This window comes from Nonomuraea sp. NPDC048881 (genome assembly GCF_040649795.1).
Classification (GTDB): domain Bacteria; phylum Actinomycetota; class Actinomycetes; order Streptosporangiales; family Streptosporangiaceae; genus Nonomuraea.
Genome location: NZ_JBEZGC010000008.1, coordinates 281,487 through 393,212, shown reverse-complemented (window position 1 = coordinate 393,212; position 111,726 = coordinate 281,487). Strand labels below are relative to the sequence as shown.

Annotated in this window: 109 protein-coding genes and 1 pseudogene (1 of these 110 cut by a window edge); 57 read left to right on the top strand and 53 right to left on the bottom strand. The window is 73.0% G+C overall.

Features of this window, described 5'->3' with window-relative positions; all coding sequences use genetic code 11:
* The 6 genes in view from AB0C33_RS29040 to AB0C33_RS29015 are tightly spaced (at most 44 nt apart) and all read left to right on the top strand, a layout consistent with a single transcriptional unit that may run on beyond the window.
* Positions 1–957, top strand: the 3' end of a protein-coding gene (locus tag AB0C33_RS29040; protein ID WP_358293493.1) for an ABC transporter ATP-binding protein. Its footprint begins 1,104 nt before the window's first position; only the last 957 of its 2,061 coding nucleotides appear in the window; its start codon lies beyond the left edge, outside the window; the stop codon is at positions 955–957.
* The gene (locus AB0C33_RS29035) at positions 954–1,904 is read left to right on the top strand and encodes an ABC transporter permease (protein WP_358293491.1); all 951 of its coding nucleotides are present in this window, start codon (positions 954–956) and stop codon (positions 1,902–1,904) included. Before AB0C33_RS29040 ends, AB0C33_RS29035 begins: the two co-directional genes overlap by 4 nt.
* Positions 1,901–2,788, top strand: a complete 888-nt coding sequence (locus AB0C33_RS29030; RefSeq protein WP_358293489.1) for an ABC transporter permease — start codon at positions 1,901–1,903, stop codon at positions 2,786–2,788. Before AB0C33_RS29035 ends, AB0C33_RS29030 begins: the two co-directional genes overlap by 4 nt.
* Before the next feature lie 44 nt (positions 2,789–2,832).
* The gene (locus AB0C33_RS29025) at positions 2,833–4,695 is read left to right on the top strand and encodes an ABC transporter substrate-binding protein (protein WP_358293488.1); all 1,863 of its coding nucleotides are present in this window, start codon (positions 2,833–2,835) and stop codon (positions 4,693–4,695) included.
* Positions 4,692–5,915, top strand: coding sequence for an erythromycin esterase family protein (locus AB0C33_RS29020; protein WP_358293487.1), 1,224 nt, complete (start codon positions 4,692–4,694; stop codon positions 5,913–5,915). Before AB0C33_RS29025 ends, AB0C33_RS29020 begins: the two co-directional genes overlap by 4 nt.
* Positions 5,912–7,999, top strand: a complete 2,088-nt coding sequence (locus tag AB0C33_RS29015) for a prolyl oligopeptidase family serine peptidase (RefSeq protein WP_358293486.1) — start codon at positions 5,912–5,914, stop codon at positions 7,997–7,999. The genes AB0C33_RS29020 and AB0C33_RS29015 overlap by 4 nt, the downstream gene beginning before the upstream one ends.
* On the opposite strand, the gene AB0C33_RS29010 is transcribed toward AB0C33_RS29015, so the two are convergent.
* The 6 genes from AB0C33_RS29010 to AB0C33_RS28985 form a co-directional block, all read right to left on the bottom strand.
* A complete protein-coding gene (locus AB0C33_RS29010) occupies positions 7,977–9,638 on the bottom strand; it encodes a helix-turn-helix domain-containing protein (protein WP_358293485.1) in 1,662 nt (553 codons plus the stop codon). The genes AB0C33_RS29015 and AB0C33_RS29010 overlap by 23 nt on opposite strands.
* 89 nt (positions 9,639–9,727) lie before the next feature.
* The gene (menC, locus tag AB0C33_RS29005) at positions 9,728–10,837 is read right to left on the bottom strand and encodes an o-succinylbenzoate synthase (RefSeq protein ID WP_358293483.1); all 1,110 of its coding nucleotides are present in this window, start codon (positions 10,835–10,837) and stop codon (positions 9,728–9,730) included.
* The gene (locus tag AB0C33_RS29000; protein WP_358293482.1) at positions 10,834–11,721 is read right to left on the bottom strand and encodes a GNAT family N-acetyltransferase; all 888 of its coding nucleotides are present in this window, start codon (positions 11,719–11,721) and stop codon (positions 10,834–10,836) included. The genes menC and AB0C33_RS29000 overlap by 4 nt, the downstream gene beginning before the upstream one ends.
* Positions 11,722–11,834: 113 nt before the next feature.
* The gene (locus AB0C33_RS28995; protein ID WP_358293481.1) at positions 11,835–12,962 is read right to left on the bottom strand and encodes a M20 family metallopeptidase; all 1,128 of its coding nucleotides are present in this window, start codon (positions 12,960–12,962) and stop codon (positions 11,835–11,837) included.
* A 114-nt stretch (positions 12,963–13,076) separates the two neighbouring features.
* Entirely contained in the window at positions 13,077–13,739 is a 663-nt protein-coding gene (locus tag AB0C33_RS28990; RefSeq protein ID WP_352326306.1) for a TrkA family potassium uptake protein, read from the bottom strand.
* Positions 13,732–15,090: a potassium transporter TrkG gene (locus AB0C33_RS28985; protein WP_358293479.1), complete on the bottom strand. Its 1,359-nt coding sequence runs from the start codon at positions 15,088–15,090 to the stop codon at positions 13,732–13,734. Before AB0C33_RS28985 ends, AB0C33_RS28990 begins: the two co-directional genes overlap by 8 nt.
* A 237-nt stretch (positions 15,091–15,327) precedes the next feature.
* Between AB0C33_RS28985 and AB0C33_RS28980 the strand changes: the two genes are divergently transcribed.
* Positions 15,328–16,923, top strand: a complete 1,596-nt coding sequence (locus tag AB0C33_RS28980; protein WP_358293477.1) for a PP2C family protein-serine/threonine phosphatase — start codon at positions 15,328–15,330, stop codon at positions 16,921–16,923.
* Complete coding sequence (locus AB0C33_RS28975) at positions 16,920–17,981, top strand: cobalamin-dependent protein (protein ID WP_358293475.1); 1,062 nt, start codon at positions 16,920–16,922, stop codon at positions 17,979–17,981. The genes AB0C33_RS28980 and AB0C33_RS28975 overlap by 4 nt, the downstream gene beginning before the upstream one ends.
* Before the next feature lie 46 nt (positions 17,982–18,027).
* Here AB0C33_RS28975 and AB0C33_RS28970 read toward each other — a convergent pair whose 3' ends face one another.
* Positions 18,028–18,669, bottom strand: a complete 642-nt coding sequence (locus AB0C33_RS28970) for a 4a-hydroxytetrahydrobiopterin dehydratase (protein ID WP_358293473.1) — start codon at positions 18,667–18,669, stop codon at positions 18,028–18,030.
* Positions 18,670–18,783: 114 nt separating this feature from the next.
* On the opposite strand from AB0C33_RS28970, the gene AB0C33_RS28965 reads away from it, so the two are divergent.
* A complete protein-coding gene (locus AB0C33_RS28965) occupies positions 18,784–18,930 on the top strand; it encodes a hypothetical protein (RefSeq protein ID WP_358293471.1) in 147 nt (48 codons plus the stop codon).
* On the top strand, positions 18,927–19,097 hold the full coding sequence (locus AB0C33_RS28960; RefSeq protein WP_358293470.1) for a hypothetical protein: 171 nt from the start codon (positions 18,927–18,929) through the stop codon (positions 19,095–19,097). Before AB0C33_RS28965 ends, AB0C33_RS28960 begins: the two co-directional genes overlap by 4 nt.
* 25 nt (positions 19,098–19,122) lie before the next feature.
* Here AB0C33_RS28960 and AB0C33_RS28955 read toward each other — a convergent pair whose 3' ends face one another.
* Both AB0C33_RS28955 and AB0C33_RS28950 read right to left on the bottom strand, forming a co-directional pair.
* Positions 19,123–19,584 carry a VOC family protein gene (locus AB0C33_RS28955; RefSeq protein WP_358293468.1) on the bottom strand — a complete coding sequence of 154 codons (462 nt, stop codon included), beginning with the start codon at positions 19,582–19,584 and terminating at the stop codon, positions 19,123–19,125.
* A gap of 50 nt (positions 19,585–19,634) precedes the next feature.
* A complete protein-coding gene (locus AB0C33_RS28950; protein ID WP_358293467.1) occupies positions 19,635–20,564 on the bottom strand; it encodes a LysR family transcriptional regulator in 930 nt (309 codons plus the stop codon).
* A 72-nt stretch (positions 20,565–20,636) separates the two neighbouring features.
* Between AB0C33_RS28950 and AB0C33_RS28945 the strand changes: the two genes are divergently transcribed.
* The 4 genes from AB0C33_RS28945 (at position 20,637) to AB0C33_RS28930 (ending at position 24,389) form a co-directional block, all read left to right on the top strand.
* Positions 20,637–21,584, top strand: a complete 948-nt coding sequence (locus tag AB0C33_RS28945) for an NAD-dependent epimerase/dehydratase family protein (protein ID WP_358293465.1) — start codon at positions 20,637–20,639, stop codon at positions 21,582–21,584.
* A 6-nt stretch (positions 21,585–21,590) separates the two neighbouring features.
* Positions 21,591–22,463, top strand: a complete 873-nt coding sequence (locus tag AB0C33_RS28940) for an aldo/keto reductase (RefSeq protein ID WP_358293463.1) — start codon at positions 21,591–21,593, stop codon at positions 22,461–22,463.
* Positions 22,464–22,523: 60 nt separating this feature from the next.
* Positions 22,524–23,567 (top strand): helix-turn-helix transcriptional regulator, encoded by a 1,044-nt coding sequence (locus tag AB0C33_RS28935; protein ID WP_358293462.1) that lies wholly within the window; start codon positions 22,524–22,526, stop codon positions 23,565–23,567.
* A gap of 87 nt (positions 23,568–23,654) precedes the next feature.
* On the top strand, positions 23,655–24,389 hold the full coding sequence (locus tag AB0C33_RS28930; protein WP_358293460.1) for a hypothetical protein: 735 nt from the start codon (positions 23,655–23,657) through the stop codon (positions 24,387–24,389).
* Between the two features lie 71 nt (positions 24,390–24,460).
* Here AB0C33_RS28930 and AB0C33_RS28925 read toward each other — a convergent pair whose 3' ends face one another.
* On the bottom strand, positions 24,461–25,810 hold the full coding sequence (locus AB0C33_RS28925; RefSeq protein WP_358293459.1) for a S8 family serine peptidase: 1,350 nt from the start codon (positions 25,808–25,810) through the stop codon (positions 24,461–24,463).
* 91 nt (positions 25,811–25,901) lie between these two features.
* The gene (locus AB0C33_RS28920) at positions 25,902–26,870 is read right to left on the bottom strand and encodes an EamA family transporter (protein WP_358293457.1); all 969 of its coding nucleotides are present in this window, start codon (positions 26,868–26,870) and stop codon (positions 25,902–25,904) included.
* 213 nt (positions 26,871–27,083) lie between these two features.
* On the opposite strand from AB0C33_RS28920, the gene AB0C33_RS28915 reads away from it, so the two are divergent.
* Together AB0C33_RS28915 and lexA are read left to right on the top strand one after the other, a co-directional pair.
* Complete coding sequence (locus AB0C33_RS28915; protein ID WP_358293455.1) at positions 27,084–27,905, top strand: CPBP family intramembrane glutamic endopeptidase; 822 nt, start codon at positions 27,084–27,086, stop codon at positions 27,903–27,905.
* Positions 27,902–28,561, top strand: coding sequence for a transcriptional repressor LexA (gene lexA, locus AB0C33_RS28910; RefSeq protein WP_358293454.1), 660 nt, complete (start codon positions 27,902–27,904; stop codon positions 28,559–28,561). The genes AB0C33_RS28915 and lexA overlap by 4 nt, the downstream gene beginning before the upstream one ends.
* Positions 28,562–28,599: 38 nt before the next feature.
* Here the strand turns inward: lexA and AB0C33_RS28905 are convergent, their stop codons facing one another.
* A complete protein-coding gene (locus tag AB0C33_RS28905; RefSeq protein WP_358293453.1) occupies positions 28,600–29,214 on the bottom strand; it encodes a peptide deformylase in 615 nt (204 codons plus the stop codon).
* A 164-nt stretch (positions 29,215–29,378) separates the two neighbouring features.
* Between AB0C33_RS28905 and AB0C33_RS28900 the strand changes: the two genes are divergently transcribed.
* The 4 genes from AB0C33_RS28900 to AB0C33_RS28885 all read left to right on the top strand — a co-directional run bounded on the left by AB0C33_RS28900 (position 29,379) and on the right by AB0C33_RS28885 (position 33,079).
* Positions 29,379–30,308 carry a hypothetical protein gene (locus AB0C33_RS28900; RefSeq protein WP_358293451.1) on the top strand — a complete coding sequence of 310 codons (930 nt, stop codon included), beginning with the start codon at positions 29,379–29,381 and terminating at the stop codon, positions 30,306–30,308.
* A gap of 180 nt (positions 30,309–30,488) precedes the next feature.
* On the top strand, positions 30,489–31,535 hold the full coding sequence (locus tag AB0C33_RS28895) for a methyltransferase (RefSeq protein ID WP_358293449.1): 1,047 nt from the start codon (positions 30,489–30,491) through the stop codon (positions 31,533–31,535).
* Between the two features lie 68 nt (positions 31,536–31,603).
* The gene (locus AB0C33_RS28890; protein WP_358293447.1) at positions 31,604–32,443 is read left to right on the top strand and encodes a GNAT family N-acetyltransferase; all 840 of its coding nucleotides are present in this window, start codon (positions 31,604–31,606) and stop codon (positions 32,441–32,443) included.
* A 129-nt stretch (positions 32,444–32,572) separates the two neighbouring features.
* Entirely contained in the window at positions 32,573–33,079 is a 507-nt protein-coding gene (locus tag AB0C33_RS28885) for a PepSY domain-containing protein (RefSeq protein ID WP_358293446.1), read from the top strand.
* 161 nt (positions 33,080–33,240) lie between these two features.
* Here the strand turns inward: AB0C33_RS28885 and AB0C33_RS28880 are convergent, their stop codons facing one another.
* The 3 genes from AB0C33_RS28880 to AB0C33_RS28870 are packed head-to-tail and all read right to left on the bottom strand — an operon-like array spanning position 33,241 to position 35,863.
* Positions 33,241–33,852, bottom strand: a complete 612-nt coding sequence (locus tag AB0C33_RS28880; protein ID WP_358293444.1) for a methyltransferase domain-containing protein — start codon at positions 33,850–33,852, stop codon at positions 33,241–33,243.
* Entirely contained in the window at positions 33,849–34,463 is a 615-nt protein-coding gene (locus AB0C33_RS28875; protein ID WP_358293443.1) for a TIGR04282 family arsenosugar biosynthesis glycosyltransferase, read from the bottom strand. Before AB0C33_RS28875 ends, AB0C33_RS28880 begins: the two co-directional genes overlap by 4 nt.
* 41 nt (positions 34,464–34,504) lie before the next feature.
* Positions 34,505–35,863: a glycosyltransferase 87 family protein gene (locus AB0C33_RS28870; RefSeq protein ID WP_358293441.1), complete on the bottom strand. Its 1,359-nt coding sequence runs from the start codon at positions 35,861–35,863 to the stop codon at positions 34,505–34,507.
* Positions 35,864–35,991: 128 nt separating this feature from the next.
* Between AB0C33_RS28870 and AB0C33_RS28865 the strand changes: the two genes are divergently transcribed.
* On the top strand, positions 35,992–36,972 hold the full coding sequence (locus tag AB0C33_RS28865) for an NAD-dependent epimerase/dehydratase family protein (protein WP_358293440.1): 981 nt from the start codon (positions 35,992–35,994) through the stop codon (positions 36,970–36,972).
* Entirely contained in the window at positions 36,969–37,658 is a 690-nt protein-coding gene (locus tag AB0C33_RS28860; RefSeq protein ID WP_358293438.1) for a glycosyltransferase family 2 protein, read from the top strand. Before AB0C33_RS28865 ends, AB0C33_RS28860 begins: the two co-directional genes overlap by 4 nt.
* On the opposite strand, the gene AB0C33_RS28855 is transcribed toward AB0C33_RS28860, so the two are convergent.
* The 3 genes from AB0C33_RS28855 to AB0C33_RS28845 are packed head-to-tail and all read right to left on the bottom strand — an operon-like array spanning position 37,636 to position 38,761.
* Positions 37,636–37,968, bottom strand: coding sequence for a YnfA family protein (locus AB0C33_RS28855; protein ID WP_358293436.1), 333 nt, complete (start codon positions 37,966–37,968; stop codon positions 37,636–37,638). The genes AB0C33_RS28860 and AB0C33_RS28855 overlap by 23 nt on opposite strands.
* Positions 37,969–37,973: 5 nt before the next feature.
* Positions 37,974–38,402 (bottom strand): MerR family transcriptional regulator, encoded by a 429-nt coding sequence (locus AB0C33_RS28850; protein ID WP_358293434.1) that lies wholly within the window; start codon positions 38,400–38,402, stop codon positions 37,974–37,976.
* Positions 38,399–38,761, bottom strand: a complete 363-nt coding sequence (locus AB0C33_RS28845) for a hypothetical protein (RefSeq protein WP_358293432.1) — start codon at positions 38,759–38,761, stop codon at positions 38,399–38,401. Before AB0C33_RS28845 ends, AB0C33_RS28850 begins: the two co-directional genes overlap by 4 nt.
* A gap of 96 nt (positions 38,762–38,857) precedes the next feature.
* Between AB0C33_RS28845 and AB0C33_RS28840 the strand changes: the two genes are divergently transcribed.
* Positions 38,858–39,022, top strand: coding sequence for a hypothetical protein (locus tag AB0C33_RS28840; protein ID WP_358293430.1), 165 nt, complete (start codon positions 38,858–38,860; stop codon positions 39,020–39,022).
* 103 nt (positions 39,023–39,125) lie between these two features.
* Positions 39,126–40,343, top strand: coding sequence for a Na+/H+ antiporter NhaA (nhaA, locus tag AB0C33_RS28835; RefSeq protein WP_358293428.1), 1,218 nt, complete (start codon positions 39,126–39,128; stop codon positions 40,341–40,343).
* On the opposite strand, the gene AB0C33_RS28830 is transcribed toward nhaA, so the two are convergent.
* Positions 40,340–41,296, bottom strand: a complete 957-nt coding sequence (locus AB0C33_RS28830; RefSeq protein WP_358293426.1) for a WYL domain-containing protein — start codon at positions 41,294–41,296, stop codon at positions 40,340–40,342. The genes nhaA and AB0C33_RS28830 overlap by 4 nt on opposite strands.
* Before the next feature lie 72 nt (positions 41,297–41,368).
* Between AB0C33_RS28830 and AB0C33_RS28825 the strand changes: the two genes are divergently transcribed.
* The 4 genes from AB0C33_RS28825 (at position 41,369) to ppk2 (ending at position 44,924) form a co-directional block, all read left to right on the top strand.
* Positions 41,369–42,007, top strand: a complete 639-nt coding sequence (locus tag AB0C33_RS28825; RefSeq protein WP_358293425.1) for a DinB family protein — start codon at positions 41,369–41,371, stop codon at positions 42,005–42,007.
* Between the two features lies 1 nt (position 42,008).
* Positions 42,009–42,716 (top strand): alpha/beta hydrolase, encoded by a 708-nt coding sequence (locus AB0C33_RS28820; RefSeq protein WP_358293423.1) that lies wholly within the window; start codon positions 42,009–42,011, stop codon positions 42,714–42,716.
* A gap of 68 nt (positions 42,717–42,784) precedes the next feature.
* Entirely contained in the window at positions 42,785–43,861 is a 1,077-nt protein-coding gene (gene pstS / locus AB0C33_RS28815) for a phosphate ABC transporter substrate-binding protein PstS (RefSeq protein ID WP_358293421.1), read from the top strand.
* Positions 43,862–43,964: 103 nt separating this feature from the next.
* Positions 43,965–44,924: a polyphosphate kinase 2 gene (ppk2, locus tag AB0C33_RS28810; RefSeq protein WP_358293419.1), complete on the top strand. Its 960-nt coding sequence runs from the start codon at positions 43,965–43,967 to the stop codon at positions 44,922–44,924.
* A 94-nt stretch (positions 44,925–45,018) separates the two neighbouring features.
* On the opposite strand, the gene AB0C33_RS28805 is transcribed toward ppk2, so the two are convergent.
* The gene (locus AB0C33_RS28805; RefSeq protein ID WP_358293417.1) at positions 45,019–45,516 is read right to left on the bottom strand and encodes a CAP family protein; all 498 of its coding nucleotides are present in this window, start codon (positions 45,514–45,516) and stop codon (positions 45,019–45,021) included.
* Positions 45,517–45,763: 247 nt separating this feature from the next.
* Between AB0C33_RS28805 and AB0C33_RS28800 the strand changes: the two genes are divergently transcribed.
* The 3 genes from AB0C33_RS28800 (at position 45,764) to AB0C33_RS28790 (ending at position 47,724) form a co-directional block, all read left to right on the top strand.
* The gene (locus AB0C33_RS28800; RefSeq protein ID WP_358293415.1) at positions 45,764–46,870 is read left to right on the top strand and encodes a dipeptide epimerase; all 1,107 of its coding nucleotides are present in this window, start codon (positions 45,764–45,766) and stop codon (positions 46,868–46,870) included.
* Between the two features lie 218 nt (positions 46,871–47,088).
* Positions 47,089–47,415, top strand: a complete 327-nt coding sequence (locus tag AB0C33_RS28795) for a hypothetical protein (RefSeq protein WP_358293414.1) — start codon at positions 47,089–47,091, stop codon at positions 47,413–47,415.
* A gap of 78 nt (positions 47,416–47,493) precedes the next feature.
* Positions 47,494–47,724, top strand: coding sequence for a hypothetical protein (locus AB0C33_RS28790; RefSeq protein WP_358293412.1), 231 nt, complete (start codon positions 47,494–47,496; stop codon positions 47,722–47,724).
* 260 nt (positions 47,725–47,984) lie between these two features.
* On the opposite strand, the gene AB0C33_RS28785 is transcribed toward AB0C33_RS28790, so the two are convergent.
* Entirely contained in the window at positions 47,985–48,737 is a 753-nt protein-coding gene (locus tag AB0C33_RS28785) for a TetR/AcrR family transcriptional regulator (protein WP_358293410.1), read from the bottom strand.
* Positions 48,738–48,806: 69 nt separating this feature from the next.
* Here AB0C33_RS28785 and AB0C33_RS28780 point away from each other — a divergent pair, with 69 nt between their 5' ends.
* The 4 genes from AB0C33_RS28780 (at position 48,807) to AB0C33_RS28765 (ending at position 56,230) form a co-directional block, all read left to right on the top strand.
* Positions 48,807–49,664, top strand: coding sequence for an NAD(P)H-binding protein (locus tag AB0C33_RS28780; RefSeq protein ID WP_358293408.1), 858 nt, complete (start codon positions 48,807–48,809; stop codon positions 49,662–49,664).
* 210 nt (positions 49,665–49,874) lie between these two features.
* Positions 49,875–50,681 carry a sulfite exporter TauE/SafE family protein gene (locus AB0C33_RS28775; RefSeq protein ID WP_358293407.1) on the top strand — a complete coding sequence of 269 codons (807 nt, stop codon included), beginning with the start codon at positions 49,875–49,877 and terminating at the stop codon, positions 50,679–50,681.
* A gap of 365 nt (positions 50,682–51,046) precedes the next feature.
* Positions 51,047–52,708 carry a hypothetical protein gene (locus tag AB0C33_RS28770; RefSeq protein ID WP_358293406.1) on the top strand — a complete coding sequence of 554 codons (1,662 nt, stop codon included), beginning with the start codon at positions 51,047–51,049 and terminating at the stop codon, positions 52,706–52,708.
* Between the two features lie 27 nt (positions 52,709–52,735).
* Entirely contained in the window at positions 52,736–56,230 is a 3,495-nt protein-coding gene (locus tag AB0C33_RS28765; RefSeq protein ID WP_358293405.1) for a hypothetical protein, read from the top strand.
* Between the two features lie 161 nt (positions 56,231–56,391).
* On the opposite strand, the gene AB0C33_RS28760 is transcribed toward AB0C33_RS28765, so the two are convergent.
* The 3 genes from AB0C33_RS28760 to AB0C33_RS28750 all read right to left on the bottom strand — a co-directional run bounded on the left by AB0C33_RS28760 (position 56,392) and on the right by AB0C33_RS28750 (position 58,826).
* Entirely contained in the window at positions 56,392–56,922 is a 531-nt protein-coding gene (locus tag AB0C33_RS28760) for a hypothetical protein (protein ID WP_358293404.1), read from the bottom strand.
* 621 nt (positions 56,923–57,543) lie between these two features.
* Positions 57,544–58,464, bottom strand: a complete 921-nt coding sequence (locus AB0C33_RS28755) for an anti-sigma factor RsbA family regulatory protein (protein ID WP_358293403.1) — start codon at positions 58,462–58,464, stop codon at positions 57,544–57,546.
* Positions 58,465–58,472: 8 nt separating this feature from the next.
* Positions 58,473–58,826, bottom strand: coding sequence for an STAS domain-containing protein (locus tag AB0C33_RS28750; RefSeq protein ID WP_358293401.1), 354 nt, complete (start codon positions 58,824–58,826; stop codon positions 58,473–58,475).
* Between the two features lie 350 nt (positions 58,827–59,176).
* Here AB0C33_RS28750 and AB0C33_RS28745 point away from each other — a divergent pair, with 350 nt between their 5' ends.
* Complete coding sequence (locus AB0C33_RS28745; RefSeq protein ID WP_358293399.1) at positions 59,177–60,004, top strand: alpha/beta hydrolase; 828 nt, start codon at positions 59,177–59,179, stop codon at positions 60,002–60,004.
* Between the two features lie 18 nt (positions 60,005–60,022).
* On the opposite strand, the pseudogene AB0C33_RS28740 reads toward AB0C33_RS28745, so the two are convergent.
* A pseudogene (locus AB0C33_RS28740) lies at positions 60,023–60,283 on the bottom strand (MFS transporter); the annotation flags it as partial.
* Positions 60,284–60,629: 346 nt separating this feature from the next.
* Here AB0C33_RS28740 and AB0C33_RS28735 point away from each other — a divergent pair.
* Complete coding sequence (locus tag AB0C33_RS28735; protein ID WP_358293398.1) at positions 60,630–60,788, top strand: hypothetical protein; 159 nt, start codon at positions 60,630–60,632, stop codon at positions 60,786–60,788.
* 153 nt (positions 60,789–60,941) lie between these two features.
* A complete protein-coding gene (locus AB0C33_RS28730; RefSeq protein ID WP_358293396.1) occupies positions 60,942–61,430 on the top strand; it encodes a hypothetical protein in 489 nt (162 codons plus the stop codon).
* A gap of 115 nt (positions 61,431–61,545) precedes the next feature.
* Here the strand turns inward: AB0C33_RS28730 and AB0C33_RS28725 are convergent, their stop codons facing one another.
* The 10 genes from AB0C33_RS28725 to AB0C33_RS28680 form a co-directional block, all read right to left on the bottom strand.
* Positions 61,546–62,553, bottom strand: coding sequence for a dihydrodipicolinate synthase family protein (locus AB0C33_RS28725; RefSeq protein ID WP_358293395.1), 1,008 nt, complete (start codon positions 62,551–62,553; stop codon positions 61,546–61,548).
* A gap of 1 nt (position 62,554) precedes the next feature.
* Positions 62,555–63,580: an NAD-dependent epimerase/dehydratase family protein gene (locus AB0C33_RS28720; protein WP_358293393.1), complete on the bottom strand. Its 1,026-nt coding sequence runs from the start codon at positions 63,578–63,580 to the stop codon at positions 62,555–62,557.
* Entirely contained in the window at positions 63,567–65,006 is a 1,440-nt protein-coding gene (locus AB0C33_RS28715; protein ID WP_358293391.1) for a beta-N-acetylhexosaminidase, read from the bottom strand. The genes AB0C33_RS28720 and AB0C33_RS28715 overlap by 14 nt, the downstream gene beginning before the upstream one ends.
* Positions 65,007–65,061: 55 nt before the next feature.
* On the bottom strand, positions 65,062–65,832 hold the full coding sequence (locus tag AB0C33_RS28710; protein ID WP_358293389.1) for a sugar phosphate isomerase/epimerase family protein: 771 nt from the start codon (positions 65,830–65,832) through the stop codon (positions 65,062–65,064).
* Positions 65,829–66,836 carry a Gfo/Idh/MocA family oxidoreductase gene (locus AB0C33_RS28705; RefSeq protein ID WP_358293387.1) on the bottom strand — a complete coding sequence of 336 codons (1,008 nt, stop codon included), beginning with the start codon at positions 66,834–66,836 and terminating at the stop codon, positions 65,829–65,831. Before AB0C33_RS28705 ends, AB0C33_RS28710 begins: the two co-directional genes overlap by 4 nt.
* A 32-nt stretch (positions 66,837–66,868) precedes the next feature.
* Complete coding sequence (locus AB0C33_RS28700; RefSeq protein ID WP_352328343.1) at positions 66,869–67,681, bottom strand: carbohydrate ABC transporter permease; 813 nt, start codon at positions 67,679–67,681, stop codon at positions 66,869–66,871.
* Positions 67,674–68,606 carry a sugar ABC transporter permease gene (locus tag AB0C33_RS28695; protein ID WP_358293385.1) on the bottom strand — a complete coding sequence of 311 codons (933 nt, stop codon included), beginning with the start codon at positions 68,604–68,606 and terminating at the stop codon, positions 67,674–67,676. Before AB0C33_RS28695 ends, AB0C33_RS28700 begins: the two co-directional genes overlap by 8 nt.
* Positions 68,603–69,895, bottom strand: coding sequence for an extracellular solute-binding protein (locus tag AB0C33_RS28690; protein ID WP_358293384.1), 1,293 nt, complete (start codon positions 69,893–69,895; stop codon positions 68,603–68,605). The genes AB0C33_RS28695 and AB0C33_RS28690 overlap by 4 nt, the downstream gene beginning before the upstream one ends.
* Positions 69,896–69,949: 54 nt before the next feature.
* Positions 69,950–71,065 carry a GntR family transcriptional regulator gene (locus tag AB0C33_RS28685; RefSeq protein WP_358293382.1) on the bottom strand — a complete coding sequence of 372 codons (1,116 nt, stop codon included), beginning with the start codon at positions 71,063–71,065 and terminating at the stop codon, positions 69,950–69,952.
* Positions 71,066–71,176: 111 nt separating this feature from the next.
* On the bottom strand, positions 71,177–73,384 hold the full coding sequence (locus tag AB0C33_RS28680; protein ID WP_358293381.1) for a hypothetical protein: 2,208 nt from the start codon (positions 73,382–73,384) through the stop codon (positions 71,177–71,179).
* Between the two features lie 234 nt (positions 73,385–73,618).
* On the opposite strand from AB0C33_RS28680, the gene AB0C33_RS28675 reads away from it, so the two are divergent.
* The gene (locus tag AB0C33_RS28675) at positions 73,619–74,098 is read left to right on the top strand and encodes a hypothetical protein (protein WP_358293379.1); all 480 of its coding nucleotides are present in this window, start codon (positions 73,619–73,621) and stop codon (positions 74,096–74,098) included.
* Here AB0C33_RS28675 and AB0C33_RS28670 read toward each other — a convergent pair.
* From AB0C33_RS28670 to AB0C33_RS28655, 4 genes are all read right to left on the bottom strand, one after another.
* Positions 74,087–74,710, bottom strand: a complete 624-nt coding sequence (locus AB0C33_RS28670; RefSeq protein ID WP_358293378.1) for a cysteine hydrolase — start codon at positions 74,708–74,710, stop codon at positions 74,087–74,089. The genes AB0C33_RS28675 and AB0C33_RS28670 overlap by 12 nt on opposite strands.
* 11 nt (positions 74,711–74,721) lie before the next feature.
* Entirely contained in the window at positions 74,722–75,750 is a 1,029-nt protein-coding gene (locus AB0C33_RS28665; RefSeq protein ID WP_358293377.1) for an alcohol dehydrogenase catalytic domain-containing protein, read from the bottom strand.
* A gap of 147 nt (positions 75,751–75,897) precedes the next feature.
* Positions 75,898–77,574 (bottom strand): RICIN domain-containing protein, encoded by a 1,677-nt coding sequence (locus AB0C33_RS28660; RefSeq protein WP_358293375.1) that lies wholly within the window; start codon positions 77,572–77,574, stop codon positions 75,898–75,900.
* 210 nt (positions 77,575–77,784) lie between these two features.
* Positions 77,785–78,939: an ROK family protein gene (locus AB0C33_RS28655; RefSeq protein ID WP_358293373.1), complete on the bottom strand. Its 1,155-nt coding sequence runs from the start codon at positions 78,937–78,939 to the stop codon at positions 77,785–77,787.
* A gap of 161 nt (positions 78,940–79,100) precedes the next feature.
* Between AB0C33_RS28655 and AB0C33_RS28650 the strand changes: the two genes are divergently transcribed.
* From AB0C33_RS28650 to AB0C33_RS28615, 8 genes are read left to right on the top strand one after another with little or no spacing between them, the layout of a single operon-like run.
* Positions 79,101–80,402, top strand: coding sequence for a glycoside hydrolase family 36 protein (locus tag AB0C33_RS28650; protein WP_358293372.1), 1,302 nt, complete (start codon positions 79,101–79,103; stop codon positions 80,400–80,402).
* Positions 80,399–81,328 (top strand): sugar ABC transporter permease, encoded by a 930-nt coding sequence (locus AB0C33_RS28645; RefSeq protein ID WP_358293371.1) that lies wholly within the window; start codon positions 80,399–80,401, stop codon positions 81,326–81,328. The genes AB0C33_RS28650 and AB0C33_RS28645 overlap by 4 nt, the downstream gene beginning before the upstream one ends.
* A 7-nt stretch (positions 81,329–81,335) precedes the next feature.
* Entirely contained in the window at positions 81,336–82,145 is an 810-nt protein-coding gene (locus AB0C33_RS28640; RefSeq protein ID WP_358293369.1) for a carbohydrate ABC transporter permease, read from the top strand.
* A 22-nt stretch (positions 82,146–82,167) separates the two neighbouring features.
* Entirely contained in the window at positions 82,168–83,469 is a 1,302-nt protein-coding gene (locus tag AB0C33_RS28635) for a sugar ABC transporter substrate-binding protein (RefSeq protein WP_358293367.1), read from the top strand.
* Positions 83,470–83,477: 8 nt separating this feature from the next.
* Positions 83,478–85,022, top strand: coding sequence for an alkaline phosphatase D family protein (locus AB0C33_RS28630; RefSeq protein WP_358293365.1), 1,545 nt, complete (start codon positions 83,478–83,480; stop codon positions 85,020–85,022).
* Between the two features lie 10 nt (positions 85,023–85,032).
* Positions 85,033–86,982, top strand: coding sequence for an NPCBM/NEW2 domain-containing protein (locus AB0C33_RS28625; protein WP_358293364.1), 1,950 nt, complete (start codon positions 85,033–85,035; stop codon positions 86,980–86,982).
* A 16-nt stretch (positions 86,983–86,998) separates the two neighbouring features.
* Complete coding sequence (locus AB0C33_RS28620) at positions 86,999–88,609, top strand: beta-N-acetylhexosaminidase (RefSeq protein ID WP_358293663.1); 1,611 nt, start codon at positions 86,999–87,001, stop codon at positions 88,607–88,609.
* Complete coding sequence (locus tag AB0C33_RS28615; protein ID WP_358293362.1) at positions 88,606–89,328, top strand: tyrosine-protein phosphatase; 723 nt, start codon at positions 88,606–88,608, stop codon at positions 89,326–89,328. Before AB0C33_RS28620 ends, AB0C33_RS28615 begins: the two co-directional genes overlap by 4 nt.
* Positions 89,329–89,347: 19 nt before the next feature.
* Here AB0C33_RS28615 and AB0C33_RS28610 read toward each other — a convergent pair whose 3' ends face one another.
* On the bottom strand, positions 89,348–90,190 hold the full coding sequence (locus AB0C33_RS28610; RefSeq protein ID WP_358293361.1) for a PHP domain-containing protein: 843 nt from the start codon (positions 90,188–90,190) through the stop codon (positions 89,348–89,350).
* 121 nt (positions 90,191–90,311) lie between these two features.
* Between AB0C33_RS28610 and AB0C33_RS28605 the strand changes: the two genes are divergently transcribed.
* Entirely contained in the window at positions 90,312–90,956 is a 645-nt protein-coding gene (locus AB0C33_RS28605; RefSeq protein ID WP_358293360.1) for a TetR/AcrR family transcriptional regulator, read from the top strand.
* Here AB0C33_RS28605 and AB0C33_RS28600 read toward each other — a convergent pair.
* From AB0C33_RS28600 to paaA, 7 genes are read right to left on the bottom strand one after another with little or no spacing between them, the layout of a single operon-like run.
* Positions 90,944–91,798, bottom strand: coding sequence for a 3-hydroxyacyl-CoA dehydrogenase family protein (locus AB0C33_RS28600; protein ID WP_358293358.1), 855 nt, complete (start codon positions 91,796–91,798; stop codon positions 90,944–90,946). The two genes, AB0C33_RS28605 and AB0C33_RS28600, sit on opposite strands and share 13 nt — an antisense overlap.
* A complete protein-coding gene (locus AB0C33_RS28595) occupies positions 91,795–92,535 on the bottom strand; it encodes an enoyl-CoA hydratase/isomerase family protein (RefSeq protein ID WP_358293356.1) in 741 nt (246 codons plus the stop codon). Before AB0C33_RS28595 ends, AB0C33_RS28600 begins: the two co-directional genes overlap by 4 nt.
* Positions 92,536–92,592: 57 nt before the next feature.
* The gene (gene paaE, locus AB0C33_RS28590; RefSeq protein ID WP_358293355.1) at positions 92,593–93,678 is read right to left on the bottom strand and encodes a 1,2-phenylacetyl-CoA epoxidase subunit PaaE; all 1,086 of its coding nucleotides are present in this window, start codon (positions 93,676–93,678) and stop codon (positions 92,593–92,595) included.
* A gap of 1 nt (position 93,679) precedes the next feature.
* The gene (paaD, locus tag AB0C33_RS28585) at positions 93,680–94,222 is read right to left on the bottom strand and encodes a 1,2-phenylacetyl-CoA epoxidase subunit PaaD (RefSeq protein WP_358293353.1); all 543 of its coding nucleotides are present in this window, start codon (positions 94,220–94,222) and stop codon (positions 93,680–93,682) included.
* Positions 94,219–95,139 (bottom strand): 1,2-phenylacetyl-CoA epoxidase subunit PaaC, encoded by a 921-nt coding sequence (gene paaC / locus AB0C33_RS28580; protein ID WP_358293351.1) that lies wholly within the window; start codon positions 95,137–95,139, stop codon positions 94,219–94,221. Before paaC ends, paaD begins: the two co-directional genes overlap by 4 nt.
* Positions 95,140–95,152: 13 nt before the next feature.
* Positions 95,153–95,446, bottom strand: a complete 294-nt coding sequence (paaB, locus tag AB0C33_RS28575; RefSeq protein ID WP_352324188.1) for a 1,2-phenylacetyl-CoA epoxidase subunit PaaB — start codon at positions 95,444–95,446, stop codon at positions 95,153–95,155.
* Positions 95,443–96,408, bottom strand: coding sequence for a 1,2-phenylacetyl-CoA epoxidase subunit PaaA (paaA, locus tag AB0C33_RS28570; protein WP_352324189.1), 966 nt, complete (start codon positions 96,406–96,408; stop codon positions 95,443–95,445). Before paaA ends, paaB begins: the two co-directional genes overlap by 4 nt.
* A 91-nt stretch (positions 96,409–96,499) precedes the next feature.
* Here paaA and paaZ point away from each other — a divergent pair, with 91 nt between their 5' ends.
* Positions 96,500–98,539, top strand: coding sequence for a phenylacetic acid degradation bifunctional protein PaaZ (gene paaZ, locus AB0C33_RS28565; protein WP_358293349.1), 2,040 nt, complete (start codon positions 96,500–96,502; stop codon positions 98,537–98,539).
* Between the two features lies 1 nt (position 98,540).
* Complete coding sequence (locus AB0C33_RS28560; RefSeq protein WP_358293348.1) at positions 98,541–99,332, top strand: enoyl-CoA hydratase-related protein; 792 nt, start codon at positions 98,541–98,543, stop codon at positions 99,330–99,332.
* Positions 99,333–99,388: 56 nt separating this feature from the next.
* Here the strand turns inward: AB0C33_RS28560 and AB0C33_RS28555 are convergent, their stop codons facing one another.
* Positions 99,389–99,844, bottom strand: a complete 456-nt coding sequence (locus AB0C33_RS28555; protein ID WP_358293661.1) for an Lrp/AsnC family transcriptional regulator — start codon at positions 99,842–99,844, stop codon at positions 99,389–99,391.
* Between the two features lie 180 nt (positions 99,845–100,024).
* On the opposite strand from AB0C33_RS28555, the gene pdhA reads away from it, so the two are divergent.
* From pdhA to AB0C33_RS28535, 4 genes are all read left to right on the top strand, one after another.
* Positions 100,025–101,125: a pyruvate dehydrogenase (acetyl-transferring) E1 component subunit alpha gene (gene pdhA / locus AB0C33_RS28550; protein WP_358293346.1), complete on the top strand. Its 1,101-nt coding sequence runs from the start codon at positions 100,025–100,027 to the stop codon at positions 101,123–101,125.
* A 1-nt stretch (position 101,126) separates the two neighbouring features.
* Positions 101,127–102,146, top strand: coding sequence for an alpha-ketoacid dehydrogenase subunit beta (locus AB0C33_RS28545; protein WP_358293345.1), 1,020 nt, complete (start codon positions 101,127–101,129; stop codon positions 102,144–102,146).
* Positions 102,143–103,585, top strand: coding sequence for a dihydrolipoamide acetyltransferase family protein (locus AB0C33_RS28540; protein WP_358293343.1), 1,443 nt, complete (start codon positions 102,143–102,145; stop codon positions 103,583–103,585). Before AB0C33_RS28545 ends, AB0C33_RS28540 begins: the two co-directional genes overlap by 4 nt.
* A gap of 231 nt (positions 103,586–103,816) precedes the next feature.
* Positions 103,817–104,158, top strand: a complete 342-nt coding sequence (locus AB0C33_RS28535; RefSeq protein ID WP_358293342.1) for a MazG-like family protein — start codon at positions 103,817–103,819, stop codon at positions 104,156–104,158.
* A 164-nt stretch (positions 104,159–104,322) separates the two neighbouring features.
* Here AB0C33_RS28535 and AB0C33_RS28530 read toward each other — a convergent pair whose 3' ends face one another.
* The 3 genes from AB0C33_RS28530 to AB0C33_RS28520 all read right to left on the bottom strand — a co-directional run bounded on the left by AB0C33_RS28530 (position 104,323) and on the right by AB0C33_RS28520 (position 106,095).
* On the bottom strand, positions 104,323–104,643 hold the full coding sequence (locus tag AB0C33_RS28530; protein WP_358293340.1) for a GYD domain-containing protein: 321 nt from the start codon (positions 104,641–104,643) through the stop codon (positions 104,323–104,325).
* Positions 104,644–104,790: 147 nt separating this feature from the next.
* On the bottom strand, positions 104,791–105,396 hold the full coding sequence (locus tag AB0C33_RS28525) for a hypothetical protein (RefSeq protein ID WP_358293338.1): 606 nt from the start codon (positions 105,394–105,396) through the stop codon (positions 104,791–104,793).
* Between the two features lie 171 nt (positions 105,397–105,567).
* Complete coding sequence (locus tag AB0C33_RS28520) at positions 105,568–106,095, bottom strand: hypothetical protein (protein WP_358293337.1); 528 nt, start codon at positions 106,093–106,095, stop codon at positions 105,568–105,570.
* Between the two features lie 439 nt (positions 106,096–106,534).
* On the opposite strand from AB0C33_RS28520, the gene AB0C33_RS28515 reads away from it, so the two are divergent.
* The gene (locus AB0C33_RS28515; RefSeq protein ID WP_358293336.1) at positions 106,535–108,004 is read left to right on the top strand and encodes an alpha/beta fold hydrolase; all 1,470 of its coding nucleotides are present in this window, start codon (positions 106,535–106,537) and stop codon (positions 108,002–108,004) included.
* 159 nt (positions 108,005–108,163) lie between these two features.
* On the opposite strand, the gene AB0C33_RS28510 is transcribed toward AB0C33_RS28515, so the two are convergent.
* A complete protein-coding gene (locus AB0C33_RS28510; RefSeq protein ID WP_358293335.1) occupies positions 108,164–108,730 on the bottom strand; it encodes a histidine phosphatase family protein in 567 nt (188 codons plus the stop codon).
* A 379-nt stretch (positions 108,731–109,109) separates the two neighbouring features.
* On the opposite strand from AB0C33_RS28510, the gene AB0C33_RS28505 reads away from it, so the two are divergent.
* Together AB0C33_RS28505 and AB0C33_RS28500 are read left to right on the top strand one after the other, a co-directional pair.
* A complete protein-coding gene (locus tag AB0C33_RS28505; RefSeq protein ID WP_358293333.1) occupies positions 109,110–109,862 on the top strand; it encodes a peptidylprolyl isomerase in 753 nt (250 codons plus the stop codon).
* 147 nt (positions 109,863–110,009) lie between these two features.
* Positions 110,010–110,765: a PASTA domain-containing protein gene (locus AB0C33_RS28500; protein WP_358293331.1), complete on the top strand. Its 756-nt coding sequence runs from the start codon at positions 110,010–110,012 to the stop codon at positions 110,763–110,765.
* A gap of 184 nt (positions 110,766–110,949) precedes the next feature.
* Here the strand turns inward: AB0C33_RS28500 and AB0C33_RS28495 are convergent, their stop codons facing one another.
* Positions 110,950–111,312 carry a DUF1622 domain-containing protein gene (locus tag AB0C33_RS28495; protein ID WP_358293330.1) on the bottom strand — a complete coding sequence of 121 codons (363 nt, stop codon included), beginning with the start codon at positions 111,310–111,312 and terminating at the stop codon, positions 110,950–110,952.
* Positions 111,313–111,726: the final 414 nt, after the last annotated feature.

Sequence of the window (111,726 nt, the reverse complement as noted above, 5' to 3'; positions counted from 1 at the left end):
CTGTTCGGCGCGCGCCGCACCCTCAAGGCGGTCTCCGGCGTGAGCTTCGAGGTCGCGGCGGGGGAGACGTTCGGGCTGGTCGGCGAGTCGGGGTGCGGGAAGTCCACCCTGGGCAGGATGCTCGTCGCCCTCGACCGGCCCACCTCCGGCGAGGTGATCTTCGACGGCGAGCCGGTCAGCCGGATGGGCGCGCGGGCGCTCGGCCCGCGCCGGAGCCGGCTGCAGATGATGTTCCAGGACTCCGGCGCCGCCCTCGACCCGCGCATGCGCATCGGCACGATCCTGCGCGAGCCGCTGGCGATCCAGGGCGCGGGCGACCGCGCCCACCGCACGGCCCGCGCCCGCGAGCTGCTGCGGGACGTCGGCCTTCCCGCGGGCGTCATGGAGCGCTACCCCCACGAGCTGTCCGGCGGGCAGCGGCAGCGGGTGAACCTGGCCCGCGCTCTGGCCCTGGACCCGGCGGTGCTGGTCGCCGACGAGCCGGTCAGCGCCCTGGACGTGTCCATCCGCTCCCAGGTGCTCAACCTCATGCGCGCCGTCCAGCTCGAACGCGGCCTCAGCAGCGTGGTGATCTCGCACGACCTCGCCGTCGTGCGGTACCTGGCCGACCGGGTCGGCGTCATGTACCTGGGCAAGCTGGTCGAGACCGGCACCACCGAAGAGGTGTACGGCGCCCCCGCCCACCCCTACACCGCCGGTCTGCTGGCCGCCGTCCCCGACGCGGACCCGCAGGCCCGGCAGCCGCGCGGCGAACGCGTACGCGGCGAGCTGCCGAGCCCGATCGACCCGCCCAGCGGCTGCCGCTTCCGCACCCGCTGCGCCCTGGCCGACGACCTGTGCGCCCAGGCCGAGCCCCTTCCGCGGCCGGTCACCGGCAGCCACCAGGTCGCCTGCCACCACCCGCTCCAGCCGCTCGAACCCGCGGCCACCCCGCTGAAGGGAGCCTCCCGGTCATGACCTGGTACGTCGTCCGGCGCCTGGCGATCTCGGTCGTCGTCCTGCTCGGCATCTCCGCGGTGGTGTTCCTGCTGCTGCACCTCGTCTCGGACAGCCCCGGGCGGGTGGTCCTGGGGCAGCGCGCCTCGCCCGAGGCGGTCGCCGACTTCAACCGGCAGCACGGGTACGACCGCCCGGTCCTCGCCCAGTACGTCGGCTACCTGGGCCAGCTCGCCCGGGGAGACCTGGGCAGGTCGTACAAGCTGAACGAGAACGTGGCCACCCTGCTCGGGCAGAACGCCGGCCGCAGCGCGATGCTCTCGGCGGCCGGCCTGGCGGTGGCGCTGGTGATCGCCGTGCCGCTCGGCGTGCTGCAGGCGGTCCGGCGCAACAGCGTCGCCGACCGGCTGCTCACGGCGGTCTCGTACGTGCTCTACGCGACGCCGTCGTTCCTGCTCGGGCTGATCCTCATCGCCGTCTTCAGCCAGGCGCTGCCGATCTTCCCGGCGGAGGCGTCCCAGTCGCACTCGCCCTGGGTCGTCCTCACCGATCCGCGGGCGATGGCGCTGCCGGTCATCACGCTGGCCGCGGCGAGCGTCGCGGTCTTCGCGCAGTACCAGCGCTCCTCGGCCCTGGACCAGCTCGGCCAGGACTACATCCGGGTGGCGCGGGCCAAGGGGCTGCCCGAGCGGCTGATCCTGCTGCGCCACCTGCTGCGCAACGCCTGCCTGCCGCTGGTCACCCTGGTCGGCACGCTCATCCCCACCCTCCTGGCGGGCAACCTGATCGTCGAGTCGCTGTTCAACTATCCCGGCCTCGGCCTGCTGTTCCTCAACAGCCTGCAACGCGAGGACTATCCGGTGCTGCTCGCCTACACCCTCGTCGGGGGCGTCCTGACCGTGGCCGGCAACTTCGTCGCCGACCTCGTGGTCGCCGCCGCCGACCGCCGAATCGAGCTGACGAAATGACCACACAGAACGTGGAGGCCCGGCCCGAGGCCGAGGCCGTCCCGGCGCGGAGCCGGCGCTCGGTGCTGCGCGGGCTGCGGCGCAGCCCGCTCGGCCTGACCGGCGGCCTGCTCCTGCTGCTGATCGCCGGGTTCTGCTTCCTCGGGCCGCTGCTCCACCCCACCAACCAGATCGACGTGGACCTGGTCAACGCGGCCCTGCCGCCCGGCCCCGGCCATCCGCTCGGCACGGACGCCAACGGCTTCGACGTGCTCGGCCGGCTGATGGCCGGCGGCCGCCTGTCGCTGCAGATCGGCCTGCTCGCCGCCCTGTTCGCCACCGCGATCGGCACCCTGTACGGCGCGGTCGCCGGCCTGGCCGGCGGCGTCGTGGACGGCTTCCTCATGCGCCTGGTCGACGTCATGCTCTCGGTGCCGTTCCTGTTCTTCGTCCTGATCCTGTCGGCCCGCTTCCACGCCGACGCGCTGTCGCTGAGCCTGGTCATCGGCGGGTTCTCCTGGCTGGTCTCCGCCCGGTTGGTCCGCGGCGAGGTGCTGACGCTGCGGGTGCGGGAGTTCGTGCTGGCCGCGCGGGTGATGGGCGCCTCCCGCCGGCGGCTCATCCTCACCCACCTGATCCCGAACGCGCTCGGCGTGATCATCGTCAACATCACCTTCCAGGTCGCCGACGCGATCCTGGTCGTGGCGGCGCTGGGCTTCCTCGGGTTCGGGCTGACGTACCCGACCGAGGACTGGGGCAGCCAGCTCGCCGGCGGCGTCGCCTACATCTCGGCCGACTACTGGTGGCTGATCTACCCGGTCGGGGGCTGCATCGTCCTGACGGTGCTGGCGCTCAACCTGCTCGCCGACGCCCTGCGCGACGCCGTCGGGCGGCAGGCCGACTGATGGAACCGTCGCGCATCTTCACCCCCACATGTAGGGAGCCTGCAATGACGCACGTGTCCGGACAGCGGCGAGCACGCCTGGCGGTGGCGCTCGCCGCCGCGGTGGCGGTGCTCGCCACAGCGTGCACCGGCGGCGGGGGCGCCGCGAAGGACCCCGCCGCGGGGTACGCCAGCCAGCCGGCGCAGTCGGGCAAGCCCAAGGACGGCGGCACGGTCACCGTCGCGCTGACCCCCGGCCTCAGCCCGAACTACATCTACCCCTACCCGCCGGCCGCCGCCAACGGGACCGTCATCGCCCGCGGCCTGATGTGGCGCTCCCTCTACCGGCCCAGCGGCGAGGGCGACCAGGTGGCCGACGCCGAGCTGAGCCTGGCCGAGCCGCCCGCCTACAGCACCGACCGCAAGACCGTGACCATCAAGATGAAGGACTACAAGTGGTCCGACGGCAACCCGGTCACCGCCGGTGACGTCGTCTTCTCCCTGACGCTGCTCAAGGCGGCGCTCGCGGAGAGCCCGGCCAACTGGAGCTTCTACACCCCGGGCCAGTTCCCCGACGGGGTCACCGCCAAGGCCGCCGCGCCCGACACGCTGACCCTCGAACTGGAGACGGCGTACAACCCGTCGTACCTGATGTCGATGCTGACGCTGCTGTACGTGATGCCGTCCAAGGCGTGGGACATCGACCGCGCGGGCGGCCCGCACCTCGACTACACCAAGCCGAAGAACGCCACGGCGATCTACAAGTACCTCACCAAGGAGTCGGAGTCGCAGTCCACGTTCGCCACGAACCCGCTGTGGCAGGTGGTGAACGGCCCGTTCCGGCTCAAGAGCTTCGACCCGACGACCGGCTCGTTCTCGCTGGCGCCCAACGAGTCCTACAGCGGGCCCGGCGACTCGCGGCTCGACCAGGTCGACTTCAAGGCGTTCACCTCGGCCGCCGCGGTGCTCAACCAGTTCAAGGCGGGGAACCTGACCGTCGGCACGCTCGACTCCAGCTTCATCACGCAGATCGGCGCGCTGAAGGCCAAGGGGTTCAACGTCTACGGCGCGCCCGCGCCCGCCCGCTTCGACGCGCTGACCATCAACTTCGGCAACACCGTGAACGGCTTCGACAAGATCATCGCCCAGCCGTACGTCCGGCAGGCCCTCCAGCGCCTGATCGACCAGCCGGGGTACATCGCCGGCCGGGGCATCTACAACGGCGCCGGCTCGCCCAACTACAGCACCGCGGGCAGCGGCTCGCCGTACCCGCCGGCGTTCGGCGACGCGCCGCCGTACCCGCACGACCCGGCGGCGGCGGCCAAGCTGCTCACCGACAACGGCTGGCAGGTGGTCCCGAACGGCTCCACCACCTGCGTGCGGCCCGGCACCGGTCAGGGCGAGTGCGGCGCCGGCATCCCGCGCGGCCAGGAGATCAGCTTCACCCTGGCCTCCGCGAACACCCCCGCCTACGTCGGCGCCCGGGACGTCGCCTTCGCCTCGGCGGCCAAGAAGCTCGGCGTCGAGGTCAAGATCGTCACCAAGTCCCTCACCTACATGTACGCCAACTACGGCAACACCTTCGCGCCCGCGAACAAGAACGAGTGGGCGATGCAGGACTACGGGCCGCTCTACCTGGCGGCCGGTTACCCCAGCAGCAACACGGTGTTCAACGCCAAGGGCAGCTTCAACCTGGGCGGCTACCGCGACGACGAGGTGGACCGGCTCATCGACGCCTCGACCTTCGGCGCCGACGCCGGGGCCCTGTCGGCCGAGGTGACCAGGATCGCCCAGGAGCTGCCCGTGCTGTTCTTCCCGACCCCGCACACCCTGGTCGTGTGGAAGGACACGCTGTCCGGCCCGCAGTCGTCGTTCCGGGCCCTGCTCAGCTACCTGTACACGCCCGAGCTCTGGTACTTCCACGCATGACGCCCGACGCCTTCGCCCGGCCGCTGCGCCACCTCGACCCGGCCGCCGCCGCCGACGCGGACGCCCGTACGCTGCGCGAGCTGGTCGGCGACGCCCGCGTGGTGGCCGTCGGCGAGGGGGCGCACAACGTCACCGAGTTCTACCGGCTCAAGGACCGGCTGTTCCGCATCCTCGTCCGCGAGCTGGGGTTCTCGGCGTTCGTGATGGAGTCCGGCTTCGCCGAGGGGCTGGCCGTGGACGCCTGGGTCCACGGCGGGCCCGGCGCGGCCGCGACGGTCGCCCGCGACGGCATCACCTACCGGTTCGGCGAGTGCGAGCCGATGCGGCGGCAGCTGCGCTGGATGCGCCGCCGCAACTCGGCGGGCCCGGCGCGGGTCTCCTTCTACGGCATGGACCTGCCCGGCTCGTCCACCTCGCCCGGCCCGGCGGTGCGCGCGTGCCTGGACCGCATGCCGGCCGGGCCGGGCGACGAGGAGCTGCTGATCCTGAGCGACCTCGGCGGCCGCACCGAGGCGGCGGTCCGGTACGCGGCCATGCCCGCGGCCGGCCGGGCCCGCCTGCTCGCGGGGCTGCGCGAGCTGGCCGGGCGCGCGCTCGGGTCGGCGGACCCGGTGCTGCGCCGGTGCGCGGCCTCCCTCCGGGCGTTCGCCGACGAGGCCGAGGCGGGGGAGGCCGGGCCGGCGGGCGCGCCCTATCCCCGGGACCGGTTCATGGCCGAGACCGTGGAATGGGTGCTCGAACGGGAGCAGCGGATCGTCGTCAGCGCCCACAACTCGCACGTCCGGCGCTCGCCCTTCCACGGCCGGCCGACGCTGGGCGGCCTGCTCGCCGGGTCCCTGGGAGACGGCCTGGTCGTCGTCGGCACGACCTACGGCTCCGGCCCGGAGGTGCGCTTCACGCAGCGCTCCCCGCGCCCGTTCGACTGCGACGTCTCGCTGGAGGCGCGCACCCTGCCCCCGAACTGCGTCGAGGCGCCGCTGGACCGCCTCGGCCCGCCCGTGACCGTCGTCGACCTGCGCCGCGCGCCGGGCGAGCTGTTCGACGGGATCGACGGCACGCTCGCCGGCGGCGGCCTCGACCCGGTGGACGACTTCCCGGCCGCCTACGACGCCCTGATCCACGTCCGCCGGGTCGGCCGGGTCCCCGGCGCGTTCGAACGGCTCCAGGCCGAGTTCGCCGCCGCCCGTCCTGCCCGTCCTGAATCGCCGGAGTTGTCGTGACCCTCTCCTATCCGCTCGCCTATCCGCCCGCGCGCACCGTCGAGGTCGTCGAGGACGTCGCGGGCGTCCGCGTGCCCGATCCGTACCGGTGGCTGGAGGAGGAGACGCCCGAGGTGCGGCGGTGGCAGCGGCGGCAGGCCGAGCTGGCCGCCGCCGTCGCCTACGACGGGCAGGACCCGGCGGCCGTCCGGGACCTGATCCTGGCCTTCGACGCCGGATCCCGCCCGGCCCTGCCCAGGCACGCGGCCGGCCGCTGGTTCCGCCCGGTCACCCCGCCCGGCGGGACGGCGTCCACCGTGGTCGTCGCCGACGAGCCCTACGGCCCCGGCAGGACGGTGGCCGACCTGGCGCGGTTCGGCGGCGCGCAGGACGCGGTGCTGTCCTGGCTGGCGCCCTCCCCGGACGGCCGCGTCCTGGCCCTCGGCGTGTGCACCGACGGCAGCGAGCACAACACCATCCGGCTCGTCGAGGTGGACACCGGCCGCACGCTCGACGCGCCCGGCCAGGTCCTGCACAGCGCGTGGGCCGGCGGCGTCTCCTGGACGCCCGACAGCGGCGGCTTCTCCTTCCTCGCGCTCACCGGCCCGCCGGAGGAGTTCCGGCAGGCCGTGTTCAGCCACCGCCTCGGGACGCCGGGGGAGACCGTCGTGGAGCCGATCCCGGTCCCGGCGGGCTCGCGGGAGTACACGCTCGTCCAGTTCTCCCCGGACGGCCGCTGGGCCGTGGCCGCGCACCGGGTGGGCAGCCCGATCCCGTGCGCCGTCCGCGACCTGTCCGTGCCCGGGGCCGCGTGGCGGCCCTTCGTCACCCGCTGCGCCGGCACGGTCGCCGGTCACGTCGTCGGCGACCGCTACGTGGCGGTGACCGACGTCGGCGCGCCGCGCGGCCGGGTGGTCGCCATCCCGCTCGACGCCGCCGACCCGGACGACCCGTCGGGATGGACGGAGCTGGTCCCCGAGGGCGAGACCGTGCTGCGCTCGCTCACGCCCGTCGGCGAGCACCTGTACCTCAGCGAGTTCGACCGGACGTTCGCCCGGGTGCGGATCCTCGACCGCGCGGGCGCCGTCGCCGGCGAGGTGCCGCTGCCCGGCCGGGGCGCGCTCGCCGCCCCCTTCTTCGCCCTGACCGCCCTGGCCACCGGCGTGCCCGCGGCCGACTTCGTCTTCGCCTTCTCCACGCTGACCAGCTCCTGGGGCGTCTACCGGCACCGGCCCGGCCAGGGCGCGCCGCACACCCTGTCGGCCCCGGCGGTCACGCTCGACGCCGAGGTGGAAGAGGGGCAGGCGGTGGCGGCCGACGGGGTCGCGGTGCCGTACCACGTGGTGCGCCCGGCCGGTCTCGGCCCGGACCGGCCGGCGCCGGTGCTCGTCTCGGCGTACGGGGCGGCCAACGTGCCCCTGCTTCCCCAGTACCAGCCGGACCTGGCCGCCTTCGTCGCCGCCGGGGGCGTGCTGGTGCAGGCGTACCTGCGCGGGGGCGGCGAGTTCGGCGGGGACTGGTACCGGGCCGCGCACCGGGAGCGGCGGCACGTCCGCGACTCCGACCTGGTGGCCGTCGCCGAGCACCTGATCGCCGAGGGCGTGACGGCCGCCGACCGGCTGGCGCTGACCGGCGGCTCCGACGGCGGGCTCATGTGCGGGATCGCCGTCACCAGCCGGCCCGAGCTGTGGCGGGCCGTCCTGCCGCGGGCGCCGCTGCTGGACCTGATCGGCGGCACCCGCGACCCGTACCTCGACTTCGTCATCCGCAAGGCGTGGGCGGACCCGGACGACCCCAAGGAGGTCCGGCGGCTGCTGCGGATGTCGCCGTACGAGCGGGTGCGCCCCGGGGTCTTCCCCGCGGTCTACCTCCAGGCCGGGGCGACGGACCCGCGCTGCCGTCCCTGGCACGCGCGCAAGTTCGCCGCCCGCCTCCAGGCGGCCCAGCAGGGGGACCAGCCCGTCCTGCTGCACGTCTTCGACGACGCCGGGCACGGCGCGGCCACCCCCCACGACGTGGCGGTCGCCCAGGACGCCGAATGGCTGGCCTTCCTCATCGGCACGCTCGGCCTGCGCGGCCCGGTCAGTCGTCCGGCGCGGACCTGATCGACATCAGGCGCAGCTGCAGCATGGCCGACAGGCGCGCGTCGGGGGAGCCGAGGTCGATCCGGCCCACCTCGGCCGCGCGCCGCAGCCGGTAGCGGAACGTGTTGGGATGCACGAACATCGCCGCGGCGGCCACCGAGACGTCGCCGAAGGCGTCGAGCCAGGCGTCCAGCGTCTCGACCAGGCTCGTCTGGTGCTCCTTGTCGTAGGCGACGACCCGGGCGATCGGCCCGCTGGGGACGTCGCCGCGCGGCACGAGGTCGGCCAGCTCCAGCAGCAGCGCGTCCACGTGCACGTCGTCCAGGCGGGCCACCTGCCGTCCGGCGCCGCCCGAGCGCAGCACGCGCAGCGCCCGGTCGGCGCCCGAACGCGAGCGGGCCAGGGCCGAGTTGTCCCCGGCCGGCCGGCCCACCCCGACCAGCGGGCGCAGACGGGAGCCGACCCGGGCCAGGAACTCGGTGGCCACCAGGACCGCGCGCTCGTCGGCGTCCTGCCGGTTCTGCGGCAGCGGCAGGATGCCGTAGGCGACGTCGCCGACCAGCGCGGCGGCGGCCCGCGGGTGCACGGCCGACAGGTGCATGGCGAAGGCGTCGGCGAGCCGCTTGCGCTCGGCGGCGAGCTGGGCGGGCAGCGGGCTCTCGCCCGCCGGGCCGACGACGGTGAGCGCCAGGACGACCGCGGGCTCGTCCTTCAGCCCCAGGCGGCGGGCGGCCTCCAGGGAGCCGGGCCCGCTCTCCAGCGCGGTGCCCAGCAGCTCGGCCCGCAGCCGCCGTTCCATGTCGGCGTCGGCGCGCTGCCACACCATGTGCATCGCGACCAGCTTGGACGCCTCGTAGAGCGCCTGGCTGCGCTCCTCGCCCAGCGGCTCGGGGACGACGACCCAGATCGTGCCGAGGATCTCGTCGCCGGCGCGCACGGCGATCGCCACCCGGGGCAGCGCGGGCGGCTGCCGGCCCTCGGGGTCGGGCAGGGGCGCCACGAAGACGGGCCGGTCGCTGCGGTAGATCGCCTGGAAGACGCCGCGTTCCTCCAGGATGCGGGTGTACTGCTCGGGGACCTGGCGGCCCAGGATCGTCCGCACGCGGGAGGTGTCGGTGTCCTCCTGGCGGCTGGAGAAGGCCAGCAGCCGCGAGTGGCGGTCCTCGATGGTGACGGGCGCGTCGAGCAGCGCGGCGATGGCGTTGGCCACGGCGAACAGGTCGCCGGACCCGATCCGGCCCGAGGCGTGGGCGTCGGGGCCGAGCCGGCCGCCGTCGGAGATCAGCTCGCGCAGCATGCCGGCCAGGTGCGTCCAGGACGCGCCGCGGGCGAAGGCCAGCACCGCCACGCCCGCCCGGCCCGCCGCCGCGACCAGCCGTTCGTCGGCGACGACGGGCGCGCGGACGACCAGCGCGGCGGCGCCGTGCCGCCCAAGCCGGGTCACGACCTGCGCGATCTCGGCCGGGTCGTGCAGGCCGACGCCGAGGACGAGCGCGTCGGCGGGCAGCTCGGGCTCGTCGAGCGGGTCGTGGATGACGACGCCGCCGATGTCGCGGGCGAGCCCGGCGTCGCCGCAGACGACCTGGAGCAGGGTGGTACCGAGTTCCTCCAGGACGCGGCCCAGGCTGGCACGCGGGAGGCCGGTCACGGGGACAAGCACGCTCCCGACGCTAGCGCCGCCCCGGTGGCACATCGTTCGTCCGGGACGACGAAATGCCACCGGCAGACCTGTCGGAACCGACCAACAGATCAGGACGGCATCGGCACCCACGTCGTCGCGACGGTGACCTCCTCCAGCACCTCCGGGATCGGGGCGACGCCGATCCCCGGGCCGGTCGGCACGGCGAGGTGGCCGTCCTCCAGGCGGAACGGCGGCGTCAGGTCGGTCCGGTAGTAGCGGTCGGAGGCCGAGGTGTCGCCGGGCAGCAGGAACCCGGGCAGCGCGGCGAGCGCCACGTTCGCGGCCCGGCCCACGCCGGTCTCCAGCATGCCGCCGCACCACACCGGGACGTCGTGCGCGGCGCACACGTCGTGGATGCGCCGGGCCTCCAGATGGCCGCCGACCCGGCCCGGCTTGACGTTGACCACCTGGCAGGCCCCGAGCGCGATCGCGTCGGCCGCGGCGCGGGCCGAGACGATGGACTCGTCCAGGCAGATCGGCGTCGTGATCCGCTCGGCCAGCCGGGCGTGCCCGAGCAGGTCGTCCTGCGCGAACGGCTGCTCGATCAGCAGCAGGCCGAACGGGTCCAGCCCGGCCAGGTGCCGGGCGTCGCCGCGCCCGTAGGCGGTGTTGGCGTCCACCTGGAGCGGGACGTCGCCGAACCGCTCGCGCACGGCCCGGACCGGCTCGACGTCCCAGCCGGGCTCGATCTTCAGCTTGATCCGCAGGTAGCCCGCGTCCAGGTACTCGGCGACGGCGTCCAGCAGCGCCGGGATCGACCCGGTGATGCCCACCGACACCCCGCACGGCACGCTGTCGCGCACCGCCCCGAGCGCGTGGGCCAGCGGGACGCCGCGGGCGCGCAGGTCCGCGTCCAGGACGGCCGTCTCCAGGGCGGCCTTGGCCATCCGGTGCCCCTTGAACGCCGCCAGCGCCGGGGCGACCTTGTGCGCGTCCAGGTCCGCCACGCCGGCCAGCGCCGGGACCAGGAACCGGGTCAGCACGTCGGCGGCGGCGTCGGTGTACTCCGAGGAGTACAGGGGCGCCGTGCCCGCGCCGCACTCGCCCCAGCCCTCGGCCTCGCCGGTGACGACCCGCACCAGCACCGCCCGCCGTACCGTCTCGGTGCCGAACGACGTGCGGAACGGCGTCACGAGCGGCATCTCGACCGTGCGGACCTCCACACCGGTGATCTTCACTCCGTCTCCTGTCTGTCCACGATGTACCAGCCTGTCCGGTCGAAGCCGCGTACCCGGCCGCCTTGTTCGAGCAGCTCGCCCAGCACGTCCCGCAGCGCCCTGCGCCAGTCGGCGGCGCGGGCCGGGTCGCTCTCGCGCATCGCCTCGACGTCGCCGGGCACGCCGACCAGGACGGTGGCCGCGCGGGCGTACCGGACCAGCGGCCCGCCCGCCGCCGACGCCTCCAGCGCCACGGCCGCGCCCGCCGCCCTGGCCGCCGCCGCGTCCGCCACGGCCGGGCGGCCCGCGCAGGCCGCCTCGACGACGGGCGTCTCCAGCCGCCAGCGGACCAGGACGCGGTCGGTGGCGTCGGCGCGGTTGATGTCGTCGTCCATGGGGCCGTAGAAGTCCGGCAGGTACTCGGCCGGGTCGGCGCCCAGCTTGGCCAGGTTGAAGTAGGCGTTGCGGCGCACCAGCGGGTCGTAGGTCCAGCAGATCTCGCCGACGCCGCGCAGCATCGCCCAGGCCCGCTGGTGCAGTTTCATGGCGAACCCGACGTTGCGGCCCTGCATGCCGGCCAGCACGCCGGCGATGTGACTGTGCAGGGCGGCGCGCGCCGGAGGCGAGAAGAAGCCGAAGCACGCGCCCACCATCCGGTCGCCGTCGAAGGCGCCGCTCACGTAGCTGCCCGCCTTCGACAACGCGCGCAGCATGTCGGCCGTCACCGGGGGGTTGTTCTCGCCGGTGCGCCAGATGTGCTCGTACAGGCGGCGGACGGCTTCCAGCTCGCCGACGCTGTCCAGGGGGCGGATGTCGATGCCCGCGCCGTCGGCGGCGGCCTGCGCCGCGGCGCACGCGGCCTCCACGGGCCGGGAGTCGCGACGGTCACGGATGAGATCAGTCACGCCGGTCATGGTCGCAGCCGCCTCCGTCCCGTAGCTGGTCGGCGAGCACCGGGCGGCGGCGTCCGGTTCGTCCGCCCGGACAACAGCGTCCAGGGCCCCCTTGTGAGGGGCGGTCACCGCGCTGCGGTCAGCAGGTCGGCGACCAGGGCCGTCAGCAGCCGGGTGCGGCCCGGCAGCTCCGCGACCAGCACGTGCTCGTCGTCGGCGTGCGCGCCGCCGCCGACCGCGCCCAGGCCGTCCAGGGTGGGGGTGCCCGTCCCGGCGGTGAAGTTGCCGTCGGAGGCCCCGCCCACGGCGACCGAGGTCAGCGGGCCGATCCCGAGGGCGGCGGCGAGCCGGCACGCCCGCTCGAACAGGTCCTTCGACGCCGATGCAGGGAGCGGCGGCCGGTTGGGCCCGCCGCCGACCGTGACGTCCGCGCCGGGCAGCACCGGACGCAGCCCGCGCATCGCCGCGTCCACCCGGTCCTGCTCGCGAGCGTCCCTGACCCGTACGTCCACGTCGAAGCGGGCCCGCGCGGGCACCGTGTTGACCGTGGTGCCCGACTCCAGGCGGGTCGGGGTGACGGTCGTGCCCAGCGTGGGATCGGCCAGCGCCGCCACGGCCGCGACCTGGTGGGTCACCTCGACCGTCGCGTTCACGCCGCGTTCCGGCTCCAGCCCGGCGTGCGCGGCCCGGCCCCGCACCAGCACCTCGTACCGGGAGACGCCCTTGCGCTCGGTCTTGAGCGCCCCGCCGGGACCGGCGGCCTCCAGGACCAGCGCCGCCGCGCAGCCGCGCGCCTCGTCCTCGACCAGCCGCCGCGAGGTGGGGGACCCGGGCTCCTCGTCGCCGGTGACCAGGACGGTCACGCCGTCCAGGTCGTCCAGCGCGGCCAGCGCGTGGAAGGCCATCACCAGCCCGGCCTTCATGTCGAAGCAGCCCGGCCCGCGCAGCACCCCGTCGCGCACCTCGAACGGGTGCCGCTCCAGCGAGCCGACCGGCCACACCGTGTCGTGGTGGCCGAGCAGCAGCACCCGGGGCTCGCCGCCGAACCGCCACCGCAGGTGGGTGCACCCGTCGATGACGACGCGCTCGGCCTCGGCCCCCAGATGGGCGGCGCCCAGCTCGGCCACGGCCGTGGCGCTGCGGGCGACCGCGGCCAGGTCGCCGGACGGCGACTCGCAGCGTACGATCCGCTCGATGTCGGCGATCATCGCGGCCTCGCGGGCCCGGTCGGACGGGGTACGGCGTGGTGTCATGGTGGCTGCCTCCGGTCGGACGGACCGCCCATCATCGTCAACCACGACCCGGACGGGCCTGTCGCCCCGGCCAACATCGGCCCGCCGCGTTGGGCCCCGCCGACGACCGCCGAACTAGGTGAGGTCGGCGAAGCGTTCGACGTCCTCGGTGCGGCCGGAGACGATGATCACGTCGCCGTACCCCAGCTCGGTGTCGGAACCGGCGTAGGTGAACTCCTCCTCCGCGCTCTTGACCGCCACCACGGTGACGCCGTGCTTGCGGCGCAGGTTGGACCGGCCGAGCGGGACCCCGATGTACTCCTTGGGCGGCCGGGTCTTGGCCATCGCGAAGTTCTCGTCCACCTGCATGAAGTCCAGCATCCGGCCGGTCACCATGTGGGCCACCCGCTCGCCCATGTCGTGCTCGGGGAAGACGACGTGATGGGCGCCGATGCGCCCGAGGATCCGGCCGTGCTGGCGGCTGACGGCCTTGGCCCAGATGTCGTCGATCTCCAGCTCGATCAGCAGCGACGTGGTCAGGATGCTGGCCTCCAGATCGCCGCCGATGGCCACCACCGCCCGGTAGAAGTCGGGCACGCCGAGCTGCCGCAGCGTCTCCAGGTCGGTGGAGTCGGCGGTGGCGATGTGCGTGATCTGCCCGGCCAGGCTCTGGGCGACCTTCGGCCGGTTGTCGATGGCCAGGACCTCGGTGCCGCGCCGGGTGAGCTCCAGGGCGAGCGAGGTGCCGAACCGGCCCAGGCCGATGACCACGACGGGGTCTGTCTTCTTGTCAGCCAACGATGACACGTTCCTCGGGTAGTTCGTAGCGACGGGTGCGCTCCTTCAGGGCGAGCGCGGAACCCAGCGTGAGCGGGCCGATGCGCCCGATGAACATCAGCGCCGCCAGCAGCAGGTGCCCGGCGGGCGTGGTGTCGGCGGTGATGCCGGTGGACAGCCCGTTCGTGCCGAACGCCGAGACCACCTCGAACAGCACCTGGTCCAGGCTGTGGGGCGTGATGGCGAGCAGCAGGTAGGTGGAGACGGCGACCAGCACGACGCCGATCATGGTGATCGAGATGACCTGGCGCTGCGCGGACTCGGCCAGGCGCCGGTGGCCGATGTTCACCCGGGGCTCGCCCCGCAGCTCGGCCCAGATGATGAACGCCAGCAGCCCGAAGGTGGTGACCTTGATGCCGCCCGCCGTGCCGGCGCTGCCGCCGCCGATGAACATGAGCAGGTCGGTGGCGAGCAGGCTGCTCGGGTAGAGCTGGCCGATGTCGAGGCTGTTGAACCCGCCCGACCGCGGCATGACCCCGGTGAAGAACGCGGCCAGCAGCTTGCCGGAGTCGTCGAGCCCGCCGAGCGTCCTGGGGTTGCGCCACTCGGTCACCAGGAAGACCAGCGTCCCCACCGCGAGCAGGACGAGCGTCACCCCGACGGTGACCCGGGTGAGCACCGACCACCGGCTGGGCCGGCGCCAGGCGCGGGCCAGCTCGAACACCACCGGGAAGCCCAGCCCGCCCACGATCACCGCGAACGCGATCGGCAGGCAGATCCACGCGTCGGTGACGAAGCGCATCAGGTTGTCCGGCCACAGCGCGAACCCGGCGTTGTTGAACGCCGACACCGCGTGGAACCAGCCCAAATACATCGCCCGGCCCAGCGGCTCGCCGTAACCCGTGACGAAGCGCACGGTGAGCACGGCGCCGACGATCAGCTCGGAGACGAGGCTGAAGATGACCACGTTGCGCACCACGCGCCGGACGTCGGACATGCTCAGCGTCTTGGTCTCGGCCTGGGCGAACATGCGGGCGCGCAGCCCCAGCCGGCCCGCGACCAGGACGGTGAACAGCGTCGCCATCGTCATGATGCCCAGCCCGCCCACCTGGGCCAGCATGGCGATCACCACCTCCCCGGCCACCGACCAGTGGGTGGCGGTGTCCACCACGACCAGGCCGGTCACGCAGGCCGCGGACGTCGCGGTGAACAGCGCGGTCAGCCAGCCGGCCGACTCGCCCGTGGCCGTGGCCATGGGCGAGGTCAGCAGGGCCGTGCCGGTCAGGATGAGGGCCGCGAACCCGGTCGCGATGACCTGCGCCGGATGGTGGAACCGGGACAGGAAGGCGCCCGTCAGCCGCAGGTTTCTCATGGCGCGCCCCCGCCGTGCGCGGCCGGGCGGGGGACAGGGTGTGAGGCGAGCACGATCAGACGCTAGACCACCCGGCCACCGCTCCGGCACACGCGTCCGCAGACGGGGGCCGGGAGCGTGCGCCGAAGGTAACGCGGCTAAAAATGCGACAAAGACGATTCGGCGTCGGGAAAGCCGTGCAGGTCACGTCAGTAGAGTGAAAATCTCGTAGGTGTTCACGAACGGGGCGCGATCGGCATGCTGGGGGAGGACACGCCGTACCCGATGCTGGTCGCCGACGCCTCGGGCGCCGTCGAGCGGGCCAACGCCGCCGCCCGGTCGCTGCTGGGCGACGCGACGCGGATCGCGCCGGACTGGCTGGCCCGCGCCCACCACGACCTGTGCGCCCGCCTGGCCGCCTCGCCCGACGCCGGGAGCAGGCCGGAGCCCGTCCGGGGGCCGGTCGGGGAGCGGGTGTTCGAGGCCCATCCCGTGCGCGCCGGGCGCGACCGCGTCACCTGGTGGCTGGTCGACGTCACCGCGTCGGAGCGGGCCATGGAGGTGCTGCGGGGCGAGCGGGACTCGGCCGCGTCCATGGTGGCGGCGGCCACCGAGCTGCTGTCCTCGCTCAACCTCGACCGCTGCCTGGAGGCGGTCGCCCGCCTGGCCGTGACGCACCTCGCCCACGCCGCCCGGGTCGTCGTGCCGTTCGGCCCGCGCCGGTACGAGGTCGCCTACCACGAGGCCGGCGGCGCGGCCGTGCGCCGGAACCTGGACATCGACCCGCGCTCCATGCCGGGGCTGGCCGAGGCGCTGCGGGCCTTCCCGCCGGTCCCCGCCCGCTGGGTGGACCCCGGGCAGGCGCCCGGCTGGGTGCTGGGCGAGGGGCGGGACGACACGCGTTCCGTGGCGGTGATCTCGCTGCCCGGCTACGGCCTGCCCGCGGGCGCGCTGATCCTGCTGCGCTCCTCGACCGGCTTCACCGCGGCCGAGGAGGCGTTCGCCCGGCTGTTCGTGGCCCGGGCCGGCACCGCGATCTCCATCGCCCGCGTGTACGCCGAGCAGGGGGCCATCGCCGAGACACTGATGGCCGACCTGCTGCCGCCGATGACGCCGTACCTCGACGTCGCCGACGTGGCGGCCCGCTACCGGGCGGCGGGCCATGGCGCGCTGGTCGGCGGGGACTTCTACGACGTGCACCCGGTCGCCGGATCGGGCGGGGCGGCGCTGGTGGTGCTCGGCGACGTCTCCGGCAAGGGGCTGGAGGCCGCCGTGCTGACCGGCAAGATCCGCAACACGCTGCGCGCCCTGCTGCCGCTGGCCGACGACCACCAGCGCGTGCTGGAACGGCTCAACGAGGTGCTGCTCGCCGGGCCCAGCCCGCGTTACGTCACGCTGGTGCTGGCCGGGGTCGAGCGCCGCGGCCACCGGCTGGAGCTGCGGCTGACCAGCGCCGGCCATCCGCCGCCGATGATCGTCCGCAACGACGGCCGGGTGGAGGACGCCCGCACCCGCGGCACCCTGATCGGCCTGCTCGACCAGATCACCAGCGTCACCGAGACGGTGCTCCTGGCTCCCGGCGAGACGTGCCTGCTCTACAGCGACGGCGTCATCGAGGCCAGGGGCGGCCCGCTGGGCGACGAGATGTTCGGCGACGACCGGCTGCGCGAGGAGCTGCGGCAGTGCGCCGGCATGCCGGCCGCCGCGCTGGCCGAACGCGTCCAGATGCTCGCCTCCCAGTGGGCGGGCGAGCGGGAGCGCGACGACATCGCCATCGTCGCCATCGGCGCGCCGCGCGACGCCCCCGACGCCCCCGACGCCTCCGACGCCCCGGACGGAGGTCTTCCGGCGTGAGCGCTTCCGGCCTGGGGGACGAGATCGAGCACTGCGTCGAGGCGCTGCGGACGGCGGCGACGTCCGGCGACGAGTACGCCGCGATCGACGCCGCGCGGGCCGGTCTCGACGCCGGCGTGCCCCTGGAGACCATGCTCCTGGACGTCGTCGCCGTCGCGCAGGCCCGCGTGGGCCTGGACTGGGCGGCCAACCGGCTCACCGTCGCCCAGGAGCACACGGCGACCGCCGTCCACGAGCGGGTGCTGGCCGTGCTGGCCCACGAGCCGGGCGCGCGCGGCCACCGCACCGGCCCGGCCAGGGGGCGGGTGAGCGTGGCGTGCGTGGACGGCGAGTGGCACACCTTCCCGGCCCGGCTGCTGGCCGAGGTGCTCCGGCTGCGCGGCTGGCAGGTGGACTACCTGGGCGCGCACGTACCGACCGCGCACCTGGTCGTGCACGTGCACAGGACCGCCCCGGCCGCGGTCGCGCTGTCCGGGTCGATCGCCACCCGGCTGCCCGCCGCGCACGCGGCCATCAGCGCCTGCCAGGCGGCGGGCGCGCCCGTGCTCGTCGGCGGCGCCGCCTTCGGGCCCGACGGCCGCTACGCCCGTCTGCTGGGGGCCGACGCCTGGGCGCCCGACGCGCGGGCCGCCGCCGACCTGCTCGACGCCGGGCCGCCGCCGCGCCGGGCCGCGACCGGGCTGAGCCCCGGACGGCCGCCGCACCTGGCCGGCCCCGAGTACACGGCGCTCACCGACCGGGCCCCCGAGCTGGTCAGGGGCGTCATGCACGAGCTGGACGAGCACGTGCCCGTCACCGCGGGCGAGGAGCCCACCGGCCACACCGCCGAGGACGTCGCCTACGTCGTCGACTACCTCAAGGCCGCCGCCTACGTCGACGACCCCGGCCTGTTCACGTCCTTCGTCAGCTGGATGGCGCACGTGCTGACGGCGCGCGGCGTGCCGGCCCGGGTGCTGGCCGTCACGCTGGACGCGCTGGCCGCCCGCCTGGCCGGCCTGCCGCGCACCCGCGAACTGCTCGCCCAGGCACGGGCCGGGCTACCCGACGGGCCCCGCTGACCACGAGCCGGGCTGCCCGACTGGCCCCGCTGACCGCCGCCGCGGCTCAGTCGCGCTCCTGCCAGGTGCACAGGCAGACGTGGTTGCCCTCGGGGTCGGCCAGCACCCAGAACCGCGGCGCCCCGTCGGTGTGCACCAGCCGCCCGCCCGCCGCCAGCGCCGCGTCGATCCGGGGCTGGACCTGCGCGGGCTCCACCCACACGTCGAGATGCCAGCGCTGGCGGGGCTCCTCGTCGCCGGACGGCTGGAACCACACGCCCGGCAGCGCGCCGGCCGGGTCCTGCAGCTCGCCCCGGTCGTCGGCGGGCACCGCCAGCACCGCCGCCCAGAAGGGCCGGACCGTGTCCCGCGCGGGGGTGTCGAGGCCGAGTTCGAGCACGGAGACGGACGCCGGGTCGAGGCGCACCCCGGCGTCGGCGGCGAGCGTCGTGACCGCGCGCGCCAGCCGCAGGTCGCGCTCGGTGACGCCGCCCGCGTCGTGACTGGACAGCCGGACGTCGACATGGGTGTAGCGCAGGTCGAGGTCGGGATGGTGGTCCATCTCCTCGGCCACCGCCCCGATGGCGGCGACGAGTGCGAGCCCGGCCGCGAACGTGCCGGTGTGGAGTCGGGTGTGCAGGCTGCCGAGCAGGTACGCCCACCCCGCCGGCCCCTCCTGTGCGATCTGCGCTCCGGTCAGCTTGGCCATACGGCCATTCTCGCAGCACTCACCTTCTGCCTTCCCCCGCGCGTGACCGAGGTGAGCGCAACCAGATCCGTCAGGCGACAGACAGCCTGCGCATGCTCGGCTACCGTCCGCAGTATGGCGTACGACGACGAGCAGGAAGAGCGTCCGGTGTGCGGCATCCGCATGGGTGCCGGCGGGGAGTGGATCGACCGGAACGGCGACTCGAAGAAGCAGTCCACATGGGTGTCGTGCAAGTCCCGCAGCGGGACCGGCCGTAAGTGACGGATCCGATCACCTGCCCTGAATGCCAGGGCCGCCGCGGCGTGCAGCTCGGCGAGCTGTTCCTTTCCTGCACGTTCTGCGGCCGCTTCTGCCTCGGCTCGAAGAAGGTGACCCACATCGAAGCGGGCACGCTGGTCATCGTGCCCTGCAAGTGTGCCGAGGACTGATCCCGCAGCTGGGCGTCCTGGACGGTCAGTCGAGGCAGAACTCGTTGCCCTCGGGGTCGGTCAGCACGATGTGGCCGGCGCCGAACGGCGGCTCGGGCTCGTGCCGCCGCACCCGCGTCGCGCCCAGCCCGACCAGCCGCTCGCACTCGGCCTCCAGCGCCGCCATGCGCTCCTCGCCGCGCAGCCCGGGAGCCGCCCGGACGTCGAGGTGCACGCGGTTCTTGGCGGTCTTGCCTTCCGGCACCCGCTGGAAGAACACCCGGGGGCCCCGGCCGTCGGGGTCCTCGATGGCCGACCGTGTGTCGCGTTCCTCCTCGGGGACGCCCATCCCGGCCAGGAAGTCGTTCCAGGCGGCCAGCGGGTCGGCGCCCTGCGGCAGCTCGACCCCGGGCGGGCCGGGGTGGACGTAGCCCAGAGCGTCACGCCAGAACGTCGACAGCGCCTTCGGGTCGTGGGCGTCGAAGGTGATCTGGACATGGCGGCTCATATGAATCACTCCGTTCGGTGCGGGAAGAGGTTCCCGGGGACACTGTGACATCACCGGCGGACAGGATCGGTCCGCTGCCGTCCCAGTGTCGCGGCCTCCTCGCGCAGCCACTCGACCAGCGTCGGCACCAGCGGGTGGTCGCGCCGCGGGGCGGTGGCGATCCCGAGGTAGCGGGCCGGGCGCGGCGGGTTCAGCGGCACGACGGCCAGGCCGGGCGTGTCGCGCGCCAGGCAGATGGACGGCACCAGGCTGACGCCCAGCCCGGCCGCCGTGAGCGCCTGCGCCAGGTGGTAGTCGGTGGTGGAGCCGCTGACCCGCAGCTCGAACCCGGCCGCCGCGGCGTACCCGCGCAGGAACGCCTCGGTCTTGGAGCAGCCGATCACCCACGGCTGCTCGGCCAGCTCGGTCAGGTCCAGCGACGCCCGGCCGGCCAGCGGATGGGCGGCCGGCAGCGCCACCGACAGCGGGTCCTCGGCCAGCGGCGTCCAGGCCAGCCCCGTGCGGTCGCCGGGCAGCACCGGCAGCGGCCCGTCGAAGTGGTAGGCGATCGCCAGGTCGGCCTCGCCGCGCCGGACCAGCGGCAGGCTGTCCTCCGGCTCCCGCTCGACCACGTTCGTCGCGACCTCGGGATGGGCGGCGACGAACCGCGCCAGCACGCCGGGCAGCAGCGCGCGGCCGCCGCTGGTGAAGGTGGCCACGGTCAGCCGCCGGCGCCCCGAGGCCAGCTCGTCGATCCGCTCCCGGGCGTGCCGCAGCTCGGCCGCGATCGTCTCGGCCGTCTCCACCAGCAGCCGGCCCGGCTCGGTGAAAGCCACGCCGCGGGTGCTGCGGGTGACGACCGGGGTGCCGAGCTGCCGTTCCAGCGCGGCGATCTGCTGCGAGACGGCGGACGGCGTGAGCAGCATCGCGGCCGCCGCCCGGTTGAAGCTGCCGTGCGCGGCCACCTCCCGCAGCACCCTGAGCCGGTGGGCGTCGATCAACAGTTCTCCTTAACACGAGGCCAGTAAGTCACCACTACCACTGCTGACGCCGTCCGGGCCAGTCTTGGCCGCATGCGACACATCTGCGTCATCGGCGGCAACCGCTACTTCGGCCGCCGCCTGATCCGCCTGCTGCTGGCCGGCGGGGACCGCGTGACCGTGGTCAACCGGGGCTCGGCCGCGCCGCCGCCCGGGGCCGAGCACGTCGTCGCCGACCGGGCGGACGCGGCGGCCCTCGCCCGCGCCCTGGGCGGCCGGGCCTTCGACGCCGTCGTGGACCAGGTCTGCTACACGCCCTCGCACGCCGACGTCGCCCGCCGGGTCTTCGCCGGCCGCACCGCCCGCTACGTGATGACCTCCACCATGGAGGTCTACGACCCGGCCACCTCGCCGTCCCTGCTGCCCCCGGCCGCGGCCCCGGTCCGCGAGGAGACGGTCGAGGCCGCGTCCTGGCCGGTGGACCGCGGCCTGCCGTGGGGATCGCCGGAGGCCCTGTCCCGGCTGCTCGGCGAGGCGGCCGCGTACGCCGAGGGCAAACGCCAGGCCGAGGCCGTGTTCGCCCGGGACCCGGCCTTCCCGTTCCTCGCCGTGCGCAGCGCCCACGTGCTCGGCGGCGGGGACGCCGACTTCACCGGACGGCTGCGCCACTACGTGGACCGCGTACGCGCCGGGCTGCCGGTCGCCGTGCACCGCGACCCGGCCCCCACGTCGTTCGTCCACCACGCGGAGATCGCCGCGTTCCTGCACTGGACGGCGACGGGCACCGACGTCACCGGCGCGCTCAACGCCGCCTCCCGCGACACGCTGACCGTCACCGGCCTGTGCGCGGCCGTCGCCGCCGCGACCGGCTCGCCGCCGCCCGTCCACCGCGTGGTGACCGGCGGCGAGCCCGCCTCGCCGTTCTCCTTCGACCGCTCCTACGCCGTCGACGCCGGCCGGGCCGCCGCGCTCGGCTTCACGTTCACCGACGTCGCGGCCTGGCTGCCGCGAGCCGTCGCCGACCTCCTCCCGGAAGGCTGACCGACCATGATCACCCGTCGCATCGGAACCGCCGAGGTCGGCGCCGTCGGCCTGGGCGCCATGCCGCTGTCCATCGAGGGCCGTCCGGACCGCGCCCGCGCGATCGCCACCGTGCACGCCGCCCTCGACGCCGGCCTCACCCTGATCGACACGGCCGACTCCTACCACTGGCACGCCGGCGAGCGCGGCCACAACGAGGAGCTCGTCGCCGAGGCCCTGGCCACCTGGTCCGGCGACGCCTCCGGCGTGCTGGTCGCCACGAAGGGCGGGCGCGGCCGTCCCGGCGACGGCTCCTGGACGGTCGACGGCCGTCCCGACCGCCTCAGGGCCGCCTGCGAGGGCTCCCTGCGCCGCCTGCGCGTCGAGGCGATCGGCCTCTACCAGCTGCACAAGCCCGACCCGGACGTCCCGTGGGCGGAGTCGGTGGGCGCGCTGCGCGACCTCCTCGACGCGGGCCTCATCCGCGCGGCCGGCGTCTCCAACGTGACCTGCGAGCAGATCCACGAGGCCAGGGCCGTCCTCGGCGACTCCCTGGTCTCGGTGCAGAACCGCTACAGCCCTCAACACCGCGACAGCCTGCCCGAGCTGCGGCTGTGCGACCGCCTCGGCATCGCCTTCCTGCCGTGGAGCCCCCTCGGCGGCATCGCCCGCAGCGCCCTGGACGGCCCCGGCGCCGCCCCGCCCCGCACCCCCTTCCACGAGGTGGCCGAGGAACGCGGCCGCACCCCGCAGCAGGTCTGCCTGGCCTGGCACCTGGCCCACTCCGAGCACGTCGTCCCCATCCCGGGCGCCACCCGGCCGGAGTCGGTGCGGGCGTCGGCGGAGGCGACGGCCCTGGAACTGACCGAGGACGAGCTGCGGCGGCTGAATGTGACCTGACGTAGCCTAATGACTACCCTGCGCTTGCCGGGCGGGGTCGCGGCGTGCTGACCTGGCCGCGTGAGCTCATGCCAGGACCGCGTGGTCCACGAGGTGCGCACCCTGATGGACCGGGGCGTCGCGGCCGAGCACGTCGGCGCCGCCGTGTCCGCCGCCATCGCCCCGCTGCTGCCGCACGACGCGCTGAGGCTGGTCGGCACCAGCCCGGCGACCGGGCTCGGGCAGGGCTCGTTCAGCTTCTGGCACCGCTACGAACGCGAGCTGGCCGTCTCCCTGCTCGCCCACCGCCGCGCTCACGGCGACCCGTGCCGGCCCGCGTCGCTGGCCCGGCTGCGGGTGCCGGTCGCGGTGGCCGGTGCCGAGGAGGGGGCGCGGCGGGCGTTCGCGGCCTGCGGCGCCTCCTGCGAGCTGCGGCTGCTGCTGCGTGACGGGCGCGGCGGCGTGTGGGGCCTGCTCGGGCTGGTCCGCGCCTGCGACGCCGTGCCGTTCACCGAGGACGACCGGCGCAGGGCGACGCTGCTCGCCCCGGCCCTGATGACCGCGCTGCGCAGGTACGTCACCGCCGCCCCGCTCGCCCCCACCGCGCCCGCCCTGCCCGCCGGGGTGATCGTCGTCGGCCCCGACCGCGGCGTCCGCGCCGTGACGCCGCAGGCCCACGCGTGGCTCGACCGGCTGCGCCGCCCCGACCGGCACGGCGCGCACGCCTGGCTGGCCGACACGTTCGTCACCGCCCTGGCCGCCGACGCCGCCGAGCACGCGCGCGGCACGGACGCCGGCCGGCCGATCATCTGCGCCCCGGCGGCCCGGTACGGCCGCTGGCTCGCCGTCGAGGGCCAGACCCTGGACGAGGACGGCACGGGCGAGGTGGCCGTGGTGATCCAGGCGGCGACCGGCGTCCTGCTGCTGCCCTCGTTCTGCGACTGGTACGCCCTCACCCCGCGCGAACGCGGCGTCCTCGACCTGTTGTGCGCCGGGGCCGCGCCGAAGCAGATCGCCCGGCTGCTCGATCTGTCCGGGCACACCGTGCACGACCACCTCAAAGCGATCTTCCGCAAGACCGGCGCCGGCGGCCGGGACGAGCTCATGGCCGCCTTCACCGCCTGACCGCCATCCCCAACACTGGGGGGCTGCCCGCGCCGTCGCCCCGCCCGACCATGAGGGAGTACGCAGCACTACCAAGGGGAGGCACCCGTGACCCAGATCTCAACCCCCGCCCGCCGCCAGGTCGAGCGCTTCCTGGACTTCTCCGACCACGTCGGGGGCCTGGAGGAGGCCGACGTGCTGGCCCTCCTGCACGACCACGACATCACCACGCTGGAGCAGCTCGTCGCCAAGGCGGTCAGGGCGCCGCGCTCGGCCAAGCCCGTGCCGGCGGACCCCGCCAGGGCGCTGGCCCGGCCCCGGGCCGCCACCGCGCCCACCACGGCGCTCGCCAACGCACCCGTCACCCACCCCGCGCCCGCCATGGCGGTGGTCGTGGACGGCGTCGAGCACGACCCGGCGGACCTGACCCGGTTCGACGGCCGCCCGCTGACCTACCTCTACCACCCCGAGCGCCTGACGGCGGTCACCGACGACACCGCGGTCAACGGCGCGCTGTGGGCCGCGGCGCTGCTGCGCGACCCGCGTCCGGCCACGCGGGGCGAGGTGCAGATGTTCGAGCACGTCGAGTACGCCGGCGACTGGTTCTGGTGCCCGGCCCGCCAGGCGTACAACGACCTGACCGACGTCCACCACGGCCCGCTGCACCTGCACGACTGGAACGACGTCATCAGCTCCATGGGCGGCACGAACTGCACGGTCCGCTACTACGAGCACATCAACTTCGGCGGCAGCTCGCTGATCGTGCCGCCCTTCTCCGACATTCCGAACCTCGTCCCCAGCGGGTGGAACGACCGGATCTCCTCGGTCTGGAACCACGGCTGACCCTTCGTCCACCGGCCCTCCCCGGCGGACGGCGGCGCCGCGTACCCACGGGTGCGCGGCGCCGTCGCGGTTCAGGCGGCCCGGGTGCGGTGCGAGCGGAGCGCGGCCAGGACGCCTGCGGGGTTGACGATGCCGTACCCGTAGTCGTGGTCGAAGCCGACCGTGCTGCGGTCCTCGGCGGTGCGGTTGAGCAGCGTGCGAAGCTGCGCGGGCGACAACTTGGTGGACGGGTGGCGGGTGCGCAGGGCGGCGATGACGCCGGCCACCACGGGGCAGGAGGTGGAGGTGCCGGTGTCGGGCGTGCCGGGGCCGCCGGCCTCGGAGCCGGCGTAGTGGGTGTAGGCGGCCAGGTCGGGCTTGTGGTCGCCCAGCCGGGCCGGCCCCTGCGAGGAGTAGCCGACGCGCTCCCCGTGGGTGTCGACCCCGGCCACCGTGACCACCTTCGGATGGCCGTTGCCGCCCACGATGTCGGTGAACCCGCAGCTCGCCGCCGGGCAGTCGCGCCCGCAGTTGCCCGCCGCGAACACGATGTCGGCCCCGGCGTGCTCCAGGCTGGAGATCATGACGTTGAACGGGTGCATCGGGTTGTCGGAGTAGTTGCCGGGGTGGCCGGGCGGGAAGTCCTGCTCCGGGTTGTACAGGCCCCAGCTGTTGCTGACGACCAGCGAGCGGGACTCGGCCGGCATGGCCTCCAGGAGCCCGCGCAGGTGGGTGTAGGCGGCCACGGCGTCGGACAGCATGCCCTCGACCGTGCCCTTCCTGCTCTGCAGGACGGCGATGTCGAGCAGCGTCGAGCGCGGGGCGGCGAGCTGGGTGTTGAAGGCGCACAGGCTGCCGTGCTCCACCGGGTAGCGCCCCGGCGTGGGCGTGACGCCGGGCGGGGCCCAGCTGTGCCCGGCGTCCAGGGTGACCTGGCGGCCGAGCTTGGTGCTCACGTGGTCGGCGTTGACGCCGCCGTCCACCACCGCCAGGTTGACGCCGTGGCCGTCGTAGCCGGCCGCGCGCAGGTCGGAGGCGTGCAGCAGCCGTTCGACGTCGTGCCAGTCGCCGACCGGGCCGGTGTCGGCGCAGGTCAGGTTGGGATGGATGGACGGGTCGGCGAACACGCCGACGACTTCGCGTACGGACGACGACAACAACGCCAGCCTGGACGGCACGTCGTCGTCGGAGAGCTCGCCGCGCACGAGCACGCTGGCGTGCTCGGCCGACAGGGAGAAGCCCAGCGGCCGGTTGAGCGACGACAGCAGGCCGCCCGAGGGCGGGGCGGGCAGCGCGCGCGGCAGGGGCACCGGGGCGAACGCCTGGTCCAGGACGATTCCCGGCAGCTCTCCTGCCACGTCGGCGACCGTGGCGGTGACGCCGGGGTCGAGGACGGCTTCGACGGTTTCACGGGCGGGGCGGAGCTGGATCAGGACACGCAAAGCTCCACCTCCTTCCTCGGGACGGGGATGGGACAGTCGTTGCTTCCCCTTGTAAATACCCGTCGTAGTGAATTAACTACTTACAGTAGTGTCAGCACTTCATTGCTCCCGAGGTCACCTCTTTGTCGCCGTCCAGCCCCGTCGCTTGGGATGGTCGTGTGCGGCGGGTCGCGGTCTGGGCGAGGAGCGCGCCGGACAGCACGATCACGCCGCCCGCGATCTGCAGCCCGCCCAGGCCCTCGCCGAGCACCCCCCAGGCCGCCAGCGCGCCGCCGATGACCTCCAGCGACGCCACCGTGGCGCCCACGGCGGCCGACAACCGCCGCACCGCGTTCACCCCGAGGATGTAGGCCACCACGCTGGCGACCACCACCATCCACGCGAAGGCCACCGGCACGGGCAGCGTCAGGGCGCCGGGCGCGGGAGTGGCGGACGCCGTGAACGCCTCCCACCGCAGCGCCCACGGGCGGGCGACCGGGACCAGCGCCACGGCCGCGCCCGCCATGCCCCAGGCGACCAGCCCGAGCGGGTCGACGTCGTCCCCGAAGCTGTCGTTCATCAGGAAGTATCCGGCGGAGCAGGCCGCGGCCAGCAGGCCGAGGGCCAGGCCGAGCGCGTCCAGCCGCAGGTCGTGCCAGACCTCGGCGACGATCCCGAGGCCGGCCAGGGCGACGAGCGCCCCGGCGTAGGCCGCCCGGGGCAGCCGGACCTTCCGGACCAGCCGCACCCAGGCCGCCACCATGACCGGGGCCATGTAGACCAGCAGCAGGGCGACCCCCACGGGCAGACGGGTGATCGCCGCGAAGTACAGCGACTGCACCCCGGCCACCGCCACGACCGCGTACAGCGCGAAGAACGGCCACCTGGCCCGCGGGATGCGCAACGCCGCGGGCCGGACCACGGCCAGCACGCCCAGCAGCAGGAGCCCGGCCGCCGCCATGCGCGCCCACACGGCCTCGATCGGCGTCAGCCCGGCCGCGACGAGGTACTTGGCCATCGGCCCCGAGAACGCGAAACACGACGAGGACCCGAACGCGAGCGCGAGCCCCGCATACCTCATACCGCACCACCAGCGCCGTCATCACTGCCTGCCAGGAAGCCACGACCCTGACACGCGCCCCGGCGCGGGCGCAACGCGATTACCGGCCCTCAGCCGGTGGTCGTAGTCCCCGGGTGGCAGAGGCGGGGCGGCGATTCGGATCTTCGGCCGATGGGCGGCGGGAGCAGGCTCCTGAACACTTGGCGGGGCCCGCCCCCGGAGGAAGGTCCGCCCGTGTTCCGACAGCTCGACGACCGCGTCACGTCGATCGTCTACATCGTCCTTGTGCTCGCCGTCTCGGCGGGCACCGCACGCGTCGCTGAAGGGCTCGTCCTGGCCCTGTCGCCGCTGCTCACCGTGCTGGTGCTGCTGTTCGTCGTCACCCGGGAGGGGTTCTCCAGGGACGGGCTGCGCCGCCTCGGCCTGGGCGGGGCCGGGCTGCGCGCCTGGCCGGCCGCCGTCGCCGCCACCGCCGGGGTGTGCCTGCTGGCCACGGCGGGCGCGGTCGTCCTGGGGTTCGGACGGTTCACCGCGCCGCGGGGCGACTGGGCGCAGTCGGTGGCGGCCGTGCTCGTCACCGGGCCGATCCTGGCCTTCGCCGAGGAGATCGGCTGGCGGGGCTACCTGCAGCCCCGGCTCGCCTGGCTGGGGGAGCGCACGTCCATGCTGGTCGCCGGGGTGGTGTGGATCGCCTGGCATCTGCCGTACATCCTGTTCACGCCGTACTACCACGCCGAGGGGGCGCGGGCCGTCGTGCTGCCGCTGTTCGGCGGGTCGGTGATCGCGTTCTCGTTCCTCTTCGGGTACCTGCGGGTCATGTCCGGCAGCGTGTGGCCGGCCGTGCTGGCCCACTTCGCGCACAACGCGACGTTCGCCCTGCTGCTGGAGCACGCCGTCATCACCGACCAGCCCGTGGTGGTGGCCGAGTACCTGGCCGGCGACACCGGGCTGTTCGTCCTGGCGGGCACGGCGGCCTGCGCCCTCGCGGCCGGGATCGCCCGTTCCGCCGGAGGCCGCCACCGCTCCGGCCGGCCGGCCTCTAGCATTCCTCTGTGACCACCTACGACGACCATGACACGTTCGAGCACCTGAACGTCTCGGCCCTGCCGCAACGACAGCAGCGGATCCTGGCCACGATCCGCGACTGGGTGGTCAGACACGGATACCCGCCGAGCACCCGCGAGCTGGCCCAGGCGGTCGGGCTGCGCTCGCCCTCGTCGGTCTCGAAACACCTGAGAAGCCTGGAGGAACAGGGCTTCCTCAGCCGCGGCGCGACGATGACCCGCCCGATCGACGTGCGCCTGTTCCTGCGGCCGCCGTCGGCCGAGCCGCCCGCCGAGCTGGTGAGCGTCCCCGTGGTCGGCGACATCGCCGCGGGCGTGCCCATCCTCGCCGACGAGCACCTCGACGACACCCTGACCCTGCCCCGCGACCTCACCGGCCGCGGCACCGTGTTCGGCCTGCGGGTGCGCGGCGACTCGATGGTCGAGGCGGCCATCTGCGACGGCGACATCGTGGTGGTGCGGCAGCAGCCCGAGGCGCACTCGGGGCAGATCGTCGCCGCCATGATCGACGGCGAGGCCACCGTGAAGGTCTACCGGCGGCGCGACGGCCACGTCCTGCTCGAACCGCGCAACCCCCGCTACGACGTCATCGACGGCGACCGGGCCGTGGTGCTGGGGATCGTGGTCTCGGTGATCCGCAGCGTGTGACCGGCAGCGTGTGACCGGCAGCCTGTGACCTGGCGGCGTCAGGGGCGGGGGGCCAGGAGCCGTTCGTGGTTGGCGGTGGTCGACAACGAGCGGAGGTCGGCGCGGTCCAGGTAGATCGCGCCGTTCAGGTGGTCGGTCTCGTGCTGCGCGATGCGGGCCGGCCAGCCGGACAGCTCCTTCTCGTACGGGCGGCCGTCCCCGTCGAGGGCCGACAGCCGCACCCGCGCGTGCCTGGGCACGACGGCGGTCAGCCCCTCCACGCTGAGACACCCCTCGTAGAACGCCCGGAAGCCGGGGCCGAGGGGCGTCACGACGGGGTTGACCAGCTCCAGGGGCGGCTGCGGAACGCGTTCGCGCTCGGCGGCCAGGTCGGGCGGCAGCTCGGCCGGGTCCTCGATGACCGCCAGCGCCAGCGGGATGCCGACCTGCGGCGCGGCCAGGCCCACCCCCACGCCCGGCAGGTGCCGGAACATCGCGTCGAGCAGCTCGCGCAGGAGGGCGTCGGAGAGCTGGCCGTCGTACGGCTCGGCGGTCCGGCGCAGCACCGGGTCGCCGACCTGGGTGACCGACCAGGGCCTGGGGGAGGCGAGCAGGGCGTGCACCCGCTCGGTCAGCTCCTCGGCGCTCGGGCCGGTGCCGTTCAGGGGGCTCATGGGGGTCCTTCCGCTCGACGTCGCTCGCTCAGCAGACGGTAGAGCATGCGCGGTGACCCGGTTTCGGCGGGTAAAGAGGGCTAGAAACATTCATAGAGTAGTTGATCCACTGCAATGGGTAATGATCGCTGCGGATGATCACGTAACGTCGCAGGGAGACACCCATGTGCAAGAGAACGATCGCCGTCCTCGGCCTGGCCGCAACGGGGCTGCTGACGGCGGCGGGCCCGGCGGCGGCCGAGGACGGCAGCAGGGCCACCGCTCCGTGCGTCGCCGCCCGGCTGGAGATCACCGGCGGGCCCTCGGTCGCGGCGGGCGCGCTGCTCGACACCTCGGCCGTGCGGACGTTCCTGCAGGGGCTCGTCCGCCCGGCGGACCGGCCCGGGGCGCTCCCGCGTTCGGCTGACGCGTCGTTCGCCGAGGCCGCCGAGTTCCCCGGCGTGCTCGACGCCTTCCTGCTCGACGTCGAGCGGGAGATCGGGGTGGGCAGGCCGGACGGCGGCACGGAGGAGGCCCGGCTGGCCGCGGCGGGCGGTGACACGCTTGCCCGGCGGATCCTGGAACCGCTCGTCGCCGCAGCCCTGGACTGCGCCCCGGCCACCACCTCCCCGGCCGCCGACACGCCGGACACCGGCACGTCTGCCACCGGCACGTCTGCCACCGGCGCGTCGGACATTGGTACGTCGGCCACCGGCGTGTCAGGCATCGGGGCGTCGGGGACCGGCTGGGCGGAGACCGGGCTGCCGGACGACGGCTCGTCGGCCGAGGCGGAGCCGGCGTCCCTGCTGGACGCCGCGGGAGCCACGGCGGTACTCGAAGCGCTGGTCAACCGGCCCGAGACGTGCGTCACCGACGGCACCGCGACCATCCGCGCCGGCGACGACGGCATGTCGGTCACGAGCTCGTCGTCCCGGGTGTCGCTGCTCGACGCGCTCGGCGTCAGAAGGACGCTGGACGTCCTGACCGGCCGGCCCTCTGCGGCCTGCCCCGCTGCCGACGTGCCCCTGTCGGCGGCGACCACCGAGCAGGACCGGCCGAGGTCGCTCCTGAGCGGCCTCGGTCTCGGGACCCTGTTCTCCAGGCTCCTGGGCTGACGCACCCCCGGAGGCCGCCCCGCGCCGGGGTTGCGCGCGGGACCGGCTGGGGTTTCCGCATGGGACCGGCCGGGGTTTGCGCGGGACCTCCTGGGCTTTTCGCGCGGGACCGGACGGGGTCGGGATCGCGTGGTAGGTTGCGGGCGAGCCTTGATCCTTTGGGAGAAGGGGGTTGCGGCCGTGACAGGCACCGGCGACGAGACCGTCCACCCGACGGCGTGGCAGGCGGCGTGGGAGGTGCTGGCCCCCGTCACGGACATGGTCACCCCGATGGCCGTGCGCGTCGCGGCCACCCTGCGCCTGACCGATCTGATGGGCGGCGACGAGCTGCCCGTCGAGGAGCTGGCCCGCCGTTCGGGCGCCGACGCCGACGCCCTGGGCCGGCTGCTGCGCCACCTCTCCTGCCACGGCGTCTACGCCGAACGGGAGCCCGGCGTGTTCGCGGTCAACGAGCCCGCCGCGCTGCTGGCCGCCGGCCACCCCTCCATGATGCGCGACCGGCTCGACCTCGACGGCTTCGGTGGGCAGATGGACGTCGCGTTCACCGGCCTGCTGCACACCGTCCGCACCGGGCGGCCCGCGTGGGAGAACGTCCACGGCGCCCCGATCTGGCACCATCTCGCCGCCCATCAGCAGGTCGGCGAGTCCTTCGACGCCCTGATGGCCGCCGGCGCCGACGACCTCACCGACGCGGCCGAGGGGTACGACTGGTCCGGCGTACGGCACGTGGTCGACGTCGGCGGCGGCACCGGCGCGCTGATCGCCGAGATGCTGAGCGCCCACCCGGGGCTGCGGGCCACGCTCGTCGACCTGCCGGACACGCTGGAGCGGGGCCGGCGGTACCTGACCGGGCTCGGGCTGGACGGGCGGTGCGCGTTCGCCGGCCAGAGCTTCTTCGAGCCGCTGCCCCCGGACGGCGACGTCTACGTGCTCAGGCGCGTGATCCACGACTGGGACGACGCCGACGCCGAGCGCGTCCTGCGGCGCTGCGCCGACGCGGCCGGGCCGGACGGACGGGTCGTCGTGATCGAGTCCCGGGGCGGCGCCGGCGACGACCCGGCCATGTTCGCCGAGATGGACCTGCGCATGCTCGTGATCAGCGGCGGCCGGGAGCGCACCGTCGCCGACTACACCACGCTCGCCGACGCGGCCGGGCTCGACGTGGCCGGGGTGCGTCACACGCCGCTCGGCAACGTCGTCCTCGACTGCGTCCCCCGAAGCGGCTGACCGGGCTCTCGTCCGGCCCGGCCCCGCGTGGTGACATACTTGATCATCCCCGCGCGAAGGAGACCACGGTGACCATCGAATGGGCCGCGCTGTCCGCCACGGACCTGCCGGCGATCGCCGAGCTGGCCGGCAGGTGCGCGGCGCGCGACGGCGGGCTCCCGGCCACCGCGTCGCCCTCCTTCCTGGAACGCCGGTACGTCACGGGCGCCGCGGTGGGCGCGCTCACGGAGGGGCGGCTGGTGGCCTGCGGGGCCGTGCGGCCGGTGGGCGAGACGTCGGCGGCGACCGGACTGGTCGACCCCGATCATCGCGGACGGGGGCTGGGGTCCGGCCTGCTCGACCGGCTGGCCGCCGAGCCCGGGAAGGTGCGGCTGGAGACCGAGTCGCTGACCCCGCAGGCGCACGAGCTCTTCCTGGCGCGCGGCTTCCGCCAGGCGTTCGCCGAGGACGTCTTCCGGCGCGACCTGACCCGGCCGCTGCCGGACGTCCCGATGCCGGCGCGGGTGACGGTCGAGGAGTGGTCCCCACTCACCGAAGGGGCCTTCCACCAGGCGTACTCGGCGTCCTTCGCGGACCGTCCGGGCTTTCCCGGGTGGACGCGGGAGCAGTGGGCGGACTGGCTGGTCGATGACGAGTTCCTGCCGGGGTGCTCGCTGGTGGCGTTCGAGGGCGACGTCGCCGTCGGCTTCGTGACGTGCGCGGAGGAGTTCCTGATCCAGGTCGGGGCCGTGCCCGGGTGGCGGCGGCGCGGGCTGGCGCGGGCGCTCGCCGTCGCGGCGCTCGGCCGGATGCGCGAGGGCGGCGCCGGCCAGGTCTTCCTGGACGTCAACGTCAACAACCCGGCCTCGGCCGCGCTCTTCGGCGGTCTCGGGTTCGACAAGATCGCCCGCCGCGCCCGTTACGAGTAGGTCCGTCGGGGGTGCGGGGGCCGTTCGACGTCTTAACCGGACGTTAGGGTTCCCGCAGTTCGTCGCTATCGTCCCGGCGGCCACTCTGGGAGGCGTCAGGACGACGACCGAACGACGGAGTGATTCCGCATGCGTAAGCCCATGATCATCGCTGGACTGGCCACGGCCGGCGTGCTCGCCGCCGGCGTCGGCACCGCCTTCGCCACCGCCTCCACCCCCACCTCTGCCGCCACGTCCGCGCCCGCTCCGGCGGTCTCCCGGGAGCAGGCCGAGAAGACGGCGCTGGAGAAGGTGCCGGGCGGCAAGGTCACCTCGGCCGAACTGGAGAACGAGGACGCCGGCCAGGTCTGGGAGATCGACATCGACGCCGCCGACGGCACCGAGCGCGAGATCACCGTGGACGCCGCCAAGGGCACCGTCCTCGCCGACGAGACCGACGACGAGACCGACGACGAGACCGACGACGAGGCGGACAACGAGGCGGACGACCACACTGACGACCAGGCCGACGACCGCTCGGACGACAGCACGGACGCCCAGAAGACCGACCAGAACAACGACCAGACCGCCAAGAGCGACGACGACGCCGACGACCACGGCAAGACCGGCAGCGACGCCGACGGCGACGACGACTGAGCGACGCCGACCGGCCGTCCCGACCGGCGTCCCGACCGGACGCTGATCCAGGCGCGTCCTGGGCGGCGGGCCTGGCTGAGCGCCAGCCCAGCCGTGTTGTGGGCGGCGGGGTGTGGCCGCACGCCGGTGCCGGCCGGGACGTGGGCGGTGGGGGCTGGAGGTCAGTGCAGGTGGGCCAGCCAGCGGCCGTGCGTCGGCCGGCAGTGGGCGGCCGTGAATCCGGCGCTCGCGGCCAGGCGCGCGATGTCGGCCGCCGAGACGGTCGCCCAGCCGAACCAGTCCCCGGCGCGCACGCCCACGCGCAGCCGTACCCGGTCGACCCGGCTGCGCGTCCACGGCGGCGCGAGCTCGGCCAGGACGATGCCGCCCGGCCGTACGAGCTGCCGGACCCGCCGTAGCAGAGCCGCGGGGTCGCCGCCGATGCCGATGTTGCCGTCGGCGAGCAACGCCGTCGCCCACTGGCCGGTGCCCGGAACGTCGTCGAAGACGTCCCGCAGGAGGGCGAACCCGCCCGCCCGGCGGGTCAGGGCGACGGCGTGTGGCGTGACGTCGATGCCGAGCGAGGCGACGCCGCGCCGGGTCAGCGCCGCCGTGAGCCGGCCGGGGCCGGAGCCGATGTCCAGCGTGGGGCTGCGGCAGCGGCTCAGGATCTCCTCGTCGCCGTCGATCGGCGCCGACCAGCGCGCGGCCGCCAGCTCGGCGCGGGTGCCGTCCAGGTACTCGATCTCGGCGCGCTCACCCGCGAGCGCGGCCGCGTAAATCTCCCCGATCACCGGTGCAGCGTTCTGAGGGTGGTGGCGAAGCAGGAGGTGGGGGCCTGGCGGGCCACCTCGGTCGCGGCGGTGGCGGTGTCGACGTCGATCAGCTCGGGCAGGTGGTGGACGGTCAGCCCGGCGCGGACCAGCCGGTCGAGCTGGACCTTGCCGGTCTCCGGGTGCGACATGGGCACCCCGAGCAGCAGCGCCGGGTCCGGCCGCCGGAGCCCCAGCAGCCAGAAGCCGCCGTCGGCCGCCGGGCCGTGCACCGCGTCGTGGTCGGCCAGCGCCTCCCCGGCCTCGCGCAGCAGCTCGGGCGTGACCTGCGGGGTGTCCATGCCGATGAGCACGACGGGCCCGGGCCGCAGCCGGTGGGCGTCGGCGAAGGCCGCCGCGAGGCGCTCGTCCAGGCCGGCGCCGCGTTGCGGGATCACCACGAAACCGGCGGGCAGCCAGCGGCCCGGCAGGCCGTCCAGCGCGAGGACCCGCTGGGCGGCCGGGGTCGCGGCGACGGCGCGCAGGCTGTCGCGGAGCGCGGCCTCGGCCAGCGCGGCGGCCTCGGCCGGACTGTACGGGGGTGTCAGCCGGGTCTTGACGCGCCCGGCCACGGGCTCCTTGGCGATGAGCACGATCTGCGGCAGGTGCTCGAACGTGGGACGGCTCAGCTTCCTCAGTCCTTCCGTGCCGATGACAGCAGGTGATCGCCGCGGGACCGCCGTACGGCCCAGCCGGCCAGCACGACGAGGGCGGCCACGGCGTACGCGGGGGTGCCGGGGGTGCCCGGGGCCGCCGGGCCGGCGGTGTAGGCGACCGCGCCGGCCAGGGCGACGCCCAGCCACTCCCACCGTCCGTCCAGCGCGGCCAGGGCGACGACGAGCAGCGCGTACCAGGAGTAGCCGGGGGTGAACAGCAGCAGGAGGGAGCCGCTGACCAGCAGCGCGCCGCGCCAGGGCCGGTCGGCGTCGCCGTACCGCAGGACGGCCAGGACGATCAGGACGAGCAGCGCGACCGCGGCCCAGGGCGCCCACCCGTCCGGCACGAACAGCCGCAGGACGGCATAACGGTTCCCGCCGCCGGGCCCGTCGTAGCGCTCCTCCTTGAGGTAACCCGGCAGGTAGCCCGCCACCGAGGCGCCCGAGGCCAGCACGTACGGCAGGTAGGACAGCGCGATCACGAGCCCGGCGGGCCCGACGACGCCGAGCACCCGCCGCCAGGCCACACCTCCGCCAGCGCCTCCACCGGGGCCCCCGGACAGCACCCCGGACAGCACCCCGGACAGCGCGCCGGGCAGCGCGGTCACGGGCAGCAGCTTGGCCGCCACGGCCGCGCCGAGCAGCGCGCCGCGCCCCCGCACGGCGGTGAAGGCCAGCACCACCAGCAGCACGCCCAGCATGTCCACGTGCGCGTTGTTCACCGCCTCCACCGGCACGGCCGGGCACCACGCCCAGTACGCCGCCCGCCGGGCCCCCGCCGCCCGGCACAGGATCGCCAGCACGGCCACGGCCGCCGCGAAGCCGCCGAGCTGGAGCGCCTTGTGCCGCACCCCGTCCGGCGACAACCAGTGGACCAGCAGGAAGTAGCCCTGCGCGACCGGCGGATAGATCGTCGGCTCGGTGGGGCGGTTGATCCGGGTGCAGCCGCCGCCGGGCAGGGGCCACAGGGACGGGGCGTCGCAGGCGGCCGGGAAGAGCCAGTCGTCGCGCAGCCGGACGAGCGCCGGGTCGGCCGGCGGGTGGTCGTAGGGCGAGATGCCGGCGGCCTGCACGCGGCCGTCCCAGGCGTACCGGAAGGAGTCGGTGCTGCTGCTCGGCGGGGCGGCCAGGCCGGTCGCGGCGAGCGTGATCCCGCCGGCCAGGACCAGGACGGCCGTCCGCCGCTCCGGCAGCCGGGCGGTCTGCCACAGCGCGGCCGCGAACAGCGCCCAGGCCGCCAGGTACCAGCCCAGGTGGGGCGGGCCCGTCACCAGCCGCAGCACCACGGCCGCCAGGGCGGCGAGCGTCCCGGCGGCCGCCGTCGTGTTCCGGTTCACGGCGGCAGCCTCGCATCCGGAGGCCGGTCCGGGGCCGCCGCGGCGGTTCACGTTCGTCGTTCGTAAGAACCCTTACGAACCGCGAACGCGGCTTCGGTCCGCCCGGCCCGGCGGTTACCGTCGGCGGCGTGAGAGTGATGGTCACCGGCTCGGCCGGTTTCATCGGCGGCCACGTCGCCGAGGCCCTGGAGGCGGCGGGTCACGACGTCGTCGGCCTCGACACGCGGACCGGCGCGGACGTGCGCGACGCCACGGCCCTGGACGCGCTGCTGCCCGGCGTCGAGGCCGTCGTGCACCAGGCGGCCAAGGTGGGCCTGGGCGTGGACGTCTCCGACCTGCCCGCCTACGCCTGCGTCAACGTCTTCGGCACCGCCGTGCTGCTGGCCGCCATGGCCAGGCACGGGATCACCCGGCTGGTGCTGGCCTCCTCGATGGTGGTCTACGGCGAGGGACGTTACGCGTGCGCCGCGCACGGCGACGTCCGGCCCGGCCCGCGGACCGCGGACGACCTGGACGGCGGCCGGTTCGAGCCGCCCTGCCCGCGCTGCGGCGACCCCCTGCGCTGGGCGCCGATCGAGGAGGACGCCACGCCCGATCCGCGCAACGCCTACGCCACCAGCAAACTCGCCCAGGAACACCTGGCCGCCACCTGGGCCAGGGAGACCGGCGGGACCGTCGCGGCCCTGCGGTACCACAACGTCTACGGGCCCCGCATGCCGCGCGACACCCCGTACGCCGGGGTCGCCGCGATCTTCCGCTCGGCGCTGCGGGCCGGCCGGGCGCCGGCGGTGTTCGAGGACGGCCGCCAGCTCCGCGACTTCGTCCACGTGCGGGACGTGGCCAGGGCGAACCTGGCGGCCCTGACCGCGTCCTTGCCGCCCGGCGGGCTGCGAGCCTGGAACATCGCCTCGGGCGCGCCGCGCACCGTGGGCGAGATGGCCCGCGTGCTCGCCGCCGGGTGCGGCGGCCCCGGCCCGCGGGTGACCGGCGGCTACCGGCTGGGCGACGTCCGGCACATCGTCGCCTCGCCCCGGCGGGCGGAGGCCGAGCTCGGCTTCCGCGCCGCGATCGGGTTCGAGTCCGGGATGGCGGAGTTCGCCCGGTCATGACGATCGACGTGATCCTGCCCTGCCTGAACGAGGAGGCCGCGCTCGCCTGGGTGCTCGGCCGCATGCCCGCCGGCTACCGCCCGATCGTCGTCGACAACGGCTCCACCGACGGCTCGGCGCGGGTCGCCCGCGAGCTCGGGGCGCGGGTGGTCGCCGAGCCCGTGCGCGGGTTCGGGGCCGCCTGCCACGCCGGGCTGCTCGCCTCCTCCGCCGACCTGGTCTGCTTCATGGACGCCGACGCCTCGCTCGATCCCGCCCAGCTGCCCCGGGTGGCCGGGCCCGTCCTCGACGGGGAGCTGGACCTCGTGCTCGGACGCCGGCGGCCGTGCGGCGCCGGCGTCTGGCCCGGGCACGCCCGGCTGGGCAACGCCGTCCTGGCCCGGCGCCTGCGCCGGCGCACCGGGGTGGCGCTGCGCGACCTCGGGCCGATGCGGGCGGCCGCCCGCGTGCCGCTGCTGTCGCTCGGGACGGCCGACCGCCGCTTCGGCTACCCGCTGGAGACGGTGCTGCGCGCCGCGGCGGCCGGTTGGCGGATCGGCGAGACGGACGTGGACTACCTGCCCCGCGCGGGCCGCTCGAAGGTGACCGGCACCCTGCGCGGGACGCTGCGGGCCGTCGCCGACATGCGCCGCGTCATGGCGGACGCGCGCCCCGGTGCCGGGGTCAGGCGCGGGGGGCGTACATGATGACCAGGACGCCGACGAGGCAGATCAGCGCGCCGATGACGTCCCAGCGGTCGGGGCGGAAACCGTCGGCGACCATGCCCCACACCAGGGACCCGGCGACGAAGACGCCGCCGTAGGCGGCCAGGATGCGGCCGAAGTTGGCGTCCGGCTGGAGGGTGGCGACGAAGCCGTACAGGCCGAGGGCGACGACGCCGCCGCCGATCCACAGCAGCCCGCGCTGCTCGCGCACGCCCTGCCAGATCAGCCACGCGCCGCCGATCTCGGCGAGCGCGGCCAGGGCGAACAGCAGCAGTGAGCGGATGATCGTCATGACGGTCAGTACATCGCATCCGCGCGGGCGGCGGCGGGCAGGGGGCAGCCGGGGCCGGTGCAGCCGGTCAGGCTGTCGCAGCCGGCGGCGACCACCCGCGTCAGCGACTCCCGGACGGTGGCCAGGTCGGCGATCCTCGCGTCGATCTCGTCGATCTTGGCCTGGGCGTGGGCGCGCAGGCCGGCCGTGGGGTGACCGCGGCGGCCGGCGCCGATCAGCGCGGCGATCTCGTCCAGGGTGAAGCCGAGCCGCTGGGCGGCCTTGATCACGGTGAGCAGCGCGACGGTCCCCGGCGGGTACGCACGGTGCCCGCCCGGGCTGCGCCGCGGCTCGGCGATCAGGCCGCGGCGCTCGTAGTACCGCAGGGTCTGCAGGTTGACCCCGGCCCGTGCGGCCACCTGCCCGCTGCGCAGGTACGGCTCCTCGGGGCTCACGCGGGCCGTCCCCCGGCCCTGGCCTGGAGGGCGTCCAGGACGCCGGTGTGCCGCGGGGGGACGGTCGCCGCCAGCGTCAGGCCGCCGCCCCCGACGGTGAGGGTGAAGGTGAAGAAGGAGCAGCAGGCGTTCTCCCGGGCGGCCAGCCCGGCGGCACGGGCGGCCACGCCGGAAGCGTCGGCGCCGGGGCCGTCGGGGGCGAGGTCGAGTTCCAGCCGGTCGGGCGCGGGGCGGCGCACCGAGCGCACCGAGCGCGCGAACAGCTCGTCGAACTCGGCCACCCGCAGCGGCCGTTCGGCGGTGGGCAGCGTGCAGGCCGACGGCGTCCAGGCGGGGGAGAGGGGCAGGTCTGCGGTCATGTCCCGACGGTAACCCCGTACCCGGGTACCGGATTCAAGGGGCGGCGGGAACTTGTAGGGTAGGAGGGGGACACGATTGGACAAAAGGGAGGCAAGGTGCGCGAATTCCGCTTCTGCCTCCACTTCCGCTCCTGCCTCCACCTCGCGCGCGAGCGGCACGCCCGCCCGCTGCGCTCGCTGGAGTTCCGTCCGGTCGGCACGAACGGCTACGTCAGCACGTGGGGCGTGATCGCGGGCATCCGCCCGCCGCAGGTCCGCTGAGCGCCCGCACCCGGACGTGATCCGGGTGCGCGGGTCGCCATGAGGCCCGGGCCGCGCATGGGGCGGCCCGATCGTTTCCGTACCGTCCTGGAGTTCTCCCTTCATGTCTGCCTCCTCGCGGATCATCACTGCCCTGCGCTCCGACGCGGTCGGCGGCGTCCTGCTCATCGTCGCCGCCCTGACCGCGCTGGCCTGGGCCAACTCGTCCCTCGCCGGCTCCTACGAGGCCCTGCGCACGTGGTCCTTCGGCCCGCAGTGGCTGGGCCTGCGCCTGAGCGCGCAGGCGTGGGCCGCCGACGGGCTGCTGGCGGTGTTCTTCTTCATCGTCGGCAACGAGCTCAAGCAGGAGCTCGTGCACGGCGAGCTGCGCGACCCGCGCCGCGCCGCGTTGCCCGTGGTGGCCGCGCTCGGCGGCGTGGTGGTCCCGGCGCTGCTGTTCCTGGCGGTGAACGCCGCCGCGCCGGGCGAGGCGGCCCGCGGCTGGGGCGTGCCGATGGCCACCGACATCGCCTTCGCACTCGCCGTCCTGGCCGTCGTGGGCCGCGGCCTGCCCGCCCCGCTGCGCACGTTCCTGCTGACGCTGGCGACCGTGGACGACGTGTGCGCGGTCGTCGTGATCGCCGTCGGCTACACCTCGGGGCTGAACCTCGCCGCCCTCGCGGGGGCCGCCGCCGCGCTGTGCGTGTGGGCGTACCTACAGCACGGGCGGGGCCGCGCGGTCACCGCCGTGCGCCGCGCGCTGCCCGCGTGGCTGCTGTACGGGCCGCTCGCCGTGCTGATCTGGGCGCTGGTGCACGCCTGCGGGGTGCACGCCACCATCGCCGGCGTCGCGATGGGCCTGCTGATGCGCACCAGCCCGCGCGCCGGCGAGCAGGAGCCGCCCTCGCAGCGCGCCGAGCACGCGTTGCGGCCGTTCTGCGCCGGGGTGGTGCTGCCGGTGTTCGCGCTGCTGTCGGCCGGGATCTCCCTGTCGGGGGCGGGCGGCTTCTGGACGGGGACCGTGACCTGGGGCGTGCTGGCCGGGCTGCTGGCCGGCAAGCCGCTCGGCATCGTCGGCGCCGCCTGGCTCACCGCGCGCCTCACCAGCGCCCATCTCAACCCGCGGCTGGGCTGGAGCGACATCGCCGGCGTGGGCGTGCTGGGCGGCATCGGCTTCACCGTCTCGCTGCTGATCGCCGAGCTCTCCTACACCGGGCCGGCCCACCTGACGCAGGCCAAGGGCGCGATCCTGCTGGCCTCGGCGGCGGCGTCCGTGCTGGCCGCCCTGATCCTCGGCGCGCGCGTCCGCCGGCACCGCACGGCCGGGCGGGCGGCGGCCTAGCCGGGCAGCGCGGCGGCCAGGCGGGCGGCCAGGCGCGCGACCGCCGCGCGCAGTTCCGGCCCGCCCTCGACGCGGAAGGGGAACGGCACGGCCGGCAGCCACTCCTGGGCGTACATGGCCGGGTTGCCCGTGCTGCCGACCAGCACGCAGCCCTCGTCATGCGGTTCGAGCCGTCCCATGGGCGGGTGCACCCAGGGCGCCACCTCGGCCAGGGGCGCGCCGAAGACCACGCGGGCCGCGTACGCCCATCCGGCGCCCAGGTTCTCCTCCAGCGCCGCCACCGGGTCCAGCCCGTCGGGCGGCCGGAAGCCGTGGACGGTCTCGTGGACGGCCCGGACGCGGTCGACCCGGTAGGTGCGGATCGCGCCGGCGCGGTGGGAGTGGCACAGCAGGTACCAGCGCCCGTACCGGACGACGACCGCCCAGGGATCGACCTCGGCCTCCCACTCCGTGCCCGATCCGCTCCGGTAGGCGATGCGGACGCGCCGCCGGGCCGCGGACGCGGCGACCAGCGCGCTGGTCACGGCGACGCCGGGACGGGCCGCGTACCGGTCGGGCGCGGCGGAGGCGTGCTCGCGCAGCGCGGCGGCCTGCCGTCCGACGCCTTCCGGCAGGGCCCGGATGACCTTGGACAGGGCGGTGCCCACCAGGTCGTCGGGGTCGGTGGCGGCCGGCTGGCCGTCGAACACCGCCATGACCAGGGCCAGTGCCTCGGGCTCGGTGAAGGCGACCGGCGGCAGCCTGGTGCCGCGGCCGAGCCGGTAGCCGCCGTAGGGGCCTCTGGCCGACTCGACGGGGATGCCCGCCTCCCGCAGGATCCCGACGTACCGGCGGGCGGCGCGCTCGGTCACGCCCAGGGCCGCGGCCAGCTCCCCGGCCGTCACGCCGGGACGCTGCCGGAGGACCTCCATGGCGCGCAGGGCCCGCGCGGTGGGGCTGAGTTCGGTCGGCACCCGAGCAGATTAGAGCGCTTCCGGCAGGTATCGGAAGTAGAACGTCCGGAATACCGCCTACCGTGTGGCGTCATGACCGACTCCCGGGAAGACCCGCACGTCGAAGACGTGAGCGTGCGGCGGGCCACGTTCACCCGGCTGCGCGTGCGCGACGTCCGCGTGCGCGCGGCCGACCTGTCCGGCGTGCGGGTGCGCGGCGCCGAGCTCGTCGACGTCGAGATCAGCGGTGAGCTGCGGAACGTCGTGGTGAACGGCGTGGACATCGCCCCCCTCGTCGAGGCCGAGCTGAACCGCCGCATGCCCGAACGCGCCCGGATGCGCCCCGACGACCCCGGGGGGTTCGGCGAGGCGTGGGCCATCCTGGACCGCCTGTGGGCGCGCACCCTCGCCCGCGCCGCGACGTTCCCCGAGGCGGCGCTGCACCGCGGCGTCGACGGCGAATGGTCCTTCGTCCAGACGCTGCGGCACCTCGCCCGGCCGCCGCTGGCGGAGGTGCTCGCCGTCCGCCGGGACCGCCGGGCGATGGTCGGCCGGGTCGTCGCCTCGCTCACGCCCGAGTTGCTCGCCTCACACGTCACCCGCGACGAGCCCGGCTGGCCGCGGCTGGCCGGCTTCCCCCTCAAGGAGTGCCTGCACATCGTCCTGCACGAGGAATGGGAACACCGGCTCTACGCGGAACGCGACCTGAACGCACTGAAGAAAGAAGACTGACATGGACATCCTGCTCATCGGCGGCCTCTGGCTCGACGCGTCCGCCTGGGACGAGGTGACGCCCGCGATCGAGGCGCTCGGCCACCGTCCCGTGCCGGTCGCCCTCCCCGGCCAGGGGGACGGGAACGCCGCCGCCACGCTCGCCGACCAGGTGGCGGCGGTGCTCGCCGCCGTGGACGCGGCGGACGGAACCCCCTTGGTGGCCGGCCATTCCGCGGCCTGCACGCTGGCCTGGCTGGCCGCCGACGCGCGGCCGGACAAGGTGGGCAAGGTCGCCTTCATCGGCGGTTTCCCCGCCGCCGACGGCGATGCCTACGCCGACCTCTTCGAGGCTGTGGACGGCGTAGTGCCGTTCCCCGGATGGGAGCCGTTCGAGGGGCCGGACTCGGCCGACCTCGACGAGGAGGCCAAGGAGAGGTTCGCCGCCGCCGCGGTCCCCGTCCCCGAGGGGGTGGCCAAGGGCGTGGTGCGGCTGACGGACGAGCGGCGGTTCGAGGTGCCGGCCGTCGTCGTGTGCCCCGAGTTCAGCCCCGCGCAGGCACGGGAGTGGATCGACGGCGGGGAGGCCCCTGAGCTGGCCCGGGTCAAGCACCTCGACCTCGTCGACCTCGACTCCGGGCACTGGCCCATGTTCACCCGGCCGGTCGAGCTGGCCCGCCTCCTGGCCGCCGCGGCCGACGGGACGCCGGGCGGCTTGGCGACAAGGTAACCCTTCTGGTCCGAGGGCTTGACCCTGGGATGACGGGTCCGGACGCGTCCGGTTCATAGCCTTGTGCAATGGCAAGGCTGACATGGACGGCCAAGTCGGTCCTGGTCACCCTGCTCGTTCTGGCCGGCGGGGCCGCCGCCGCGGCCGGGGCCGTGTTCCTGAGCATGAGCAGCGAGGACGGCGCCGCTCCCGAGCCGGTGGTCGCGTGGCTGCACGGCTCGGGCTCGACCGCGCAGAAGGGCGCCATGGACGCCTGGACCGGCGAGTTCCAGCGCGTCCACCCCGAACTGCGCGTCGTCTACGAGGCCAACGGCTCCGACCGCGGCATCGAGGACTTCATCGCGGGCCGCAGCGCGTTCGCCGGCTCGGACGTGCCGATGACCCCGGAGGAGCAGGCGCGGGCCGACCGGCGCTGCGGCGGCCGGGCCGAGCACCTGCCGATGGTCGTCGCCCCGGTCGCGGTGGCCTACAACCTGGCCTCCGTGCCCGGCCTGCGGCTGTCCCCGGCGACCCTGACCGGCATCTTCACCGGGCGCCTCACCAGGTGGAACGCCCGCGAGATCGCCGCCGACAACCCCGGCCAACCCCTTCCGGGCACCCGCATCCACGTCTTCCACCGCTCCGGCCAGTCCGGCACCACCCAGAACCTCACCGAGTTCCTGCGGGCGACCGGCGGCTGGCCGCACCAGCCGTCCAGGACGTGGACCGGCGCCGGCCAGGGCGTGACCAGCTCCAGCGGCATGACCCAGGTGCTCCAGCACACCGGCGACTCCATCGGCTACGTCGAGTACGGCTTCGCGAGCAGCGCCCGCCTGAGCACCGCGGACGTGCGCAACGCCGCCGGGGAGTTCGTCGCGCTGTCGCCGGAGAACGCCAGCAAGGCCCTGCAGGGCGCCACGGTCGAGAGCGGCGAGCGCGGGCTGGTGCTGACGTTCGACCACAGGCGGCCGGTCCCGGGCGCCTACCCGATCGTGCAGGTCACGTACGAGATCATCTGCGCGGGCCGGGCGGAGCCGCTGGCGCGCGCCTTCCTCGGCTACGCCGCCGGCGACGCCGGCCAGTCCTACCTGGCCCTGTACGGCTACGCCCCCCTGCCGCACGACCTGCTCGCCCAGGTACGCGGCCGCCTGGGAGCAACGAGCTGAACGGCCCGCGGGATTTCCCGGAACAGTGCCCGCCGGCACGATTAGCCGGGCGCATCCGGTGAAGAGAGGACGCCATGAACGCGAACATCCGGTCGCGGGCCGCATGACCGGTCCAGGCGACGAGCAGCCCGTGGTCCTCGCCCCCCTGGCGGCCGCGGAGCACAGCGAACTGCTCGACACCACTCCCGGGTTGTGGGTGGACGACGGCGACGACGACGATCCGGTGCTGATGCGGGCCGACGGGCGGCCGGTGGACACCTGGCGGCAGCACTACCCCTACGACGAGCGCCTGTCCAGGGAGATCTACGAGCGGGACAAGCGGCTGCTGCAGATCGAGCTGCTCAAGCTGCAGTACTGGATCAAGGCCACCGGCCGCCGGCTGGTGGTGCTGTTCGAGGGGCGCGACGCGGCCGGCAAGGGCGGCACGATCAAGCGCTTCATGGAGCACCTCAACCCGCGCGGCGCCACGGTGGTCGCGCTGGAGAAGCCGAGCGAGCGCGAGCGCGGCCAGTGGTACTTCCAGCGCTACATCGCCCACCTGCCGGCCAACGGGGAGATCGTGCTGTTCGACCGCTCCTGGTACAACCGGGCGGGCGTCGAGCGGGTCATGGGCTTCTGCGACGTGCACGAGTACCTGGAGTTCATGGAGCAGGTGCCCCGCCTGGAGGACCTGCTGGTGGACTCGGGGCTGCACCTGGTCAAACTCTGGTTCTCGGTCTCGCGGGCCGAGCAGCGCACCCGGTTCATCATCCGCCAGGTGGACCCGGTGCGGCAGTGGAAGCTGTCGCCGATGGACCTGGCCTCCCTCCGCAGATGGGACGACTACACCCAGGCCAAGGAGGACATGTTCCTGCACACCGACACCGAGTCGGCGCCCTGGACCGTCATCAAGAGCAACGACAAGAAGCGCGCCCGGCTGGAGGCCATGCGCCACGTGCTCAGCCTCTTCGACTACGACGACAAGGACGACGAGGTCGTCGGCGTGCCCGACCCGCGGATCGTGATCTCGGCGGGGGACATCTTCGACGAGGACCACGTCGCCTCCCAGGGCACCGACCCGTGACCGTCCGACCCGTGACCGTCCTGCGCCGGTCGGCCGCTGGTGGTCAGGCGGCCGGTGGTCAGGGGGCCCTCGCCGCCCCCTGACCGGCCCGTCGTCAGGCGGGCAGGACGTTCTGGGGGTACTCGCCCTCGTAGTTGCCCGGGTTCTCGAAGACGAACACGATGTAGGTCTCGAACCCGTCGGGGCCCTGGCCGGCGACGCGGGCCGCGCCGACCCTCCTGGTGTCCTTCCAGACGAGCTGGCTGAAGTGGCCGGTCTTGGCCGGGTCGCCCGGCGGGTTCGCCCAGTTGTAGTCGGCGATCTCGTTGTACCAGGCGGTCACGGCGTCGCCGGCGGTCTTCGGCGTGGAGCCGGAGGACATGCCCCAGAAGATGTTCTCGCCGGTGGTGTCGCGCAGGCCGTCGTGGCCGGCCGACAGCTTCGCGTACTCCGAACGCGAGGACGCGCGCTCCTTGGCGTACTCGACGAGCTTGGCGTCCATCTCCATGGGGGGCGCGTGGTGCTTGGCGCGGTAGGCGTTGGCCTCGTTCAGTGCTTCGGCCAGGAAGCTGTCGCTGGTCGCGTCCGGAAGAGCGGGACGGGTTCCGGCCATCACGATCACCTCGTCGTGAACGGGAGAAGTGGGGACCACCGAAGCCTGCGCCCGGGCGGTCCGCCGGTCAACGTCCGGATGCGGCCAGGAGGCCCCGGCGAAAGGGCCGAATGAATTCCTGCCGTTGATTCTGAAATCAAATCCGGCGTGCTAGATTCGGGAGGCTTAAATGCTCGGGTAAGCATGAATTCCTGCTCATTGGAGAATGATGAGATCGCTGGTCGTCGAGCGTATTGAGATATTCGTCGTGGAATTGCCGTCCATCCGTTCGTTCAGCATTTCAGGCGGAAACGTCACCACCGAGGGGAAGCCCGCCGAGCGGGTTCTCGTCAAGGTGACGGCCGGTGGGGTGACCGGCTGGGGCGAGGCCACGCCGACGCCCGCCTGGACGTACGAGACCGTGGAGACGATCTCGACGACGATCGCCGGCTACCTGGCCCCCGCCCTCCTCGGCCGCCCCGCCTGGGACCTGGACGGCGCCTGCGCGGCCTACGAGAAGGTGATCAACCGCGGGCTGACGATCGGGTCGCCCATCGCCAAGTCCGCGCTCGACATCGCCCTGCACGACCTGCTCGGCCGGGCCCTCGGGGTGCCCCTCGGCGTGCTGTGGGGCCAGCGCCGCCGCGACCGGATCACGCTCGGCTGGATCGTGGCCGGCCAGACGCCCGGCGAGGTGCGGCAGGCGGTCGAGGAAGGGCGGGCGGAGGGCTACCACGCGTTCAAGGTCAAGGTCGGCCTGCACGACGAGGCGACGGACGTGTCCGTCGTCGCCGCCGTCAGGGAGGCGGCCCCCGACGCCCCGCTGTGGGTGGACGCCAACCAGGCCTACACCGTGGACGGCGCGCTGCGCATGGCCCGTCGGCTGGCCGACCTGGACGTCACGGCGTTCGAGCAGCCGCTGCCCGCCAACGACGTCACCGGACTGCGCCGCCTGCGCGACCACAGCCCGCTCCCGGTCGCGCTCGACGAGAGCCTGCGCCACCCCTCCGACCTGGCCACGTTCGTCAAGCTCGACGCCGTCGACATCGCCATCGCCAAGGTGCAGCGGTCGGGCGGGCTGACGTTGTCGCGCCGGCTGTGCCAGTTGGCCGAGGACGCCGGGCTGCGCATCATGGGCTCGGGGCTGACGGACACCGACCTGGGGTTCGCCGCCTCGCTGCACCTGTTCGCGGCGTTCGGCGTGGACACCCCGGTCGACCTCAACGGCCGCCAGTTCGTGCACTCGGCGTACGTCGGCGGCCCGACGGTGGAGGTCTCGGACGGCACGGCCCTGGTGCCCACCGGCCCCGGCCTCGGCGTCGAGGTGGACGAGAACGCCGTCCGCGCCCTGTCCACGGCCCACTGGACCGTCTGACGAACGAAGAAGCCGGGGCCGGGACGCGCGTCCCGGCCCCGGCGGGCGCAGTGCTTGGTGGCTGCGAGAGCCTGGCCAGGTCGGCCTGAGCACCTCCGTCATCTGTGAGGGGGCGGATGTAGATACTCCTAGTTCGTCTTCATGAGGATCGGCCAACGGCCGCCCAGAGTGCGTCCCAGCTTCCAGTCGAGGGCCGGATGCCTTCATGAGGAAGGAGGATGTACGGAGACCGTCTGCTCATCGCCACCCCGCTGATCGCCACTCTTGTGTTCGGGACGATGGGGGCCTCGAACGCCGCCGTCATTCCCAGGCCCGCAAGCACCGGCGACAGTCATGCTGCATCGACCTCGAAGGCCGTGCCGCCTGTCTGCAAGAAGATCTACAAGGACGAGCAGCCACCCTGCGTAGAAGGCTACACAGACGGATTCGAGGCCGGAAGGAAGTGCGGCCCGCCCCGCATGACCGGGCGATACTCCGACGCCGAGGCATACGACGTCGGCTACAACGCGGGCTACGACTCGGGCAGAAGGAACTGCCCGTCCTAGCCAACGGCCACGAGCCTGCCCAGCTGTCCACCTGGGCAGGCTCGCCCACACGGGACCGACCCGAGCCGAGGGAGAGCCATGATCGTGCGTTTGATGTTCGCTGCCGTCATGACGGCTGCCGCGACGGCCGGGGGCGCAACGAGGTTCGCCGCTACCGCCGGCACCACGCCGCCGCATTTCTCGCCGGCAACGTGTTCCGTGGCGGCGGACGGCTGCGAAAAGTTTGTTCGCCGTCGTCACCCGAAGAAGGTGGTGTGCCAGTACTGCTGGGATGAGGAGCTACAGCACCGCGTGCTGAAGCTCTGTTAAAGCCCGAGGACGCGCTGTCACACCCGAAGAAGGATCCGGGGCCGATCAAGCGATAGTCGACCATGAGCGGGTCCACACCATCTGGGGTGTCGGTAAGGATCGTGTAGCCGGGCTCAAGCGAGTAAGGTCCACTGGACGGGCTTGACATGAACATGAAGGTCGAGCACTACGACCTGCGGGAACACCGATGGGCCGGGAGTCTTCGCCGGACCCGGGCCTGCCTCAATCGCGCCACCGGCGCCGGACAGGCTGGCGGCCGATCATCCATCGCGCCGGGCCATCGCGGCGATTCCGTCGAGCAGGGCACGCAGGCCGAGGCCGAACGCGCTCACCGCTGCCTCGGCCGCGCTGCGGTCGAAGCCGCCGTCGTGCCAGGTCTGTTCGATCGCCGGGTAGCGCGCCGGGTCGAAGACGGTCTCCCAGAACTCTTGGCGGGCGGCCCACCAGTCATCGCCGGACACGCCGCTGAGCCGCTGGGCATGCGCGTGTTCGGCAAGGGTGGCGGTCGCGGCGTCGACGAACGTGACGACGGAGTCGCTCGCCGCGGACACCTCGGCGGCGGACAGCCCGGTCATGGACAGAGCGGCCAGCAGGAAGTCGGTCCTGGCGAGCAGCCCGGGACCGAGGGGCGGCCGTACGGTCGACACCATGCGCAGCCACGGGTGGCGTTCATGCAGGGCCATGTTCTGCTTCGCGTAGTGCTCGATCCGGTCGCGCCAGGGGCCGGATCGAGTCAGGTCGAGTTCCCGCCAGGCGGAGTCCACCATCAGGTCAACCAGTTCGGCCTTGCCGGGCACGTGGGTGTAGAGCGTCATCGTGCCGACGCCGAGGGACGCGGCCAGCCGGTCCATGGTCATGGCGGCCAGCCCTTCCCGGTCCGCCAGTGCCATGGCCGCAGCCACGATCTTGTCCAGGGACACCTTGGGTGGCCGGCCGCGGCCCGATCGAGCCTGCGGGGAACGCCAGAGCAGGCGCAAGGTCTCCCGGGGGTCTCCGCCACCGCTGCGTTCCACCAAGCCTCCCTTTTCCGTAGATCGTACGGTAACTTTTATCCGTAGGACGTACGGAAATGGAGGAAGCGCATGCGAGTGCTGGTGACAGGGGCAACGGGGAACGTCGGGCGGCACGTGACAGCCGGCCTGGCCGAGGCTCGGATCCAGGTCCGGGCCCTGACCAGGGACCCGGCCAGGGCCCGGCTGCCCGCCGCCGAGGTCGTCCAGGGAGATCTCACCGAGCCGGACAGCGTGCCGTTCGACGGCGTGGACCGGATGTTCCTCTTCCCGGAGCCGTCGACGGCGAAGGAGATCGTCGAACGCGCCGAGCAGGCCGGCGTTCAGCGGATCGTCGTGCTGTCGTCGGGGGCGGTCAGCGGCGGTTTCGACACGACCTTCCATCCACCGGTCGAACAGGCCGTTCAGGAGTCCGGTCTGGAGTGGACGCATCTGCGGCCGGGCGAGTTCGCCGCCAACAAGCTCTCGCTGTGGGGGCCGTCGATCCGGGCCGAGCGGCTGGTGCGGGACGCGAACCCGGACGCGGCCTGGTTTCCCGTGCACGAGCGGGATGTCGCCGACGTGGCGCTGAGAGCCCTGTTGGAGGAGGGGCATCACGGCAAGGCGTACGACATCAACGGTCCGGAGCTGATCAGCCTGCGCGACCAGGTGAAAGCCATCGCCGACGCGCTCGGCGAAGAGGTCGGGTTCGAGGAGGTCACTCCGGCGCAGGCGCGCGCGATCTACCTGGAGATCGGCGGATTCGCCGCCGAGAACGCGGACTTCCTGCTGGGCTTCACCGACTACGACGGCAATCCGGCCGATCCGGCCGACAGCGTGGACTTCGATCCGAGTGCCCTGGGCCCGCTGCCCACGGCTCAGGCCGTGACGGGCAACCCGCCACGGACGTTCGCGCAGTGGGCACGCGATCACGTCGAGGACTTCCGCTAGGAGATCTCGACGGGCATCTCGTGAGCTCTCTCCGGAGAGTACGGTGTCAGGTGAGTATCTAGGGTTCCGCCGCCCGGCCGGCATCATGCGGGCCGGGCGGGCCTGGTCCGAGCGATATCGCCGGCGGCTCCGGTGGCCGCCGGTCAACTGAAGGGACAAAAGCCTGGAGGTCGTGGTTCCCGCGAGCGTGGGAGCCGGAAAGGCCTCCTGGTGTGCCCGACCGTCGTGCTGTTAGTCCAGCATCTGCCCAGTGGGATCGCGCGTCAGAGCGCGTCGGCTCTTGAGCTGTCCACCGGCCTCATCCCCACGTTGCTGACCGCTTCGGCGCTGGCCTTCGCTCTGGCCTGGCTGTCGTCCGTGGGCGGCATGGGCGGCGGCGTGCTGATGCTGCTCGCCTTCACCGCCCTGTTCGGCCTTCAGGTGGCCGTGCCCACCCTCACGCTGACTCAACTGGTCAGTAACGGGGGCCGCGCCTGGTACAACCGGCGAGACGTCCGGTGGCGGGTCATCAAGTGGCATGCCCTCGGCGCCATCCCCTTCGCCCTGGCCGGCGGACTCCTCCTGCCCTACGTGCCGGGGGAACCGCTCAAGCGTGCCCTCGGCGCGTTTCTCATCGCCGTCGCCCTCTGGCGGCGATTGCGGCCGACGCCCGGCGCGCCGGCCGACAAGACGTTCGCCGCCGTCGGCGCCGGTGCCGGACTCGGCTCAGCCCTGTTCGGGGCGGCAGGACCGCTCGCGGCCCCGTTCTTCCTCGCCAAGGGGCTCACCGGCGCCGCGTACGTCGGAACCGAGGCCGCGGCCTCCCTGATCATCCATCTGACCAAGACGATCGCTTACGGCGCGGGCAGCCTGTTCTCCCTCCACGTGCTCCAGCTCGGCGTGGCCCTCACCCCGGCCATAGTCGCCGGAGCGTGGCTGGGCAAGAGGACCGTCATGCGGATGAACAGCCAGATCTTCGTGCTGGTCGTCGAGGCCGGAATGCTCGTCGCGGCGACCCTGCTGCTCGCAGGCGTCTGAGCCGGAACGCATTCCGGACGTACGCCGCGCCGTCGACCATCACCCCAGATCGGCCGGACGGGTGGGTTCCACCGACGCCAGCGACAGACCGCCCCGGACACACCTGCCCGGCGGGATCTGACATCTGATGTGCATATCCCGGGTTCCGCTTTACGGATCTTCGGAAACGGTAGCTGGCGGCGCTCATGGAGTCGAGTCAGTGAGTGAGTCTGCGATCTGACGGCTTTACCGCTCGTAGCGGCGAGCTTTTTGCCCGGGAATTCGCCAGGTGACGCATGCCGATTTCTACTGCTCTGGATGGATCCAGTCCAGGTGTAGCGATGTGCTTGTCTCGCGGCCACCTCCTCTTGTTAAGGAAGCGTTTCATGGGTGCTCAGGACTCCAATCTCTCGTCGACCGGCTTCGACTATGTCGTCGCGGTGACGCAGGACAGCATCAACGGCACCCTTGAGGAATACCTCTACAGCGGTCTGCCCGAGACCGTTCTGTGCTACGCCTATGACAGCAGTAACGATCCCGTTCTGGTCGACTTCATGGAATTCGTGGCCGGGGCCGGCAACACGGATCCTTTCACCGTGCCCGACGAAACGGCGCCCACGGACCCGAGGGTGCAGAATCTCAGCAACGCCGGTTTCGCGTTCGCGATCAAGGCGAAGCTGGGTGTTCCGGCCGGCTTCGATCCCTCTTCCCTGCCACCGATCATGGTGTTGAAGCCGGGACAGTCGTACGTGACGTACACGCTGATGTTCAGCGAGTTCGTCGCGACGAACCTCACCTACGGTCCGCGCGGGCCGATGGCCTGGTTCAACCAGTCGCAGCCGTCCGGCACGAGCTGGACCTTCTACGGCCCGGTCGACCTGAACTTCCAGGACACCTCGTTCACCAGCCTTCCCTCGGACGTGCAGGAGCGGCTCAAGGGCATCGGCGACCCCGACATGTTCGGCGTCCAGCAGCTCTACTACGACCTGAACAGCTCCGCCCTGGAGCAGGGCTTCCAGTTCGACGAACTTCCGTCGAACAGCCCGCTCAACGGGTTCATGACCGCCGACTTCATCGACACCTACTGGAAGGAGCTCGGTGGCGCCGAGATTCTCGGTTACACCGCGACGCAGACGGCGCCGGTCGAGACCTCGCTCGCGGTGACGGACGTGAACTTCTTCACGCCGGACGCCATCGGCGGGGACGGCGCACCGCTCACGCTGAACTATCTGTGCGCCACCGGCAACGACCAACTGCCGGACACCACGCACGCCGGGTTCGGCTGGAACTGGATCGAGCCCGGCGAGGTGTCACAGTACGACGGCGTGGCCGCGCTGAACCGGAACACGTTCGCCGGCTTCCTGCTCAATTACAACAGCGGCAACGGGCCGACGTTGCTCGAATACATCGAGGGGAACTGCCAGCGGCCGGAGGTGACCTGCCAGTGCAGTGGTCAGGAGATCAAGGAATACTATTTCTATTTCTTCCCCGACCGGCCGACGATGGCCTTTCCCTCGTCAGGCCCGCAGATCATCACCGCCACCTTCTCGCAAAGCGCCTCGGACAAGTGCGGCGGGCCACTCCTCGGCGGCTCCATGAAGCTCACCTTGTCCTACGACATGACGGTGAGCGTGCAGGACGACACGATGACGATCGTCCAGCACCTTGTCCTTTACACCTACATCGAAGACCAGGGGACCGGCGACGGCGGCAATGTCGTCGACAAGACGATCACGGACGTCTACACGATCGGAGTCGACGACATGGGCCGGATGGCGATCCCCGCGCCGGACTCGACCACGGTCGACGACTCCAAGACCCCCGGCGTGAACGGATTCCTGAACTGGTTCACCGGTATCAACGATCTCCTCGATTACGTGACGCAGGCCTCGCAGGCACTCGCCGCGACCACACTTGCGGATGTTCCGGCCTCGGTCATACAGAACTTCATCTTTCCGGGCGGAGCCTCGTTCTCGTTCTGCGACGCCGTCTTCTCGGACAACCAGGACCTTGTCGGTCACATCACGTACGCCGACCCGACGCTGTGACCTCTTTCCAGGAGCGGTGACATTCCCATGAAGATCTTCTTCGACTCCGAGCTGATGGAGAACCACAAGGCCGCCGTGGTCATGGCCCCCGACAAGGCCTTCGAGGTGCTCCAGTCGCAGGACGGCGACGCGCTCTTCTTCTCGATCGGCACCGACGGCGTCTGCTACCTCACCCGCGAGGTGACCGAGACCTCGACGGGCTGGAACAGGATCGATCTCAGCAGCGCGTTGTCGGTGCAGAACGACGGTGCTCAGGTGACGGCCAAGGCGTTCGCCGTCACCCAGAACGTCCAGACCCTCGCCATCGACATCGCGCTCGTGGTGACCGTCGGCGGCGCGGACGGCCTGTACCTCTCCATCGGCAACGCGAACACGGACGCGGCATGGGCGGACGGCGTCACCTGGACGGCCGTCCCGTTCGACGCGGGCACCGCCCCGGACCCGCTCGTCATCGCCGACGTGAGCATCATGAACATCCCCGGGCCCGGCGGCTCCGGCGCTGTCGAGAACATCTTCGTCGACATTCTGCGCCGGCCGGACAGCCCGCTGCTCGACCGCTACTACATCACGCCCGGCACGTCACCCCAGTGGAAGCCGCACAAGCTCGCCGCCGACCTCGCCGCCGGCAGCATCGCCAACTGCCTCGGCCAACGGCCGAACGACCCGACCACCGGCTTCCACGTTCCCGGCATCTACACCTTCGGCACGATCAGCGACGAGACGCAACTGCTCTTCACGCCGCAGTACAACTACTTCCGGCCCGCGAACCCACCCGACCCCGCCCGGCTGATGCCGCCGTCGGGGGCCACCGCGATCGCATCCGCGCTCAACGGCTCCGGCGTGACCAATCTGTTCGTCGCCGCCACGGACGGCCTGTACGTCTTCGCGCCGGACAATCAGTACGACCGGGCGACGCCCGTACAGATCGTGGCGAACAGCCTCTTCGCCGGCGCCGGCACGCTCGCCGCGGCGACCGACGCCAAGCGGACGGCGGTCTGGGGCCTCGGTCCGCAGGGCACCTTGTGCTACGTGAGCTGCCCGGCGGGCAGCGAGGCGGACCCGGCAGCGTGGTCGACGCCGGTGCCGTTGGTGCCCGACGCGGAGCAGTTCGCGTTCTTCCTGAACGTCGGCGCCGGCACCAGCGTGCTGTTCGCCGACGTGGACGGCCAGGACCTCGTCCGACTCACCCAGGATCCCGTCACCACCGACTGGCTCCAGCGCTCCATCCTGCTGCCCGCCACCGTTCCGGACGACGTGATCACCTGCAACAGCTTCACCACCCACGTCACCGTCACCGACGACAGCGGTCTCGCGGCGCCGAACACGGCGGTCGCGGTGACGGCGACCAGCCCGGTCAGCATCTATCTGAACGACGTGTACCACCTGCTCTCGACGACCGTGCCGGTGAACACGACCACCGACGCGACCGGCGTGCTGACCGTCGTCCAGGAAACGCAGTCCCTGGCCGCCGTCTGCTTCCGCGTCGTCCTGACGGATGCGCCGGACGTCGTGGCCGAGGTCAACCCCATGAGCAACGCGACCGCGACGCTGGAGACCGTGCAGACGGGTGACGACCTGCGAGCCGTCATGGTCACGGACGCGGACGGAACGCGGCAGCCGCTCGTGCCGTCCGGCGTCTCCACGGCGGACAGTGACGCGGCCGCCCAGGCCATCGCGCAATTCATGGAGATCAACGCCGGACTGCCGCAGGACGGCTCCCGGCAGACCTCCGGCGACTCCGCCACCTCCAAGGCCAGGGCCGGCCGCACGCCGCAGGTGTGGGGCCTCTCGTTCGCCGGCGGTGGGCTCGCCTATCACGAGGGCGCCGGTGCCGTCGAGCACCTCGCCCCCGGGACGCCCGGGGAGGCGCCTCTCGGCATCGGTTCGGACATCTCAGTGGCGATGGGTGACTTCTTCTCATGGCTGCGGGACGGCTTCGAGGACGTCGAGAAGTTCGTCGTACAAGAGGCCGAGGGCATCTACCACTTCGTCGCGACGATCGCGGGCAAGGTCTACGACGTGTTGCTCGACTGCGTCGCCGCGGTCGTGCACGCCGTGGAGTTCGTCCTCAACAAGATCATGGTGTTCTTCGAGGACCTGATCAAGTGGCTGGGTTTCCTGTTCGTCTGGTCGGACATCGTGCGCACGCACAACGTGCTGAAGAACCTCTTCACGCAGTACCTGGTGAAGTGCGTCGACGGGCTCGACGGCGCGGAGACCCAGGTGCGGAACGTGTTCGCCCAGGTGCAGGGTTATGTCGACACGTGGGCCGGCCTGCCGGACGACATCCCGGCGAGCCTGGGCGACACCAGCCGGAGCAGTGCCATGGCGGCAGCCACCCCGATGCCCGGCCAGAACAGCCCGCAGAGCAATTGGGGGCTGTTCCAGCTGAAGAGCAACGCGGCCAACGGCACCACGACCGCCCAGCCCAACCAGGGGGTCACGGGTGACGTGACGGCCACGCTGCAGCCGCTGGTGGACGCCCTGAGCAGGGAGAAGGACATTTTCGAACTCGCCCTCCAGAGCTTCAGGACCGACGTCATCGACAAGATCGACCAGCTCACGTTCACCCAGCTTCTCGAAGAAGCGATCGCGATCATCATCGACGCGCTGTTGCAGAGCGTCGAGAACGTCCTGATCGCGGCGATCAACGTGCTGGCCGAGCTCGTCGAAGGCTGCATGGAGATCCTGAACGCGACCCTGGAGATCCCCGTCCTGTCGTGGATGTACAAGAAGGTCTCCGGCAACGACCTCAGCCTGCTGGACGCCGCCTGCCTGGTGGCCGCGATCCCGGTCACGCTCGGCTACAAGCTCGTCGCCGACGCCGCGCCGTTCCCGGACGACGCCACCACGACCGCGCTCATCGACGCACCGGACTTCGCGACCATCCGACGGCTCTGCGCCTCCACGCCCGCCCCGTCCACCAGGCCGGTGAGCGGGCAGGCCCAGAAATCAGTCGACGACGTCATGGCGCTCACCGGTGGTGTCGGCTCCCTCATCGGAGCGGTGTCGCTGAGCATCTTCCAGCCGCTGGCCAAGAAGTTCCGGGACAGCGAGGTCTTCCCGATCATCAACGGCCCGTCGTACCTGCTCTACGTGACTCCCGACATCGTGGGGCAGCTCGCCGAGCCGAAGAACCCGCAGTGGTGGGACATCACCAACCAGGTCCTCGGAGATCTCATGACCGTGAAGGCGGTCGTGGACATGTGCGTCGGATTGACCGAGGAAGGGTCGGCCGCGGACAAGGTATGGGGTCCGGTGACTCCCTACCTGGACGCCGCCGCGAACCTCGTCTGGAACGCGCCGACCCTCGGCGCGTTCGCCTGTTCGGAGGGAGACACGATCGACGAACTGAATGTCTGGGGCGGCACCTGTTTCAACCTCAACGGCATGATGTCGCCCGTGCTGGCGGACGACGAGGACCCCGTCTCCTGGGGCATCGCGGTCGGCGTCGCAACGGTGCTCAACCTCGCCTACGGCTCGATGTCCTGCGCGTCCAGCGCCCTGACGTTCAAGTCCTGAAGCACGCGCCGGCATTCGAGACGGAACGGACGAAGGCCCCTTACCGCTCGGGCCTGCGCACCGCCTGGCCGCGCTGCATCCGGGGCCGACCCCGACCCCGCCGGCCGGCTGCTCAGCCGTGATCAAGGGATCCCGCCGCATGGTCACCCGAGCCAGGATGGTCATACGCAGGTTGGAAGGTAGCGGCTCGTGGAGACGAAGTCGCTGATGGAGAGGGAATCAACCGCACTCAACCTCGTCACCTCATCCGTTGTGACCGGTTCCGCGCCGAGCCCGGAAGACCAGAAGCGGGAGTGCGGGTCGAGCGGGTTGACAATGACGACGAGCGTAGTCCAGCCCTTGGCCTTGGTGAGGGTCCGTGTGCGCTCCTCATCGTGTTGCACGTGGTAGTCGAGCTGGCTGCACGCGGGAGCGTCGAAGGTGGCATAGTGCTCAGGCCTTTGCGCCTTGTCGCTGTAGGACAACACGACATGGACCTGGACAGTGGTGGGCAGGGCGTTCCCGTTCTTGACGGTGATTGTGCCCCCGGTCATGAGGGGGTCGGCGATATCTACTTCGCCCGGTTCAACGTTGATGCGCAACGCGAAATCACGCTGACTGGCCCGATCGGACGCTGTCTTTGCCCGCTGAACATCCGATCGCTGCTGTTCACTGACGCGCAGAGCGTTCATGGAGACGATGAACGCGGGCACGGACATGAGGCTCCCGGTGATCCCCGCGATGGCAGTCCAGAGCTGGATCGAGGTGAGTCTGCGACGAAGATGCCGACCCGCCCGACGGCGAGTGGCAAGTCGTCTGATGGTTCGAGTGGAGAGGCGGGGATCATGGTTGTGTCCAGGCATGTGCTCAGCGTGGAGGAACTACTCAGCATCAGAGGCGGATCGGCGTGTTGTGCTGTGCTGTCCTGGATGGTGTCGGTATGCGGTGAAACGTCTGGACGGACGAACGTAAGAGAGCATCGGCTGGACGATCTGCCGCAAGATGCGAACAGGGCACAGCCCGAGGCGAGACCGGACGAGCGCGGGGCTCGGAGCCGCGCCACCGGGTCTTCGCCGAAGGCAGACCCGCGCCGATGGGGTAGCCGACTCCTACAGCGGCAGTGAGCAGTGGCCATGGTGACGGGACGGCCTCCGTTGTCGTTGGTGACGTAGCCCGTGACTCCTCGGAAGGCTCACATGTCGGGTTGAGCAGCAAGAAGAAAACCTGCTTGAAGAACGATCGTCGGCGGCCGGCATGATTCGCAGCTGACCCCGGCCAGTAGCCGTACGGCGGCGAGCGGGCGCGGCCGCCGGCCCGGTGGCAGCCCTCGTGCCTTACAGGCCGAGGTAGAAGCGTATGACCGTGCCGTCCTCAGAGGCGTGGACGCGTACGAGATCAGCCACATAGTGCACCAGCAGCAATCCTCGGCCGCCGAGCTGCGTAGGATCGGGCGGTCTGCGGCCGGCCAGCGGGTCCGACAGCCGTCCCGCGTCACGGACCTCGCACACGAACTGTCCGGCCTCGGACCAGACCGCCAGCGTCCCCTGTCCGCCGCCGTGCCGCACGCTGTTGGTCGTCAACTCGGCGACCGCCAGTTCCGCATCCCCCAGCCGCTGCCCTGTAAGCCCCAGCCGCATGGCATGGGCGACGGCGAACTGCCGGACCGCGGGGAGCTGCGGATCCGTGAAGGAGAAGACGGCTGCGTCCGCCGCGGGCACCAGCATCTCGTTGTAGCGGGCGACGACCGCCCGCCAGTCGTAGGCGTCGCTCGCCTCCTCCCGGCCATTGCTGATGACGGTGGGGTGGGTGATCCGCGCATCGGCGATCACCTCGGCGTCCAGCCGCCCCTCGTCATACGGGCACAGGATCGTCGCCGCCCGGCCCTCGAAGGCCGCGTTGATCAGCGCCTCGTGCTGCGCGCACGCAGGGTATTCCGCCGCGCTGCGCCCGGCCCAGATCGGCTCGCCGATGATCCGCACGCGTCCGTGCGGGTGACGATCGGCGAAGCCGCGCAGCACGCGGGGGATGATCCGTCCAGGGTTGCGGCCGACGTCGGTCATGTCCAGGAACGTGATGCCCTCGGCGTCGGCACCGAGTCCCGTCTTGATCAGTTCGAGGTTGGGGCCGGGCACCGCCACGGCCGCCGGCTCGCCGATGGCCAGGCCCTCCCGCAGGAACGCCACCGTCTGCTGGGTGTACTCCTGCTCGGTGCGGTAGAAGAGCGCAGGATGCGCGAATGCCTCGCTCGGGGTCATCGTGCTCATCACTGCGCTACCTCGATCTGCGGCAGGTTCGGCCAGAACATCTCCAGCAGCCGCGGCAGCTGCGGTGGCGGCCCCTCCACGACGACCCGCCCCTCGGGCAGGCCCATGGCGGCGATCGCCAGCGCTGTCACCCCGGCAACGTCCATGAACGTCACCTCCGACAGCTCCACGTGCGAAACGCCCGTGTGCCGGCGAGCCAGCCCGGACAGGGCCTCCTCCCAGACAGTGCGGGTGCTCGCGCTGATCTCGCCGCTGACCCGGATGCCGGGACGATCAGGCATCGGGATCACTGCCAAGGCGACCTCGGCCGGAACCGCGGGGCTCAGACCACCGCCCGCATGCGGGACACCCACGCTCGCACTCCTTCACCATCTGCCCGCCCCTGACATCGCACCTCGCCAGGACAGAAAGGACACGCCTGTGCGCCCGGGCAGTCTACCTGGGGCCGGGCCGGCGGGCGCCGGAGGCGGTGCTCGACGTCTTCGGCACCGTCTCCAACACCTGCTGTGCGCCTGGGCCGTCCCGGCGCAAGCGCCGCGGAGGTGCGGGCGGCGGCGACCGACGCCCGTGCAAAAGAGTCCGCCGGGCCCGTGTCGCGGCCGTGGGACCTCGATACGGCCGTCACGGTGACGGCCGCCGGTCCTCGACTGCGCGGGAACATTTGTCCAAGACCGGCGGCCGGCCGCGCGTGCAGAGTCGCCGCATGAGTGAATACGACATTGAACGTTCGCATGGGATGCACGTGGTCCATGACGGCCCGCGGCAGGCGCCGCCGTTGTTGCTCATCCACGGGTCGGGGGCCTCGGGCGGTTTCTGGGGTCCGGTGGTCCCGGCGCTGGCCGGTCACCGTCACGTCATCCGGGTCGACCTCCCGGGTTGCGGCCAGTCCCCGCCCGCGCCGTCGTACGACGTGCCCGCGCAGGCGGGTCGGGTGGCGGCGCTGCTGGACGACCTCGGGCTCCGTCACGTCGCCGTGGCCGGGCACTCCAGCGGCGGCTACGTCGCCACCGCGCTGGCCGAGCAACGTCCCGACCTCGTGGGTTCGCTTGCGTTGATCAGCAGTGGCCCGAGCCCGGACGCGCTCCTGCGGCAGCCGTTCATCCTCCGGGTGCTGCTGGCCCCGCCGTTGGGCCCGCTCATGTGGCCGAGGCGTTCGGATGCGATGATCCGCAAGGGGATCAGCGCGACCGCCGTTCGCCCCGTTGACCTCCCGGACGACGTGGTCGCCGACGTCCGGGGCATCACCTACCGCGTGATGAGGACGGTGCTGCGCCAGAACACCGCCTACATCGCCGAACGGAGCGTGCCCGAGCGGCTCGCCGTCCTCGGGGCCCCCGTGCAGGTGATCTTCGGTGCTGCCGACCCCCGTTGGGACCCGTCGTCGGCGCGCCGATACGACGCGGTGCCGGGCGCGCGGGTCGAGCTGCTGCCCGGCGTCGGGCACCTGCCCATGCTGGAAGCCCCCGAGACGATCGGCGAACTGCTGCTGGACTTCACGGCGGCGGGGCCGACGACGACCCGTGATCCCTGATGCCTGGACTGGCCACGTGCCGCCTGCCGGACCGCGCCACATCCTGCCGGCCGCGTCGAGCGTGGCGAAGCCAGGCGCCGCGCCCGCGAGCGCGGAGGCGGCCGCGAAGACGGCGAGGGCTCCGGCGAACGAACGCTTGTACCCGATGCGGTCGGCGATCCGCCCGCCCGTGAGCAGGAAACCCGCCAGGGCCGTCGTGCAGGCGGTGACCACCCAATGGCGGTCGGCGTCCCCGAAGCCGAGATCGCGCTGCACCGACGGCAAGGCGACGTTGACGATCGTGGCGTCCGATGCGGCGGGCGTACGGGCCTATAGCGGCTCTACAGCGGATCCATAGCGCGGGCGCGCATAGTCAGTGATCAGCCCGTCCGGCTGGACGCGGCAAGCGGTTCACCAGCGCCGGCCAAGGGCGCCGGCGGGCCCGATGCCGATTGTCTGGACGGCCGAAGGGGCTGGCTGACAATCAGCGGTTCGGTGAGGCTGAGGTCCCGCCGGCGACACGGCGATGCGGGGGAATGCCGACGCAGCAGCTGACCGGGCGGGGCGGCCCGCGTTGTGCACTGAATCCGTGGCCGCCCCGGGGCGGTCGGGAGGTCACACATCAACAGCGACGAGAGGTGACGGCATGACCAGGACGACGCTCAGACTCGCCGCGATCGGGCTGCTTACCGCAGCCGGACTCGCCCTGGCCGCCGGCCCCGCAGCCGCCAAGGAGGAACCCTGGCCCAGCTCGGGCGGGATCGCCCCGATGGGCAACGACTACTGGCCGCACAGCGGGGGGTGAGGTGTGCGACGCGGGCCGGACTTCCGGCACGGACTCTGATGCGCGGACAAAGTGATGGCATATGCGGCGGCGAACCATCTCTGCGAATCCGCGAGCGCTCGACTTTCGAAGGTCAGACAAACACGGGACGGTGTCATGCTCAGACTCAAGGCCGTGATCGCAGCGATCATCATGGCGCCCCTCGCCAATTCGTTGCTCGTGACCCCGGCCGCTCATGCGGCCACCAGCGGCGAATGGAAGACGTACGGCCCCTACAGCTTCGTGTTCGACCTCCCGAACAAGCTGTGCATGCTGTCCATCTCCGACGGCAAGACCTATGAGGGGAACTGCGCGCAAGGCGGCGCCAGAGCTCGCTGGCACGTCCGCCACAACACGGTCACCCACATGGTCGTACTCCACAATGTCAACTACGACAAATGTCTGAATGTCGATAGCGGCTTCACCGTCACCACCGGCCCCTGCGGCAACGTCTGGAGCCAGCAATTCAACGAGGAAAAGATCTCGGCCGGCACCAGTCAACACAGTGGCCGTTATTGGTACCAGCCGGTGGCTGACGCGAGCAAATGCCTCCTGAGAGGCTGGCGTGTCGGCTCCTGCAGCGAAAATGGAGCCATATATTACCAATACTATAATGCGCCGTAAGTAACCTCTGTGGCGGCCCGATGAATGGGGGCCCCGCTGCGTGTGCCGTCCATGAGCGGGGCCCTTGCACCCCCTTCGCATGGAGAGTGCCGCGGGATCGGGCCGGGCTTCGGTCTCAGCGCAGCCAGTCGTCCAGGCGGGCGGCGACGAACGTGTCGTCCACCATCCAGGGATAGGCCGCGCTCACCCGCGCGATCTCCTCGGCCTGCCCCGGTGACAGGCCCTCGTCCGGGTCCAGGCACCACGTCCCGGCCAGCAGGCCCTGGCGGCGCAGCACCTCGTGCACCCCGGCGATGCAGCCGCGGAAGCCGCCCGCCACGTCGAACACCGCGCCGTTGGCGTCGGTGAGGTCGCCGGCGCGGGCCAGCAGGGAACGCAGCACCTCGTCGTCCCCCGCCCACGCCCGGCGCACCTCGTCGAACATGAGCACCGCCGCCCGCGTCCACACCGCCCACTGGCCGAGCAGCCCGCCGACGATCCGGCGGCCCGCGACAGGGGAGAGCAGGTCGGCCAGGATGTTGTCGTCGTTGCCGGTGTAGAGCGCGATGTCGTCGCCGCGCCCGGACGCCGCCACCGCCCTGACGACGTCGAGCGTGCGATACCGGTCGAAGGGCGCCATCTTGATCGCCACCACCGACTCCTGCTCGCTCAGCGACCGCCAGAACGACGGGCCGAGCCGGCGTCCGCCCACCGCCTCCTGGAGGTAGAAGCCGACCACCGGCAGCACCTCGCCCACCGCCCTGGCCCGCGCCAGCAGCTCCGGCTCGCCCGCCCCGGGCACCTGGGGCGACAGCAGCACGGCGTGGTAGCCCAGCGAGGCGGCGAGCTCGGCCTCCGCCACGGCCTGGGCGGTGTCGCCGCACGCGCCCGCGACCATGACGAACGGCCGCTCCGCCTCCTTCGCCACGACCTCGGCGGCCAGCTCCAGCACCGGCCGCAGCAGCCCCGCCCGGCGGATCTCGAACTGCGTCGTGTGCACCGCCACGGCCGCGCCGCCCGCCCCCGAGGCCAGGTAGTAGCGGGTGAGCGCGCGCTGGCGGCGCTCGTCCAGGGTGCGCCCGCCGGTCAGCGCCAGCGGATGGGCGGGGATGACCGTCCCCTCCCGCAGCAGGCCGATCGACATCTCAGAACCTCCCGTCGCGTACCGCGAACTTGGTCGGCTTGCCCGACAGGGGCAGCCCGCGCGACAGCCAGCCGGCCTGCCACCCGATCAGGGTGTCCAGCGGCACGTCCGGGTAGCCGAACAGGCCGTGGCAGCGCGAGGCGTCGCTGAGCAGCGCGGTGCCGCTCTCGCCGCCGGTGAAGGACGCCTTCGTCCCCATCGCGGCGGCCAGCCGGGCCGCCGTGCGCCGCACCGAGGCGGTCTCCGGGCCGGTCAGGTTCAGGGTGAACGCCTCCGGGGCGCGCGCGTGGCGCAACGACCGCAGCGCGACCTCGTTCGCGTACCCCTGCCAGACGACGTTGACGTGCCCGGTGGTGAGGTCCACCGGCTCGCCCGCCGCCACGGTGGCCGCGAGGTCGGCCAGCACGCCGTAGCGCAGGTCCACCGCGTAGTTCAGGCGCAGGATCGCGACCCTGGTGCCATAGGCCGCGGCGGCGTGCTCGAAGACGCGCTCCCGGCCCAGGCAGCTCATCGCGTACTCGCCCACCGGGTCCGGCCGGTCCTCCTCGGCGCTGCCGCCGCCGGCCACGTCCACCAGCGGGTACACGTTGCCGGTGGAGAACACCGCGATCGCCGAGTCGCGGTAGCGCCGGGCCACGGCGGCCGGCAGCGCCGCGTTGACCGCCCACGCCTGGTACGGCGCCGCCGACGTGCCGAACTTGGCGCCCGCCATGAACACGACGTTGGCCGCGTCCGGCAGCCCGGCCAGGTCGCCGCCGGACATCAGGTCGGCGGCGACCACCTCGACGCCGTCGTCGGCCAGCGCCCGCGCCGCCCGGCCGTCCGACCAGCGGGACACGGCGTACACGCGGGCCGAGCCGCGGCCCGCCGCCTCCAGGGCCCGCCGCGCCAGCCGGACCAGGCTCGGCCCCATCTTGCCGCCCGCGCCGAGCACGACGAGGTCGCCGTCGAGCCCGGCGACGTCGGCGGCCAGCGCGGCCGACGGGGTGGCCAGCCGGTCCTCCAGCTCCTGCTCAGAGGTGAACACGCGCGGCTCCTTCGGGTCGCCGGTAGGCCACGCCCATCCGGTCCAGCAGGGGAAGGTGATCGGCCAGCCGCCGGGTGAAGCCGCCCAGGTCGCGGCCCGCCGACCAGGCGGCCTCGGCCACGGCGCACAGGCGCGGGAAGGCGTTGTAGTCGAAGCGTTCCCTGGTGGGCAGGTACTCACCCCACAGCTGGGCCTGCATGCCGAGCACGGAGTCGCCGGCGTCGTACCCGTAGACCGTCTCCAGAGGGAGCGGCCCGGAGATGCTGACCGGCTCGCCCGGGGCGTCGGACTCGGCGTAGTCGAGGTAGGTGTGCGTGTGCGGCGCGGCGACCACGTCGTGCCCGGCGCGCAGGGCCGCCTCGATCCGGTCCACGCCCCGCCAGGCCATGATCACCATGTCCTCGGGCGGGTCGTGGTCGAGCATGTCGTCCCAGGCCACCGCGCGGCGGCCGAGCCCGCGCAGGTGCCCGGCCAGCAGCCGGCCCCACCAGCCGAGCAGGGCCCGCGGCCCGTCGAGCCCGGCCTCGGCGACCCGCCGCGCCGCCTCGGGGTCGGCCGCCCACTCGCCGGCGCGCACCTCGTCCCCGCCGATGTGCACGTACCGGGACGGGAACACCTCGCACAGCTCGTCGAGCACGTCGCGGGCGAACCCGGCGGCCCGCTCGCCCACGTTGAGCACGTGGGAGGAAATGCCCCACGACGTCCGCACCTGGACGGGCGTCCCGGAGGGGTGGCCCAGCCACGGGCAGGCGGCGATGGCGGCCTGCGAGTGGCCGGGGAACTCGATCTCGGGGACCACGCTCACGCCGCGCGCCGCCGCGTAGGCCACCAGGTCGCGCAGCTCCCGCTGGGTGTAGAAGCCGCCGTGCGGGACGCCGTCGAACCGGCCCTCGCGGGCGTGCCCGGCCGGCGACTCGGCGCGGCGGGCCCCGGCCTCGGTCAGCCGCGGGTGCGCGCGCACCTCGAACCGCCAGCCCTGGTCGTCGGTCAGGTGCAGGTGGAGCACGTTGAACTTGTGCAACGCCAGCAGGTCGACGTACGAGCGCAGGAAGGACATCGGACGCCACCAGCGGGCCACGTCGATCATCACGCCGCGCCAGGCGTACCTGGGCACGTCGCGCACCGTCCCGCAGGGCACGCCGCCGGGGCCGTCGAGCTGGCGCAATGTCTGCACGCCCCAGCGCAGCCCGGCGACGTCCGCCGCGGCGATCACCGCCCGCTCCCGGGTGACGTCGAGGGTGTAGCCCTCCGCGCCGAGCGACGGGTCCGGCACCAGGCGCAGCTCGATCTCGCCGGGGGCGTCGCCGCCCGCGGCCGGTCCGAGCAGCTCCCTGGCCAGGGCGGCGTGCGGCCCGCGCACCGGCGCGCGCACGCCGGGCTGGAACGTTCCCTCGGCCCGACGTGCCGAGACGGGCAGGGGGATCACCGGCGGGACCACTGGGGGACCACCGTCGGGACCACCGTCGGGATCGCCGTCGGGATCACCGTCCCAGCACCGTTCGGAAGGCGGCCAGGGCCTCGCCGACGGGCGCCGCGTCGGGGTACCACGCGCGTTCCCACTCCAGCGCCAGGAAGCCCGCGTAGCCGATCCGGCCCAGCTCGGCCAGCACGCCCGGCACGCCCACCGCGCCCTTGCCCGGCAGCACCGGCGCGAGGTCGGCGGGCGAGGCCGCGTCCTTGATCTGCACGTGCCGCAGGTACGGGCCCAGCGCGTCCGCGGTGGCCGCGGCGCTCTCGCCGGCCCGCCACGGGTTGACCACGTCCCACAGCGCGCCGACGCGCGGCGAGCCGACCCCGGCCAGCACGCCGGCGACCGCCTGGCCCGTCAGGAACACGTCGTGCGTCTCCAGCAGCACGTCCACGCCGTTGTCCGGCAGCCGACCGGCCACGTCCGCGAGCCTCCGAGTCGCGGCGGCGGCCGGGTCGTCCTGCCCTTCGACCCCGCCGAAGACCCGCACGTACGGCGAGCCGAGCGCTTCGGCGATCTCGACGTGGCGCAGCACCTCGGCCACCGGGTCGCCGTCCGGCCGGGCCACGCGGGTGTAGGAGCACACGGCGACGATCCCGATCCCGGCCGCGGCGAACGTCCGGGCGATCGAGCGCAGCTCGGCGTCGGGGGTGTCCGGCGCGACGATCTCACCTTCGGCGCAGCGCAGCTCGACGGCGGCGCAGCCGTACCGGGCGGCGGTGGCGACGACCTCCTCGGCCGGTGCGCCCGGCATGCCGAGCGTGCTGAACGCGAGCGGGTTCATGACTGTCCCTTCACTGTGACGGTGGAGCCCCGGCGGGCGGACTCGTAGACGGCCAGGGCGACGTCGAGGACCGACAGGGCGTACTCGGCGGTGACCTCGGGGGCGGTGCGGCCGGCGCAGGCCCGCGCGAAGTCGGCGAGCTGCGCGGCGAACGCGGTGGCCATCTCGCCGATGCCGGGCGCGGCGACCTGCGTGGCGACGCCGCCCCGGAAGGACCAGACGCCCTCGCCGCGGCTGATGCGCAGCGCGCCCTCGCCGCACACGATCTCCGCCTCGTCGGTGAACGGCAGGCCGGTGCCGGTGACCGAGATCGTCGACCGGGTGCCGTCGGCGTGCCGGGCCAGGGCGACCGCCTCGGTCTCCACCGACCCGCCGGCGGGCCCGGCGACGTGCGCGGTGACCTCCGCGATCGGCGAGCCGACCAGCATCTGGAGCTTGTCGATGCTGTGCGTGCCGACGTTGAGCACGATGCCGCCGCCGGCCATGTCGGCGTCGAGGAACCAGCGGGGGCGCGTGGGGTCGGCGTAGTCGGCGGTGCGCCGCTCGGCGGCCACCACGACCTGGCCGAGCTCGCCCGAGGCGAGGAACCCGGCCGCCGCGCGCAACATCGGGACGAAGCGCAGCACGTGCCCGACGGCGAACACGACGCCGGCCGCCCGGCACGCCTCGATCATGCGGACGGCGTCCTCGCGGGTGGTGGCGATCGGCTTCTCCACGAGCACGTGCAGCCCGGCCGCGGCGGCGTCGAGGGTGATCGGGGCGTGCAGCGCGTGCGGCACGGTGATCACGACCGCGTCGAGGCCGCCGGCGTCGAGCATCGCCCGGTGGTCGGTGAAGACGCGGGCGCCGGCCTCGGCGGCCAGCTTCTCGGCCGCCTCGGCCCGGACGTCGCACACCGCGGCGACCTTCACCTGCCCGGCGCTCTGGCGGGCGGCGGCCACGTGGAACTCCGCGATGGTGCCCGCGCCGATGATGCCCAGGCGCAGCCCGGATGTTGTGGTCACGATTTCCTTTCCGGATCGGACATGGGCTCTGGTCAGCCCTTGAGACCCGCGGACATGGTTCCGCGGACGAAGTAACGCTGGGCCAGCACGAACACGACCAGCATCGGCAGCAGGCTCATCATCGCCGCGGCCGTCACCAGCTGGTCGTTGCCGACGAACTGCCCCTTCAGGCTCAGCACGCCGACCGGCAGCGTGTAGTTCTCCGGCGAGGTGAGGTAGATCGTGGGCTCCAGCACGGCCTTCCACGAGGTGGTGAAGGTGAAGACCGCGAGCGTGGCCAGGGCGGGCTTGGCCAGCGGCAGGTGGATGCGCCAGAACACCTGCCAGGGGTTGGCGCCGTCGAGGCCGGCCGCCTCCTCGAAGTCCTTGGGGATGCCGAGGAACGTCTGCCGCATCAGGAAGATCCCGATCGGCGTGGCCAGCCAGTACGGCACGATGAGCGGCAACATGGAGTCCAGCCAGCCCAGCGAGCGGAACAGCAGGAAGTTCGGGACGATCGTGATGACGGTCGGCAACATCATCGTGCCCAGGGCCATCGTCAGCAGCGCCTGCTTGCCCGGCAGCCGCATCCTGGCCAGGGAGTGCCCGACCATGGCGCTGGTCAGCACGTTCCCGGCCACCGCGAGCACCGCGATCACCAGGCTGTTGGCCAGGTAGAGCCCGAACGGCGTGCGCCGCCACACCTCGGCGTAGTTGTCCCACTGGACCGGGTCGGGGATCCACGCGGGCGGCACCTGGATGTACTGGGCGAAGCTCTTGAGCGAGTTGCCCAGCGCCGCGGCGAAGGGCAGCAGCATGACCGCCGCCCCCGCCAGCACCAGCACGTACGAGACGGTCTTACGCATAGTGCACCCACCTGCGCTGGAGCCGGAACTGCACCAGGGTCAGCGCGAGCACCAGCACGAACAGCACCCACGCCACGGCCGAGGCGTAGCCCATCTGGAAGAACTGGAAACCCTGCCGGTAGAGGTAGAGCACGGTCAGCTCGCTCGCGCCGTGCGGCCCGCCGTCGGTCATCACGAAGACCTGCTCGAACGACTGCAGCGTCTCGATGGAGGTGAGCACCAGCACCAGGAACGTGGTGCCGGAGATGCCCGGCAGGGTGATGTAGCGGAACCGGTTCCAGGCCGACGCGCCGTCGATCTTGGCGGCCTCGTAGCGCTCCTCTGGGATGGCCTGCAGGCCCGCCAGGAAGAGCACCGTCATGTAGCCGACGCCCTTCCAGACCGCGACCGCCGCCAGCGTGGGGATCACCAGCGCCGGATCCTGCAACCAGTTCTCGGCCGGCAGCCCGAGGAAGCCGAGCACCTGGTTGGCGATGCCGGTCTGCGGGTTGAAGACGGCGTCGGCCACGTAGGCGACGACCACCCACGAGGAGACGACCGGCACGAAGTAGGCCGCGCGGAACAGCGCCATGCCGCGCAGCCGCTGGTTGAGCGCGACCGCCAGGGCCAGCGCCAGCGCCGTCTGCGCCGGCACGAACAGCACCGCGAAGTAGGCGGTGTTGCCCAGCGTGCGCCAGAAGACCGGGTCGCCGAACAGCCTGGTGAAGTTGCCGAACCCGACGAACCTCGGCGCCGACATCAGGTCGTACTCGGTCATGCTGAAGAACAGCGAGGCCAGCAGCGGCCAGGCGGCCAGCGCGACCAGGTGCAGGAGGTAGGGCGAGGCGAACGCGAAGGCCCAGGCCCGCTCGCCCGTGCGCCGCCGCCGGGCGGGCGGCCGCGGCTCGGCGGCCACCTGCCCGGAGCGCCTGGTGAGCACCGTCACTGCGTCTTCCCGGCGTAGAAGCGGTCGATGACCTCCTGGGCCTCCTTCTGCCCGGTCTGCAGCGCGGTGGCGACCGGCGTGGCGCCCGACAGGGCCTCGTTCATGCGCTTGGCCAGGGCCTCGGTGTACTCCGACCACACGGCGTTGGTGCCGAGGTCGGTGGCCGCGTCCAGCGACTCCAGGAAGACCGGGCCGCGGTCGGCGGGCAGGGCCGTGGCGGCGACCTTCTTGTTGATCGGGATCGCCTCGCCCAGCTCGGCCCACTTGCGCTGCGGGCCCTCGCCGGAGAAGAAGGTGATCCACTTCCACGCCGCGTCGGCCTGCGCGGGGGAGGCGCCCTTGCCGACCACCCAGGAGTTGACGATCGCGACGTTGCCGCGCCCGGCCGGGCCCTTCGGCAGCGGCGCCACGCCGAAGTCGACGCCCGCGCTCACCGCGGGCAGCGTCCGGGCGTAGATGCCGTACGACATGGCGACGCGGCCGGTCGCGAACAGCGTGTGCACCACGCCCTTGCCCATGGCCTCGGTGGTCACGTAGTCGGGGGCGAAGCCGTCCTTGCCCATGGCGCGCAGCATCCAGTCGAGCGCGGCCGTGGACTGCGGGCTGTCGACGACGACCTTGTGGCCCCCGTCGGTGACGACGTCGCCGCCGAACGCCTTGACGATGGGCCACCAGCTCTCGGTGAACCCCGGCGAGTACGCGCGGAAGCCGTAGGTGTCGGGCTTGCCGTCGCCGTTGGCGTCCTTGGTGAGCTTCTTGGCCGCGGCGGCCAGGTCGTCGTAGGTCCACTCGGCCGTCGGCTCGGCCACCTTGGCCTCGGCGAACAGCTTCTTGTTGTAGAAGAGCACCGGGGTCTGGGCGCCCTGGGGGAAGCCGAAGACCCGGCCCTGGGCGTCGCGGTTCAGCTCGATGCCGGAGAAGTCGGCGGCGTTGACGGTCTTGACCCGGTCGCTCAGGTCGGCGAGCGCGCCGCGGGCGGCGAACTCCTGCACGAGCACGCCGTCCGACAACCACACCTGGGGCGCCTGGCCGCCGGCGATCTGCGTCCTGAGCCGCTCGAAGAACTTGACGTACGGCGCGACCTCCAGCTGCACCTTGATCGACGGGTTGGCGGCCGTGAACTCCTTGACGAGCTCCCGCATGGTCGTGTCGGCCGGGTCGCCCGCGGCGGCGTAGAAGCCGAGCTTCAGGGTGACCGCCCCGGAGTCGTCGGCCGGGCCGCCGCACGACGCCGTGCCGGCCACGGTGAGGACGGCCGCCGCGGCAGCGGCGAGCACGCGCACTCTCATTGGGTCCTCCAACAGGAACGAAGAGGGGGAAGGGGGGTGAGGGGGACGCCGCCGTCACGTCGGGACGCGGACCTCGACCAGGCTGCCGGAGGCGGCTCCGCAGGAGGCGCGGACGGCCAGGCGGGGCTGGAGCACGACCCGGCAGACGGGGGCGGCGGGGCCGAGCTCGATCCGGCGCAGCAGCAGCTCGGTCGCCATCCGGCCGACCTCGGCCTTGGGCGGCGAGACCGCGGTGAGCGGCACCTCCGACAGGTCGGCGACCTCGTCGTCGTAGGCGACGACGGCGATGTCGTCGGGCACGGTCAGGCCGACCCGGCGCAGGTAGGGCAGCAGCGCGGTGGCCTCGCGGTCGCCGAGGCACACCACCGCGCGCACCTTCTCGGCGACCAGCGTGTTGGCGTAGGCCAGCATGTCGGGGCCGGTCCAGACGGGCTGCCTGGCCACGGCCTCCGGGATCTCCGGAAGCCCGAGGTCGGCGACGGCCTGGCGGTATCCCGCGAAGACCTGCTCGGAGCTGGCGGTGCCGATGCGGCCCAGGTAGCCGATCCGGCTGCGGCCGAGCCCGCTGAGGTGCTGCACCGCCGCGTAGCCGCCGCCGTGCACGTCGGTGCAGACGTAGGAGGTCGGGTCGGCCGGGCGGGGGTCGGCCGGGCGGCGTTCCACCAGCACGTACGGCACGGGCAGCCCGCGCAGGCGGGCCAGGTGGGCGTCGGGGTCGGCGGCGAGGTGCAGGTTGGGCACCAGCAGCAGGCCGGCCACGCCGACGTCGACGAGCTGCTGGATCTGCCCGGCCTCGACGTCGGGGTCGTAGTTGGAGCAGGCCAGCACGAGCTGCACGCCGGCGGCGGTGGCCGCCCGCTCGATGCCCTGCACGACCTGCGGGAAGTAGTAGGTGTTCGACGGGACGAGCGCGCCGATGAGACGCGGCCTGGCCCCCGGGGTGACGGAGCTGGTCACGAAGGTGCCCGACCCCTGCCGGCGCCGGACGAGCCCCTCCTCGACCAGGAGGTCGACCGCGCGGCGCACGGTGTTGACCCCGACCGAGTAGGTCTGCGCCAGCTCGGACTCGGTCGGCAGCCGGCCGCCGACCGGCCAGCGGCCCTGCACGATCTCCTGCCGCAGGCGCGCCGCGAGGGTGCGGAATCGCCTTCCCCTGGGGAGGGAATTCATTCCTTCAGGTGGCTCCATAACGGGATTCTTCTCGTCATTCCGAAGTAATGTCAACCCTAAATTCACTCCGTTATTCGCGGCATATTAGGAATGAATTCCCTCCCATTGGGGTCACCAGCGGGCCGTGACGTCCTTGTCGCGGTCGTAGGCGGCGGCCCAGTAGTGGCCCGTGGCGGTCAGGCGGTGACCGGCGAAGCCCACCTCGCCGGTCGGCTGCTTCAGCGCCTCCGACGTCGCGGTGGCCCAGCCGTCGGCGCCCGCGGTCACCGTCACGTAGCGGCCGGCGGAGAAGGTGAACCGCCCGCGCACCGTGGCGGCCACCGGCTGCCCGCTCTCCAGGTCCACCACGCGCAGCCGCACGCGGGCCACGCCGCCCTCCACCGTCACCGCCGCCGACTGCACGACCATGGGCCGCAGGCCGCTCGCGCCGGTCGTCACGGTGACCGGGGCCGAGGGCGGGCCGCGGTGACCGGCGACGTCCACCGGCACGACCCGGTAGTGGTAGGTGGTGGCGGGCAGCAGGCCGGTGTCGGTGTGGGTGAGGCCGCGGGCCTTCCCGGCGAGCGTGCCGGGACCGGGGGTGAAGCCCGCCTCGGTCGAGCGATGCACCTCGTAGTGGGCGACCTCGGTGTCGTCGCGCGCCCGCCCGTACGTCAGGTCCACCGTGGCGTGGCCGAACGCCACGGCCCGCGGCGGCGAGGCCACGCCCGTGGGCGGCCCGGAGTCGGCGGGCGGCTCGGGCCACCTGGCCGAAGGCCCCCAGACCGTGGGCAGCTCCCGGTAGGAGTCGTAGTGGTGCAGCGCGATCCCGGCGAAGGCCGGGCTGCCCGCGAACGCCTGGGAGACCTTGGCCAGCTCGGCCTCCAGCACGTCCCTGCCCTCCTCGCGGAAGGTGATGCTGGAGGGGTCGCCGCTGGTCGCGATGTCCAGCGTCTCCACGCCGACCACCACCGACAGCGGCTTGCCGATCCGCTCGGCGTAGGCCAGCTCGCCGGCCGCCTGCGCGATGATGCCGGCGCCGCCGTCCGCCTGGTCGCGGTAGTCCATGATCGCGATGTAGTCGCTGAGGTCCTGGACGTGCTCGGCCAAGGTGCGGGTGGTCCCCCCGTAGGTGATGCCGGTGCAGCAGGCGGAGGTGTCCAGCCAGCGCGGCACGGCCGGGCCGAACAGCAGCGGCTGCCCGGAGGCGTCCCGGCGGGCGATCATCGCGCGCAGCGTGTCCAGCCACTGGATCTGCACGTCGGGCTTGCCGCTGGTGAACCAGGGCAGGCTGTACGGCTCGATGTCGACGTTGATCCCGTCGAACCGCTCCGCCGGCTTGGAGGACAGGTTGTAGTCGAGCACCCGTTCCATCTCCCCGACGGCCCGCTCGCGGTAGCGGGACAGCGCCCCCAGGTACGGCGGCCGCGTCCCGCCGGCGACGGTGGCGTGCACCTTCATGCCCCGGCCGTGCGCCCAGGCCACCAGGTCACGCAGCCCGGGACGCGCGTCCTCGATCATGTCGCGCCCGGCGTAGGTGTCCACGCCCAGGTAGAGCGTCGACCCGGCGGGCAGGACGGTCTCCAGCAGGCGGCGCGACCCCGGGTTGAGCACCAGGTTGTAGGACGCCTTCTCCCAGATCCACATCGCCCGGTCCTGCCGGTGCGGCACCGGGGCCTGCCCGCGCGCCGCGCCGAGCGCCACATACGTGGTGGACGACCTGGACACGTGGCCGCGCGCGTCCACCGCCTCGGCCTCCAGGCTCGCCATCACGTCGCCGTACCTGGCCGGGTTCAGCAGCGTGACGTAGCGTCCTCGCGCGCCGGCGGCGGGCTGCCAGGGGCCGCCGTTGACGCGGACCCGGACCGAGCGCACGTCCGCGCCGGCCACGTCCACCCGGACCGGCGTGGGACGGGTGAGCCGGGCCCCGTCGGCGGGCTCGGCGATCGCCACGCGCGGGGCCCTGGCCTGTGGATTGTCCACGCGCAGGGTCAGCGGCGGCGACCAGGCGCCGTAGCGGGTGTCGGCGGCCGTGGCCTTGGCGTAGACCTCGATCTCGCCGTCCAGGGCGGCGGTGTCGAGGTCGTAGGACCAGGTTCCGCTGTCGTCGGCGTCGGGGTCGGTGACCTCGGCCCGGTCCACGCGCTCGCCGTCCACCACGACGGACACGTCGTAGGCGGTGGTGAAGCGGCCGGTCAGCCGGATCAGGCCGGGGGCCGGCTCGGCGGAGTCGATCACCACCGACGGCGGGTCCGCCGCGCTCGCCACGGCCGGTGCGGCCACGGTGAACGGGACGGCGAGCGCGAGCGCGCCCGCGATTCTCCAAAGCCGTGCGGGCATGAAGCCACCTCCATAGGAATGAATTAACGCCGGAAACGGATATATCCGGACATTGAATCCATGAGATGGCGAAACGATAGCCCCGAATTTCCAGAAGAAGAATGGCATGAATTCCGGCCACCGAATCGCGGGCCCCTCGCCGGCGCAGCAGGCGGGCGGGATCCCTCTGACGGGGGAGGAGGTTCGCGCGCAGTGGGGAGGGGCGGGCGCCGGGCGGTCCCTAGCGTTGCGGGCATGGTCGACTCTCATCGCCCGCGGCGCTGGCCGGCGTACGGGCTTGCGGCGCTGATGCTCGGGTACGCGGCCGGCAAGGCCGCCTTCGCCGTCCAGGGCAGGCTCGGGTTCCCCGGCGGGCCGCCCGTGCCGGCGGCCGAGGCCGCGCGCTACTTCCTGGACCCGTCACTCGCGCAGGGGTTCGCGGCGGCCTCCGGGGTGCTGGGGGCCTGTGTCGCCGTGGCCACCGTCACCGCCGCGGGCCGCCGGCTGCCGCGGGCCGCGATGCTCGCCGTGCTGGCGGTGATGCTGGCGGCGCTCGGCGGAGGCGCGGGCATCATGATCCTCGACGGGTTCGTCGGCCTCGGCGTCGGCTGGCGCTGGTACCACGGGATCATCGGGCTCGTCGTGGCCGGCCTGGCCGCCGGGATGACCTGGTCCTACTGGACGGCCACCCGCCCCGCCCGCCCGAGCCCCGGCTCGGCCCGGTCAGCCCCGTGAGAAGGCAGCGACCAGTTTCTCCGTGGTCAGGATGGCGTGGGCGAAGGTGGGGCCGTTGAGCTCGTGCGCGGCGTGCAACATCTCCGGCAGGTACGCGGCGGTCGCGTCGCGCACCAGCGTCACGTGGTAGCCCAGCTCCATGGCGAACCGCCCGGTGGACTCGACGCACGTGTTGGCCAGCACGCCCACGGCCACCACGTGCGTGACGCCGCGCTGCCGCAGCTGGAGGTCCAGGTCGGTGTTGGCGAACCCGCTCTGCGCCCAGTGCTCGGCGGCGACGACGTCGTCCTCCTCCGGCTGGAGGTCGGGATGGAACTCCCCGCCCCACGAGCCGCGGGCGAAGGTGTGCCGCTCCTGGATGCCGTGCTGCGTCGGGTTCGGATGGGCCCAGCTCTCGTAGTCGCCCGGCTGCCAGCGGCGGTGCGGGACGAACACCACCCGCACGCCGGCCGCACGCGCCGCGGCGATCACCGCCCGCAGGTTGTCCAGCAGGCCGATCGCCTGCGCCACCGGCCCGAGCCGCGGCCACACCTTGCCGCCCTCGGAGATGAAGTCGTTGTACGGATCGACCAGCAGCACCGCGGTGCGGCGCGGGTCGTAGGACTCGGTCATGGCCGCCCTCCTCAGTTGCCGGTGGTCAGGACCATGCGGAAGCGGGCCTGCCCGGACATCATCCGCTGGTACGCCGTCGCGGCCTCCTCCAGCGGCACCTCCTCCGTCCAGGCCCGCACGCCGCTCCGCGCGGCGAACCTCATGGTGTCCTGGGTGTCCACGGCGATGCCGGAGGCGTGCCCGTAGACCCGGCGGGCGCCGCCGACGAGCTGCAGCGGAGTGACGGCGAGCGGGTCGGTGTCGATCCCGACGGTGATCAGCTCGCCGCGCCGGCCAAGCCCGTCGATCGTGCCGGACATCGCCGCCGAGCTGGTCACCGTCGCCAGCACCACCTTGGCCCCGCCCAGCGCCAGCAGCGCGTCGGCGGCCTGCTCGGTGGCGCCGTCGATGTAGTGGGCGGCGCCGAGCTCGCGGGCCAGCGGCTCCTTGTCGCTCCCGCGCGCGATCGCGACCGTGTCGAAGCCCATCCGCGCGGCGAACTGCACGCCCAGGTGGCCGAGGCCGCCCAGCCCGAGGATCGCGACGGTGTCGCCAGGCCGCGCCGAGCTGCGCCGCAGCGCGTTGAACACGGTCACGCCCGCGCAGGCCAGGGGCGCCGCCTGCACCGCGGTCAGCTCGTCGGGGATCGCGGCCAGCGCGACGGCCGGCGCCACGACCGAGTCGGCGAACCCGCCCGGGTAGGCGGCGCCCGGCACCTGGAGCTCGGGGCAGAGCACCCCGTCGCCCTCCCGGCAGGCGTCGCAGTGGCCGCAGCTCCCGCCGTACCAGCCGACCGCCACCCGGTCGCCCACGGACCAGCCCGCGACGCCGTCGCCGATCGCGTCGACGCGTCCGGCGATCTCGTGCCCCGGCGTGACGGGGAAGGCGGTGCCCGGGAGCGCGCCGCCGATGATCAGTGCGTCGGAATGGCACACCCCGCACGCCTCGACGGTGATCCGCACCTGGCCGGGGCCCGGTTCGCGGGTCCGCGCCGGGGCCTGGGCCAGGGCGCCGCCGGGCTCGGCGACCTGGATGGAACGGTGCAGGGCGGAAGACGGCATGGCGTCTGCTCTTTCTTCGTACGGGACGCAGCGGCCTCACCGGGAGGCCCTCACAAGGCCACCTTTTCCACTTCCGCCTCGTTTACCCCACCGGCACGGCGAAGGCCCGGGACCCTGACGCGGGTCCCGGACCTCAGGGGCCGCCGGTCAGCCCGCCGGGACGACCGGGACGCCGCCGAAGGTCACCACCAGGCGGCCGTCCGCGGCGAAGGACCAGTTCAGGGTGCCGCCGTAGGCCGAGCAGCGGGAGCCGTTCGAGCCGGACCAGAACTGGTTGGACGCGTCGGCCGATCCGACGATCTTGTCGTTGGCGCCGCTGCCGGAGCGGCACGAGGTGTTGTCGCGGAACACCGAGGTGCCGCCGTCGAAGGAGAAGTTGCGCTCGGTGTTGTCGATGGCGACGTTCCCGGTGATCGACATCGTGCCGAGGTTGCGGTTGTAGGTGAAGCCGTGCTTGCCGTTGCGGTAGGCGATGTTGCGCCGCACGACGTGGTCGACCTTGATGTCCTCGCCGCCCAGCTTGTAGCCGTTGCGGTCGCCGTTGCCGGCCTGGCTGCCGTCGCTGAGCGTGCCGTTGCCGTAGGCCAGGGAGTCCTCGACGGTGACCGGGCCGATCGGGCCGGTCTCGGTCTTGGTGTACAGGTCCCAGCCGTCGTCGATGTTGTTGCGGGACACCGCGTACCGGAAGACGTTGCCGGGCCCGACGGTCAGCTTGGCGGCGAAGCCGTCGGCGTCCTCGCCGTCGGAGTCGGCGTTGTCGTGCGAGACCGTGCTCAGGACGAGGTTGCCGGACGGCCACCGGCTCTGCGGCGTGTCGGAGGCGATCCGGGAGAGCTGCAGCCCGGTGTCGCGGTTGTACCGGGTCACCGACCGTTCGATGATGTTGCCGCTGCCGCCCACGAAGATGCCGTTGTCGCCGGCGCGCTCGACGGTGATGCCGTACAGGTGCCAGTACGAGCCGTTGACGGCGAGCCCGCGGTTGGCCGGGTCCTCGCTCTGGGCCGCGAAGTTCAGCACCGGCGTCTCGCCGGGGTAGGCCGACAACTTCTTGCGGGCCGCGGCGGTGCCGTCGTTGCCGGGGGCGATGGTGACCGTCTGGCTGAAGGCGTACGTGCCGCCGCGCAGGTAGATCGTGCCGCCCGCGGCGACGCGGGTGATGGCGGAGGTGAGCGTCGTCGGGTCGGACTGGGTGCCGGTCGCGCCGTCCCTGCCGGTCGGGGAGACGTACAGCGCGCCGGTGGGCGGCGGGACGGTCGGCGTGACAGTGGGCGTGACAGTGGGCGTCGGGGTGGGGCTGGTGGTGGGTCCACCGCCGGCGGGCCTCAGGGTCCACTGCTTGGTGGCGGCCGAGTCGCAGGAGTTCTGCTGCAGGAGCGCGCCCGGCGCGGTGGAGTCGTCCTTGACGTTGAGGCACTTGCCGCCGCCCGCGTTGACGATCCGGTACGCGTCGCCGGCGGCGGTGAGCTGCCAGGTCTGGGAGGCGGCGCCCGTACAGGTCTCCTGCTGCACGGGCTTGCCCGCGCTGGTGGAGGCGTCGCGGACGCCGGCGCACCTGCCGCTGTGCGCCGCCTTGACCTGGAAGCCGCTCCCGGCGGCGGTGAGGGTGAAGACCTGCCCGGCGGCCTCGGCGCAGGCGTTCTGCGCGAGTTGCACGCCGTCGCCGGTGCTCTGCCCCGGCACGGTGGCGCACAGGCCGCTGCCGCCGTTGACCAGCGTGTAGTTCCCGCCGGCCGGGGCCGCCGAGGCGGGCGTGTTCAGCACGGCGACCAGGCCGCCGGCGGTGAGCAGGCCGGTGGTCAGCACGACCGCCAGTCTCGTCGCCAAGGGTTGGTTCTTACGCACGTCCAGCTCCGTTTCGATGGAGGAGTGGAAGGGGGGTGCCGCGCGAGCCTTGCCAACCGGTTGCAGTAACAGTGGCTTCGTGCCGAGGAAAGGTCAAGACGTCCAGGTAAAACTGCAAACGCTTCGAGTGTTGCGCCTGGTGGCGTGGTTATTTCTGCAACAACCGATTGCAGGAAACCTGCAAACAGCGGGTCAGCGGGTGAGGGGCAGCGGCCCGCTCTCGGGGGTGAAGAGCTGCTCGTCGAGGTGGTCGACGGCGTAGTCGATCGCGCCCGCCACCACGCACTCGTCGCCCAGCGTGGACGCCCGCACCTCCGGCATGCGCATGCACCGCCGCTCCAGCCGTTCGCGCAGCGGCCCGAGCAGCACGTCCGCCGACCTGGAGAACCCGCCGCCCAGCACCACGACCTGCGGATCGAGGACGAGCACCATGGCGGCCGCGCCCACGGCCAGATCGTCGAGAAAGCGCCCGACCGCCTCCAGCGCCACCGGGTCGCCGTTCCTGGCGGCGGCCAGCGTGTAGCCCGCCGCGTCCTCCGGCGGCGTGCCCCCGGGGACGGCCGCGCACGAGTTGAGGTGCTCGGGCGCGTCGAACCAGCGGGCCTCGGGCAGCATGGAGATCTCCCCGGCCGCCGCCCCGAACCCCCGGTGAACCCGGCCGCCGATGATCAGCCCGGCGCCCATGCGCCTGCCGACGTGCAGGAACACCACGTCCTTGGCGCCCTGGGCGACGCCGCGCCGGGTCTCGGCCATGGCGGCCAGGCGGCTGTCGTTCTCGATCAGCACCTGGCAGGGGAACATCTCCCGCATCCGGCCCGCCAGGTCGAGGTCGCGCCAGGACGGGACGGCGGCCGAGTAGATGACCCGCCCCTCGATGTCGATGATGCCGATGGTGCCGACGGCGATCGTCCACAGGTCGGACACCGCGACGCGGCCGAGCGACAGGCAGCCGGAGACGGCCCGCTCGATCGCGGCCAGGCGCTCCTCCAGCGGCGCGTCCGGCAGCACCGGCTGGCGGGTCTCGGCCAGGATCTCGCCGTCGAGGTCGGACAGGGCGGCGCGGATGTTGTGGCCGCCCACGTCGACGCCGACCAGGTAGCCGCTGTCGGCGCGGAAGCGGTAGCGGCGGGCCGGCCGGCCCATCGAGCCGGGGCTCGGCGGCACCTCCTCCACCCAGCCCAGGTCCATCAGCTCGCCGGCGACCTCCTTCATGGACGGCCGCGACAACCCCGTGCGCTCGGCCAGCGCCGACAGGGTGAGCGGGCCGGCCCGGCGCAAGGCCCGGATGGCGGTCAGCGAGTTGAGCTGTCGCAGCCGTGACAGGTCGCCGCCGCGTAGATCCGCCATCGCCGTCCTTAACGTAGGTCTCCTCTGTAAGCAGAGATTATGCCAGGGCCCAGCTCGACGGCGCACCACCCAGGAACCCCTTCAAATTGGGCGTTGACCCTCCGAAACCGACGGTGCTACTAATGAAGCGCTCCTTCGTAAGTTGAGAGAGATGAGGTCTGATGTCATTCGTTGACGTCGGCGAGATCAGGTGCGACCAGGCCCGGACCCGGGTGTTCGAGCACGGCTGGCAGTCGTGGAGCCCCACCGGCGCCTACGGCCTCGGGGACCTTCCGCCCAGACCCGCCGACGAGACGATCCAGATCCTCTGCTACCGCCCCGAGACGCCCGTCCCCGACGGCGTCTTCCAGGGCGAGGGGCTGCTGGCCGTCGAGACCGGCGACGGCGCGGTCGAGCTGTGGAGCGCGCCCGGACCGCTCCAGGTGCCCTCCGTCCGGGCCCGCCGGGAGGGCGACCGCCTGGTCATCTCCGCCGACGGCCCGGTACGCCACCACCGCGTCGAGGGCGACCTCGGCCGGGCCCTGCGCGACTGGGCGGACGGCATGGCCGAACCCAGGACGTTCCCCGCCGTCCCCCCCATGTGGTGCACCTGGTACGGCTACTGGGACAAGGTCACCGACGCCGACGTCCTGGAGAACCTGGCGCTGGCCGACCGGCACGGCCTGACCGCCGACATGTTCCTCGTCGACGACGGCTACGAGGCCGGCATCGGCGACTGGCTGGACCCCAGGCCCGGCTTCGGCTCCCTCGCCCGCGCCCTGGACGCCGTCACCGGCTCCGGCCGCCGCGCCGGCATCTGGACCGCCCCCTTCCTGGTCGGCCACGACAGCCGCCTGTTCCACGAGCACCCCGACTGGCTGGTGGACGGCGCGTACGCGGGCCGCATGTGGAACCAGGACCTCGCCGTTCTCGACGTCACCCACCCCGGCGCGGCCGAGCACCTGGTCCACGTGTTCGCCGCCTTCGCCGCCATGGGCGTCACCCACTTCAAGCTCGACTACCTCTACGCCGGCGCCCTGGCCGGCCGCCGCCACGAGGACCTCGACCCGATCGCGGCCTACCGGCGCGGGCTGGAGCTCGTGCGGCGCGGCGCGGGCCCCGAGGCCACCCTGCACGGCTGCGGCGCGCCCATGCTGCCCAGCATCGGGCTGGTCGACATCATGCGGGTCAGCCCCGACATCGCGCCCACCCTGCACCCCAGGTCGGGCGACATCAGCCAGCCCTCCCAGCTCGGCGCCCGGCTGACCGGCGCGGCCCGCGAGTTCCTGCACGCCCGCTGGTGGGTCAACGACCCCGACTGCCTCATCGTGCGGCCCGAGGTGGAGGCCCGGCAGGAGTGGGCAGCGCACATCGAGGGCACCGGCGGCCTGCGCGGCTCCAGCGACCCGATCGCCGCCCTCGACGAGTGGGGGCTGGAGACCACCCGCCGCCTGCTGGTCCCCACCGCCACGGACCCGTCGTGATCACCGAGACGGTCCGGGCCGCCGCCAAGGAGGCTCCGCGGCGGCCGCCGCGCAGGCGCACCCGTGACTGGCACGCCTACCTGTTCGTCGGGCCCAGCCTGTTCGGGGTGGTGGCGTTCCTGCTGCTGCCGGTCGTCATCGTCCTGGTGCTCAGCTTCTTCAACTGGGAGCTGCTGTCGGAGCCCACGTTCGCCGGGCTGGACAACTACCGCCGGCTGGCCGCCGACGGCGAGAGCTGGCACGCGCTGGGCGTCACCCTCCTGTACGTCGTCCTGTGCATCCCGCTGCAGACCGTGCTGGCCCTGGTGCTGGCGCTGCTGCTGGACCGCAAGGTCAAGGGCCTGCGGCTGTACCGCTCGTTGTACCTGATCCCGTGGATGGCCACCCCGATCGTCCTCGGCCTGGTCTGGAACTGGATCTTCGACCCGCGCGACGGCGCGCTCAACAGCCTGCTCGGCCTGGCCGGCGTCACCGGCCCCGACTGGCTGTCCGACCCCGCCTGGGCGCTGCCCGCGATCGCGCTGGTCAACGTCTGGCAGCACACCGGCTACACCATGCTGTTCTTCCTGGCCGGCCTCCAGGGCATCCCCAAGGAGCTGTACGACGCCGCCGCCACCGACGGCGCCACCCCCGCCCAGCGGTTCTGGCGCATCACGCTGCCGCTGCTCAACCCCACGATGTTCTTCGTCATGGTGACCAACCTGATCGGCGCCTTCCAGGTGTTCGACACCGTCTACGTCATGACCAACGGCGGCCCCAGCCAGAGCACCGAAGTGCTCAACTTCCGCATCTACGAGACGGCGTTCAAGCAGTTCGACTTCGGCTACGCCTCGACCCTGTCGATGTTGCTGTTCGGGGTCATCCTGCTGGTGACGCTGGCGCAGGTCAGGTTCTTCGGCAAGCGCACCACCTACGACCTGAGCTGAGGCCCCCATGATCAAGCGCACCCTGCTCCACGTCGTGCTCGCGGCCGGCGCGTTCGTCTCCGTCTTCCCGTACCTGCTGGTCGTGCTGACCGCGTTCAAGACGCAGTCGCAGCTCAGCTCCACCGAGCCGTGGCTGCCCGGCCTGCCGCCGACCACCGCCAACCTGACCCGGCTGCTGAGCGGCGACTTCCCCCGGTACGTGCTCAACACCCTGCTGATGACGGTCGTGCTCACCCTCGGGCAGCTCGTCTTCACCACCTTCGCCGCCTACGCCTTCGCGCGGCTGCGCTTCCGGGGCAGGGAGGCCCTGTTCTGGCTGTACGTCGCCACCATGATGGTGCCGGGCGCGGTCACGATGATCCCCCTGTTCCTCATCATGCGCGAGCTCGGCCTGGTCAACACCTGGTACGGCCTGCTCATCCCGTACATGCTGGGCACCCCGTACGGCATCTTCCTGATGCGCCAGTTCTTCAAGTCCCTGCCCGCCGGGCTGGAGGAGGCCGCCCGGATCGACGGGGCCGGGGCGATGACCGTCCTGCTGCGCATCCTGCTGCCGCTGTGCCGCCCGGCGCTCGGCACCCTGACGATCATCACCGTGATCTCGTCGTGGAACAGCTTCATCTGGCCGCTGATCATCACCAGCGGCGACGAGACCAGGGTGATGACGGTGGCGCTCGCCACCCTCAAGGTCGGCATCGGCGTCGACTACAACCTGATGATGGCCGGCGGGCTGATCGCGCTCGTGCCGATGGTGGCCGTCTTCGTCTTCTTCCAAAGACACATCGTCCGGTCGGTGGTCCTCACCGGCCTCAAGTAGCACACGAACAAGAGGTCAGCGAATGTTGCAATCCCCCCCGATTCGCTGGGCCGGGGCGCTGCTCTGCGCCGCCACGCTCATCCTGTCCGGCTGCGGGTCGGGCTCCGGAGACTCCGGCAAGGTCACGCTCACCTACCGGCTCTGGGACGACCAGCAGAAGGTCGGCTACGAGAAGGTGATGGCCGCCTTCGAGAAGGCCAACCCGGGCATCGACGTCAAGATAGAACTGCTGCCCTACGACCAGTACTGGACCAAGCTCACCGCCGACGCCGTCGCCGGGACCGCGCCGGACGTCTTCTGGATGAGCCCCACCCAGTTCCCCGAGTTCGTCACCAAGGGCGTGCTGGCGCCCGTCCAGGTGGACGGCTCCAAGTACCACCAGACCGTGGTCGGCTCGTTCACCTACCAGGGCAAGCTGTACGGCGTGCCGAAGGACTGGGGGATCGTCGGCCTGCTCTACAACAAGGACCTGTTCGCCAAGGCCGGCGTGACCATGCCGGACAAGCTCACCTGGGCGGCCGACGGCTCCGGCACCCTGCTCGACACCGCCCGCAAGCTCACCGTGGACGAGGCCGGCAAGCACCCCGGCGACGCCGGCTTCGACCCCGCCAAGGTCACCACGTACGGCTTCGCCTCCTGGAACCACTACCAGACGCAGTGGATGAACTGGGTCAGCTCCAACGGCGGCAAGCTGCTGGACAAGCCCTTCGGCAGCTACACCTTCAACGACGCCGCCTCCGTCCAGGGGCTGCAGTTCGGCGTGGACCTGGTCAACAAGCACCACGTCTCGCCGCCGGCCACCCAGACCAATCCGCCCACCGGCAAGGTCACCGACATGTTCAAGGCCGGGAAGGTCGCCATGTTCCCGGCGAACAACGCGCTGCTGCCGTTCGTCGCGCCGGAGGCCAACTTCGAGATCGGCGTCGCCGCCATGCCCGAGGGCCCGCAGGGCCGTTCGGTGAACCTCAACGGCCTGTCCGAGGCCGTCTCCGCCAAGAGCGCCCACCCGGCCGAGGCGATGAAGCTGGCCACCTGGCTCGGCACCGAGGAGCCGCAGAAGATGATGGCCGACGGCGGCTACGTCTTCCCCGCGCTCAACGGGCTGTCGCAGGGCTACGTCGACTACTGGAAGTCCAAGAAGCTCGACGTCTCGCCGTTCCAGGAGGAGTCGGAGGGCCAGACCTTCCCGCTGCCGGTCACCACCGGCTTCACCGGCTTCGAGAACAAGCTCAACCAGATCCTCAACGAGATGTACCTCGGCAAGCTCACCCCCCAGCAGGCCGCCGACCAGGCCGTGGCCGCCGGCAACGCCTCGATCGAGTAGGAGCTCCATTGATCACCCGGCGATCGTTGTTCGCCGGGGGCGCGAGCCTGGGCCTCGCCGCCGCACTGGGTGCCTCACCCGTGCGCGCGGCGGCCCGGCGTGCCCCCCTGTCCGACCCGTTCCAGCTGGGCGTCGCCTCCGGCGAGCCCACGCCGGACGGCGTCGTCCTCTGGACCCGGCTCGCCATGGACCCGGTCGCGCTCGACGGGCTCGGCGGCATGCCGGACCGCGTCGTGCCGGTGCACTGGCAGCTCGCCTCCGACGAGAACTTCCGCCACGTCGTGCGCCAGGGCGTCGAGCAGGCCCGCCGCGAGTCGGCCCACAGCGTGCACGTCGAGCTGGAGGGCCTGCGCCCGGGCGCGGAGTACTTCTACCGCTTCCGCGCAGAGGGCGAGATCAGCGAGGTCGGCCGCACCCTGACCGCCCCCGCCCCCGGCGCCCGCTCCCGCCCCCTGAACCTGTCGTTCACCTCCTGCGCCGACTACCAGACCGGCTGGTTCACCCCCTACCGCCGGATGGCCGAGGATCACCCCGACCTCATCGCCTTCCTCGGCGACTACATCTACGAGTACGGCGACTACAAGTACCCCGTCCGCGACCAGGCCGGCGGCGAATGCCTGGACCTGGCCGGATACCGGCTGCGGCACGCCCAGCACAAGGCCGACCCCGAGTCGCGGCTGGCCCACGCGATCGCCCCCTGGGTGGTCGTGTGGGACGACCACGACATCGAGAACGCCTGGGCCGGCGACGTGCCCGAGCAGCCCGACCCGCCCTTCCTCGCCCGCCGGGCCGCGGCCTTCCAGGCGTACTACGAGAACATGCCGCTGCGCCGCGCCCAGCGCCCCGACGGCCCCGCCCTGCGGCTCTACCGCACGATCCGCTGGGGCGCGGTCGCCAACCTGCACATGCTCGACACCCGCCAGTACCGCGACCTGTACGCCTGCACCGGCAGGAGCGGCACGGTCGGCGCCGACTGCGCCGAGCGGCTGGCCCCCAACCGCACGATGCTCGGCGGCGAGCAGGAGTCCTGGCTCGACGGGCAGCTCAAGGGCTCCCAGGCCACCTGGGACCTGCTCGGCCAGCAGGTCTTCCTCATGGAGATGGACTGGACCAACGGCGAGGGCAAGGGCTACTCCAACGAGGGCTGGGACGGCTACGTCGCCTCCCGCAACCGGCTGACCGCCGCCATCGACGACTACCGGCGCAACGCGGTCGTCCTCACCGGCGACGTGCACTCCCACTGGGCCGGGGAGGTCAAGCGCGACTTCCAGGACCCCGAGTCGAAGTCCGTCGCGGTCGAGCTGGTCACCACGTCGGTCACCAGCGCCGGCAACGGCCTCGACGAGTATCCCAACACCCAGACGCTGCTCGCCGAGAACCCGCACGTGAAGTTCTTCAACGGCCGCCGCGGCTACGTCCGCGCCAAGCTCACCCAGCAGGAGATGAAGGTCGACTTCCGCTCGCTGTCCCGGGTGACCGAGCCGTACGCGCCCGCCTACACCTCCGGCTCGTTCGTCGTCGAGCCGGGCGACCCGAGCCTCCACCCAGCCTGACGGGATCCCCATGCGCACGATCACGGCCGCCGTCGCGGCGGCCCTCCTCACCCTGCCCTTCGCGCCCTTACCCGGTTCCGTGGCGACCGCGGCGGCCGTCGCGGCGCCCCCGATGGGCTGGAGCAGCCGCTCCCTGGGCTGCTCGGTCTCCGAGGCGGCCGTCCGCCAGGCCGCCGGCGCCCTCGCCCCGCTCGCGCCGCTCGGCTACCGGTACGTCGTGCTCGACGACTGCTGGCTGGCCGCCCAGCGCAGCGGCGGCGCCCTGGCCCCCGACCCGGCCCGTTTCCCGGGCGGCGTCAAGGCGCTGGCCGACGAGCTGCACGCCAAGGGGCTCAAACTCGGCCTGAGCCTGTCGGCCGGCACCAAGGCGTGCTCCGGCGGCGGCCCCGGCTCCTACAAGCAGGAGGCCGCCGACGCCGCCCAGCTCAGGGCCTGGGGCGCCGACTACGTCAAGTACGACTGGTGCAACGTCCCCACGGCCGACTTCCCCGGCCAGAACGTGCAGCAGATCGCCCAGACCCTCTACCCGCGCATGCGCCAGGCCCTCGGCGACGGCGTGGTGTTCGCCATGAACAACGAGGACGGCAGCACCGTGCCCTGGTTGTGGGGCAAGGACGCCGGCGCCACCACCTGGCGGACGAACGTCTACAACAAGCCCATCCCCGACAGCTACCCCAGCATGGTGGACATCTGGGAGACCAACCAGCTCAGAGCCGAGTACGCCGGACCGGGCAGCTGGGCCGACCCCGACCTGATCCAGGCCGGGCGCGGCGGGATGACCGAGACCGAGTACCGCGCCCAGTTCACGCTGTGGGCCATGGGGGCCGCGCCGCTCGTCCTGCAGGCCGACCCGGCCAAGGCGCCGGCGGCCGTCGTCGCCAACCCCAAGGTGATCGCGGTGGACCAGGACCGGCTGGGCGCGCACGGCCGGCTCGTCTCCTCCGACGGCTGGTACCACGTCCTGGCCAAGCCCCTGGACGGCGGCGACCGGGCGATCGCGCTGTTCAACGAGAGCGACCGGGCGGCGGTGATCTCCACCCGGCTCGGCGCGGGCTCCCGCCACCGGGTCGAGGAGCTGTGGTCCGGCGCGGTCAGCTCGACGAAGGACGTGCTGTCGGCGCAGGTCCCGGCGCACGCGGCGGTGCTCTACCGGGTCTCGGAGAGCCGGGAGCAGGCGCCGCCGCTGGTGACCTTCGAGGCCGACCCGCCGCGCTTCCTCGGCGAGGACCGGCCCTCGGTGCTGGAGCCCGGCGTGCCCGGCGAGCTGGTCACCCGCGTCACGAACACCGGGGCGACCGCCCCGCTGCGGGACGTCGAGGTCAAGGCGTCCGCGCCGGACGGCTGGCGCGCCGAGGCCCGCACGCCGGCCAGGACCGCCCGGCTCGGCGCCGCCGAGACGTTCACCGTGACCTGGACGGTCACCCCGCCCGCGGACGCCGCGCCCGGCACCTACGAGGTCGCCTTCACCCAGGGCGACCGGCGCGCCGTCGCCGTCGTCATCGTGGCCAGGGCGCCGGGCACGGGCCGCACCTACCTGAGCGACCTGGCCTGGACCAGGGCTGCGAACTACTTCGGCCCGGTCGAGAAGGACACCAGCAACGGCGAGCGGGCCGCCGGCGACGGCCGTCCGATCACCGTCGAGGGCGTCCGGTACGCCAAGGGCCTGGGCACGCACGCCCCCGCCGACATCGAGTTCCACACCGCCGGCCGGTGCACGACGGTCGAGTTCCAGGCCGGCATCGACGACGAGGTCGGCCAGGCCGGCTCGGCCGACTTCGAGGTGTGGGCCGACGGCGGCCGGGTCGCGCACTCCGGCGTGCTGACCGGCGCCATGCCCGCCAGGAAGGTCACGGCGTCCGTCGCGGGCGCCCGGTTCGTCCGGCTGGTCGCGACCAACGGCGGGGACAACGCCACCTCCGACCACGCCGACTTCGCCGACGCCACCGTCACCTGCCAGTGAGGAGATGCACTTGAAGATCGTTCCCAGGCCCGTCAGCCACGGGACCAGGCGCGGGAGGTTCGTCCTCGACGGGCGCACGGCGCTCACCGCCGACCCGGCGCTCGCCGGGGTGGCCGCCTGGCTGCGCGCCGAGCTCAGCGAGGTCACCGGAGGTGAGCTGCTGCCCGGCACGCCGGGCCCGGGGACGATCACCCTGGGGCTGGGCGACGGCCTCGGCCCGGAGGCGTACCGGCTGAGCGTGGGTGACGACGGCGTCGCCATCGACGCGGGCGGGCCCGCCGGGGCCTTCTACGGCGCGCAGACCTTCCGCCAGCTCCTGCCCGCCGCCGCCTACCGCCGGTCGCCGGCCGCCGAACCCCTGGTCGCGCCGGGCGTGCACATCGAGGACGAGCCGCGCTTCGGCTGGCGCGGCTGCCTCCTCGACGTCGCCCGGCATTTCATGACCAAGCACGACCTGCTGCGGTTCATCGACCTGATGGCCCTGCACAAGCTGAACGTCCTGCACCTGCACCTGACCGACGACCAGGGCTGGCGCGTCGAGATCCGGCGGTACCCCCGCCTGACCGAGGTCGGCGGGTGGCGGCGGGAGAGCCAGACCGGCTGGAACGGCGCCATGGACGGCCGTCCCCACGGCGGCTACTACACCCAGGACGACCTCAGGGAGATCGTCGCCTACGCCGCCGCCCGGCACGTCACCGTCGTGCCCGAGATCGACCTGCCCGGCCATACCCAGGCCGCCATCGCCGCCTACCCCGAGCTGGGCAACCTCGGCACGCCGCTGGAGGTCCGCACGACCTGGGGCATCGGCCGGAACGTGCTCAACGCCGAGGACGCCACCGTCGCCTTCTTCAAGAACGTGCTCGACGAGGTGCTGGAGCTGTTCCCCAGCCCGTACGTGTGCGTGGGCGGCGACGAGTGCCGCAAGGAGCAGTGGCGGGAGAGCCCGTCGGCCCAGCGCCGGATCAGGGAACTGGGCCTGCGGGACGAGGAGGAGCTGCAGAGCTGGTTCATCCACCAGTTCGACGACTTCCTGGCCGCCCGGGGACGCCGCCTGGTCGGCTGGGACGAGATCCTGGAGGGCGGGCTGGCGCCCGGGGCGGTGGTGGCGTCCTGGCGCGGCGACCTCGGGGCGGTGGCCGCCGCCCGGCGCGGGCACGACGTCATCAACTGCTCCAACACCCAGGTCTACTTCGACTACCGCCAGGGGCCGGGGGAGGACGAGCCGGTGCCGTTCGGGACCGTGCTGGCCCTGGAGGACGTCTACGCCTTCGAGCCCGTGCCCGCGCAACTGCGCGACGACCCGGCGGCGGAACGGGTGCTCGGCGCGCAGTGCGGGGTCTGGACGGAGCTGATCGACTCCAACCGGCGGGTCGACTACATGGTCTTCCCCCGCCTGGCGGCCTTCGCCGAGACCGTCTGGGGGCCGCCCGGACGCGACCTGGAGGACTTCCGCGCGCGGCTGGCGGGCCACCTGCCGCGGCTGGCGGCGATCGGGGTGGAGTACCGGCCGGAGTCGGGGCCGCTGCCCTGGCAGACCAGGCCCGGCGTGCCCGGGCGGCCGGAGGACCCGAAGGAGTGGCAGGCCACCATCGACGCTTGGACCAGCAACCTGCGGGACCTCGCGTGAGGCCCCCGGAGCCGCCGCCGGGCGGCCGGGTGCTGAGCTGGCCGGGCTGCGAGAACGTGCGCGACCTCGGCGGGCTGCCGACCGAGGACGGCGGGCGCATCCGGTGGGGCGCGCTGGTGCGGGGCGACCGTCCGAGGGGCACGGCCGTCCCGGCGCTGCGGGCGCACGGGATCCGGCTCGTCGCCGACCTCCGGCTGGCCGCCGAGTGCCGGGCCGACCCCGGTCCCGACGTGCCGGGCCGCCGCCACCTGCCCGTCCTGCGGGACGAGGACACCGTGCTGGAGGCGCTGGACGACACCCTGCCCGGCATCTACCGGGTGATCCTCGACCGGGGCGCCGCCCGGTTCGCCGCCGTCCTGTCGGCCATGGCGCACGCGCCGGACGGTGGCGTCCTGCTGCACTGCCACTCCGGCAAGGACAGAACCGGGCTGGCGGTCGCGCTGGCCCTCTCGCTGGCCGGCGTCTCCCGGCGGGAGATCGCCGCCGACTACGCCATGACAGCCGTGTGCCTGCGCCTCGACGAGCACCTGGCCGCCCTGGACGGCGACGCGGGGCGGGCCAGGGCGCTGCGCCTGTTCGCCGAGGTCACCGCGGACACCATGCTGGCCGCCCTGGCCCACCTGGACGACCGGCACGGCGGCGCGCAGGCGTACCTGCTGGCCGGCGGCCTGCCACCGGACGACCTGGCGCTGCTCCGGGCCCGCCTGGTGGACCGCTGAGGGGCCGGAGGGCGGCGGGTCAGCCCGTACGGCCCCAGAAGTCGTACGGGTCCCGGCCCGGGCGGAAGCCGTGCGCCCGGGCCAGCTCCGCCGCCTCCCGGAACCGGCGCGCGACGACGGACGGCTCGTGGGCGTCGCTGCCGAACGTCACGGCCTGGCCGCCCTCCTCCCGCCACCACCCGAGCAGCGTCGTGTGCAGCGGCAGGACCGTGTTGATCTCCAGCGCCCGGCCCGACCCGGCGGTCACCCGCAGCGCGTGCCGGAACTCCCCCTCGAAGCCGGCCGGGTCGAACGGCCCGGCCGCCCGCGGCCAGTAGCGCACCGGGTAGTCGACGTGGGCCAGCACGGCGAACACGTCGCTGCCCGCGACCAGCTCGGGGATCTCGGCCAGGTAGTCCCGGATCACCTGGGCGGCGGCGCTGCGGGCGTACAGGCCGGGCGGCTCGCAGAACCCGTCGCCGGCGGGCAGGCTGTGCAGGGAGCCGAGCACCCGGTCGAAGCGCCCGGCGGCGAGCACGCGGGCGACCTCCCCGGCGTGCCGGTGCGGCTCGCCCAGCTCCAGGCCGCTCAGGATGCGCAGCTGCGGGAAACGCTCGCGGCACCGCTCGACCGCCTCCAGGTAGCCCGCGGCGTCGAAGGCCGGGGGAGGGAGGTGACCGTCCGGCGTCGTCAGCGCGAGTAGGTGGTCGTGGCCGTCGAGGGCGCCGGGGTCGACCGTCCAGACCGTGTGGTCGACGTGCTCGGTGAAGGCGATGGCGGGCAGGCCGAGCTCCACCGCCCGCGCGCAGGAACGCTCCATGTCGCCCTTCGGGGCGTCCCAGGACCATTCGCTGTGCACATGGCTGTCGGCGGGCAACGTCACGGGGCTCACTCCTCGGAGGGTAGGAGAAGATCGTCACGACTGTACCCCGCGAGCGTTCCGGCGTCCCGGGGGTGCGCCGCCTCGGGGAAGAGGTCTGATCTGCCGTGAGATGCTGGCTTTCGTGACGACGACCGAGCCCGCCGGGCCCGCCCCGCGCCGCGGGCGCGGCCGACCCGGCTACGACCAGGCCGCGATCCTGCGCGCCGCGGTGGAGCTGTTCAACCGCAGGGGATACGACGCCACCAGTATGGGAGACCTGGCCAAGGAGCTCGGCCTGACCAAGCCGGCCATCTACCACCACGTCACGGGCAAGGAGCAACTGCTCGGCCAGGCCCTCGACGACGCCCTCGACGAGCTCACCGCCGCCGTCACCGCCGCCACCCGCGACGCCGCCGGCCGCACGGCCTACGAACGCCTGCGCGAGGTCGTGCGGCGCAGCGTCGAGGTGCTGGTCGCCCACCAGCCGAGCGTCACGCTCCTGCTCCGGGTGCGCGGCAACAGCCCGGTCGAGCTGGCCGCGCTCGAACGCCGCCGCTGGCTCGACGACCGCCTCGCCGCGCTGGTCGCCGACGCCGTCGCCGAGGGCGCGCTGCGCGACGACGTGCCGCCCGCGCTGGTCAGCCGGCTGCTGTTCGGCATGGTCAACTCGCTGGTGGAGTGGTACCGCCCGGACGGCGCCTACGACCGGGCGATGGTCGCCGACGCCGTCACCGCGATCGCCTTCGACGGCCTGGCCGGGCACGCGCCCGGGGCTCACCAGGTGTAGAACCCCTGGCCCGTCTTGCGGCCGAGATGCCCGGCGGCCACCAGGTCGCGCAGGATCCGCGGCGGCTCGAACCGGGGGCCGAGCTCGCGGGCCAGGTGCTCGGCGATCGCGAGCCGCACGTCCAGGCCCACCACGTCGGTGGTGCGCAGCGGGCCCGTCGGGTGGCGGTAGCCGAGGGTCATGGCCGTGTCGATGTCGGCCGCGCTCGCCACGCCCTCCTCCAGCATCCGCATCGCCTCCAGGGCCAGGCAGACGCCGAGCCGGCTGCTGGCGAAGCCCGGTGAGTCGGCCACCGTGACCGGCGTCCTGCCGAGCGCCCGCGTCCACTCCTGGGCCCGTTCGACCAGCTCGGGGTCCGTCCGCGGGCCGACGACGACTTCGATGAGGTCGCTGACCGGGACGGGGTTGAAGAAGTGCAGCCCGATGAAGCGCTCCGGCGCGGCCAGGCCGGCCGCGAGCCCGCCGATCGACAGGCTGCTGGTGTTCGTGGCCAGCACCGCGCCCGGCGCCTGCCGCTCGACCAGGGCGAACACCTGGGCCTTGAGCGCCGTGTCCTCCGGCACCGCCTCCACGACCAGCTCGCACGGGGCCAGCTCGCTCGGGTCGGCCGTCGTGCGCAGCCGGGACAGGACGTCCGGGAGCGGGCTGCCCAGCCTGCCCTTCTCCGCGGCCTTGGCCAGGCTGCCGGTCACCCGTTCCAGGGCCTGGGCGGCGGCCCGCGGGTCGCTCTCCACGACGACGACCCGGCTGCCGGCGGCGAGGAAGGCGTGCGCGATGCCCGACCCCATCCGCCCGCCGCCGAAGACGCCGACGATGTGCGGCAGGATCGACGGGGACGTCATGAGCGCCGCTCCTTCCGCCGGTCGAGGAACGCCGTCATGCGCGCGTGCTTCTCCTCGGTCTCGAACAGGACCGCCTGGGCCAGGTCGTCCACGAACGGGTGCGCGGCGCGCGGGGCGTGGAAGACGGCCTTGGTCAGCCGGGTGGCCAGCGGCGCGCGCGCCGCGATGCGGTCGGCCAGCCGGTGGCCGGCGGCGAGCAGGTCCTCCGGCTCCACGACGTCGTTGAGCAGGTGCACCGCCCGCGCCTCCTCGGCCGTCAGCACCCGGCCGGCCAGCAGGATCTCCTTGGCCAGCGGCTCCCCGACCAGCTCGGCCAGCCGCCAGGCGGCCCCGGCGGCGGCCAGGATGCCGAGGTCGGTCTCCGGGTTGCCGATCCGGGTGCGCGGCGTGCCGATCCGGAAGTCGCAGGCGTAGGCCAGCTCGGCCCCGCCGCCCAGGGCGTAACCGTCCACGAGGGCCACGGTCGGCATCGGCAGCCGGTGGATCCGGTCGAAGATCCTGGAGTTGATGCCGCGCAGCGCGTCGCCCCGGTCCCGGTCGCGGAGCTGGGCGATGTCCGCCCCGGCGGCGAAGGTCGTGCCCTCGCCGGTGAGCAGCACGACGCGCGGCTCGTCCTCGACGGCGGCGCACGCCTCGTGCAGCGCGGCGACCAGCTCCCGGTCGATCGCGTTGCGCACCTGCGGCCGGTTGAGCCGCCACACCACCCGGTCGGCGCCCTCCTCGACGATGAGGGTCATGGGCGCTCCGCCTGGGGAGCGCGGGCTTTCGTCACGGAAAACTCCTCTGCGTCGGGGTCAGGCGTCGTAGTCCACGGTGACACGGTCGCCGGCCGGGAACGTCTGGCAGGTGAGCACGAAGCCGGCGTCCACCTCGGCCGGTTCGAGCGCGTAGTTGCGGCGCATGTCCGCCGCGCCCTCGCGGACCACCGCCCGGCAGGTGCCGCAGACCCCGCCCCGGCAGGCGAACGGCAGGTCCGAGCGGGTCTGCTGGGCGCCGTCGAGCAGGGTGGACTCGCGCGAGACGGTGGCGGTCGTGCGCCTTCCGTCGAGCACCGTCGTCAGCACGGTCGTCGCGCCCGCCGGCACGCCCTCGGGGCGCCTGGGCAGCGGCGGGGGAGCGTCGACGTAGAAGAGCTCGACGTGCACCTTCGCGGCCGGGACGCCGAGCTCGGCGAGCACCTGGCGGGCGTCCTCGACCATGCGCAGCGGTCCGCACAGCCAGACGTGGTCGAACGTCTCGATCGGCACCAGCTCGGTGAACAGCCGCCGCAGCCGGTCGCCGTCCAGCCGGCCGGAGAACAGCTCGACGTCGCGCGGCTCCCGGGAGAGCACGTGGACGAGCTGGAGGCGGGGGCCGTACCGGTTCTTCAGGTCGCCGAGCTCCTCGGCGAACATCACGGTGCGGCTGCTGCGGTTGCCGTACAGCAGCGACACCCGCGCGCCGGGATGGGTGAGCACCGTCGAGGCGACCGACATCATCGGGGTGATGCCCGACCCGGCCGCCACGCACAGGTGCCGCTCGCCCGCGCCAGGGTCGGCCTGCCAGGAGCCGGTGGGGGTCTGCACCTCGATCCGCGTGCCCGGCCGCACCTCGCGGACGAGCCAGGAGGAGAAGAGCCCGTCCGGGATCTCCCGGACGCCGATGCGCGGCGCGTCCCCGGCCGGGGCGCAGATCGAGTACGACCGCCGCTCCTCCCGCCCGTCCACGAAGCGGCGCAGGGTGAGCGACTGGCCCGCGCGGAAGGCGTACGCCTGGCGCAGGTCGCCGGGCACGGCGAAGGTGATCGCGGCGGCGTCCTCGCACAGGTGGTCGACCGCCGCCACGGTCAGCTCGTGGAAGGCGGCGTGCGCCCGGGCCGGCGCGGGCGCGAGCGTGGTCATCTCATATCTCCTTGACATGCTCGAACGGTTCCAGGCAGTCGGCGCAGGCGTAGAGGGCCTTGCAGGCGGTGGCGCCGAACTCGGAGGTCAGCCGGGTGGCCCGGGAGCCGCAGCGCGGGCAGGCCGGGGCGGTCCTGGCCGGGCCGAGCGTCAGCGGCACCGGCCCGGAGGTCCGCCGGGCCGGGCCGGGCGCCGACAGCCCGGCGGCCCGCAGGGCGTCCCGGCCGCGCTCGGAGATCCAGTCGCTCGACCACGGCGGGTCGAGCACGACCCGCACCTCGACCCGCGGGAAACCCGCCGCCCGCAGCCCGTGGACGAGGTCGTCGCGCATGGTCGCCATGGCCGGGCAGCCGGTGTACGTCGGGGTGATCGAGGCGACCACGACCTCGCCGTCCGGGCCGGGCCACAGCTCGACGCCGCGCAGCACGCCGAGGTCGGCCAGGGTGAGCATCGGCATCTCCGGGTCCCGCACCCGCTCCGCGACCCGGGCGGCGCGCTCGCGGGCGTCCCCGGGCGCGGGTCCGGCGTGCTCGGCGGCGGTCACCAGCGGCCTGCCGGGTGGGCGCGGGCGACCGACTGCATGTCGGCGAGCAGGTCGGCCAGGGCCGGGGTGTGGACGCCGTCCCGGCCGCTGCCCGGCCTGTCCTCGTCCGGTCGGTCTTCGAGGGCCGGGCGGGGGACGTCGCTCACCGTCAGCACCTGGCCGAGCACGGCGTCCACGTCGGCGCGCAGCGCGGCGGCCTCCACGGCGACGCCCGAACGGGCGAGCGCGAGCTCGACGGGATGCGCGGTGACCAGCTCGGCCAGCAGCGGCCACAGCTCGCCGAGCGCGGCGTCGAGCCGGCGGCGCGACTCCTCGGTGCCCTGGGCCAGGGTGAGGAACCAGCGGCCCGCCCAGTCCCGGTGGTAGGCGACCTCCTTGACGCCCTTGGCGGCGACGGCGGCCAGCACCGTGTCCGCGCTCGCCGACAGCCGCTCCAGCAGCGCCAGCCGGGCCGTCGAGAACAGCAGCAGGCGCACGACGACGTGCGCGAAGTCGCCGTTCGCGACCTCGGCCAGCCACACGTTCCTGAACTGCCCGGCGTCGCGGAAGAACGCCAGCGCGTCCTCCGGCGGCACCGGCGAGCCCTCGGGCAGCGCGGGCACCACGCCGGGGTCGGCCGCGGCCGCCCGCGCCAGCAGCAGGCGCGCCTGCCCGAGCAGGTCGAGGGCCACGTTGGCGAGCGCGATGTCCTCCTCCAGGTCGGGCGCGCGGCTGCACCACTCCGTGAGCCGCTGCGACATCACCAGCGCGTCGTCGCCGAGCATGAGGCAGTACGCGGCCAGCTCGGCGGAGCCGACCCCGTCGGGCACGGTGGTGTCCACGCCCGCCAGCGGGTCCTCGAAGTCCGTGCCGAACGCCCACTGCGCGGAGTCCCCGCCGGTCAGGCCGTCGAAGATGCTCTCGTGGTCATCGCTCACGCTGGACCCCCTCTCACATGTGCGGGACGTCGCCCGGGATGTCGTAGAACGTCGGGTGCCGGTAGACCTTGTCGCCGCTCGGCGCGAACAGCGGGTCCTTCTCGTCCGGGCTGGAGGCGGTGATGGCGTCGGAGCGCACGACCCAGATGCTCACGCCCTCGTTGCGCCGGGTGTAGACGTCGCGGGCGTGCCGCAGGGCCATCGCGTCGTCGGGGGCGTGCAGCGACCCGACGTGCACGTGGTTGAGCCCGCGCTTGACCCGGACGAACACCTCGTACAGCGGCCATTCCCGCCGGTCGGCGCTCATCGGGCGCCCGCCCCGGCCGCCGTGCGGCTCGCGAACGCCGACGCGGCCTCGCGCACCCAGGCGCCGTCCTCGTGGGCGGCGCGGCGGTGGCGCATCCGCTGGGCGTTGCACGGCCCGTCGCCGCGGATGACCGCGGCCAGCTCCGACCAGTCCGGCTGCCCGAAGTCGTGGTGCCCGCGCTCCTCGTTCCAGCGCAGGTCGGGGTCGGGCAGCGTGACGCCGAGCGCCTTGGCCTGCGGGACCGTCATGTCGACGAACTTCTGGCGCAGCTCGTCGTTGGAGTTGCGCTTGATGCCCCAGGCCATCGAGCGCTCGCTGTTGGGGGAGCGGTCGTCGGGCGGGCCGAACATCATGAGGGAGGGCCACCAGAACCGGTTGACCGAGTCCTGGACCATCTCCCGCTGGGCCTGCGTGCCGCGCATCATCGTCATCAGCAGCTCGTAGCCCTGCCGCTGGTGGAAGGACTCCTCCTTGCAGATGCGGATCATCGCGCGCCCGTACGGGCCGTAGGAGGTGCGGCACAGCGGCACCTGGTTGCAGATCGCGGCGCCGTCCACGAGCCAGCCGATCGTGCCGACGTCGGCGTAGGACAGCGTCGGGTAGTTGAAGATCGAGGAGTATTTCTGCTTCCCGGCCAGAAGGAGTTCGGTCAGCTCGGCGCGGGAGACGCCCAACGTCTCGCACGCGGAGTACAAATAGAGGCCGTGCCCGGCTTCGTCCTGCACCTTGGCCAGCAGGATCGCCTTGCGGCGCAGCGACGGCGCACGACCGATCCACTCGCCCTCCGGCTGCATGCCGATGATCTCGGAGTGCGCGTGCTGGGCGATCTGGCGGACGAGCGTCCTGCGGTACGCCTCCGGCATCCAGTCGCGGGGCTCGATCCGGTCGTGACCCGCGATGGTCGCGTCGAAGGCGGACTGCAGCCGCTCCTCCAGGTCCGGCTCCGCCGGCGTGGTGGTCATCGTCCCTCCGAGACATCGGTCTTATTTACTTATCGCTCGGTCAGTAATACGGTTGCATGAGTCGGGGCTTCCGCGCAAGAGAGGAGACAGCGTGAGCGCGCTGCTGGAGAGCTACGCCGCCGGACGATGGTTCCGCGCGTCGGACGACGGTGAACCCTTGCTCGACGCCGCGACGGGCGAGGAGGTCGCGCGGATCTCCAGCCGGGGGCTGGACGTCGCCGCCATGGTCAGGCACGCCAGGGACACCGGCGGCCCGGCGCTGCGGGCCCTGACCTTCCACGAGCGGGCCGCCCTGCTCAAGGCGCTGGCCAAGCACCTGCTCGAAGGCAAGGACGCGCTGTACGCCCTGTCCACGCGCACCGGCGCCACCTCCCGCGACACCATGGTCGACGTCGACGGCGGCATCGGCACCCTGTTCAGCTACGCGAGCAAGGGCGTGCGCGAGCTGCCCAACGACACCGTCTTCCTCGACGGCGGCCTGGAACGTCTGGGCAAGGGCGGCACCTTCGCCGGCCAGCACCTCTACACCTCCCGGCCGGGCGTGGCCGTGCAGATCAACGCCTTCAACTTCCCCGTCTGGGGCATGCTGGAGAAGCTGGCCCCGGCCTTCCTCGCCGGGCTGCCCTCGATCGTCAAGCCCGCCGCCCAGACCGCCTACCTCACCGAGCTGGCCGTCCGGCAGATCATCGAGTCCGGCATCCTGCCGGAGGGGACGCTCCAGCTCCTGGCCGGCAGCCCCGCCGGGCTGCTCGACGAGTTGACCGTCCAGGACTCCGTCGCCTTCACCGGCTCGGCCCACACCGCCGGCATCCTGCGCCGCCACCCGAACGTGCTCGACGGCGGCGTCGTGCTCGGCGTCGAGGCCGACTCGCTCAACTGCTCGATCCTCGGCCCCGACGTGCGCCCGGACGATCCGGAGTTCGACCTGTTCGTCAAGGGCGTCGTCACCGAGATGACGGTCAAGGCGGGTCAGAAGTGCACGGCCATCCGCCGCGTGCTCGTGCCGGCGAACCTGGCGGACCAGGTGACCGAGGCGCTGGCCGCGCGCCTGTCGTCGATCACCGTCGGCGACCCGCGCAACCCCGGCGTGCGCATGGGCCCGCTGGCCAGCCTGGGCCAGCGCGAGGAGGTGCGCAAGGCGGTCGAGGCGCTGCGGGCCGGCGCGGAGGTCGTCCACGGCGACCCGCGCGGCGCGTCCCTGCTGGAGGGCGACCCCGAGCGCGGCGCGTTCATGACCCCGCTGCTGCTGCGCGCCCGCCCCGGCGCCGCCGAGCCGCACGACGTGGAGCCGTTCGGGCCGGTCGCGACCGTGCTCGCCTACGACGGCGTCGAGGAGGCGGTCGCCCTGGCCGCGCGCGGCAAGGGCAGCCTGGTCGCCTCCGTCGCCACCCACGACCCGCAGGTGGCGCGGTCCGTCGTGCTCGGGCTCGCGCCCTGGCACGGCCGGGTGCTGGTCCTCGACCGCGACGACGCCAAGGAGTCCACCGGGCACGGCTCGCCGCTGCCGGTCCTCGTCCACGGCGGCCCCGGGCGGGCCGGCGGCGGCGAGGAGCTGGGCGGCGTGCGCGGCGTCCTGCACCACATGCAGCGCACCGCCGTCCAGGGCTCGCCGGACCAGCTCACCGCGATCACCGGCCGCTGGACGACCGGCTCGGCCCGCGCCGACTCCGGCGTCCACCCCTTCCGCAAGTCGCTGGCCGAGCTGCGGGTGGGCGACACCATCGCCTCCGCGCCGCGCACGGTCTCGCTCGCCGACATCGAGCACTTCGCCGAGTTCACCGGCGACACCTTCTACGCCCACACCGACCCCGAGGCCGCCGCCCGCAACCCGCTGTTCGGCGGCATCGTCGCGCACGGCTACCTGGTGGTGTCCCTGGCCGCCGGGCTGTTCGTGGACCCGGCGCCCGGCCCGGTGCTGGCCAACTTCGGCGTCGACGGGCTGCGCTTCCTCACCCCGGTCAAGGCCGGCGACGCCATCGCCGTCGCGCTGACCGTCAAGCAGATCACGCCGCGCAGCGGCGCCGACTACGGCGAGGTGCGCTGGGACGCCACCGTGACCAACCAGGACGGCGTCCCGGTCGCCACGTACGACGTGCTGACCCTGGTGGCCAAGACCTGGCCGGAGGGCTGACGTGGACGACACCTTGGTCCTGCTCGAACGCGAGGGCGCTGTGGCCGTCGTGACGCTCAACCGTCCCGACCACCGCAACGCGCTGGACGACGGGCTCAAGCAGGCGCTGCGCCGGGCGCTGGAGGAGGTCGCCGCCGACGACTCGGTCAGGGCCGTGCTGCTGACCGGCGCGGGCCGCGCGTTCTGCGTCGGCCAGGACCTCGCCGAGCACGCCGAGGCCCTGCGCGCCGATCCCGGCCACGCCTTCGACACCGTCGAGGCGGACTACGCGCCGGTCGTCCGGCTCCTGGCCACGATGCCCAAGCCGGTCGTCGCCGCCGTCAACGGCGCCTGCGTGGGCGCCGGGCTGGCCTTCGCGCTCGCCTGCGACCTGCGCGTCCTGGCCGAGGACGCCAAGCTGGCCACGGCGTTCACGGGGATCGGGCTCACCTGCGACTCCGGCCTCTCCGCGACGCTGACGCGGGCGGTCGGCGAGTCCAGGGCCAAGGAGCTGGTGCTGCTCGGCGAGCCGTTCGGGGCCGCGCAGGCGGTCGCGTGGGGCGTGTCGGGGCGGGTGGTGCCCGGAGCCGAGGTGTGCATGGCGGGACGCGAGCTGGCCGCCCGGCTGGCGGCCGGGCCGACCGCGGCCTACGCCGAGTCCAAGCGGCTCATCGCGCAGGGGTGGGAGCAGGGCCTCGGGGCGGTGCTCGCCGAGGAGGCCCGCGCGCAGGCCCGCCTCGGACGCACCGCCGACCACGCGGGCGCGGTGGAGGCGTTCCTCGCCAAGCGCAGGCCGACCTTCGGAGGGCGCTGAACGAGGGCGCTGAACGAGGGCGCTGAACGAGGGCTCGGGGTGAGGCTCAGGGGGGCTCAGCTGTCGTGGGCCCCCCATTCCGCGCCCCGGCCGCGGGCCTCCTCGAACACCAGCCAGGTCCGGGTGGCCCGCACCCCCGGGATGTCCTGGATGCGTTCCAGCACGACGTGCCGCAGCGCGGCGTTGTCCGGCGTCCTGACCAGCACCAGGACGTCGTAGTCGCCGCCGACCATGGCGAAGTGCTCCACGTACGGCGTCTCGCGCAGCCGTGCCGTGACCTGGCGCCAGGAGTTCTGCTCGATCGTCACCGACACGTACGCGCTGGTGCCCAGGCCCGCCCGGTGCGGCGCCAGCTCGGCGGTGAAGCCGGTGATCACGCCGTCGTCCATCAGCCGGGTGAGCCGGGCGTAGACGTTGGCGCGCGAGACGTGCACGCGTTCGGCCAGCGTGCGCATCGACATGCGGCCGTCGCGCAGCAACTCGGCGATGATCGCTCGGTCCACTCCGTCCAGGTTTGCGGCCGAACGTCCCGGCCAGCCGCCTTCGACGCCCTCGTTGGCTGACAATTGGCCCTCCACTAATCCCATTTAAAGCCGTTTGTCGCTCATCATGCCTGATGTCTTGAACGGATGGCCCCGGAAGCGGACGCTTTCCCTCACAAACGTCCAGAGAAAGTGAGCGTCGCCATGTCCGTGAGGAGGAGTCCCCAGACGGTCGACGGCCTGCTGCCCTCACCAGAGCCGGTGCGCTTCGTCGCCGAGGACGGCACCGCCGTCGAGCCGCCCGCCGGGTACGCCGAGCCCGCCGGGGAGCACCTGGTGGAGGCGTACCGGCGGATGGTCCTGGGCCGCCGCTTCGACCGCCAGGCGACCGCGCTGACCAAGCAGGGCCGGCTGGCCGTCTACCCCTCCAGCCGCGGCCAGGAGGCCTGCCAGATCGCCGGCGTGCTCGCGCTGCGCGAGGACGACTGGCTGTTCCCCACCTACCGCGACTCGGTCGCGCTCGTCTCCCGCGGCCTCGACCCGGTCGAGGTGCTCACGCTGCTGCGCGGCGGCTGGCACTGCGGTTACGACCCCGCCGCCACGCGCGTCGCCCCCCAGTGCACGCCGCTGGCCACCCAGACGATCCACGCGGTCGGCATGGCCGAGGCCATGCGCCGCAAGGGCGAGGACGGCGTCGTCATGGCCTTCATCGGCGACGGCGGCACCAGCGAGGGCGACTTCCACGAGGCGCTCAACTACGCCGCGGTGCTGCGCGCCCCCGTCGTGTTCTTCGTCCAGAACAACAAGTACGCCATCTCCGTCCCGCTGGCCAAGCAGAGCGCGGCCCCGGCGCTGGCCTACAAGGGCATCGGCTACGGCATCCCCTCCGAGCAGGTGGACGGCAACGACCTCGTCGCCGTGCTGTCGGTCCTGACCGCCGCCGTGACGCACGCCAGGACCGGCGGCGGCCCGTTCCTCGTCGAGGCGCACACCTACCGCATGGACCCCCACACCAACGCCGACGACCCCACCCGCTACCGCGAGAGCCAGGAGGTCGAGCAGTGGGAGTCGGCCGACCCGCTGGCCCGGCTGGAGACCTACCTGCGCGGGCGCGGCCTGCTCGGCGCCGAGGACGTCGCCGCCGCGCACCAGGCCGCCGAGGAGTACGCCGCGCGCCTGCGCGAGGCGATGAACGCCGACCCCGAGGCCGACCCCTTCGAGCTGTTCGACCACGTCTTCGCCGAGCCGACGCCCCAGCTGCACGAGCAGCGGGCCCTGCTGGCGTCCGAGCTGACCGCGCGGGAGGACTGACATGACCGCGAAGATGACCATGGCCCAGGCGTTGAACGCCGCCCTGCGCGACGCCCTGCGCGAGGACGAGCGCGTCCTCGTCTTCGGCGAGGACGTCGGGCCGCTCGGCGGCGTCTTCCGCGTCACCGACGGGCTCACCAAGGAGTTCGGCGAGGAGCGCTGCTTCGACACGCCGCTGGCCGAGGCGGGGATCGTGGGCCTGGCCGTGGGCCTGGCCATGGGCGGCTTCCGCCCGGTGATCGAGATGCAGTTCGACGCCTTCGCCTACCCGGCCTTCGAGCAGATCGCCTCGCACGTGGCCAAGCTGCGCAACCGCACCCGCGGGCGGCTGTCGCTGCCGATCGTGATCCGGATCCCGTACGCGGGCGGCATCGGCGGCGTCGAGCACCACTGCGACTCCAGCGAGGCGTACTACGCCCACACGCCGGGGCTCAAGGTCGTGACGCCCGCGACGGCCGACGACGCCTACTGGCTGCTGCGCGACGCCGTCGCCGACCCCGACCCGGTGATCTTCATGGAGCCCAAGCGGCTGTACTGGTCCAAGGAGGAGACCTCCGTCGCGGAGCGCCGCGCCGCCGGGTTCGGCCGGGCCGCCGTCCGCCGCGAGGGCCGCGACGCGACGCTCGTCGCCTACGGGCCCAGCGTGCCCGTGGCGCTCCAGGCCGCCGAGGCCGCCGCCCGGGACGGGCTCTCGCTGGAGGTGGTCGACCTGCGGACGATCGTCCCGTTCGACGACGAGACCGTGGTGGCCTCGGTGCGCAGGACGGGGCGCTGCGTGGTGATCCAGGAGGCCCAGGGGTTCGCCGGGGTCGGGGCGGAGATCGCCGCCCGCGTGCAGGAGCGGTGCTTCCACTCGCTGGCCGCGCCGGTGCTGCGCGTCACCGGGTTCGACATCCCGTACCCGCCGCCCATGCTCGAACACTCCCACCTCCCGGACGTCGACCGCGTCCTCGACGCCGTGGACCGGCTCCAGTTCGACGACCAGCCCGACCTGCTGCACCTCACCCGGGAGGCGTCATGACGGCGACCGCCGCGCGGCAGGTGTTCCGGCTGCCGGACCTCGGCGAGGGCCTGACCGAGGCCGAGATCGTCGAGTGGAAGGTGGCCGTGGGGGACACGGTGGAGATCGACCAGATCGTGGTGGAGGTGGAGACCGCTAAGGCGGCGGTGGAGGTGCCCGTGCCGTACGCGGGGACCGTCCTGCGGCTGCACGCCGAGGCGGGCGCGGTCGTGGCAGTGGGGGAGCCGCTCATCGAGGTCGGGGACTCGCAGGAGGACCCGGCGGCGGCGCGGTACCGGGAGGAGGAACGCGCGGGCTCGGGCAACGTCCTGATCGGCTACGGCACCACCGGCACCCCCCACAAGAGCCGCCGCCGCCCCCGCCCCACCAACCCGGCTCCCTCCACCCCGGCCCCCGCCCCCGCTCCGGGATCGGGCCCCGCACCGGCCCCCGCACCTGCTTCGGGATCGGGCCCCGCACCGGCACCCGCGGTGGAGGCGGTGGCTTCTCCGTCCCCGGGCGGGCCGGAGCGTGCGCCTCGGGTGATCTCGCCGCTGGTGCGCCGGATGGCGCGCGAGCACGGCGTGGACCTCGCCGCCGTCCTTGCCACCGGACCGCACGGCGTCATCCTCCGCCGGGACGTCGAACACGCCATCGCCAACCCGGGCGCCGACTCCGGCGCGACCCCTGACGCCCCGTCCGCCGACCAGGCGGCGTCTCCGGCGGCCCCCGCGTCTCCGGCGGCCCCCGCGTCTCCGATGGCCCCGGTGGCGGAGCGCATCCCTCTGCGCGGCCTGCGCCGTACGGTCGCCGACAAGCTGACCCGCAGCCGCACCGAGATCCCCGACGCCACCACCTGGGTGGACGTGGACGCCACCGACCTGCTCACCATCCGCGACACCCTCCGGCGGACCAGCCCGGACCTGGGCATCGGCCTGCTGGCGCTCCTGGCCCGAGCCTGCGTGGCCGGCCTGCTCCGCTTCCCCGAGCTGAACTCCTCGGTCGACACCGACCGGGCCGAGATCGTCCGCCACGGCCACATCAACCTGGGCTTCGCCGCCCAGACCGAACGCGGCCTCGTCGTGCCGGTGGTCCGCGACGCGCACCTCATGACCACCGCCGGCCTGGCCGCCGAGCTGACCCGCCTGACCGCGCTGGCCCGCTCGGGCAGCCTGCCCCCGTCCGCGCTGACGGGAGGCACGTTCACCCTCAACAACTACGGCGTCTTCGGCGTGGACGGCTCCACCCCCATCATCAACCACCCGGAGGCGGCGCTCCTGGGGGTGGGCCGTGTGATCGACCGCCCCTGGGTGCACGACGGCGCGGTGGTGCCCCGCAAGATCACCCAGCTGTCCTTCACCTTCGATCACCGCGTCTGCGACGGCGGCGCAGCGGGCGGTTTCCTGCGCTTCGTCGCCGACTGCGTGGAGAACCCCGCCGTGCTGCTCGCCCACGTCTAGCAGCACGCTTCCCAGGCGGGCGTACGTCACCCGGTGGGCCCAAGGGCGGCAACCCTCGGGCCCACCGGACACCGAGCCCTCTCACGCTCACGACGGCCAAGAAGCTGAACTCACGCCACCGATCATTGCGCTGGGCGCTCTGAGCGCACCACTCTGAGTCCATCGAACGCTGCCGTCCGTGAGGCGGACGCCCGGCCTCGACGCCAGACGCCGGCATGGAGGAGGAGCCCGATGCCTGATCCCACCTCGACAGACCCGTGGTCCACGATCGGCGAGCTGGTGGCATGGCTGGACCGTAACAACGGCCGGGACCCTCACGAACTCACGCTGCGTGTCATGAAGATCGGCGAGGAGTTCGGCGAGGCGGTCGAGGCCCGCATCGGAGAACTCGGCCAGAACCCGCGCAAACCCGCCTCCCACACCCGCCAGGACCTCGCCGACGAGTTGTGCGACGTGATCGTGACGGCAATGGTGGCCCTCACCTCCGTCGTCGACGACCCGCGGGCTGTGTTCGAGGCGAAGCTGAGGAAGATCGCCGACCGCGTCTCAGCGTTCGAGGCCCAGCGAGCCTGACCTTCCCCTGCGAGCCGTACAAGCCGCCACTCTGGCGCTCGCCGCGCACTACGCAGGTGAGAACCGCGGATCGCTCCTCACCGCCGTGTCCAACGGCTGCCTTCGCCGACATCCCGCGAGCCGAGGCATTGGCTTGCGCCTGTGCCTGCATCTGCGCCTGGCTGTCACGCGCCAGGAGCCCGGTAAGCCACATCCATCCGCGTGGCTTCGTCGACCTCCTCCGCCGTCAGCAGGGCGACCGTTGTCGTCCGCACCGCCCCGGACGCCGACACTGCCATCCCCAACGCCGCCGACGCCGCGTTGCTCGGCAAGTCGACGACCACGAACGTGTCCGTCTCCCCGAACGCGAAGTACATCTGCTCGACCCGTCCGCCCAGGCTTTCCACCAGGCGATCCACCGCTTGCCGGCGTCCGGTGCCACCGTCCCGCAGCACGCCGCGGAGCCCCTCTGTGGTGTACGTGGACTGGATCAGATATTTGGGCATGGTCGAGTTCCTCTTCTCGTGCCGCCCCCCCGGTGCGAGGTGGCTGTCGCGGGTCACGAGGTCGGAATTCTCGGCTCCGGCTGAAGGTAATCCCACCGGTAGTGCTGGGTTTGCCCTGCGGCCCTCGACACTGGCCGACGCCGCCGTCTAGGCCGAGACCGTCAGCACCACGATCACCACCCCGAGCGTCAGGTCGAGCGCGGCGCAGAACTCGGCCATCGACCGGACCACCACCTTGTTCCTGCGCCAGAGGACCACGTCCAGAACGGCATGCCCGACCAGCGCCGCAGCGACCAGGTAGCCTCCGAACGCAGGCGACAGGGACAGCGCGGCCACCGACACCGCCCCGAAGACCAGCATCGCCGGAACCTGCGCCGCGACCAGCGTCGGCCTCCTCACCAGCCCGCCCGCCAGCCCGCCTGCCAGGCCGACGAGGGCGACGCACACCGCACCCCCGACCAGCCCCGGCCACGGCGTCAGCCCGAGCAGCCGCAGCACCGCCACCGCCACCACGGACGCCCCGAACAACGGCCAGGCCACCTCCGGCCTGCCGGTCACCGCCGTGGCGAGGTAGACGAGCGCGGCGAGGAACACCACAAGGGCCGCGTCCCGCCCGTCCTCCAGCCCCAGGACATTGAAGACCATGAAAGCCACGCCCAGCACCGTGGGCCAGCGACGTGCGACGGCCATGAGCACCCGGCCGGTGGGGGAGCGCTCCTGCGAGCCGCCTTGCGCGGACGACATCTCAACCATGCCCCGACTCTCCCGCGCCACCTCCGCCCACCTTGAGGTCGAAGACCCTGAACGTCCAGAATCCTGCGACCCCGGTCCGCTCACCCCACGTTCACCCCGCCGACCGCCACCACGCGCGTGAAGCAGACGGCCCTGAGGCGACGGACGCCTGTGAGGGGGAGGCGTCCGCCGTCAGGCGGGCCCGACCGACCGCAGCCAGACCGCCGCCGAGTACGGACCGGTGAAGCGGAGCACGCGCAAGGGAGCGAAACGCGGATCACGGGTGCGTCGCCGGATCTCCGCCTGTCGCGCCGCGTGCTGCGACCAGGCCCACCACGCCGGATGATCACTCTGGAACCATCCGGCGACCGTCTCCCGATTGCCGTTGAAGACGGGTTCGCGCAGCACCGTCCTGCGCAGCGAGCGCCGCAGGACCCGCGGCATGACGACCCGGCGCGGATAGTCCAGCCAGACGATGGTGTCGGCGCGTTCCCACAGCAGGTCGCGCACCTCCGGGTAGCCGAAGGAGTCGAAGATCCACGCCGGGGTCCCGGCGATCTCGGCGACCCGTTCCGGGAACGCCTCGTCCACGGCCCAACCTGGCCCGGCGAAGTACAGGCCGTCCATCTCGTGACAGGGCACGCCAGTCCGGTTGCTCAGTGCGCGCGCGAGCGTCGACTTGCCCGCCCCGCTGATGCCCGCCACCAGAATCCGCCGCATCCCGGCAGGCTAGCGCAGCCGTACCCGCCGAGCCCGCCGTGCTGCCAGGCCATTCGAACGCGCACGACGCCTTCCCGCGCCCCTGCCGAGCGACGACCCGCCCCTCACCGAGCGTCCCGGCCGGACAGACTCCTCGACGGTGAGATGACGAGACAGCCTGCACGAGCAGTAACACGGGCTCCGGATCCTGCCTGACATTGGCTGGACCATGGGGCGTGCATGACACCGGCTGGCCCATGGGGCGTGCATGACACCGGCTGGACCACGGGCCGTGCATGACACCGGCTGGCCCATGGGCCGTGCGTGGCACTGGCTGGACCAGAGCGGGTGCGTGGCACCGGCCAGACCACGGTCTGACAACCCGTGGTAGGACTTCCCCGCTCCAAGATCAGACCCTGGTCCGACGCGCTCCCGACCCCCGCGCCGCAATCATGACCGCATGCCGAAACCCCTCGCCACGATCCTGGCCGCCCTGCTGGCGATCACCGGCCAACCCGCCATGGCCACCGCCACCCCGAGCGCCGAGACCCGACCCGGCAGCGAGAGCCCAGCCCGTCCCTCCTCGGTCACCCCATCCGCCATGACCGCCGGAACCTCACTGACCTGGCAGCCCTGCCCCAACGACAAGATCGGCATGGAGTGCGCCGACCTCCAGGTCCCGGTCGACTGGCGCAAGCCCGACGACCGTAAGATCACACTGAAGCTGGGCAGGCTGAAAGCGACCGGCGCCTCCGAGGGGTCGGTCCTGGTCGCCTACGGCGGCCCGGGAGGCCCCGGCATCGCCACCACCGCAGCCGTCCCCGAGTGGTGGGCCCGGCTGCGCGAGCGCATGGACATCGTCACCTGGGACACCCGCGGCTACGGCGAGCAGTTCGGCGGCCTGAGCACCGGCCTCGCGTGCGTCTGGACCCGCATCCCCATCCCGGAAGCCCCGCGTGACGACGCCGGCTTCGGCCGCCTGTCGGACACCAACCGCGGCTTCGCCGAGGCATGCCGCCACCAAGACCCCCAACTGTTCGCCAACATGAGCTCGGCCGACCAGGCCAGAGACATGGAGGCGATCAGAAAGGCCCTGGGCGGCGCGAAGCTCAACTACTACGGCGCCTCCTACGCGGGCTTCTACGGCCAGGACTACGCCCGCCTCTTCCCCGACCAGATCCGCACGATGGTCCTCGACGGCACCTGGAACCACAGCCCCGCCGACTGGTCGCGCGAACTGGAGGAGATGGCGACGTCCAACGAGCAGTCCATGCGGCGCTTCTTCACCTGGTGCGCCACCCACGACTGCCAAGACATACCCGGCCTCTGGCGCAAGCTGACCGAACGGGCCCGCCGCAAGCCCATCCACACCACGACGGCCAACATGGCCTATAACGCCCGCGATCTGCAGTCCCTCGCCCTCTTCATGGCCCGCCAAGGGGCCCCCGCCTGGCCCGCCCTGGCACGCGCGATCCGCAAGGCGGCCGGCCAGGGCGACGCCTCCGACTTCGTCCCAGCCCGCGGGGCCCGCTACCCCGACCAGACCACCCCCGTCACCGAATGCCTCGACTGGCCGCGCCCCACGACCCTCAAGGAACTGGCCAGCACCGACGCCCGCCTCCGCAAGATCGCCCCTCTCACCGGCACCGCCAACACGCTGGCCTCGGCGACCCTCACCTGCATCGGCTGGCCGGCCCCGGTCACCAACCCGCCCGCTCCCCTCCCGAAGGGCGTGCCTCCGGTCCTGGGAGCAGGCGCCTGGGGCGAGTCGGACGCGGTCGAACGTGCCCTGGCCGCCGTCCCCGGCAGCGTCACCATCCGCCACGACGGCCCCGGTCACACCCTCTACGGCTTCAACCCCTGCGCCCGCGACCTGATGAACCGCTACTTCACCGACCTGACCCTGCCACCGCCGAACACCCAATGCTGACCACCTCGACCCCGCCGGTAGGCAGCCATCCGGGCGAACGGGAACGTCCTCCCCCCACGCTTCAGCCGGAGCGGTTCGGCTCCCGAGCGCGAGAAGCCCGAGCGCGAAGGGAAGGACCGACGCTTGCTGGGCCAGTACGCCAGCCGCAGTCGGCGATCTTCAACTCGTCCGGACGGGGCTCGGCGGCGCCCGGTGGAACTCGATGCTCACGAACCGACCGTCGTCGAAGCCGAGGCGTGCACCGTCACAGTGCGCGAACGACGTCCCCCAGGAGTCGTGTGAAGCGTCCGGAAAGCACGCCGCCAACGCCAGCTCGATCGCCCCTCCATGCCCGACCAGGAGCGCCGAGCAGCCCTCCGCGACGTCGCGGACCGTGTCCGCCCAGATCGCTCGGTGGGTCTCGGCCACGGTCGCCGCCTCCCGACCCTCCCGGATGATCTCCGCGAGCCGCCGGTAGGGCTCGGTCCAGCCCCATTGCGCGTGCCGAGCGATCTCTCCCGGCACATAACCCGACGGCATCTCCATGGTGTCGTCGACGGCGAAGCCCATCGCAACAGCGGTCTCGACGGCCCGAGGAGACGAACTGGTGACCACGCGCTCGTAGGGACCGACTCCGGAGCCGATGAAGCGGGCGAGGGCGATGCCGTCACCCGACAGGTGTGACCCACGCCCACGTGCCGCGCCCTTCTTGGTCAAGCTGTGTCGGCGCACGTCGAGCCAGCGCACTTGGCGTCCTCCTGCAACGGTGTTCCGGCGGGCAAGGGCGGAGACGCGTGCGGCCACCGCGATCACGGAGCGGTGTGCTGACAACCAAAGATCATGTGGCCGCAGGCCATAGCGTAGCCGCGCCCGGCCGAGCAAACGACGGCGAAGATCCACCGGCGAAGGGCGAAGGGCGAAGGGCGAAGGGCGAAGGGCGAGGTGGTGAGGGGCAGCTGTCACGCCGACCTCGGCCCGGCCCCAGCGCGCCGACCAGCGGCGGACTAAGGCTGCCGCGGAAGTCGCACAAGGGGGCGCCGACCTCGTGCGGCCACGGTCTTGACTGGGCGGGTCAGATCGACTAGACCACAGGAAGCCCGGCGATCATCACGCAGTGGAGGACACGATGTCCGGCAGAGCGTTGGTACGACTCGCGGCCCGCGCCGCGTTATCCGCAGTCACGACGGGCGCGCTGGTCGCGGCCGCCGCGATGCCGGCCTCCGCGACGGTCCTGGAGCGGCCGCCGCGGACGACCAAGGGGCCGTGCGCGTACACCGAGACCCCCGACGACCCGGCCGTGCGCAAGGTTCCGCTGCCGCCGGACCCGCGCCACACCCCCACCCGTCCGGTCTCGGCGGTGCTCAGGACCAACCACGGCGACATCGGGCTCACCCTCGACCCGGCCAAGGCGCCGTGCACCGTGCAGAGCTTCGTGCACCTGATCCGTCATCGTTTCTACGACGTCACCTCCTGCCACCGGCTCACCGCGTACGACCGGCTGAAGGTGCTGCAGTGCGGCGACCCCAGCTTCACCGGCGAGGGCGGGCCCGGCTACCGGTACAAGGACGAACTGCCCACCGACCTGCCGCCGTGGCCCGGCGACCCGACCGGAGTGCGCAAGACGTACGCCCGGGGCATGCTGGCCATGGCCAACGCCGGGCCCGACACCAACGGCAGCCAGTTCTTCCTGGTCTACGGTGACTCGGGCCTGGCGCCCAACTACACGGTCTTCGGCACGGTCGACGCCGCCGGGCTCGCCGCGCTCGACCGGATCGCCGCGGGCGGTATCCAGCCGGAGCCCGACGGGCCCACGCCGCCCGTGGACGGCAAGCCCGTCCTGCCGGTCGACATCCGGGACGCCCGGGTCTGCAGGAAGTAGGCGTCACTCCCGCTCCAGCGCCGCCCCCGTCCCCGATGCCGGTGGAAGGGCTCCCCGTCCCGCATGCCGGTGGAACGGGGGCGGCACGGTCTGGAACGCCCTCAGGGCGAGGGCTCCGACCGAGGAGCCGGGAGCAGGGAGAGACGCATGAACCTGACACGCGCGTTCGGCACGGTGGCGGGGCTGGCGCTGGCCGCCGCGGGGATGGTGGGGCTGAGCGGGCCCGCGTGGGCGGCGCTGCCCTTCGCCACCCCGACCACCTGTACGTTCCAGACGGTCAATACCGGGAACTACCTGACCGCGGTGGGCGGCGGGGGCCGTACGACCGATGTGATCCACAGCGACGCGACCGTGGCCCGCTCGTGGGAACGCTTCACCCTCGTGGACGCCGGCGACGGCGTGCACGTCGGCATCAGGACGCTGACCGGCAACTACCTGACCGCCGTGAACGGCGGCGGCCTGCAGACCGACGTCATCCACTCCAACGCCACGCTCCTGCAGGCGTGGGAGAAGTTCGCGCTGGTCCGCCAGGGCGGCGACGGCTTCGCGATCCAGACGGTCGACGGCCACTTCCTGACCGCCGTGGGCGGCGGCAACCGCACCACCGACGTGGTGCACAGCGACGCGACCCAGGTGCGGTCGTGGGAGCTGTTCCGGGTGCAGTGCAACCTCACCACCGTGCCCAACGTGCAGGGCTTCGACGACGGCAGCGCGCGGAACTCCATCACCGGTGCGGGCCTCACGGTCGGCGGGGTCACGTTCGACAACAACTGCGTCGACGTTCGCGGGACCGTGTTGTTCAGCAGCCCGGGGGCGGGGGCGACCGTGCTGCGCGGTTCGGTGGTGAACCTCAATGAGTCCAGCGGGGTGGATCGCAACGGGCGGCCCTGCATCTTCAGATGACCCCGGCGGTCCGGCTGCCCGAGGCGTCCTCGCCTCCTCGGGCGGCCGGACGCCTTGAAGCGGATGGCTGCGTCGCTCCGAATCGGGCGTTTCCTGCGAAGCGTGCGATTTCGAGCGAGGTGGTCCACTTCATGGGATTCGCTGCGTTCGGGTGGGTGGCCGCGTTCGGGCGGGTCGGGCAGGTTCAGCCGGGGGTGTCGGTGCTGCGCCGTGGCTGCCAGGGCAGGCGGTTCTCCAGCTCGACCTCCAGCGAGAAGCTGAGGAAGGTCCGTACGAGCACGATGAGCGCGAGCACGCCGACGCTCACGAACGTCGGAGCCACCGCCACCGTACGGATGATGTCCCCGGCCACCAGGAATTCCAGCCCGAGCAGGATCGCCCGTCCGAGGCCCTGGCGGTAGGCGCGGTAGACGCCGTGCGGGGCCTCTCTTTCGCGTAGCCGCAGCACGAAGGACACGGTGGCCGTCAGCGCGCCCAGCACGATGATCGCCACGCCTGCGAGATCGACAGCCTGGCCGATCGCCTCCACGATCCGCGCGAAGTCCATGACCACCCTCTTTGCCCCGCCTTCAGCAAGGATCAGCGTCCCGCGCCCCGCGTACCGCCCCGACACGCCGCACCAGCCCCCCTCTTTGCCAGGCCACCGCACGGTGCCTCGCGTGGGGAGGGCGCGGGCTTTGGCAGGGAGCCATACGTGGCCAGATGGGGGAGCGAGCGACCGTTTCCCGCTCGGATGGCGGGCGGCCGTGAGCGGAGAGCCATGCGCCATTGGAGGGATGAGAGACGGGCTCGGGCTCCAGGTCATACACGAGAGGAACGGGGGAGGGCTGCGGGCCTCAGGTGGGGGCTCATGCGCCACAAGCAGCCGGTCGAGCGGCGCGCCGAGCGGGCGGCCTCGGGTGGGCGGCCTCGGGTGGGGGCTTATGCGTGATCGGAGGGCAGAGGGGCGGACCTGGAATGG

What these genes read in the sequence shown, in the direction of transcription:
- AB0C33_RS29035 (WP_358293491.1), top strand. Translation starts at nt 954, where the DNA reads ATGACCTGGTACGTCGTCCGGCGCCTGGCGATCTCGGTCGTCGTCCTG.
- AB0C33_RS28780 (WP_358293408.1), top strand. Translation starts at nt 48,807, where the DNA reads ATGCGAGTGCTGGTGACAGGGGCAACGGGGAACGTCGGGCGGCACGTG.
- paaB (WP_352324188.1), bottom strand. Translation starts at nt 95,446, where the DNA reads ATGAGCGCCGACCGGCGGGAATGGCCGCTGTACGAGGTGTTCGTCCGG.
- AB0C33_RS28790 (WP_358293412.1), top strand. Translation starts at nt 47,494, where the DNA reads ATGATCGTGCGTTTGATGTTCGCTGCCGTCATGACGGCTGCCGCGACG.
- AB0C33_RS28745 (WP_358293399.1), top strand. Translation starts at nt 59,177, where the DNA reads ATGAGTGAATACGACATTGAACGTTCGCATGGGATGCACGTGGTCCAT.
- AB0C33_RS28545 (WP_358293345.1), top strand. Translation starts at nt 101,127, where the DNA reads ATGACCGCGAAGATGACCATGGCCCAGGCGTTGAACGCCGCCCTGCGC.
- AB0C33_RS28670 (WP_358293378.1), bottom strand. Translation starts at nt 74,710, where the DNA reads ATGACCGAGTCCTACGACCCGCGCCGCACCGCGGTGCTGCTGGTCGAT.
- AB0C33_RS28825 (WP_358293425.1), top strand. Translation starts at nt 41,369, where the DNA reads ATGACCGACTCCCGGGAAGACCCGCACGTCGAAGACGTGAGCGTGCGG.
- AB0C33_RS28900 (WP_358293451.1), top strand. Translation starts at nt 29,379, where the DNA reads ATGTGCAAGAGAACGATCGCCGTCCTCGGCCTGGCCGCAACGGGGCTG.
- AB0C33_RS28995 (WP_358293481.1), bottom strand. Translation starts at nt 12,962, where the DNA reads ATGACACCACGCCGTACCCCGTCCGACCGGGCCCGCGAGGCCGCGATG.
- AB0C33_RS28505 (WP_358293333.1), top strand. Translation starts at nt 109,110, where the DNA reads ATGTCCGGCAGAGCGTTGGTACGACTCGCGGCCCGCGCCGCGTTATCC.
- AB0C33_RS28855 (WP_358293436.1), bottom strand. Translation starts at nt 37,968, where the DNA reads ATGACGATCATCCGCTCACTGCTGCTGTTCGCCCTGGCCGCGCTCGCC.
- AB0C33_RS28500 (WP_358293331.1), top strand. Translation starts at nt 110,010, where the DNA reads ATGAACCTGACACGCGCGTTCGGCACGGTGGCGGGGCTGGCGCTGGCC.
- AB0C33_RS28920 (WP_358293457.1), bottom strand. Translation starts at nt 26,870, where the DNA reads ATGAGGTATGCGGGGCTCGCGCTCGCGTTCGGGTCCTCGTCGTGTTTC.
- AB0C33_RS28625 (WP_358293364.1), top strand. Translation starts at nt 85,033, where the DNA reads ATGCGCACGATCACGGCCGCCGTCGCGGCGGCCCTCCTCACCCTGCCC.
- AB0C33_RS28595 (WP_358293356.1), bottom strand. Translation starts at nt 92,535, where the DNA reads ATGACCCTCATCGTCGAGGAGGGCGCCGACCGGGTGGTGTGGCGGCTC.
- AB0C33_RS28980 (WP_358293477.1), top strand. Translation starts at nt 15,328, where the DNA reads ATGCTGGGGGAGGACACGCCGTACCCGATGCTGGTCGCCGACGCCTCG.
- AB0C33_RS29025 (WP_358293488.1), top strand. Translation starts at nt 2,833, where the DNA reads ATGACGCACGTGTCCGGACAGCGGCGAGCACGCCTGGCGGTGGCGCTC.
- AB0C33_RS28805 (WP_358293417.1), bottom strand. Translation starts at nt 45,516, where the DNA reads ATGGCCGGAACCCGTCCCGCTCTTCCGGACGCGACCAGCGACAGCTTC.
- ppk2 (WP_358293419.1), top strand. Translation starts at nt 43,965, where the DNA reads ATGACCGGTCCAGGCGACGAGCAGCCCGTGGTCCTCGCCCCCCTGGCG.
- AB0C33_RS28970 (WP_358293473.1), bottom strand. Translation starts at nt 18,669, where the DNA reads ATGGCCAAGCTGACCGGAGCGCAGATCGCACAGGAGGGGCCGGCGGGG.
- AB0C33_RS28940 (WP_358293463.1), top strand. Translation starts at nt 21,591, where the DNA reads ATGATCACCCGTCGCATCGGAACCGCCGAGGTCGGCGCCGTCGGCCTG.
- AB0C33_RS28965 (WP_358293471.1), top strand. Translation starts at nt 18,784, where the DNA reads ATGGCGTACGACGACGAGCAGGAAGAGCGTCCGGTGTGCGGCATCCGC.
- pstS (WP_358293421.1), top strand. Translation starts at nt 42,785, where the DNA reads ATGGCAAGGCTGACATGGACGGCCAAGTCGGTCCTGGTCACCCTGCTC.
- AB0C33_RS28795 (WP_358293414.1), top strand. Translation starts at nt 47,089, where the DNA reads ATGTACGGAGACCGTCTGCTCATCGCCACCCCGCTGATCGCCACTCTT.
- AB0C33_RS28675 (WP_358293379.1), top strand. Translation starts at nt 73,619, where the DNA reads ATGGTCGACTCTCATCGCCCGCGGCGCTGGCCGGCGTACGGGCTTGCG.
- AB0C33_RS28665 (WP_358293377.1), bottom strand. Translation starts at nt 75,750, where the DNA reads ATGCCGTCTTCCGCCCTGCACCGTTCCATCCAGGTCGCCGAGCCCGGC.
- AB0C33_RS28725 (WP_358293395.1), bottom strand. Translation starts at nt 62,553, where the DNA reads ATGTCGATCGGCCTGCTGCGGGAGGGGACGGTCATCCCCGCCCATCCG.
- AB0C33_RS28945 (WP_358293465.1), top strand. Translation starts at nt 20,637, where the DNA reads ATGCGACACATCTGCGTCATCGGCGGCAACCGCTACTTCGGCCGCCGC.
- paaE (WP_358293355.1), bottom strand. Translation starts at nt 93,678, where the DNA reads ATGACCACGCTCGCGCCCGCGCCGGCCCGGGCGCACGCCGCCTTCCAC.
- AB0C33_RS28530 (WP_358293340.1), bottom strand. Translation starts at nt 104,643, where the DNA reads ATGCCCAAATATCTGATCCAGTCCACGTACACCACAGAGGGGCTCCGC.
- AB0C33_RS28985 (WP_358293479.1), bottom strand. Translation starts at nt 15,090, where the DNA reads ATGAGAAACCTGCGGCTGACGGGCGCCTTCCTGTCCCGGTTCCACCAT.
- AB0C33_RS28535 (WP_358293342.1), top strand. Translation starts at nt 103,817, where the DNA reads ATGCCTGATCCCACCTCGACAGACCCGTGGTCCACGATCGGCGAGCTG.
- AB0C33_RS28755 (WP_358293403.1), bottom strand. Translation starts at nt 58,464, where the DNA reads ATGACCCCGAGCGAGGCATTCGCGCATCCTGCGCTCTTCTACCGCACC.
- AB0C33_RS28680 (WP_358293381.1), bottom strand. Translation starts at nt 73,384, where the DNA reads ATGCCCGCACGGCTTTGGAGAATCGCGGGCGCGCTCGCGCTCGCCGTC.
- AB0C33_RS28905 (WP_358293453.1), bottom strand. Translation starts at nt 29,214, where the DNA reads ATGAGCCCCCTGAACGGCACCGGCCCGAGCGCCGAGGAGCTGACCGAG.
- AB0C33_RS28700 (WP_352328343.1), bottom strand. Translation starts at nt 67,681, where the DNA reads ATGCGTAAGACCGTCTCGTACGTGCTGGTGCTGGCGGGGGCGGCGGTC.
- AB0C33_RS28540 (WP_358293343.1), top strand. Translation starts at nt 102,143, where the DNA reads ATGACGGCGACCGCCGCGCGGCAGGTGTTCCGGCTGCCGGACCTCGGC.
- AB0C33_RS28655 (WP_358293373.1), bottom strand. Translation starts at nt 78,939, where the DNA reads ATGGCGGATCTACGCGGCGGCGACCTGTCACGGCTGCGACAGCTCAAC.
- AB0C33_RS28770 (WP_358293406.1), top strand. Translation starts at nt 51,047, where the DNA reads ATGGGTGCTCAGGACTCCAATCTCTCGTCGACCGGCTTCGACTATGTC.
- AB0C33_RS28650 (WP_358293372.1), top strand. Translation starts at nt 79,101, where the DNA reads ATGTCATTCGTTGACGTCGGCGAGATCAGGTGCGACCAGGCCCGGACC.
- AB0C33_RS28885 (WP_358293446.1), top strand. Translation starts at nt 32,573, where the DNA reads ATGCGTAAGCCCATGATCATCGCTGGACTGGCCACGGCCGGCGTGCTC.
- AB0C33_RS28820 (WP_358293423.1), top strand. Translation starts at nt 42,009, where the DNA reads ATGGACATCCTGCTCATCGGCGGCCTCTGGCTCGACGCGTCCGCCTGG.
- AB0C33_RS28765 (WP_358293405.1), top strand. Translation starts at nt 52,736, where the DNA reads ATGAAGATCTTCTTCGACTCCGAGCTGATGGAGAACCACAAGGCCGCC.
- AB0C33_RS28860 (WP_358293438.1), top strand. Translation starts at nt 36,969, where the DNA reads ATGACGATCGACGTGATCCTGCCCTGCCTGAACGAGGAGGCCGCGCTC.
- AB0C33_RS28520 (WP_358293337.1), bottom strand. Translation starts at nt 106,095, where the DNA reads ATGCGGCGGATTCTGGTGGCGGGCATCAGCGGGGCGGGCAAGTCGACG.
- AB0C33_RS29030 (WP_358293489.1), top strand. Translation starts at nt 1,901, where the DNA reads ATGACCACACAGAACGTGGAGGCCCGGCCCGAGGCCGAGGCCGTCCCG.
- nhaA (WP_358293428.1), top strand. Translation starts at nt 39,126, where the DNA reads ATGTCTGCCTCCTCGCGGATCATCACTGCCCTGCGCTCCGACGCGGTC.
- AB0C33_RS28495 (WP_358293330.1), bottom strand. Translation starts at nt 111,312, where the DNA reads ATGGACTTCGCGCGGATCGTGGAGGCGATCGGCCAGGCTGTCGATCTC.
- AB0C33_RS28685 (WP_358293382.1), bottom strand. Translation starts at nt 71,065, where the DNA reads ATGAATTCCCTCCCCAGGGGAAGGCGATTCCGCACCCTCGCGGCGCGC.
- AB0C33_RS28525 (WP_358293338.1), bottom strand. Translation starts at nt 105,396, where the DNA reads ATGGTTGAGATGTCGTCCGCGCAAGGCGGCTCGCAGGAGCGCTCCCCC.
- AB0C33_RS28735 (WP_358293398.1), top strand. Translation starts at nt 60,630, where the DNA reads ATGACCAGGACGACGCTCAGACTCGCCGCGATCGGGCTGCTTACCGCA.
- AB0C33_RS28640 (WP_358293369.1), top strand. Translation starts at nt 81,336, where the DNA reads ATGATCAAGCGCACCCTGCTCCACGTCGTGCTCGCGGCCGGCGCGTTC.
- AB0C33_RS28845 (WP_358293432.1), bottom strand. Translation starts at nt 38,761, where the DNA reads ATGACCGCAGACCTGCCCCTCTCCCCCGCCTGGACGCCGTCGGCCTGC.
- AB0C33_RS28515 (WP_358293336.1), top strand. Translation starts at nt 106,535, where the DNA reads ATGCCGAAACCCCTCGCCACGATCCTGGCCGCCCTGCTGGCGATCACC.
- AB0C33_RS28690 (WP_358293384.1), bottom strand. Translation starts at nt 69,895, where the DNA reads ATGAGAGTGCGCGTGCTCGCCGCTGCCGCGGCGGCCGTCCTCACCGTG.
- AB0C33_RS28710 (WP_358293389.1), bottom strand. Translation starts at nt 65,832, where the DNA reads ATGAACCCGCTCGCGTTCAGCACGCTCGGCATGCCGGGCGCACCGGCC.
- AB0C33_RS28955 (WP_358293468.1), bottom strand. Translation starts at nt 19,584, where the DNA reads ATGAGCCGCCATGTCCAGATCACCTTCGACGCCCACGACCCGAAGGCG.
- AB0C33_RS28635 (WP_358293367.1), top strand. Translation starts at nt 82,168, where the DNA reads ATGTTGCAATCCCCCCCGATTCGCTGGGCCGGGGCGCTGCTCTGCGCC.
- AB0C33_RS29020 (WP_358293487.1), top strand. Translation starts at nt 4,692, where the DNA reads ATGACGCCCGACGCCTTCGCCCGGCCGCTGCGCCACCTCGACCCGGCC.
- AB0C33_RS28600 (WP_358293358.1), bottom strand. Translation starts at nt 91,798, where the DNA reads ATGACGTCCCCGTCGATCCTGCCGCACATCGTCGGCGTCTTCGGCGGC.
- paaA (WP_352324189.1), bottom strand. Translation starts at nt 96,408, where the DNA reads ATGACCACCACGCCGGCGGAGCCGGACCTGGAGGAGCGGCTGCAGTCC.